113 protein-coding genes, 7 tRNA genes, 1 rRNA gene, 1 pseudogene and 2 riboswitches (1 of these 124 running past the window's edge) are annotated in these 115,343 nt (G+C 47.6%); of the genes and pseudogenes, 79 read left to right on the forward strand and 43 right to left on the reverse strand.

Going from position 1 to position 115,343, the window contains the following annotated elements; all coding sequences use genetic code 11:
- The 19 genes and pseudogenes from rrf to KNQ05_RS12860 form a co-directional block, all read left to right on the forward strand.
- Positions 1–85, forward strand: a 5S ribosomal RNA gene (rrf, locus tag KNQ05_RS15855); the annotation flags it as partial.
- A 16-nt stretch (positions 86–101) separates the two neighbouring features.
- Positions 102–176: transfer RNA gene (locus KNQ05_RS12775), tRNA-Asn, on the forward strand.
- 2 nt (positions 177–178) lie between these two features.
- Positions 179–253 (forward strand) — tRNA-Glu (locus tag KNQ05_RS12780).
- 9 nt (positions 254–262) lie between these two features.
- Positions 263–335 (forward strand) — tRNA-Thr (locus KNQ05_RS12785).
- A gap of 33 nt (positions 336–368) precedes the next feature.
- A tRNA-Tyr gene (locus tag KNQ05_RS12790) sits at positions 369–452 on the forward strand.
- A 4-nt stretch (positions 453–456) separates the two neighbouring features.
- A tRNA-Lys gene (locus KNQ05_RS12795) sits at positions 457–529 on the forward strand.
- A gap of 7 nt (positions 530–536) precedes the next feature.
- A tRNA-Gly gene (locus KNQ05_RS12800) sits at positions 537–608 on the forward strand.
- Positions 609–624: 16 nt separating this feature from the next.
- Positions 625–700 (forward strand) — tRNA-Ala (locus KNQ05_RS12805).
- Positions 701–921: 221 nt separating this feature from the next.
- Positions 922–1,830, forward strand: coding sequence for an arginase (gene rocF / locus KNQ05_RS12810; RefSeq protein ID WP_214805630.1), 909 nt, complete (start codon positions 922–924; stop codon positions 1,828–1,830).
- Positions 1,831–1,955: 125 nt separating this feature from the next.
- Positions 1,956–2,519: an RNA polymerase sigma factor SigW gene (gene sigW, locus KNQ05_RS12815; RefSeq protein WP_214767576.1), complete on the forward strand. Its 564-nt coding sequence runs from the start codon at positions 1,956–1,958 to the stop codon at positions 2,517–2,519.
- A gap of 16 nt (positions 2,520–2,535) precedes the next feature.
- Complete coding sequence (locus tag KNQ05_RS12820; protein WP_088836017.1) at positions 2,536–3,150, forward strand: polymer-forming cytoskeletal protein; 615 nt, start codon at positions 2,536–2,538, stop codon at positions 3,148–3,150.
- Positions 3,151–3,265: 115 nt separating this feature from the next.
- Positions 3,266–4,090: a diadenylate cyclase CdaA gene (gene cdaA, locus KNQ05_RS12825; RefSeq protein WP_204251426.1), complete on the forward strand. Its 825-nt coding sequence runs from the start codon at positions 3,266–3,268 to the stop codon at positions 4,088–4,090.
- Positions 4,090–5,376 (forward strand): CdaR family protein, encoded by a 1,287-nt coding sequence (locus tag KNQ05_RS12830; RefSeq protein WP_088836019.1) that lies wholly within the window; start codon positions 4,090–4,092, stop codon positions 5,374–5,376. Before cdaA ends, KNQ05_RS12830 begins: the two co-directional genes overlap by 1 nt.
- 29 nt (positions 5,377–5,405) lie before the next feature.
- Positions 5,406–6,761 (forward strand): phosphoglucosamine mutase, encoded by a 1,356-nt coding sequence (gene glmM / locus KNQ05_RS12835; RefSeq protein ID WP_214767579.1) that lies wholly within the window; start codon positions 5,406–5,408, stop codon positions 6,759–6,761.
- Positions 6,762–7,557: 796 nt separating this feature from the next.
- Positions 7,558–9,354 (forward strand): glutamine--fructose-6-phosphate transaminase (isomerizing), encoded by a 1,797-nt coding sequence (glmS, locus tag KNQ05_RS12840; protein ID WP_214767582.1) that lies wholly within the window; start codon positions 7,558–7,560, stop codon positions 9,352–9,354.
- A 144-nt stretch (positions 9,355–9,498) separates the two neighbouring features.
- Positions 9,499–10,011, forward strand: a complete 513-nt coding sequence (locus tag KNQ05_RS12845; RefSeq protein ID WP_353048424.1) for a hypothetical protein — start codon at positions 9,499–9,501, stop codon at positions 10,009–10,011.
- A gap of 393 nt (positions 10,012–10,404) precedes the next feature.
- Positions 10,405–10,966: pseudogene (locus tag KNQ05_RS12850) on the forward strand (isochorismatase family protein).
- 125 nt (positions 10,967–11,091) lie between these two features.
- Positions 11,092–11,988, forward strand: coding sequence for a phosphotransferase family protein (locus tag KNQ05_RS12855; RefSeq protein ID WP_214805633.1), 897 nt, complete (start codon positions 11,092–11,094; stop codon positions 11,986–11,988).
- A gap of 67 nt (positions 11,989–12,055) precedes the next feature.
- Positions 12,056–13,045 carry an NAD(P)/FAD-dependent oxidoreductase gene (locus tag KNQ05_RS12860; RefSeq protein WP_214805635.1) on the forward strand — a complete coding sequence of 330 codons (990 nt, stop codon included), beginning with the start codon at positions 12,056–12,058 and terminating at the stop codon, positions 13,043–13,045.
- Positions 13,046–13,097: 52 nt separating this feature from the next.
- Here KNQ05_RS12860 and KNQ05_RS12865 read toward each other — a convergent pair whose 3' ends face one another.
- Complete coding sequence (locus KNQ05_RS12865; RefSeq protein ID WP_214805637.1) at positions 13,098–13,412, reverse strand: winged helix-turn-helix transcriptional regulator; 315 nt, start codon at positions 13,410–13,412, stop codon at positions 13,098–13,100.
- A 126-nt stretch (positions 13,413–13,538) separates the two neighbouring features.
- Here KNQ05_RS12865 and KNQ05_RS12870 point away from each other — a divergent pair, with 126 nt between their 5' ends.
- The 3 genes from KNQ05_RS12870 to KNQ05_RS12880 all read left to right on the forward strand — a co-directional run bounded on the left by KNQ05_RS12870 (position 13,539) and on the right by KNQ05_RS12880 (position 15,801).
- Positions 13,539–14,396, forward strand: a complete 858-nt coding sequence (locus tag KNQ05_RS12870) for an SDR family oxidoreductase (protein ID WP_214802723.1) — start codon at positions 13,539–13,541, stop codon at positions 14,394–14,396.
- A 77-nt stretch (positions 14,397–14,473) separates the two neighbouring features.
- Positions 14,474–15,325: a PPK2 family polyphosphate kinase gene (locus KNQ05_RS12875; RefSeq protein WP_214805639.1), complete on the forward strand. Its 852-nt coding sequence runs from the start codon at positions 14,474–14,476 to the stop codon at positions 15,323–15,325.
- Positions 15,326–15,462: 137 nt separating this feature from the next.
- Positions 15,463–15,801, forward strand: a complete 339-nt coding sequence (locus tag KNQ05_RS12880; RefSeq protein ID WP_214805641.1) for a zinc ribbon domain-containing protein YjdM — start codon at positions 15,463–15,465, stop codon at positions 15,799–15,801.
- Between the two features lie 61 nt (positions 15,802–15,862).
- Here KNQ05_RS12880 and KNQ05_RS12885 read toward each other — a convergent pair whose 3' ends face one another.
- The 3 genes from KNQ05_RS12885 to garR form a co-directional block, all read right to left on the reverse strand.
- Positions 15,863–17,206, reverse strand: coding sequence for a GntP family permease (locus KNQ05_RS12885; RefSeq protein WP_214805643.1), 1,344 nt, complete (start codon positions 17,204–17,206; stop codon positions 15,863–15,865).
- Between the two features lie 95 nt (positions 17,207–17,301).
- Positions 17,302–18,741 (reverse strand): four-carbon acid sugar kinase family protein, encoded by a 1,440-nt coding sequence (locus tag KNQ05_RS12890; RefSeq protein WP_371816369.1) that lies wholly within the window; start codon positions 18,739–18,741, stop codon positions 17,302–17,304.
- A 7-nt stretch (positions 18,742–18,748) separates the two neighbouring features.
- Positions 18,749–19,639, reverse strand: a complete 891-nt coding sequence (gene garR, locus KNQ05_RS12895) for a 2-hydroxy-3-oxopropionate reductase (RefSeq protein ID WP_214805649.1) — start codon at positions 19,637–19,639, stop codon at positions 18,749–18,751.
- 186 nt (positions 19,640–19,825) lie between these two features.
- Between garR and KNQ05_RS12900 the strand changes: the two genes are divergently transcribed.
- The 6 genes from KNQ05_RS12900 (at position 19,826) to KNQ05_RS12925 (ending at position 23,402) form a co-directional block, all read left to right on the forward strand.
- Positions 19,826–20,443 carry a GntR family transcriptional regulator gene (locus tag KNQ05_RS12900; RefSeq protein ID WP_214805652.1) on the forward strand — a complete coding sequence of 206 codons (618 nt, stop codon included), beginning with the start codon at positions 19,826–19,828 and terminating at the stop codon, positions 20,441–20,443.
- Between the two features lie 122 nt (positions 20,444–20,565).
- Positions 20,566–20,991, forward strand: coding sequence for a DMT family transporter (locus KNQ05_RS12905; protein ID WP_214767605.1), 426 nt, complete (start codon positions 20,566–20,568; stop codon positions 20,989–20,991).
- A 12-nt stretch (positions 20,992–21,003) separates the two neighbouring features.
- Entirely contained in the window at positions 21,004–21,672 is a 669-nt protein-coding gene (locus KNQ05_RS12910) for a Crp/Fnr family transcriptional regulator (RefSeq protein ID WP_214767607.1), read from the forward strand.
- A gap of 12 nt (positions 21,673–21,684) precedes the next feature.
- Positions 21,685–22,155 carry a DMT family transporter gene (locus KNQ05_RS12915; RefSeq protein WP_214767609.1) on the forward strand — a complete coding sequence of 157 codons (471 nt, stop codon included), beginning with the start codon at positions 21,685–21,687 and terminating at the stop codon, positions 22,153–22,155.
- 3 nt (positions 22,156–22,158) lie between these two features.
- On the forward strand, positions 22,159–22,860 hold the full coding sequence (locus tag KNQ05_RS12920) for a YjjG family noncanonical pyrimidine nucleotidase (protein WP_214767611.1): 702 nt from the start codon (positions 22,159–22,161) through the stop codon (positions 22,858–22,860).
- Between the two features lie 62 nt (positions 22,861–22,922).
- A complete protein-coding gene (locus tag KNQ05_RS12925; protein WP_088836034.1) occupies positions 22,923–23,402 on the forward strand; it encodes a GNAT family N-acetyltransferase in 480 nt (159 codons plus the stop codon).
- A 149-nt stretch (positions 23,403–23,551) separates the two neighbouring features.
- On the opposite strand, the gene KNQ05_RS12930 is transcribed toward KNQ05_RS12925, so the two are convergent.
- Complete coding sequence (locus tag KNQ05_RS12930; RefSeq protein ID WP_214805655.1) at positions 23,552–24,157, reverse strand: hypothetical protein; 606 nt, start codon at positions 24,155–24,157, stop codon at positions 23,552–23,554.
- A 123-nt stretch (positions 24,158–24,280) separates the two neighbouring features.
- On the opposite strand from KNQ05_RS12930, the gene KNQ05_RS12935 reads away from it, so the two are divergent.
- Both KNQ05_RS12935 and KNQ05_RS12940 read left to right on the forward strand, forming a co-directional pair.
- Entirely contained in the window at positions 24,281–25,324 is a 1,044-nt protein-coding gene (locus tag KNQ05_RS12935; RefSeq protein WP_088836036.1) for a YcjF family protein, read from the forward strand.
- Between the two features lie 64 nt (positions 25,325–25,388).
- Positions 25,389–26,024 carry a peroxiredoxin-like family protein gene (locus KNQ05_RS12940; protein ID WP_088836037.1) on the forward strand — a complete coding sequence of 212 codons (636 nt, stop codon included), beginning with the start codon at positions 25,389–25,391 and terminating at the stop codon, positions 26,022–26,024.
- 130 nt (positions 26,025–26,154) lie between these two features.
- Here the strand turns inward: KNQ05_RS12940 and KNQ05_RS12945 are convergent, their stop codons facing one another.
- The 3 genes from KNQ05_RS12945 to KNQ05_RS12955 form a co-directional block, all read right to left on the reverse strand.
- Entirely contained in the window at positions 26,155–27,489 is a 1,335-nt protein-coding gene (locus KNQ05_RS12945; RefSeq protein ID WP_214805658.1) for a sugar phosphate nucleotidyltransferase, read from the reverse strand.
- A 151-nt stretch (positions 27,490–27,640) separates the two neighbouring features.
- Positions 27,641–28,756, reverse strand: coding sequence for a glycosyltransferase family 4 protein (locus KNQ05_RS12950; protein WP_088836039.1), 1,116 nt, complete (start codon positions 28,754–28,756; stop codon positions 27,641–27,643).
- 272 nt (positions 28,757–29,028) lie between these two features.
- Positions 29,029–30,552 carry a methyl-accepting chemotaxis protein gene (locus KNQ05_RS12955; protein ID WP_214802749.1) on the reverse strand — a complete coding sequence of 508 codons (1,524 nt, stop codon included), beginning with the start codon at positions 30,550–30,552 and terminating at the stop codon, positions 29,029–29,031.
- 208 nt (positions 30,553–30,760) lie between these two features.
- On the opposite strand from KNQ05_RS12955, the gene ypfJ reads away from it, so the two are divergent.
- A complete protein-coding gene (gene ypfJ / locus KNQ05_RS12960) occupies positions 30,761–31,606 on the forward strand; it encodes a KPN_02809 family neutral zinc metallopeptidase (RefSeq protein ID WP_214767639.1) in 846 nt (281 codons plus the stop codon).
- A 51-nt stretch (positions 31,607–31,657) separates the two neighbouring features.
- Here ypfJ and KNQ05_RS12965 read toward each other — a convergent pair whose 3' ends face one another.
- Both KNQ05_RS12965 and KNQ05_RS12970 read right to left on the reverse strand, forming a co-directional pair.
- Positions 31,658–32,041, reverse strand: a complete 384-nt coding sequence (locus KNQ05_RS12965) for a nuclear transport factor 2 family protein (RefSeq protein ID WP_214802755.1) — start codon at positions 32,039–32,041, stop codon at positions 31,658–31,660.
- A gap of 14 nt (positions 32,042–32,055) precedes the next feature.
- A complete protein-coding gene (locus KNQ05_RS12970) occupies positions 32,056–32,538 on the reverse strand; it encodes an Rrf2 family transcriptional regulator (protein ID WP_214805661.1) in 483 nt (160 codons plus the stop codon).
- Between the two features lie 211 nt (positions 32,539–32,749).
- On the opposite strand from KNQ05_RS12970, the gene cydD reads away from it, so the two are divergent.
- Together cydD and cydC are read left to right on the forward strand one after the other, a co-directional pair.
- Positions 32,750–34,480 (forward strand): thiol reductant ABC exporter subunit CydD, encoded by a 1,731-nt coding sequence (gene cydD, locus KNQ05_RS12975; RefSeq protein WP_214805664.1) that lies wholly within the window; start codon positions 32,750–32,752, stop codon positions 34,478–34,480.
- Complete coding sequence (cydC, locus tag KNQ05_RS12980) at positions 34,477–36,204, forward strand: thiol reductant ABC exporter subunit CydC (RefSeq protein WP_214805667.1); 1,728 nt, start codon at positions 34,477–34,479, stop codon at positions 36,202–36,204. Before cydD ends, cydC begins: the two co-directional genes overlap by 4 nt.
- 59 nt (positions 36,205–36,263) lie before the next feature.
- Here the strand turns inward: cydC and KNQ05_RS12985 are convergent, their stop codons facing one another.
- Positions 36,264–36,767, reverse strand: a complete 504-nt coding sequence (locus KNQ05_RS12985) for a hypothetical protein (RefSeq protein ID WP_214802765.1) — start codon at positions 36,765–36,767, stop codon at positions 36,264–36,266.
- A gap of 150 nt (positions 36,768–36,917) precedes the next feature.
- On the opposite strand from KNQ05_RS12985, the gene KNQ05_RS12990 reads away from it, so the two are divergent.
- Positions 36,918–37,565, forward strand: a complete 648-nt coding sequence (locus KNQ05_RS12990) for a cyclase (protein ID WP_214805670.1) — start codon at positions 36,918–36,920, stop codon at positions 37,563–37,565.
- Positions 37,566–37,822: 257 nt separating this feature from the next.
- On the opposite strand, the gene kynB is transcribed toward KNQ05_RS12990, so the two are convergent.
- The 4 genes from kynB to kynU are packed head-to-tail and all read right to left on the reverse strand — an operon-like array spanning position 37,823 to position 41,990.
- Positions 37,823–38,446, reverse strand: coding sequence for an arylformamidase (kynB, locus tag KNQ05_RS12995; protein ID WP_214802768.1), 624 nt, complete (start codon positions 38,444–38,446; stop codon positions 37,823–37,825).
- 13 nt (positions 38,447–38,459) lie between these two features.
- A complete protein-coding gene (gene kynA / locus KNQ05_RS13000; RefSeq protein ID WP_214802771.1) occupies positions 38,460–39,299 on the reverse strand; it encodes a tryptophan 2,3-dioxygenase in 840 nt (279 codons plus the stop codon).
- A gap of 20 nt (positions 39,300–39,319) precedes the next feature.
- A complete protein-coding gene (locus KNQ05_RS13005) occupies positions 39,320–40,702 on the reverse strand; it encodes an amino acid permease (protein ID WP_214770570.1) in 1,383 nt (460 codons plus the stop codon).
- A gap of 10 nt (positions 40,703–40,712) precedes the next feature.
- Positions 40,713–41,990, reverse strand: coding sequence for a kynureninase (gene kynU / locus KNQ05_RS13010; protein WP_214767651.1), 1,278 nt, complete (start codon positions 41,988–41,990; stop codon positions 40,713–40,715).
- 110 nt (positions 41,991–42,100) lie between these two features.
- Here kynU and KNQ05_RS13015 point away from each other — a divergent pair, with 110 nt between their 5' ends.
- The 3 genes from KNQ05_RS13015 (at position 42,101) to KNQ05_RS13025 (ending at position 43,738) form a co-directional block, all read left to right on the forward strand.
- The gene (locus KNQ05_RS13015) at positions 42,101–42,727 is read left to right on the forward strand and encodes a TetR/AcrR family transcriptional regulator (protein WP_088836052.1); all 627 of its coding nucleotides are present in this window, start codon (positions 42,101–42,103) and stop codon (positions 42,725–42,727) included.
- A gap of 53 nt (positions 42,728–42,780) precedes the next feature.
- A complete protein-coding gene (locus tag KNQ05_RS13020) occupies positions 42,781–43,233 on the forward strand; it encodes a DUF4385 domain-containing protein (protein ID WP_214805673.1) in 453 nt (150 codons plus the stop codon).
- 172 nt (positions 43,234–43,405) lie between these two features.
- On the forward strand, positions 43,406–43,738 hold the full coding sequence (locus KNQ05_RS13025; RefSeq protein WP_214805676.1) for a hypothetical protein: 333 nt from the start codon (positions 43,406–43,408) through the stop codon (positions 43,736–43,738).
- A 99-nt stretch (positions 43,739–43,837) separates the two neighbouring features.
- Here the strand turns inward: KNQ05_RS13025 and KNQ05_RS13030 are convergent, their stop codons facing one another.
- The 3 genes from KNQ05_RS13030 to KNQ05_RS13040 all read right to left on the reverse strand — a co-directional run bounded on the left by KNQ05_RS13030 (position 43,838) and on the right by KNQ05_RS13040 (position 48,425).
- Positions 43,838–45,034 (reverse strand): MFS transporter, encoded by a 1,197-nt coding sequence (locus KNQ05_RS13030; protein ID WP_029332333.1) that lies wholly within the window; start codon positions 45,032–45,034, stop codon positions 43,838–43,840.
- A gap of 587 nt (positions 45,035–45,621) precedes the next feature.
- Positions 45,622–46,683: an acyltransferase family protein gene (locus tag KNQ05_RS13035; protein ID WP_214805679.1), complete on the reverse strand. Its 1,062-nt coding sequence runs from the start codon at positions 46,681–46,683 to the stop codon at positions 45,622–45,624.
- The gene (locus KNQ05_RS13040; protein ID WP_214805737.1) at positions 46,680–48,425 is read right to left on the reverse strand and encodes a CDP-glycerol glycerophosphotransferase family protein; all 1,746 of its coding nucleotides are present in this window, start codon (positions 48,423–48,425) and stop codon (positions 46,680–46,682) included. Before KNQ05_RS13040 ends, KNQ05_RS13035 begins: the two co-directional genes overlap by 4 nt.
- Before the next feature lie 327 nt (positions 48,426–48,752).
- On the opposite strand from KNQ05_RS13040, the gene KNQ05_RS13045 reads away from it, so the two are divergent.
- The 3 genes from KNQ05_RS13045 to KNQ05_RS13055 are packed head-to-tail and all read left to right on the forward strand — an operon-like array spanning position 48,753 to position 51,725.
- Positions 48,753–49,466, forward strand: a complete 714-nt coding sequence (locus KNQ05_RS13045) for an IspD/TarI family cytidylyltransferase (protein ID WP_029332336.1) — start codon at positions 48,753–48,755, stop codon at positions 49,464–49,466.
- A complete protein-coding gene (locus KNQ05_RS13050; protein WP_159174012.1) occupies positions 49,463–50,488 on the forward strand; it encodes a ribitol-5-phosphate dehydrogenase in 1,026 nt (341 codons plus the stop codon). Before KNQ05_RS13045 ends, KNQ05_RS13050 begins: the two co-directional genes overlap by 4 nt.
- Before the next feature lie 31 nt (positions 50,489–50,519).
- On the forward strand, positions 50,520–51,725 hold the full coding sequence (locus KNQ05_RS13055; protein WP_214805681.1) for a CDP-glycerol glycerophosphotransferase family protein: 1,206 nt from the start codon (positions 50,520–50,522) through the stop codon (positions 51,723–51,725).
- A gap of 247 nt (positions 51,726–51,972) precedes the next feature.
- Here the strand turns inward: KNQ05_RS13055 and KNQ05_RS13060 are convergent, their stop codons facing one another.
- From KNQ05_RS13060 to KNQ05_RS13075, 4 genes are all read right to left on the reverse strand, one after another.
- Positions 51,973–52,530: a nitroreductase family protein gene (locus KNQ05_RS13060; RefSeq protein WP_088836057.1), complete on the reverse strand. Its 558-nt coding sequence runs from the start codon at positions 52,528–52,530 to the stop codon at positions 51,973–51,975.
- Positions 52,531–52,658: 128 nt separating this feature from the next.
- Positions 52,659–53,201, reverse strand: coding sequence for a hypothetical protein (locus KNQ05_RS13065; protein WP_159174009.1), 543 nt, complete (start codon positions 53,199–53,201; stop codon positions 52,659–52,661).
- A 122-nt stretch (positions 53,202–53,323) separates the two neighbouring features.
- Entirely contained in the window at positions 53,324–55,018 is a 1,695-nt protein-coding gene (locus KNQ05_RS13070; RefSeq protein ID WP_214767657.1) for a DHA2 family efflux MFS transporter permease subunit, read from the reverse strand.
- Positions 55,019–55,030: 12 nt separating this feature from the next.
- A complete protein-coding gene (locus tag KNQ05_RS13075) occupies positions 55,031–55,687 on the reverse strand; it encodes an HlyD family secretion protein (RefSeq protein ID WP_088836060.1) in 657 nt (218 codons plus the stop codon).
- A gap of 193 nt (positions 55,688–55,880) precedes the next feature.
- On the opposite strand from KNQ05_RS13075, the gene KNQ05_RS13080 reads away from it, so the two are divergent.
- Positions 55,881–56,495 carry a TetR/AcrR family transcriptional regulator gene (locus tag KNQ05_RS13080; RefSeq protein ID WP_214767659.1) on the forward strand — a complete coding sequence of 205 codons (615 nt, stop codon included), beginning with the start codon at positions 55,881–55,883 and terminating at the stop codon, positions 56,493–56,495.
- A 72-nt stretch (positions 56,496–56,567) separates the two neighbouring features.
- Here KNQ05_RS13080 and KNQ05_RS13085 read toward each other — a convergent pair whose 3' ends face one another.
- Together KNQ05_RS13085 and KNQ05_RS13090 are read right to left on the reverse strand one after the other, a co-directional pair.
- The gene (locus KNQ05_RS13085) at positions 56,568–57,659 is read right to left on the reverse strand and encodes a GGDEF domain-containing protein (RefSeq protein ID WP_251132085.1); all 1,092 of its coding nucleotides are present in this window, start codon (positions 57,657–57,659) and stop codon (positions 56,568–56,570) included.
- 156 nt (positions 57,660–57,815) lie between these two features.
- Entirely contained in the window at positions 57,816–58,271 is a 456-nt protein-coding gene (locus KNQ05_RS13090; protein ID WP_088836062.1) for a MarR family winged helix-turn-helix transcriptional regulator, read from the reverse strand.
- A gap of 171 nt (positions 58,272–58,442) precedes the next feature.
- Positions 58,443–58,627: riboswitch (Lysine riboswitch) on the forward strand.
- 112 nt (positions 58,628–58,739) lie between these two features.
- On the opposite strand from KNQ05_RS13090, the gene KNQ05_RS13095 reads away from it, so the two are divergent.
- The 5 genes from KNQ05_RS13095 (at position 58,740) to KNQ05_RS13115 (ending at position 65,126) form a co-directional block, all read left to right on the forward strand.
- Positions 58,740–60,221: an amino acid permease gene (locus tag KNQ05_RS13095; protein ID WP_214805683.1), complete on the forward strand. Its 1,482-nt coding sequence runs from the start codon at positions 58,740–58,742 to the stop codon at positions 60,219–60,221.
- 527 nt (positions 60,222–60,748) lie between these two features.
- On the forward strand, positions 60,749–62,509 hold the full coding sequence (locus tag KNQ05_RS13100; protein WP_214805685.1) for a solute:sodium symporter family transporter: 1,761 nt from the start codon (positions 60,749–60,751) through the stop codon (positions 62,507–62,509).
- A gap of 56 nt (positions 62,510–62,565) precedes the next feature.
- A complete protein-coding gene (locus KNQ05_RS13105; protein ID WP_029332347.1) occupies positions 62,566–62,748 on the forward strand; it encodes a hypothetical protein in 183 nt (60 codons plus the stop codon).
- 71 nt (positions 62,749–62,819) lie between these two features.
- A complete protein-coding gene (msrA, locus tag KNQ05_RS13110) occupies positions 62,820–63,767 on the forward strand; it encodes a peptide-methionine (S)-S-oxide reductase MsrA (RefSeq protein ID WP_029332348.1) in 948 nt (315 codons plus the stop codon).
- A gap of 69 nt (positions 63,768–63,836) precedes the next feature.
- Positions 63,837–65,126, forward strand: coding sequence for a DUF2252 domain-containing protein (locus KNQ05_RS13115; protein WP_214805687.1), 1,290 nt, complete (start codon positions 63,837–63,839; stop codon positions 65,124–65,126).
- An 88-nt stretch (positions 65,127–65,214) separates the two neighbouring features.
- On the opposite strand, the gene KNQ05_RS13120 is transcribed toward KNQ05_RS13115, so the two are convergent.
- Positions 65,215–66,873: a glycerol-3-phosphate dehydrogenase/oxidase gene (locus KNQ05_RS13120; RefSeq protein ID WP_088836066.1), complete on the reverse strand. Its 1,659-nt coding sequence runs from the start codon at positions 66,871–66,873 to the stop codon at positions 65,215–65,217.
- A gap of 36 nt (positions 66,874–66,909) precedes the next feature.
- The gene (locus KNQ05_RS13125) at positions 66,910–67,875 is read right to left on the reverse strand and encodes a Gfo/Idh/MocA family oxidoreductase (protein WP_088836067.1); all 966 of its coding nucleotides are present in this window, start codon (positions 67,873–67,875) and stop codon (positions 66,910–66,912) included.
- 56 nt (positions 67,876–67,931) lie between these two features.
- On the opposite strand from KNQ05_RS13125, the gene KNQ05_RS13130 reads away from it, so the two are divergent.
- The 4 genes from KNQ05_RS13130 to KNQ05_RS13145 all read left to right on the forward strand — a co-directional run bounded on the left by KNQ05_RS13130 (position 67,932) and on the right by KNQ05_RS13145 (position 70,082).
- Complete coding sequence (locus KNQ05_RS13130; RefSeq protein WP_088836068.1) at positions 67,932–68,198, forward strand: DUF5327 family protein; 267 nt, start codon at positions 67,932–67,934, stop codon at positions 68,196–68,198.
- A 57-nt stretch (positions 68,199–68,255) separates the two neighbouring features.
- Complete coding sequence (locus tag KNQ05_RS13135; protein ID WP_088836069.1) at positions 68,256–68,906, forward strand: SDR family NAD(P)-dependent oxidoreductase; 651 nt, start codon at positions 68,256–68,258, stop codon at positions 68,904–68,906.
- Positions 68,903–69,256: a thiol-disulfide oxidoreductase DCC family protein gene (locus KNQ05_RS13140; protein WP_214770594.1), complete on the forward strand. Its 354-nt coding sequence runs from the start codon at positions 68,903–68,905 to the stop codon at positions 69,254–69,256. Before KNQ05_RS13135 ends, KNQ05_RS13140 begins: the two co-directional genes overlap by 4 nt.
- 79 nt (positions 69,257–69,335) lie before the next feature.
- Positions 69,336–70,082: a thermonuclease family protein gene (locus tag KNQ05_RS13145; protein WP_239456793.1), complete on the forward strand. Its 747-nt coding sequence runs from the start codon at positions 69,336–69,338 to the stop codon at positions 70,080–70,082.
- A 260-nt stretch (positions 70,083–70,342) separates the two neighbouring features.
- Here the strand turns inward: KNQ05_RS13145 and KNQ05_RS13150 are convergent, their stop codons facing one another.
- The 4 genes from KNQ05_RS13150 to KNQ05_RS13165 form a co-directional block, all read right to left on the reverse strand.
- Positions 70,343–71,317 carry a cation diffusion facilitator family transporter gene (locus tag KNQ05_RS13150; RefSeq protein ID WP_088836072.1) on the reverse strand — a complete coding sequence of 325 codons (975 nt, stop codon included), beginning with the start codon at positions 71,315–71,317 and terminating at the stop codon, positions 70,343–70,345.
- A gap of 39 nt (positions 71,318–71,356) precedes the next feature.
- The gene (locus tag KNQ05_RS13155) at positions 71,357–72,142 is read right to left on the reverse strand and encodes a glucose 1-dehydrogenase (protein ID WP_088836073.1); all 786 of its coding nucleotides are present in this window, start codon (positions 72,140–72,142) and stop codon (positions 71,357–71,359) included.
- Positions 72,143–72,163: 21 nt separating this feature from the next.
- Positions 72,164–73,015 (reverse strand): GRP family sugar transporter, encoded by an 852-nt coding sequence (locus tag KNQ05_RS13160; RefSeq protein WP_204251427.1) that lies wholly within the window; start codon positions 73,013–73,015, stop codon positions 72,164–72,166.
- A 132-nt stretch (positions 73,016–73,147) separates the two neighbouring features.
- On the reverse strand, positions 73,148–74,776 hold the full coding sequence (locus KNQ05_RS13165) for an ABC1 kinase family protein (RefSeq protein ID WP_214767680.1): 1,629 nt from the start codon (positions 74,774–74,776) through the stop codon (positions 73,148–73,150).
- A 165-nt stretch (positions 74,777–74,941) separates the two neighbouring features.
- On the opposite strand from KNQ05_RS13165, the gene KNQ05_RS13170 reads away from it, so the two are divergent.
- Together KNQ05_RS13170 and KNQ05_RS13175 are read left to right on the forward strand one after the other, a co-directional pair.
- A complete protein-coding gene (locus KNQ05_RS13170) occupies positions 74,942–75,547 on the forward strand; it encodes a trimeric intracellular cation channel family protein (RefSeq protein ID WP_029332360.1) in 606 nt (201 codons plus the stop codon).
- Position 75,548: 1 nt separating this feature from the next.
- Positions 75,549–75,917: a DUF423 domain-containing protein gene (locus KNQ05_RS13175; RefSeq protein WP_029332361.1), complete on the forward strand. Its 369-nt coding sequence runs from the start codon at positions 75,549–75,551 to the stop codon at positions 75,915–75,917.
- A gap of 339 nt (positions 75,918–76,256) precedes the next feature.
- Here KNQ05_RS13175 and KNQ05_RS13180 read toward each other — a convergent pair whose 3' ends face one another.
- Together KNQ05_RS13180 and hemQ are read right to left on the reverse strand one after the other, a co-directional pair.
- Complete coding sequence (locus KNQ05_RS13180) at positions 76,257–76,406, reverse strand: hypothetical protein (RefSeq protein WP_204251414.1); 150 nt, start codon at positions 76,404–76,406, stop codon at positions 76,257–76,259.
- A gap of 93 nt (positions 76,407–76,499) precedes the next feature.
- Entirely contained in the window at positions 76,500–77,276 is a 777-nt protein-coding gene (gene hemQ, locus KNQ05_RS13185) for a hydrogen peroxide-dependent heme synthase (protein WP_159173997.1), read from the reverse strand.
- A 344-nt stretch (positions 77,277–77,620) separates the two neighbouring features.
- Between hemQ and pta the strand changes: the two genes are divergently transcribed.
- The 8 genes from pta to KNQ05_RS13225 all read left to right on the forward strand — a co-directional run bounded on the left by pta (position 77,621) and on the right by KNQ05_RS13225 (position 87,087).
- Positions 77,621–78,604 carry a phosphate acetyltransferase gene (pta, locus tag KNQ05_RS13190; RefSeq protein WP_251132519.1) on the forward strand — a complete coding sequence of 328 codons (984 nt, stop codon included), beginning with the start codon at positions 77,621–77,623 and terminating at the stop codon, positions 78,602–78,604.
- A 59-nt stretch (positions 78,605–78,663) separates the two neighbouring features.
- A riboswitch (purine riboswitch) is annotated at positions 78,664–78,763 on the forward strand.
- A gap of 76 nt (positions 78,764–78,839) precedes the next feature.
- Positions 78,840–79,424, forward strand: coding sequence for a xanthine phosphoribosyltransferase (locus KNQ05_RS13195; protein ID WP_214767683.1), 585 nt, complete (start codon positions 78,840–78,842; stop codon positions 79,422–79,424).
- Positions 79,421–80,728 (forward strand): nucleobase:cation symporter-2 family protein, encoded by a 1,308-nt coding sequence (locus tag KNQ05_RS13200; RefSeq protein ID WP_214767686.1) that lies wholly within the window; start codon positions 79,421–79,423, stop codon positions 80,726–80,728. The genes KNQ05_RS13195 and KNQ05_RS13200 overlap by 4 nt, the downstream gene beginning before the upstream one ends.
- A 223-nt stretch (positions 80,729–80,951) precedes the next feature.
- Positions 80,952–82,328 (forward strand): amino acid permease, encoded by a 1,377-nt coding sequence (locus KNQ05_RS13205; protein WP_214767688.1) that lies wholly within the window; start codon positions 80,952–80,954, stop codon positions 82,326–82,328.
- Between the two features lie 94 nt (positions 82,329–82,422).
- Positions 82,423–82,722: a rhodanese-like domain-containing protein gene (locus KNQ05_RS13210; protein WP_029332367.1), complete on the forward strand. Its 300-nt coding sequence runs from the start codon at positions 82,423–82,425 to the stop codon at positions 82,720–82,722.
- A 619-nt stretch (positions 82,723–83,341) separates the two neighbouring features.
- Positions 83,342–85,321, forward strand: a complete 1,980-nt coding sequence (locus KNQ05_RS13215; protein ID WP_214805689.1) for a methyl-accepting chemotaxis protein — start codon at positions 83,342–83,344, stop codon at positions 85,319–85,321.
- Between the two features lie 129 nt (positions 85,322–85,450).
- Entirely contained in the window at positions 85,451–86,644 is a 1,194-nt protein-coding gene (locus tag KNQ05_RS13220; RefSeq protein ID WP_214767692.1) for a DUF2157 domain-containing protein, read from the forward strand.
- Positions 86,641–87,087, forward strand: coding sequence for a GDYXXLXY domain-containing protein (locus KNQ05_RS13225; RefSeq protein WP_088836084.1), 447 nt, complete (start codon positions 86,641–86,643; stop codon positions 87,085–87,087). The genes KNQ05_RS13220 and KNQ05_RS13225 overlap by 4 nt, the downstream gene beginning before the upstream one ends.
- Positions 87,088–87,261: 174 nt before the next feature.
- Here KNQ05_RS13225 and folE2 read toward each other — a convergent pair whose 3' ends face one another.
- The gene (gene folE2, locus KNQ05_RS13230; RefSeq protein ID WP_029332371.1) at positions 87,262–88,167 is read right to left on the reverse strand and encodes a GTP cyclohydrolase FolE2; all 906 of its coding nucleotides are present in this window, start codon (positions 88,165–88,167) and stop codon (positions 87,262–87,264) included.
- 306 nt (positions 88,168–88,473) lie between these two features.
- On the opposite strand from folE2, the gene KNQ05_RS13235 reads away from it, so the two are divergent.
- The 8 genes from KNQ05_RS13235 (at position 88,474) to KNQ05_RS13270 (ending at position 95,461) form a co-directional block, all read left to right on the forward strand.
- A complete protein-coding gene (locus tag KNQ05_RS13235; protein ID WP_088836085.1) occupies positions 88,474–89,331 on the forward strand; it encodes a TerC family protein in 858 nt (285 codons plus the stop codon).
- 149 nt (positions 89,332–89,480) lie between these two features.
- Positions 89,481–90,236, forward strand: a complete 756-nt coding sequence (locus tag KNQ05_RS13240) for a TerC family protein (RefSeq protein WP_088836086.1) — start codon at positions 89,481–89,483, stop codon at positions 90,234–90,236.
- A gap of 58 nt (positions 90,237–90,294) precedes the next feature.
- Positions 90,295–91,428, forward strand: coding sequence for a YfbR-like 5'-deoxynucleotidase (locus tag KNQ05_RS13245; protein WP_088836087.1), 1,134 nt, complete (start codon positions 90,295–90,297; stop codon positions 91,426–91,428).
- 12 nt (positions 91,429–91,440) lie between these two features.
- Positions 91,441–92,640 (forward strand): multidrug effflux MFS transporter, encoded by a 1,200-nt coding sequence (locus tag KNQ05_RS13250; RefSeq protein ID WP_088836088.1) that lies wholly within the window; start codon positions 91,441–91,443, stop codon positions 92,638–92,640.
- 143 nt (positions 92,641–92,783) lie between these two features.
- The gene (locus KNQ05_RS13255; protein ID WP_029332376.1) at positions 92,784–93,023 is read left to right on the forward strand and encodes a hypothetical protein; all 240 of its coding nucleotides are present in this window, start codon (positions 92,784–92,786) and stop codon (positions 93,021–93,023) included.
- Positions 93,013–93,534 (forward strand): NfeD family membrane protein, encoded by a 522-nt coding sequence (locus tag KNQ05_RS13260; protein ID WP_088836089.1) that lies wholly within the window; start codon positions 93,013–93,015, stop codon positions 93,532–93,534. The genes KNQ05_RS13255 and KNQ05_RS13260 overlap by 11 nt, the downstream gene beginning before the upstream one ends.
- Complete coding sequence (locus tag KNQ05_RS13265; RefSeq protein WP_157898459.1) at positions 93,510–95,054, forward strand: flotillin lipid rafts scaffold protein FloT; 1,545 nt, start codon at positions 93,510–93,512, stop codon at positions 95,052–95,054. Before KNQ05_RS13260 ends, KNQ05_RS13265 begins: the two co-directional genes overlap by 25 nt.
- A complete protein-coding gene (locus tag KNQ05_RS13270) occupies positions 95,051–95,461 on the forward strand; it encodes a hypothetical protein (RefSeq protein WP_088836091.1) in 411 nt (136 codons plus the stop codon). The genes KNQ05_RS13265 and KNQ05_RS13270 overlap by 4 nt, the downstream gene beginning before the upstream one ends.
- Before the next feature lie 112 nt (positions 95,462–95,573).
- On the opposite strand, the gene KNQ05_RS13275 is transcribed toward KNQ05_RS13270, so the two are convergent.
- A complete protein-coding gene (locus KNQ05_RS13275; RefSeq protein WP_088836092.1) occupies positions 95,574–96,422 on the reverse strand; it encodes a DegV family protein in 849 nt (282 codons plus the stop codon).
- 13 nt (positions 96,423–96,435) lie between these two features.
- Positions 96,436–97,260 (reverse strand): octanoyl-[GcvH]:protein N-octanoyltransferase, encoded by an 825-nt coding sequence (gene lipL, locus KNQ05_RS13280; protein WP_088836093.1) that lies wholly within the window; start codon positions 97,258–97,260, stop codon positions 96,436–96,438.
- Positions 97,261–97,406: 146 nt separating this feature from the next.
- Between lipL and KNQ05_RS13285 the strand changes: the two genes are divergently transcribed.
- The 4 genes from KNQ05_RS13285 (at position 97,407) to KNQ05_RS13300 (ending at position 101,716) form a co-directional block, all read left to right on the forward strand.
- The gene (locus tag KNQ05_RS13285) at positions 97,407–98,726 is read left to right on the forward strand and encodes an HD domain-containing protein (RefSeq protein WP_214805691.1); all 1,320 of its coding nucleotides are present in this window, start codon (positions 97,407–97,409) and stop codon (positions 98,724–98,726) included.
- A complete protein-coding gene (locus tag KNQ05_RS13290) occupies positions 98,710–99,561 on the forward strand; it encodes a phosphotransferase family protein (RefSeq protein ID WP_214767694.1) in 852 nt (283 codons plus the stop codon). Before KNQ05_RS13285 ends, KNQ05_RS13290 begins: the two co-directional genes overlap by 17 nt.
- A gap of 123 nt (positions 99,562–99,684) precedes the next feature.
- Positions 99,685–100,863: a NupC/NupG family nucleoside CNT transporter gene (locus tag KNQ05_RS13295; RefSeq protein ID WP_029332383.1), complete on the forward strand. Its 1,179-nt coding sequence runs from the start codon at positions 99,685–99,687 to the stop codon at positions 100,861–100,863.
- Between the two features lie 508 nt (positions 100,864–101,371).
- Complete coding sequence (locus KNQ05_RS13300; protein WP_251132523.1) at positions 101,372–101,716, forward strand: YciI family protein; 345 nt, start codon at positions 101,372–101,374, stop codon at positions 101,714–101,716.
- A gap of 80 nt (positions 101,717–101,796) precedes the next feature.
- On the opposite strand, the gene KNQ05_RS13305 is transcribed toward KNQ05_RS13300, so the two are convergent.
- Positions 101,797–102,426, reverse strand: a complete 630-nt coding sequence (locus KNQ05_RS13305) for an NAD(P)-dependent oxidoreductase (protein ID WP_214770623.1) — start codon at positions 102,424–102,426, stop codon at positions 101,797–101,799.
- An 89-nt stretch (positions 102,427–102,515) separates the two neighbouring features.
- Positions 102,516–102,701 (reverse strand): 2-hydroxymuconate tautomerase, encoded by a 186-nt coding sequence (locus KNQ05_RS13310; RefSeq protein ID WP_029332386.1) that lies wholly within the window; start codon positions 102,699–102,701, stop codon positions 102,516–102,518.
- A gap of 171 nt (positions 102,702–102,872) precedes the next feature.
- On the opposite strand from KNQ05_RS13310, the gene KNQ05_RS13315 reads away from it, so the two are divergent.
- Both KNQ05_RS13315 and KNQ05_RS13320 read left to right on the forward strand, forming a co-directional pair.
- A complete protein-coding gene (locus tag KNQ05_RS13315; protein ID WP_214805704.1) occupies positions 102,873–103,400 on the forward strand; it encodes a hypothetical protein in 528 nt (175 codons plus the stop codon).
- Positions 103,401–103,468: 68 nt separating this feature from the next.
- Positions 103,469–103,963, forward strand: coding sequence for a YwhD family protein (locus KNQ05_RS13320; protein WP_214770625.1), 495 nt, complete (start codon positions 103,469–103,471; stop codon positions 103,961–103,963).
- 40 nt (positions 103,964–104,003) lie between these two features.
- On the opposite strand, the gene KNQ05_RS13325 is transcribed toward KNQ05_RS13320, so the two are convergent.
- On the reverse strand, positions 104,004–104,846 hold the full coding sequence (locus tag KNQ05_RS13325) for a metallophosphoesterase (protein ID WP_251132520.1): 843 nt from the start codon (positions 104,844–104,846) through the stop codon (positions 104,004–104,006).
- 75 nt (positions 104,847–104,921) lie between these two features.
- The gene (locus KNQ05_RS13330) at positions 104,922–106,478 is read right to left on the reverse strand and encodes a BCCT family transporter (protein WP_088836101.1); all 1,557 of its coding nucleotides are present in this window, start codon (positions 106,476–106,478) and stop codon (positions 104,922–104,924) included.
- A gap of 397 nt (positions 106,479–106,875) precedes the next feature.
- Between KNQ05_RS13330 and KNQ05_RS13335 the strand changes: the two genes are divergently transcribed.
- From KNQ05_RS13335 to KNQ05_RS13355, 5 genes are all read left to right on the forward strand, one after another.
- Positions 106,876–107,550 (forward strand): NAD(P)H-dependent oxidoreductase, encoded by a 675-nt coding sequence (locus tag KNQ05_RS13335; protein WP_088836102.1) that lies wholly within the window; start codon positions 106,876–106,878, stop codon positions 107,548–107,550.
- A 142-nt stretch (positions 107,551–107,692) separates the two neighbouring features.
- A complete protein-coding gene (speE, locus tag KNQ05_RS13340) occupies positions 107,693–108,532 on the forward strand; it encodes a polyamine aminopropyltransferase (protein WP_014969274.1) in 840 nt (279 codons plus the stop codon).
- 60 nt (positions 108,533–108,592) lie between these two features.
- A complete protein-coding gene (gene speB, locus KNQ05_RS13345) occupies positions 108,593–109,465 on the forward strand; it encodes an agmatinase (RefSeq protein ID WP_214805709.1) in 873 nt (290 codons plus the stop codon).
- Between the two features lie 733 nt (positions 109,466–110,198).
- Entirely contained in the window at positions 110,199–110,993 is a 795-nt protein-coding gene (locus KNQ05_RS13350; RefSeq protein WP_088836104.1) for a DUF4397 domain-containing protein, read from the forward strand.
- Positions 110,953–111,579: a class F sortase gene (locus KNQ05_RS13355; RefSeq protein ID WP_239456797.1), complete on the forward strand. Its 627-nt coding sequence runs from the start codon at positions 110,953–110,955 to the stop codon at positions 111,577–111,579. The genes KNQ05_RS13350 and KNQ05_RS13355 overlap by 41 nt, the downstream gene beginning before the upstream one ends.
- Positions 111,580–111,665: 86 nt before the next feature.
- On the opposite strand, the gene KNQ05_RS15840 is transcribed toward KNQ05_RS13355, so the two are convergent.
- The 4 genes from KNQ05_RS15840 to KNQ05_RS13375 all read right to left on the reverse strand — a co-directional run.
- Complete coding sequence (locus KNQ05_RS15840; RefSeq protein WP_088836105.1) at positions 111,666–112,973, reverse strand: globin-coupled sensor protein; 1,308 nt, start codon at positions 112,971–112,973, stop codon at positions 111,666–111,668.
- Between the two features lie 209 nt (positions 112,974–113,182).
- Positions 113,183–113,407 (reverse strand): hypothetical protein, encoded by a 225-nt coding sequence (locus tag KNQ05_RS13365; protein ID WP_029332396.1) that lies wholly within the window; start codon positions 113,405–113,407, stop codon positions 113,183–113,185.
- Between the two features lie 86 nt (positions 113,408–113,493).
- Positions 113,494–113,700, reverse strand: coding sequence for a cation transporter (locus tag KNQ05_RS13370; RefSeq protein ID WP_088836106.1), 207 nt, complete (start codon positions 113,698–113,700; stop codon positions 113,494–113,496).
- Positions 113,697–115,343, reverse strand: partial view of a heavy metal translocating P-type ATPase gene (locus KNQ05_RS13375; protein ID WP_214802819.1) — the 3' portion only. 486 nt of this gene lie beyond the right edge of the window; the window shows 1,647 of its 2,133 coding nt (coding positions 487–2,133); the start codon falls outside the window, past its right edge; its stop codon occupies positions 113,697–113,699. The genes KNQ05_RS13370 and KNQ05_RS13375 overlap by 4 nt, the downstream gene beginning before the upstream one ends.

Here is a 115,343-nt window from a genome sequence, read left to right on the forward strand (position 1 = left end):
TTCCCATGCCGAACACGGAAGTTAAGCACTTGAACGCCGAAAGTAGTTGGGGGCTTCCCCCTGTGAGGATAGGACGTTGCCAGGCAATTTTGTTTTTTTATTCCGCAATAGCTCAGTGGTAGAGCAACCGGCTGTTAACCGGTAGGTCGTAGGTTCAAATCCTACTTGCGGAGCCAATGGCCCGTTGGTCAAGCGGTTAAGACACCGCCCTTTCACGGCGGTATCACGGGTTCGATTCCCGTACGGGTCACCATTTTATTGTGCCGGTGTAGCTCAGCTGGTAGAGCAACTGACTTGTAATCAGTAGGTCGCGGGTTCGACTCCTGTTGCCGGCACTGTTTTTTTAATTAAATTTTCCTAGACAAACTGGGGGGGTAGCGAAGTGGCTAAACGCGGCGGACTGTAAATCCGCTCCCTCGGGTTCGGCGGTTCGAATCCGCCCCCCCCCACCATGTCGAGCCATTAGCTCAGTTGGTAGAGCATCTGACTTTTAATCAGAGGGTCGCAGGTTCGAATCCTGCATGGCTCATTTTCTTGCGGAAGTAGTTCAGTGGTAGAATACGACCTTGCCAAGGTCGGGGTCGCGGGTTCGAATCCCGTCTTCCGCTTTTTGTTTATTTTTTTGGGGCCTTAGCTCAGCTGGGAGAGCGCCTGCCTTGCACGCAGGAGGTCAGCGGTTCGATCCCGCTAGGCTCCACCAAATTTTGCTTAAAGATCTTAAGCGAGTTTCGTTCGTCTTAAGTTTTTTTATACTTGAAATGCCTGTTAACCAGAGTACGTACGCGAAAGCACTGTGATTCCCTTCACAGTGCTTTTTTGTTGTCGTCTACTGTATAAAGATGCGTCATCTTGTCGAGTTGAACCAGCCGTATGTTACCGCTTACAATTAAGGTAACTTAATTAAGCAAAGGGGATGCGGGGATGAACATTGCATATATCAGCGTGCCATATCGTTACGGTCAAGGAAAGCCAGGAACAGAGCATGGTCCGGCAGCAGTCGAACAAGCAGGCCTATTTCAAACGTTAGCAACACATGGACAAGAAGCGGTCCGCTATGGGGAAGCGGCTGTCTTACCAGAAGACGCGGTACGTGAGGAAGATGCGAAGTTAAAGCGTCTCGAAGGAGTCGTCCATACGACGAATGATTTACAGCTAATTGTACATGATGCGCTGTCCGAACGACGTTTTCCGTTACTCGTCGGGGGCGACCACAGCATGGCAATCGGAACGATCGCAGGACTTCGTCGATCGATTCCGCGGCTCGGTGCAATTTGGTTCGATGCGCATGGTGATTTAAATACACCGGAAACGTCACCTACAGGTAATATTCACGGAATGCCACTCGCTGTTGCCCTTGGGGAAGGGCATCGGCGTTTAACGGAAATCGGTGGGACAGACGTCAAGTTACAACCGGAGCATCTTGTCTTTATCGGCTTGCGTGACGTCGATCCGGGAGAACAGGAATTGATTGATCGGCTTGGGATTCGCGTTTATGACATGGAAGCGATTCGGACACGGGGAATGGAAGCCATCATGAAGGAAGCGATTGCTTACCTAAACGAAACGACAGACGCATTTTACTTAAGTTTCGACATGGATGGTCTTGACCCGAGTTTAGTCGAAGGGACCGGGACGCGGGTTGCGGACGGTGTCATGTTAGAGGATGCTCAGACCGTCTTGAACTCTTGTGCGGAACAAGAAAACTTTATTGCAGCGGAGTTCGTCGAAGTGAATCCGTTGTTAGAAGAAGGGAACGGAACAGCGATTCTTGCAAATGCCTTGATCGGAAACCTACTTCAAGCAATGCAAAACCAACATTTAGTAAAATAATGGATAGAACTTGAACTCTTTTCATCGGGGTTCAAGTTTTTTTTGTTACAATTTAAATTGAGATGAAACATTTATCGGTCGACTCCGTATAAGAGATTGACCGCATAGAGCGGGGGGTATTTGAAGTGGAAGAAACAACACTACGCTTGATTGAGCGAGTGAAGCAAGGAGACCGTGATGCATTTGCGGCACTTGTTGATCTATATAAAGAAGGGGCATTTTTAGTTGCCTTCCGTGTATTACGTGATCGGATGGAAGCAGAGGATGCCACGCAAGAAGCCTTTATTCGCGTATTTACAAAGATTGAATCGTATAATGCACAATGGAAATTCCGTACGTGGCTCTACCGGATTGTGACGAATGTTTCAATTGACCGCTTACGGAAGAAACGTCCAGATTATTCCCTTGATGCCGAGATGTCAGGTACTGAAGGCTTGACGCTGTATTCTCAGCTTGAAAGTAAGGAGCAATTACCAGAAGATCAAGTCGTTGATTCAGAAGAACGAAATGCTGTCGGTGACGCGATTGCCGCTTTACCTGAAAAGTATCGAATTCCGCTTGTCTTGAAATATATTGAAGACCTTTCATTAAAGGAAATCAGTGAACTGATCGATTTACCAGTCGCCACAGTCAAAACTAGAATTCACCGTGGCCGAGAAGCGCTGAAGAAGCACTTCGGAACGCGGTGAGAAGGAGGATCTCACCATGACACGAGAACACGTAAACGAACGCATCCAAGATTATTTAGACCAAAACCAACCTCCAGAAGACTTTAAACAACTCGAAGCGGAGTTACGGGAGGCGAATGCGATGGACGACTTCGAAGAGTATCGACTCCTCGATGCACAGTTACGCACGCTTCCGAAGCCGAAGCTCTCGGCAGACTTTACATCCCGCGTGCTGGCACAACTGCCTGAACAGGTGGACACGTCGAATGTGACACCGCTTCGTAAACCTTCTCGTTTTGGAGGGAAGATGAAACAGTATCCACTCCTTGCAGCTGCCTCGATCTTTGCGTTACTTTCGGTCGGTAGCCTCGGGGGGTACATGACGCAAGAAGATAAAGACTTGTCGTATACGAACGCTCCCGGTATTGTCGCTGAAAATGGCGAAGTTGTTGTTCCAAAAGGAGTGACGGTCAATCAAGATTTATACGTCGAAGGCGGCAATGTCCGGATTGAAGGCAAAGTCAATGGAGACGTCATGACCGTTGACGGGACGGCTTACACAGCCAGTGCCGGAAACGTAACTGGAGAAATTAAAGAAATCGATCAGTTGTTCGAACGCGTCTGGTACGGAATCAAACGAATCTTTGATTAATCAGTTGGGGCGAGTCTAACTCGCCCCTTTGTGCTATAATGAAAGCTGTTTAAATTAGATGAGATAGGGGGCACGGTTGGTGAATTACTTCAACTGGCAACCACTTCAATTTCAAATGTTGAAACTGGGCGAAAACGTACACTGGTACGATTATATTAATGATGTGCTTGATATCGCGGTCGTGACATTCGTCATTTACCGCCTGATGATTATCGTCAAAGGCACAAAAGCGGTTCAATTGATTAAAGGGATTTCTGTCATTTTGATCAGCTGGTTCTTAAGCGGCTTCTTCGGACTGAAGACCTTACAATTTCTATTGAATCAAATCATCACCTATGGATTACTCGGAATTATCATCATCTTCCAGCCAGAGCTCCGTCGAGGACTGGAGCACCTGGGACGAACGAGTAAATTCTTTTCACGGAGTGCCATCAGTGATGAAGATGAACAAACGCGAATCGTCGATGCACTCGTTTCGTCTGCACAATACATGTCGAAACGCCGGATTGGTGCGCTCGTCACGTTTGAACGGGAAACCGGTCTCAGTGAATATGTCGAGACGGGGATTCCGCTCGGCTCACAAATTACGAGTCAGCTTTTGATTAACCTCTTTATCCCGAACACGCCGTTGCATGATGGTGCGGTCATCGTTCAGCAAGGCAAACTTGCGGCAGCGGCTTGTTATTTACCGCTCTCAGAAAGTGCCCACATCTCTAAGGATCTCGGGACGCGTCACCGGGCCGCGATTGGTGTCAGTGAAGTTACGGATAGTGTCACGCTTGTCGTATCGGAAGAGACGGGAGGCGTATCTCTCGCAATCAATGGTCGTCTTTACCGGGAACTCGACGAAGATTCGCTTCGGACGAAGTTGCTTGAGACGCTCGTCAAAGTCGAACCGGCGAATACGTCCTTCTTTAACTGGATGGGGGCGAAAAAATAATGTTCGAAAAGTGGTTCAATGAACGATGGTTTTTACGAATCGTTGCGGTACTACTTGCTGTGATGCTCTATTTGATGGTCGCAGGCTCGAGTTCGAGCGGGAAAAGTGACGCGGCGAGTCTATTGCCGATCGCTGGTCAGGGCTCGACGACGTTTGACGTACCGGTCACAGTGAATTATGATGAATCGCAGTGGGTCGCCTATAATATTCCAACTACAATTGAAACGACGGTCAAAGGACCATCGAGTAGCTTGACGATGCTTCGCCTCGTCAAAGACTTTGGTCTATCGTTAGATTTAGAGGGACTCGACCCTGGGTACCACCGTGTTCGTGTGACAGCGAATGGATTTGGAAAAGATGTTGAAGTGACACCGAAACAGGAGACGGTCGAAGTTTTTCTTGATAAAAAAGTCACGAAACAAGTCCCGGTTCAAGTCGCTTTACTCAACAAAAATAAAATCGCCGAAGGGTATGTCGTCGGTGAAGCACAACCGAGTAAACAAACGGTTGCTGTGACGGGAGGAGCAGAAAAGCTCCAAGCCATCACATCGATTCAAGTCCCGATCGACGTGACGGGTCGCGCGTCGACTTTCATGGAGTCGTTCAACGTTAAAGCGACGGATACGAATGGGAACGCGATTAGCGCGACGTACGATCCGGAACAGCTTGAAGTGACAGTTCCTGTCTATAAGGAAAGTAAAACAGTCCCGATCAACGTTAAAACAACAGGTAGCGTCAAAAAAGGCTACAAGGTCGTCAAGATCGTTCCCGTCGTCACGGAAGCGCGTCTGTACGGAACGAAGGAAGAATTGACGCGAATCGGTTCAGTCGATACAAAGGCAATCTCACTGAAAGATTTGACGAAGACGACCGATAAGACGATCGAACTCGTCGAACCGGATAATGTGACGGCAATGGATCCGACTTCGATTACGGTCAGTATCGTCGTCGAGAAAGAAAATGCTAAATCGACGACGGAAACGGTCGAGGAGCGAGCAGAGAAGACGATTACAGGTGTTCCTGTGACGCTTAACGGTTTCGACGAGTCGAAGTATACAATTGACTATGCTGAAACGATTGATCTCGTCGTCCGTGGCAGCGAAGCGGACTTAGCTTCGATTGATGCAACCGACATCAAGGCTGTCATCGACGTAACAGGATTAAAAGAAGGCACACACGGCTTACCGATTTCATATCAGACATCTAAAGCATTCGATGTCTTACGACCGGATAACATGGACGTCACGTTAAAGACGATTCCCCGGACATCGGTACAGACCAATTAAAACCAATCAGTGAAATGAGGAAATAGCACATGGGTAAGTATTTTGGAACTGACGGCGTCCGCGGCGTCGCAAACGTAGAATTGACACCGGAACTCGCCTACCGTCTTGGACGGATTGGCGGATACGTGTTGACGAAACACGAGAGCACACGTCCGAAAGTCTTAATCGGACGCGATACACGCGTTTCGGGTCAAATGCTTGAGAACGCGATGATTGCAGGATTGTTATCAATCGGCGCGGAAGTTATGCGTCTTGGTGTCATCTCGACACCGGGCGTCGCATACTTGACGAAAACGATGGATGCGACTGCGGGCGTCATGATTTCAGCGTCACACAACCCGGTTGAAGACAACGGCATCAAGTTCTTCGGAACAGACGGTTTTAAGCTCAATGACGCAACAGAACTCGAAATCGAAGCATTGCTCGACGAAACAGAGGACACACTCCCGCGACCATCGGGGAAAGAGCTTGGTTTCGTCCACGATTATTATGAAGGTGCGCAAAAATACCTCCATATGCTTCGTCAAACATCGGATGAAGATTTTTCCGGGATTCATGTCGCAATTGATGGCGCGCACGGCGCGACATCAAGCCTTGCACCACGTTTGTTCGGGGACCTCGAAGCAGAAGTCTCGACAATCGGTACAACGCCAAACGGTTTGAACATTAATGATGGTGTCGGATCGACACACCCTGAGCACCTCGCGGCATTCGTCAAAGAAAAAAATGCCGACGTCGGTCTCTCGTTTGACGGTGACGGCGATCGCTTGATTGCAGTCGATGAAAATGGGGATATCGTCGATGGCGATAAAATCATGTTCATCTGTGGAAAATACTTGAACGAAATCGGTCGTTTGAAAGATAACACGATCGTCGCGACAGTCATGAGTAACCTCGGCTTCCATAAAACAGTCGCAGAACACGGCATGACAGCCTTACAAACAGCAGTCGGTGACCGTTACGTCGTCGAAGAGATGCGTAAAAACGACTACACACTCGGTGGCGAACAGTCAGGTCACATCATCTTCATGGATTACTCGACGACAGGCGACGGCATGTTGTCTGGCGTTCAGTTACTCCAAATCATGAAGGCGACAGGCAAGAAGTTATCGGAACTCGCAGCCGAGATGCCAATCTTCCCGCAACGTCTTGTCAACATTCGTGTATCGGATAAGAATGGGGCAATGAACGGTCCTGCCGTTCAAGCAATCATTGCGGAAGTCGAAGCGGAAATGGCTGGAAACGGCCGGATTCTCGTTCGTGCATCTGGAACAGAACCACTCGTTCGAGTCATGGCGGAAGCAGAGTCGCAAGAAGCATGTGACATGTACGTCGAGCGGATCGCGAACGTCGTGCGTGAAAACTACGCGTTACAAGAAAATTGAGTCGACGAAAAAGGAGTAGCTTCGTGCTGCTCCTTTTTTTTGTGTACGGGAGGAATGTTAAGGACGGGAATTAGCACGAATCCGTTATCCTCTGCCCACTTTTCTCAGACGGAACGCAAGCCGCGGCCAGCTTGGGGCTGCCCGGGTCTCGCTTGTTCCTGTCGGAAGCGGAGCTTCCTTTTCCTGTAGAAGTCGGACAGGGGTACGGGTTCGTTTCAGAAATAGCGTGGGTCTGGAGTAGGAACAGTGTTTGGATCATAGGAGAGAGAAGGGGACGACACCGCTGTCCTCTGCCCGCTTTTCTCAGGCGGAACGCAAGCCGCGGCCAACTTGAGGCTGCCCGGGTCTTGCTTGTTCCTGCCGTAAGCAGAGCTTCCTTTTCCTGTAGAAGTCGGACAGGGACACGGGTTCGTTGGAGGGTGGATGAGTAGGTACAGAAGCTTAATTCTTTTTTTTACAAAATCTAGGGATTAGAAGTATTGTTTAGAAAGATATCGGGAATAGTTACAAATACGTTACCTTCCTTGCTTTTTCCAATTAAAGTTCGTATGATTGTAAAGTCGGACAGAAACGGAGTCGGACAGAAACAGAAGCGCCAGGGCTGACTATGTGATAGGCAGCTGACGAGGTGGAGGTTTATCGAATCATTCGGCGGATGCCTCCCGGTACCTTATCAGTACCGTAAACTTACTTGAAATCGTCTAAGTGATTAGACGGACAAACAAGCAAGTGCTGATAACTCTCGACAAGAGCCGTTTCCTCTTCAGGGAAATACTTGATATGGGAGAGAATCAATATGTGCGGAATCGTAGGTATGATCGGAGAAGTTAACACGAAAGAAATTTTACTAAAGGGTCTCGAAAAACTCGAGTACCGCGGTTATGACTCGGCAGGTCTTGCGTTCGTCAATGACGGCGTTCAGGTTCATAAAGAAGTCGGTCGCATCGCTGCGCTACGCGAAGTCGTCCCTGCAGAAGCAGACGGTACAGTAGGAATCGGTCACACACGTTGGGCAACACACGGTGTACCAAGTGTTCCGAACGCCCACCCACACCAAAGTGCATCATCACGCTTTACACTCGTGCATAACGGTGTCATCGAAAACGATGAGCAGTTAAAAGCAGAACTTAACGTCGATTTACTCAGCGACACGGATACAGAAGTCATCGTTCAGATGATTGAAAAGAACTTTGACGCAACAGGTGATGTCACGGAAGCCTTCCGTCAAACACTTCGCGTGCTCCACGGTTCGTATGCGCTCGCTTTAATCGATGCAGAAAACCCGGACGTTCTTTATATCGCAAAAAATAAATCACCACTTCTCGTTGGTCTCGGAGACGGCACGTTCAACGTCGTTGCGTCTGATGCAATGGCCATGCTTCAAGTAACGGATCAGTTCGTTGAGTTACATGACGGTGAAATGATCATCTTAACGCGTGACAGTGTCACAATCCAGGATTTAGACGGAAACGTGCAAGAGCGTGACGCGTATACAGCTGAAATTGATGCTTCTGATATCGAAAAAGGGACATACGCGCACTATATGCTTAAAGAAATGGATGAGCAGCCAGCCGTCATCCGGAACATCGTTCAAAAATACCAAAACGAAGCTGGCGAAATCACACTCGATCAATCGGTTCGTGATTTAGTCCTTGGTCGTGACCGCGTCTATATCATCGGTTGCGGAACAAGCTACCATGCTGGTTTGATCGGGAAACAATTGATTGAACAAATCGCTGGGATTCCGGCAGAGGTCCACATCTCGTCTGAATTCGGCTACAACATGCCACTTTTGACAGAGAAACCACTCTTCCTCTTCCTTTCACAATCAGGTGAAACAGCGGATAGCCGTGCCGTTCTCGTTGAAGCGAAAAAACTTGGTCACCCAGCATTGACGGTCACGAACGTCGCGGGATCAACACTTTCACGTGAAGCAAACGCAACACTCTTGTTGCATGCCGGTCCTGAAATCGCAGTTGCCTCAACAAAAGCATACACAGCGCAAATTGCTGTTCTTGCGGTCCTCGCGTTTGACCTGGCTCAAGCAAAAGGCGTCGACGTCAACTTCGATCTCATGAAAGAACTCGGTAAAATTTCAAGCGCAATGGAATCCGTCATGTCACAAAAAGAACGGTTCCAAAAGATCGCTGCAGAATACTTGTCTGAATCACGCAACGCCTTCTTCATCGGCCGTGGTCAAGATGCGTATGTCGGAATGGAAGGGGCACTCAAGCTCAAAGAAATTTCGTACATCCAGGCAGAAGGGTACGCTGGCGGCGAATTGAAACACGGTCCAATCGCTTTGATTGAAGACAACACACCGGTCATCGCCCTCGTGACACAACCGCACGTTCACCTCAACAACCGAGGCAACGTCAAGGAAGTCGTCGCACGTGGCGCGAACGCATGTGTCATCGCTTCAGAAGGTCTCGAATTGCCGACGGATGCATTCGTCATCCCGTCAGTCGAGCCGCTCTTGTCACCATTACTTTCAGTCTTACCACTTCAGTTGATCTCGTACTACGCGGCACTCGGCCGTGATTGCGACGTCGACAAGCCACGTAACTTGGCGAAGTCAGTAACAGTCGAATAAAAACATTCAAGTCATACTCCTTCCAGTTGGAGTATGACTTTTTTATTACCTAGCACTGAAGGAATGAGTGGTGAAACACATATGCAGATGAAAACAAACTGGCTCCAAGCTTTTCCGCAATCCTGTGCAGGAGACGTGGAGGCTGTGAGACGTCTCTTCCCACACCGATTGTTTAGACCGGTGACGTGGGGGACGATTGAAATCGCGTATTGGCAAGAAAAGTTGAATTTGCCGTCTCGCGTGTACTTGGATGAAGTACCAGAGGTGAAAATCGAGACGTTGACGAAACAACAACGGTGGCTGCTCTATTGCTTGTATACGCGCCATCACAATGGTTATATCCGCGAGAAATATGTTCAACGATTACAAGAAGAACAGGCGGATACAGACTGGGTGTTGCTTTATCTGATTGAATTGACTGGGGAATATGTAAGAGAAATTCTAGAACGAATCGAACCGATTTTAGAGAGGTGGCCTGAGGAAAATCTGTGTTCCTTTCTACAAGCAAATGATGTTTACATGACACGGATTGAGTGTCGCATCATCAGCTACTGGAATATATATCAGCGGACATCTTATCCACTCTTAGGGGATTCAGCCTATGTCGGATTTCGACTTACAAAATACTACCGTTTACGCAAGGTAACAAAGCAGTAGAAATACTGAAATCGAGTAATCGTCAATAGACCGTACACGCTCAACAGAGAGTGTACGGTCTATTTGTTAGTTCATCATGGACTGAAGATAGAAGAAGCTTAGCAAAACAAGCGAAATCAAAAAGCAGACGAAGAGATTCTTCATGAAGACGTTCCGAGAAAGGCGCCGGTTCATGATTATCTTATCGAGAAACAGATTAACAGCTAAGACAATTACGAAAATCACGAAAAAGAGTGGCAATAGGTCCATATGTAACATCCTTTCCATCATCTTATTCAACGCATCAAGTCAATCAAAAGTTTCGCAAAGCTTAAAATCTCTTGTGAAAAACAGGACTTTCCAGTAGGGAAGGGAAAGAAGAAAAGTAAAGAAACCAAAAGGAGGGACATTCAGATGCGACAAGCGGTACTCATTATTGATTTTCAACAGGATCTCGTCGAAGGGACGGCAGAAGAGTCAGGTGTTCATGCGAAAGATGCCCGTCAGTCAGGTCATCAATCAAGTCGTGCAAGAAGCACGGAATCATGCTCATACGATTGTCTTCATCCGGGATCTTGATGTCGCGGACGGAAACGGACCGGGGTTTGAGGTGCACTCCTCGATTCAGATTCCAGATCAGGCGGTGACGTTCGATAAAGCTGCAACGAATGCGTTTCACGGGACACCACTGCTTGAGTATCTGAATGAACGACAAATCGAACATGTCGTCATCCTCGGCTGTAAGACGGAACACTGCATCGATACCGCGGTCCGCAGTGCAACCGTCAATGGATTTGATGTGACGCTCGTTGCTGACGGACATACGACGAACGGCTCCGATGTTTTATCGGCGGAGTTGATGATTGCCCATCACAATCAAGTTTTGCACGGTCACTACAATGTCGAACATTTTGCGCTTGTCCGCCCCTCATCGGAGAAGTTATTTGAACCGATCCACGATCAGCACAGAACATAAAGGAGTGAAGTTATGATTGAACTGCGAAAGATAAAAGAGACTGTTTATTTAACCTATCAGATGCTCGATACAGCCGCAATTGACGGACTGCCCGAAATCCTTGAAAAACGACTGGGGGATGCATTATGACCCGCGAAGAGTGGATTCAATCGTTTGATCTCGATGTAGCAGAGATTTTTTCCGTCACGGATTCGTACAGTTCCGAAGTCGACCGGCTGGTTCTGCGTGACGGTCGGACTGTTTTTTTAAAGCGACCCTATACGGCTGATAAATGGTACCGGGAGCACGGATGGCTGACGTATTTGGCCGACCGTGTCGCCGTTCCGAAAATCCTTGCAGAAGCACCGCCAACGCCGCAGACGACGGGAGCTTTCGTACTGGAGGCATTAGTCGGTGCGACAATCGAGACGGTGACACCGACACTAGCCACACAAATCGGACGGCTTCACGCTACTTTACATACCTGTACGCATGAGACCTATGGTGATTTTGAACAAAACGGCTTCACCGCGTTTACCTCACAGGACTGGCGTGTCTTCCGAAATGCGAAGATGACCTCATTCGAGCCGGCGATTCAACAAGTTTTGCCGCCTGTCCTTTATCAAGCCGCCTTTACAGAATTAAAACGGCGTGAACGTGAGTTACCGGAACCCTCGCGTCCGGTCGCCGTTCATCTCGATTTCAGGCTCGGGAACTTGCTCGCAGACGGCGGAAACCTCACTGGACTGATCGACTTTGAAACTTCACGTTTCGGAGCGACGGAGATCGACTTCACGAAACTCGACCGGGATGTCTTCCAAGGTGGCAGCGCTCTGCTGGGTGCTTATCAAAACGGATACGGCCAAATTCGGACACCGGAACCGATTGAAGTCTATTTGCCGTACTACCGTCTGTTTGAAGCACTGACGGGAATCGGCTGGTGCGTCCAGCGTGGATTAGCGCAGCACCAACAGTTTTTTGACAACAACCATGCCCGCTTGTTAATTGAACTCGAACGGACGAGCATATTCGAAGAACGTTAAAAGACGTCGTTTGACGAGCGAACCGCTATACTTGTGGAAATGAAGCAAGTGGAGGGGGATGTATCAGATGGAACAACCAAAACGAATCGGAATTATCGGCGGTGGACTTGCGGGGACGTTCGCTGCCCGTCAATTACAAGTCGAAGGATACGAGGTCGAGATCATCGAAAAAAGCCAAAGTGTCGGGGGACGCATGGCGACACGACGAATCGATCAGGGAAAGGCGGACCACGGAGCTGTCTTTTTCACCGTCCGGACGGATGAACTGGCGCAGGAAGTCGATGAATGGCTCGAACGCGGATTGATTCGGAAATGGTTCGGTGATGATTTTCCACGGTATATCGCGATTAACGGGATGAATCAACTCGTTCAGTCGATTGCACGCGGGATTCCGGTCCACTTGAACGAACAGGTCGGACGGATCGAAGCGGACACGGTTTTGCGGACGATTTCAGAGAGCCGGACACGGGTCTATGACGCGATGCTCGTGACAGCACCTGTCCCGCAAGCCTATGACTTACTGCAAGCGTCCCGGCTGACGCTTGATGCAGCCGATCATACAGCGTTAAGCCGTGTCACGTTCGAACCGACATTTGTCGGCCTGTTTGAACTGAAAGAACCGCTCGAAATTGGGGAGGTCGGTCTGGCGGACGAAGGACTTGTCCCCGGGATGCTGAAGCTTGTCAACAACGCAGAAAAAGAAATCTCGGCGACACCGTTACTGAGTGTCTACATGACGGGTGAGTGGAGTGAAGCCTGGTATGACAAGGAGGAAGCGGAGACGCTCACTGAAATCGAACGGCTCCTGCAAGCACAACTCGGTCCCGTCGAACTCATCTCCCGTCAGTTGAAACGATGGCGTTACGCCCAGGCACGCGATGTCTTCCACACGCCGTTTCTAAAACTGAATCACCATCCGCTGTGGCTTGCCGGGGATGCCTTCCTTGAAGCAGATGATGCCTCGGGACGGACACGGGTTGAGAGTGCCGTCATATCCGGTCTACGTGTCGCAGCGACAATCGATGCGCATTTTAAGCAACACGTTCTGACGAAATGAAGTAAAAGCAGGAGTATGCGACATGGCATACTCCTTTATTATTGATCAGATTCTAAATGTGCGACAGGCTCCAAGCAGCCATTGCATCTAAAATCGGCAAAAAACTAAGTCCCGTGTCGGACAATGAGTATTCGACCTTTATCGGCACTTCCCGGTAGACTTTTCGAAGCAACATGCCATCCTGCTCAAGTTCGCGTAGTTGACGTGCTAAGATGCCCTTAGAAATTCCGGGCAGCAGACGTTGTAAGGAACCAAAGCGTTGTGTTCCTTGTTTGAGATGCCACAGGATGAGGATTTTCCATTTACCAGAAATGATGGTTTGCACACGAGTGACCGGACAAGCCGTCCGCTGTTCGGTAAGATTCATTTAGTGTCCTCCAATGGTTCTGTTTAGGTGACCAAGTATCTAAAAGGTGCCTACTAGGATTAGTGTACCACCTGTAATAAGATTAGGTACAGGATAGGCATTTGATAGAAAAAGGAGCGAATACCCATGAAGCTATTGATTACAGGAGCAACTGGAAAATTAGGAACTAAGATTGTCAATCATCTGTTAGGGCGGATCAGTGCGGACGACCTTGTCGTCAGTGTCCGAAATGTCGAAAAAGCAGCGAATCTCAAAGAACGTGGTGTCGAAGTCCGTCATGGAGATTTTGATGCGCCAACTACGTTAGCAACGGCCTTTGCAGGGATTGATCGTTTGTTGATCATTTCAACGGACGGGGAAGAAGCTACACGGGTCCGGCAACATACGGCAGCAATCGAGGCAGCGCAGGCTGCAGGCGTCGGCCTGATCGCCTACACGAGTATTGCCAATGCACAAGCAAGTCAAAATTTCTTGGCACGGACGCACCAGGTAACAGAACGATTGATTGAACAGACAGGTATCCCTTATATTTTCTTCCGGAACAACTGGTATCTTGAAAACGAGCAGGCGACGATTGACGCTGTACGTAACGGAGCAGACTGGTTGACAGCAGCGGGTGACGGAAAAGTCGGCTGGGCGTTGCAGGACGACTATGCAGAAGCAATCGCTACTGTTTTGACAACAGATGCTCCAAAACAAGCTATCTATGAACTGTCGGGTCCATTGTTGACACAAACAGAAATCGCCGAGGCACTCGGAGCGGTTCTTGCTCGACCTGTCACTGTTCAACAAGTGGATGTAGCAACGTATGCTGATATCATGAAACAAGCGGGTCTCCCGGACTTCCTCATCCCGATGCTTGTCTCGATTCAAGAAGGGATCGCAAACGATACGCTTGCTGTTGAAAGTCAGGACTTTGCACAAATTCTCGGTCGCCCACCTGTCGTAATCAACAATGCATTAGAACGATTGATTAAAAGATAAGTTCATTTGAACGGGTTTTCCGAAGTCCTTCTCAGGGTATTCTTTTGAGAGTGAGCGAAAGTTAGAGGAGGATTCAAATGGACATCAAAAAATATCGAGTTGCTCCGGATGCGAACGTCAGTTTAGCTGATTACCAAACATCTGATCCGGACCGGATTTCTGAAGAACAATTACTCAAGACATACATTCCAGAGAGCGTCGAGGAATTGAAAGAGCTACACTGGCGGCTTCATGCAGAAGAAAAACAAGGTATTTTAGTCGTCCTGCAGGCGATTGATGCCGGTGGGAAAGATGAAGCGATCAGCTATATCTTTTCAAACCTGAATGCCCAAGGCTTAAAGACGATCTCGGTCAAGAAACCGTCAGAAGAAGAACAAAAACACGATTTTCTATGGCGGATTCATGACGGGTTGCCGGCCAAAGGAGAAGTCGGCATTTTAAATCGCTCGTATTATGAAGATGTTATCGCACCGCGTATTCATAACCTGCTTGAGGAGGAAGAACTCCCGAACGATCAAGACGTTTGGCAGATGCGGTACCGGCAAATCAATGACTTCGAACAGTACCTGGTCGAGAACGGCGTCCGTGTCGTCAAGTTTCTCTTCAATGTTTCGAAGGACAAACAAAAGGAACGGTTGCTCGAACGGATGAAAGACCCGAAAAAGAACTTCGAGTTTTCGTTCAGTGACGTTGAGGAGCGGGAACATTGGGATGAGTATCAAGACATCTTTGCCGATTTGATTTCAAACACATCAACGGAAAATGCGCCATGGTACGTGCTACCGGCCGATGATGACTGGTTCGGACGTTACATCGTGACAGAAGTCATGAACGACGTTTTACGCGATATCGATCCGCAGTTTCCTGAAGTGTCGGACGAGGATCAAGAAAAACTAGATGAAGCAATCAAAAAGCTGGAAAATGAATAATCAAAACCGTTCATCGTCAGACGATGAACGGTTTTTTAGAGGTTGTCTAAGCATTGTTTTAATTTATTATCTTCGTTTTTGTCAGACACGTTATACTAAACAAAGAAGAAACAATGAAAGACTTGGAGGAATCACACATGACTGAATATCCAAACTGTCCGAACTGTGGATCGAGCTATACATATGAAGACGGAAATCTGTTCGTCTGCCCGGAATGTGCCCATGAATGGACGCAGGCGGAAGCGGACGTGACGGAAGAGACGGCGGTCATCCGTGACGCGAACGGAAACGAATTGCATGACGGTGACACGATTACGGTCATCAAAGACTTGAAGGTCAAAGGCACATCGCTCGTCGTCAAACAAGGAACCCGTGTTAAAGGAATTCGTCTCGTCGAGGGAGACCACGACATCGATTGCAAGATTGATGGACTCGGCGCAATGAAGCTGAAATCCGAGTTCGTTAAAAAAATCTAACGACAAAACCGCCAGTATCGACATGGCGGTTTTGTGGTTTTTGAGTTGTGTAAAAGCGTCATTAAAGTCCAGGGAGGATACCTGAAAACAGATTCAGAATAAATACGACGGCTAAAGCGGTTAAGCCTGCGATAAATCCGCCACCCGTCCAAGCGAGAAGCGTTTGTGGTATTGTCAGTTTTCCGAATCGGTTGACGACCCAAAAACCAGAATCATTCGGTAATGAAAGTCCGATTCCACCGGCACAAATCGCAAGGCCAAGCAAGATAGGGGAGATTCCTAGCTCACCCACCATCGGTCCGAGAATACTTGATGTCGTTACAAGGGCAACAGTGGCTGAACCAAGTGAAGCCCGCAAGATTTGTGAAAAGATGAAGGCGAGTAACAGGACAGGGATACTCCAGCTCTGCATCGTTGTAATCAAGTGATCACCAATCCCACTGTTGTTGATGACAGCTCCAAATGCACCGCCGGCTCCGGTAATTAAAATGATGATTCCGGCTGAGTTGATGGCTTCTGAATAAAGTCGATGGTTAGGTATTGAAATGTAAGGACGTAATAGAATGATTGCTGCAAATACACTGATTAGCAAGGCGACATTTTTTTCTCCAATGAAACCGAAAAAGCTAGAAATCGATGTACCCGGGACTACAAGTTGAGACACCGTGTTCATGAGAATGAGTACAATAGGTAAAGCCAGCATGAAGAAGCTCAATCCTGTACTGATTTCCTTTCTAGGCAAATCAGCTTTATCAATCGTAACTTCTTCGATTTCACCGGAGTGTTTAATGCGTTTTCCGATGAACATGCCGTATAAATAACCGCCGACTAAAGTAGCGGGAATCGCTACGATGATACCGTAAAGAATAAAAAAGCCGAGTTCTGATCCAGTATTTTCTGCGACTACAAGAGGTCCTGGCGTCGGGGCAATCATGTTGTGAGAGACGATTAAACCTACACCGAGTGCTGTTACGAAACTGACGATTGAAATACCGGTTTTTGTAGAAAGTGAACGGATGAGCCCGCTCAAGATGACAAATGCCGCATCAAAAAATACCGGGATGGAAACTGCCGTACCCGTCAATGCAAGACCGGCAGGGGACTTCTTAACACCAAATACATTCAGGACAGCTTGGGCAATTTTTTCGACAGCTCCTGAAGCACCGAGAAATTGACCAAAAATTACACCAAGTCCGATCAATATGCCGACACCAGCCAGTGTGTTACCAAAACCAGCCGTGACGGTCGTAGCGACTTCCTTTAGAGGCATGCCGATGGCGAGCGCGGTCAGGAATGAAATGGCGACTAATGCAAGAAACGGTTCAATTTTTAATTTCAGGATAGCGAAGAATAAGACGGCAAGCGAAAGGATGAAAATTAAAATTAATAAATTACCTGTAACCATATAAGCATCTCCTTAATCATCTAAGTTTTATAAGTAGTCAAAACTTCCGATTGTATCCGCTTACAATAAGCGGTAGACGATAAGAGTCACTCATCTTAATGATGGAGCAACTCTACGACTTCTTTTAGTGTCGTTGATGTACCGACATTCCCGGGGAAAATCACATAAGCGAGTCCAGGAAACTTACTTTCGCTCCCGGTCAGCCAAACCGGGATACCCGGTCTAATCTGTCCTGCGACTGTCGCTCGTTTGACGCTTAAACCGGTCGTTCCGATATCACTAGAAGTGATGCCACCTTTAGCAACGATAAAACGAGGCCGGACTTTAAGATTTTTGACGATGCTGGTTACAGCGTTCGAAATCTTGATAGATAGTTTAAGTTCTTCTTCTTGTTGATTTTCTCCTAAATCCAAGCGTTCCCGTTTGGTGTAGACAGCGACGGTTTGTCCATTTCGGATGAACTGTTCGGTCATCTCAATGACACGCTGAACTTCTATTTCAAATTGTTCAGGATGTAAGACAAGATGTACGTTAAATTCGATAAATTCAATGAAGTTACATGTTTGTAGCACTTCGAATTGTTCAGTCGTTTTCTTGACGTGTGAACCAATCATAATCAAACCACCGTGTTGATTTTGTTCAGATACCAGCTCGTCTCTAGTCAATAGTGATTTATCACTGACCCCGCCCAAAATCTTTGTTAAAGCAGCAGCACTACGGAACAGGAAGTGTTTTTCCGCATTCATGGCACGGATCAGAGCGATGACGACGACTTTCACATCGATATATTCGGTTGCATTGACAATAACTTTATTAAAATGCTCGACCTTCATGAGTTGGTCCGTGAGGCGGTCGATTCGAAGATTTCGGATGTCATCCAACGAAAGATAAGTAGCGTCAGTGGAAGGAAAAGCCCCATTCGACTTTTCTTCAGCCCATTCACCAAGATGTGAAGCGGAATAACCAAATGTCCGGTCTTTTGCAAACTCGGTTTCACCTGCCGGTATCAATATCTCTCCATCTTGTACATAGTGTATGTCTTGAATGGTGAAACGGCCGCCTTCTTTGAAGAAAGGCATAATTACTTCTCCATCAAAAGATACATCTGAACGTTGTTCGAGTGTAGTCCGTAACACATCGGTTTCGAGCGGATAGTGTCCTCGTAATGTCGAATCTCCGCGACTGATGATGATGAATTCTTGTTGTTGTTTCGCGGCAGCTTCTTGAATGTGTGCGGCGATTTCTTCATGGGCAAGTTGTGTTTCAGACGCTGTAAATCCTCTTGAGTTCGTTAAAATAAAGAACATTCGACTTTCTTCACTAAATGCTGCCTCGAGGCTTTCCATGCTCCAATCGGTATAGACAGAAACGCCATGGACAGTTTGGACACCAGTCGGGTCATCGTCTAATACGATGATTTTCTTTTTGAACTGGTCAAGTGCTGCTGACAGCATCTTGTCGACGATAGTCTCATCAGGCGTCTCTGGAAGAGTGGCGAACGTTTCGGCAACCGGTAATTTTTTCGGAGGAGTCATCATGTCCTTACACCTTCCTTACTTCAACATGGGCTAATTTTTCGTAATATTGAATGATTCCGCCGTGATCATCAGCAGCTTTGCCGTCGATTTTCAAGGCATGAAAAATTTCGACGAGTTGGCTAGATAACGGTAACGGGACCCCGATATCGTGAGCTGTCTCCATGACATTTGTCATATCTTTTAAATTGATATCAATCCGTCCACCAGCGACAAAATTACGGTCGAGAATCAAGGGGACTTTGGCATCGAGAACAGCACTTCCCGCAAGGCCGCCACGAATGGCATGATACATCTTTTCAATGTCAATTCCTGCTTTTGCGGCAAGCGTCAGAGCTTCGGACATCGCAGCAATATTTAGATTAACGATGATTTGATTGGCAAGTTTCGCTGTTACGCCACTGCCGTTTTTCCCGACAAGGGTGACGCTTGCACCAATCACATCGAGTAATGGTTTGACGGATTCAAATACGTTTTCTTTCCCGCCGACCATGATTGAAAGTGTTCCGTCGATGGCTTTCGGTTCACCGCCGCTTACTGGCGCATCCAACATGTCGACGCCTCGCTGTGCAGCCAGTTCCGCAATTGCGACGGACGCAACCGGCGAAATCGAACTCATATCAATGATGATAGTTCCTGCCGTTGCGGTCTCTAAAACCCCGTTTTCTCCAGTAACAACCTGTTCTACATGTTTCGAGGCCGGCAGCATCGTGATGATGATATCGCACGTCGCACCCATTTCAGCAGGGGAGGCAGCCGTTGCGCCCGCCTCAATCAATGTGTTGACGCTATCTACATTTAAATCATTCACCTTCACGTCATAACCTGCGCGTAATATATTCAAGGCCATGGGCTTGCCCATGATGCCTAAACCGATAATTCCAATGCGCTGTGTCACAATATACAACTCCTTTTCTAAATTAAAGATAGCGCTTTCATAACTCCTTAATCGAAGTGTACACACTTTGTTCAATTTTGTATACAATTTATTTAAAAATGTATACAAAATAAGTCCCTTTTAAATTCCGAGTATTAAACTTATACTTTGAACTAAGGGAAAAATCGAATGTAGGAGACGATTCTAGTGGGGAAAAAGACGACACAGCTTGCTTATGTACAAGCTTACGAGTATATACGTGACCGTATATTGAGTGGTGAATTGGAACGTGGAACAAAATTAGTAGAAGAACGGTTAGCGGAAGAAATGGGGATCAGCCGTACACCGGTACGGGATTCGATCCGGAAATTAGAACAGGAAGGTCTGATTAAGGAAAAACGTGTCGTGAATCCAAGTGATATGGATTTGCGTGATATCTTTCAGGTCCGAATGCTGTTGGAAGGGTTCGCAGCCAGTCACTGTGCGATGTATATGAGAGAATCGGACGCCGAAAAGTTAAAACGGTGTGTCGACATTGGGCGGGCTGGAGAAGTAGAAGAAATAATGGCGGCTAACAAAGAATTTCATGAGGTCATTGTCGGTGCAACAGGAAATCCTGTCATGATCGATATCATCGACCGGATGCAATCAATCATTTACTTGTTCCGAAAAACAGTCGTACATCATAAACGACCTCTTTTAATCGAAGAGCACGACGAAATTTATCAAGCCATCATCAATCACCAAGCGGAAGAGGCAGAGCGTTTGATGAAAGCCCACTTACAACGCGATTTAGAATTTTGTTTGAACTGGATAAAAGGATAAGCGACTGTCGTTGCTTATCTTTTTTTATGTCATCTGTATTCTCAGGACAAATGTCCTTTATCAATCATCCACCGTCGTTTTAGGATAGGATGAAAGAAGATAACGAAAGGAAGGCGATACAGATGCGAGGCATCCTTTTTGCAATCAGCGGCGGTTTTTTTCTGACGCTCCAAAGTGTCGCCAATGCCCGAATCAGTGATGGCATCGGGACCTGGCAAGCGGCGACTGTGACCCAAATGACAGGCTTCATCGTCGCTTTATTGATCACATTCGCTTTACGCGACCGGACGTTTCAAGAGATGCGCCACGTCAAGCCGCTTTATCTATCAGGAGGCGCACTGGCGGCGGCTGTTTTGTTCAGTAATATCACAGCCGTGCATTTGATGGGTGTGACATTGACGATTTCACTCTTTTTGATTGCCCAGCTCGGTCTGGCCCTTTTGATTGACTGGAACGGTTGGTTCGGAATGATGAAACGTCGGTTGCAGCTGCCGCAAGTCATCGGAATTTTGTTGATGGTCGGCGGTATCTTAATCTTGAAACTATAAGGAGGGATTCGCGTGGAGGATGAGCGACTTGCGACATACTTGGACCGTTTTCAATTGACGCATGTCTTTGACGAGCGCTTACGCCGTCATCTCGAACGTGTCGAGGTCGAACCGGGCGAATACTTGTGCCAGCAGGGCGATGACGCGAAACAGCTGTATTTGCTCGTCGAAGGAAAGTTGAAGATCACGCATATGTCAGCGGCCGGACGACGGCTCGTTCTTTCCTTCAAGCATCCGTTCGATCTGATCGGCGATATCGAATATGTCCGCCGTATCCCCTTGATGAACACGGTCGAAGCTGTAACGCCGGTCCGAGTGTTCCGGATCAGTTACGCGGCACTCGAACAAGCAGGAACGGACAATCCGGCATTCTTACGTTTTTTGCTCGAGACGATCACGATGAAGTTCGAACTGAAATCGCACTCGATGAGCTTTAATCTTTTATATCCGGTCGAAGTCCGGCTCGCGAGTTATCTTTTATCGATGACACCGGAAAAACAAACCCTGCCGGTCACGGATTTAGTCGATGCAGCGGATTTGATCGGGACGAGCTACCGGCACCTGAACCGGGTATTGCTCCAGTTCAGCCGGGATGGATTAATTGACCGGACGAAACGGACGATTGAGATCATCGACCGCGCGGGTTTAATGGAACGTGTCGGGGAAAGTATTTATGAATAGGAGGCAAGCACGATGACACTGGGGATTTTACTCGCCTTATTTGGCGGGATGCTCGTCTGTATGCAAAACACCTTTAACGCAAAAGTCAAAGAACGGGTCGGGGCGTGGGCAACGACGACGTTAGTCCTTGGACTCGGTTTCCTCGCTTCGCTGACGATTGGACTGCTCGTTGAAGGGACGGCACTTTTTTCTTTGACCGGTATGCAGCCGTGGTTTTGGTTCAGCGGCATCATCGGTGTCGGTGTCGTCCTGTCTGTGACGCAAGGCGTTCAGCAACTCGGACCGAGCTACGCCATCTCGATCGTCATGGTCTCACAAATCCTCTTTGCGCTGCTCTGGGACACGCTCGGGTGGTTCGGTCTCGAACAGGTCGCCTTCACGTGGACGAAGGCAGTCGGCGTTCTCTTGATTGGCGGCGGGGTGCTTTTGTTCCAACTCGGCGGGAATCTGACAGAAAAACGGATCTTACGAAAAGGAGCATGACGGATGAACTATACAACATTACTCTTTGATATCGATCATACTTTACTTGATTTTGACGCAACGGAACGCTGGGCGCTACGAAAACTATTCGCGGACGAACAGCTCGAATGGACGGAAGAACGTGAAACCCGGTACCGGTCCATTAACAAAGGCTTATGGGCAGCTCTCGAACGGGGGGAAGTGACGCGAGACGTAGTCATCTCGGAACGTTTCGTGACGTTTTTTGCAGAGCAGGGATGGGTGGTCGACGGGAAACAGATGGATGAGCGCTACCGGACGTATCTCGGTCAGGGAACGGATTTGATTGACGGAGCACACGAATTACTCGGGCAGTTAAAAGGACATTACCAACTCTACGTCGTGACGAACGGTGTCTCGCGGACACAACATGCACGGCTCGCTGGTTCAGGACTGTTGCCGTACTTTGATCAGATTTTTGTTTCCGAAGACACGGGCTATCAAAAACCGATGCGTGCTTTCTTTACGTATGTGTTCGACCGGATTCCGGAATTCCGTCCGGAGCAAACACTGCTCATCGGCGACTCCTTGACTGCAGATATCCAAGGCGGCATTTCGGCCGGAATTGATACGTGTTGGTTTAACCCGGGTCAGGAAACGGCTCCGAGTGAGTTGACACCGACCTACACCATCGAACGGCTCGAACAGTTGCTTGATGTGTTGCGGACGACGGAACGAGTTCGATAACGAAAATATGTCAAGATCGTTTGACGCGAAGCGATAAAAGACTAGAAAAGGAGCAGGTTGTCATGAATCTACGAGCGATGACCGCAGCAGATTATCCGGAAGTCGGTCGGATTTACCAGCAAGGAATCGAGACACAAAATGCGACGTTCCGAACGGAAGTACCGTCGTTTGACTACTGGGATGCCCATCACCACATACACAGCCGGATTGTGGTGGAAAAAGACGGGAAAATGCTCGGATGGATCGCCATCAGTCCATTTTCGTCGATTCCGGCCTATGCCGGTGTTGCCGAAGTCAGTTTGTATATCGATGAAGACGCACGGGGAAAAGGAGTCGGGACGGTATTGATGCAGGCGGTCATTACGTCGAGTGAAGCAGCAGGCATCTGGACGTTGCATTCACAAATCTTTCCGGAAAACATCGCCAGCCTCAAACTCCATCAACGGTTCGGTTTCCGGGAAGTCGGTCGTCGGGAACGAATCGGACAGTTGGCTGGTGTCTGGCGGGATACCGTGTTACTCGAGCGGAGAAGTGAAATTTAAAAAATGGGGCTGACGCAAAAGTCAGTTTCTATACAACAAAGAGTGGCAGCGATTGAGTCTGCCACTCTTTGTTGAATTATTCGTTTCAGAACGACATGAAAGGACAAGGAAAAACCCGTCTGAACTAGAAGTGTGGGACGGGTTCTGCTTTACTTCTGATTGGATAATACGATTCCGAAAATCCGCTCTCCTTTTTTGAGTGGTACGTCAGCGGGACGCGTGACCTCATTTAAATTAAACCCGCGCATTTCTTTATTTTTTGACAGATGATAGACCATCAAAAGATTATAAGGGGTCGCCGTAGCCGTTTTTGAGCGGAAGTCGGCACCGCGAACGATGTAATCATCAAGATGCGTAAACGTATCGTCACCGAAGAGTACTGTATCACCGACATCAATCCCGAATTGAATCAGATCATCCGAGAAAGACTGGGAAAACCGGATCGTGGTATCGTACTTTTTCGGTTCAAGTTCCATCGAGAACAGTACCCGTTCTTGTTTGTCCGGGAGATATTCGACACCTTTTAGCCAGTGGGTCGCCTTTAATGTTCCTTTTAGCTGAACGGCGCCAATCTGTTGGTTGGCAAATGTGGCAAATTTTTCTTCCCCTTCTGTAACGGGTAGGGGGGAGAGTGTGAAGGTAGAAGTGGCCTGGGTGACAGGTACTTTTTTCGTAGCGGATTCGATTTGATCGTGGTTTTGGCTGCACCCTGTCAAGATAAAGGCGGCAAGTGATATGTACATCCAGTTTTTCATAGAAGAAGCCCCTTCCTTCGTGTGTTGGAAACATTATCCATCATCAAGCTTATCGTTTTCCTTGGATGATTTCAATGAAGAACGGGAAAAGACTGACAGCACATATTTTCAGGAGGGGTAACGATGGACGACTTTTTTGGTGAGGGACTTGAGACGAATGAACAGAAACGGAAATCAAAGCTTGAGGAAGTATTTGACCAATCGTTTGAAGCAGAACGGCGCGACTTTAACCAGTCGCTTAATCAAGAAGTGACCGTCGCCCTGATTGGCGACGTCAATGCCGGTAAATCGTCGACATTAAATGCGATTCTTGGGCGTGACGTCGCGACGGTCGGAGCGCAACCGGGTGAAACGACACGCATCGATCAGATTCGGCAGCACCCGGAAGATAAAGTCATCTTCGTCGATACGCCGGGACTCAATGACGCGAACAGCTTGAATTCAGATACGACGTGGCAGTTTTACGAAAGTGCGGATGTTATTTTGTATTTCTTGAATGCAGCGGGGACCGTCTTATCGGAGACGGAAACAAAAAATTTCAATAAGATTTATGCCCATAATAAAAACATCATCATCGTCGTGACGAAGATTGATGCGACGAACGACTTAGAGACCGTCACCCGGCACATCGAAACGAAGTTACCGGGACCGACCCTTGTCCCTGTATCAGCGAAGGATGGGACGAATATCGACCGGTTGCGGCGTGAGGTCCTCGATATCCTAAAAAAGTTCGACAAGGATAATCTGTTTGTCCGCGAAATCGATCCTTCGTTACGGGGGAAAGTCGCTAACAACTGGATTGTCGGGGCCGGGACGGCGGCTGGTGCAATCGGAGCGGTCCCGTTCCCGGGCGCAGATATCATTCCGTTGACGTCGATTCAAATCGGTTTGATGCTGAAGCTGTCGAACTTATATGAACGGAACTTATCGAAAGAAAGTGCGAAAGAGTTACTTGTCGTGACGATCGTCGGCAATTCAGGAAAAACGGCTTTTCGCCAACTGGCGAAGATGGTGCCCGGGTACGGGGCTGTATTCGGAGCGGGTATCGCCTCGACGGCGACACTCGCACTTGGTTACGGAACAAAATATGCGTACGAGAACAAACTCGAACTGACACCGGAAAGTCTGATAGGATTTGTGAAACGATTCCGAAAAAAATCGGAGTGAGCATAATCTCAGTCTTTTTTGAAATACCCTGTTATGCTATGAAAAACAACAGGGAGGGATTGTCATGTCTACATTATTAGAAGAAATTCAAGCGTATCAAGAACAGTTCCGTCAAAAAGCACCGGCTGAAAAGCAGAAGCTGATGACGCAAGCAACAGAAGAACTCGCAGCATCAAACGGAGCAAAAGGATTAGCTGTCGGAGATGAGGCACCTCGCTTTACGCTACCGAACGCGGCAGGGACATCCGTCGCTTTAGCGGATTTACTTGAACAAGGTCCCGTCATCGTCACGTTCTATCGTGGCGGATGGTGCCCGTACTGTAACTTAGAGCTCCGTGCGTACCAACGTGAACTGGCGAAGATTCAGGAAAAAGGAGCGACACTCGTCGCAATCAGTCCTGAGACACCGGATCATTCACTCTCGACGCAAGAAAAAAATGACTTAGAGTTCGCTGTCCTCAGTGACGTCGATAATGTCGTCGCAGGGCAATTTGATCTCGTCTTCGAGATGCCGGACTATTTAGTTGAAGTGTACAAAGAATCAGGGCTGGACGTTGCCGGACATAACGGGAATGAAGACTGGCAGCTACCGAAACCAGCAACGTTCATCATTCAGCCGTCAGGTGAAATTTCGTTTGCTGACGTTCCGTCTGACTACACGCAACGTGTTGATCCGTTAACGATCATCTCAAAACTTTAAAATGTTATAAATGATCAACTCCTTTATTTTTCTATTCGTAAACAGCAGTCCTTCGTTCATAAGACGAAGGACTGCTGTTTGATGTATGCGACGGAATTATTTTAAAAAGAACTACAGTATAAAAAACGAATTAATCTTGAGTGGGAAATGAGGTTGGAAATGGATAGTTGTCTTCTTCTGTCCAATCGACGGAGTGTTTGATTTCAATCATAATTAAGTCATTTACCGTTCTTAATGTATGTGAGACGCCTTGGGGGATGTGGACAACCGATGGTGCTTCAAGCGTCTGATGTTTACCATCAATGATTGCTTCCGCTCTTCCTTTAAGAATGCTCCAGGTTGAGGCGGTATGTTCATGATAGTGATGACTGATTTGATGATTTGCTTTAATGTGCAAGCGTCGTGTAATTGCATATCGTCCATCTTCAAGTAATTGTTGATGCAAAATTGTCGCATAGCCCCAGCGTTTCCATTCAAATTGTGGAGGTCGGTCTTGGTGGACGAGATATTCTTTTAAATGGGTCGTTTCTTCTTTAGAAGAAACCAAGACACCGTCAGGACTAACGGAAACTATTAAATCATCCAATCCAATTCCGAGAACTGGAATTTGAAGTTCGTTTACAATATGTGTATTTGTTGATTTCAGAAGATGAGCATTTCCATGAAGAACACTCGGCATTTCCTCCGTTAACGTATTCCAGGTTCCGAGATCTTTCCACGGACCTTCATACCGATGTACGTAAATCAGTTCCGTTTTTTCAACAACCGCATAGTCAAAAGATGTTTTTTCAAGAGAGTCGTAAGAGCGGAGTAGATCACAGTAGGTGGTAGGAACGTTTTGAGCAAACAATTGTTTAATAAGAAAATCGAGTTGGCAAGCAAAGACACCGCAACTCCAAAGTGCATCTTCTTTAATTAATTGTTCAGCTAAGATGATTGTCGGCTTTTCTTGAAACTTCTTTACCCGTGCCATCTGATTGGCTGTTTCTGGAATAATGTAACCATACTTTGAGGTTGGATGAAGTGGTTCGACACCCATTAAATGCAACGCGTCAGGATGGGATTGGACAGCCGTATCGAGTAAACTAAACCTCTCGAAGAAGGACATATCTACATAAGAATCGACGGGCATGATGACAATTGTCTCTGTCGAATCAATGTTTTCAGCTAAGTAACTTGTTGCAAGCATGATGGCAGGAAACGTATCACGACGCGAAGGTTCACAAATAACGGCGACATCTGGACCTAATTGATGCTCGATAGCATCGAGCTGTGATTTGGTTGTTGAAATCAGAGTGCGTTCAGCTAACTTGATTTCTTGAAGTTGGAGAAAAACACGTTCAATCATGGACTGTTTTTTCCCGGACGGGTCTTCTAAAATGCGTAAAAATTGTTTTGAGTTTAAGTCATTTGAAAGGGGCCATAATCTTTTTCCGGACCCGCCAGACAATAATAAAATGTACATGCCAATCCATCCTTTCAATGAAACGGTTAACTGTATTTATGCAAATGAATAATAGTTCCTATTTCTTTGGACAATTGAGACATGTTCTGAGTTGAAAAGTGGAAAACACATAATTCACTTATAGACTAATGGTCTTTTAAGAAACCATTAGTCATCGAGTCAACGTTTTCTGTATCCATTCCCGAAAACGGGATCCGGTATAGTCCCAGTGGCGTGTTTTTGCGAAAAGGTAAGAGGCGTAACGAATCGTATCATACTGTTCTGTATCCCGAATGCATGATCGCATTTCAATGGCTAATGCGCCTGGAGTCTGGAACGTTGTCATATATCCAGCTAATCCATACTGTACAGCATCTTGAAGACCGGGAGCATGATAGACGATGGATGGCGTCCCGACAGCAGCAGCTTCACTGACTGCCAACCCCCAGCCTTCGCGCTTTGATGGAAATAATAAAGCGGTCGCCCGGCTCATTCGCTCAAGTTTCTCTTCATGACTGACGAAGCCGAAATAGGTAATATCTTGACGCATTTCTTCCGGAAGAAGAGGATTTAGTTGCTCTTCAATGTAGGTCTCATCTTTTTCACCAATCACCCAAAAACGGGCTTCCGGAAACTCCTGTTTGAATATGACGAACGCTTTAATCGCATCGTTGATTCCTTTATAGGCGGACATACGACCAATGTAAAGAAAAGTCGGTTTTTCTTCTTTATTTTTCCAGTCTATCTCTGGCCATGGGGTGAAATTGATTCCTGCCGGTAAAATCGTAATTCGTTTTGGAGCGAATCCGACATCGATTAAATCGTCAGTGGTCGATTTGCTGACAGTCACCGCCAAATCGTTCCGGTAGAGGCGGAGGCGGGGCGTTTCCGTCCGTTCTCCTAACCAGGCATACGGTTGGTTGACGTTGATCTTCCAAATTTCACGTGTTAGTCGATAAATGAATAGGGCACGTTTTTCTCGTGGTACATAAAGCGGAGTGAAAAAGTGATGGGTATTGACTTGATCGACAACGAGATCAATTGTCGATGCATGTATCTGGTAATAGTGAAAAGCATACAGAAGGACCGTTGCGTTTGTTCCGCGTCGGATATAGGTGACACCATCAAGAAATTCAACGTCGTGACCACCATCAAAGCCAGGTGAGATGTGGGTAAGGCGATAATCTTCGGCAACCCGTTTCAATACTTCGTGAATGAAAACTTCAGCACTGCCTGCTTTCGGATGTTTAATATCACGCCAAGACAAAAATAAGAGGTGTGGTTTCATTATCATGTCCTCCTATACGTGTAGTAGGTCCATTCAAAAAGAGGGTCTCGAAAGGGCGAGTAAGCTACCGCCTCGCTATTTAAAGGGAGGTGAGAGCTGACAACGTCATCTGAAGTCCATTTTCTCACCGCAAGACTCTGCAGTATAATATCAGGGATTTTTCTTTAATACTGTCAGTCTTAATTAGTTATTCGAGGTAGGGATCGCAGATTCCTAGAAGGGTTTCATTTAATTTTAAAAAGCAGGTCCCCGTTAACGAAGGGACCTGCTTTTTAGGATTTAACATGATTCGTTAATTTATCGACGAGTTGTTCGAGCGAATCGGTCATTTGATTGAGTGAATCGGTCATCGTTTCAAATTCGTGTTGGACACCAGCCTGTTCTTCGAGTCCTGCAGCTGTAGATTCGATCCCGCGCCGTACCTCGAGCGAGGCGACACGTGTCGTATCCATGCGTTCACCGATTTCAAGCATTTGCGTACCGACACCTTGGCGTGCTGTTTGAATCGAGCGAATATGCTGTTCGACATCTTGAATCATTCCTGTAATATCAGCGAAGGTCTGACCGACGCGTTTCGTCATCTGACGGTTTTCCGTCAACGTCTCGGCATACGCTCGGGCCGTTGCCTTGATTTGGTTTGTGTCTTCGACAAGAGCCTCTAACACTTCCGTCACTTCATTGGCATAGCTTCGTGACTGGACGGCGAGATGCCCGACTTCGGTCGCAACGACGGCGAAGCCGCGTCCCGCTTCACCGGCGCGCGCAGCTTCAATCGCTGCATTGAGTGCAAGTAAGTTCGTTTGCCCGGCAATTGCTTCAAGACTCGCGAGAATCGTCTGGATTTGATCGGAGCGTCCTGTCATCGTCTCGACGGAATCGTTTAAGCGGTTCGTCGCTTCGACCATTGCTTCGACCCGGCGTTCCATCGACTGCATCTCTTCATTTCCTTCACGTGCGGTGGCTGTCATGTGGACGGCTGTGTCTGCCGTCGTCGCCATCTGTGTTTGAATCGTCGCGATTGCTTGATTGACTTGCTGTAACTGATTCGTTCCATGTTGCATCGATTGATATTGACCGTCGGCAGAGTCGACGATCGGTTCGATGGCAGCAGCAATCTGATCTGTGACGACAACTGAGTTTGCAGCAGCTTGCTTCAAGTGTGTCGTATTCGTTTTTAAATGACCGACCAGTGCTTCGATTTGTTGACTGACGTTCGTGATTAACGTGTTTGCTTCCGTTTCCCGTGCGTGCGCCGCGTGACGTTCACGATTTTGAACGAATACTTGAATGATCAGGGCACTGCTCGTTAAAACTAAGAACACTGCATGAATCAGCAACAAACTAAACGGATACCCGGTCGTTCCGCACAGTAGCGTCGGTGCAAAAAAGAATCCGGCAAGATGCTGAATCGCAAATAATACCGTGCTGATTAAAATTAAATCGATTCGCCGGAAATAGGCAATCAATGCCAGGACCATGAAAATCGAGAAGTGATATTCGACGAGACCCTCTCCACCGGCGATGATTGACATGCTTGCGAATGTCAGCGTCAGTGTCAAGAGGATGGCAACCTGTTTACTCTGCGGATTAAGCCGGTACAGGATAACAGCTGCGAAGAGAAAAAAGACAGGAATCAGCGCGACGACCGTTAACGTAGCGAGCGACGCGGCTGGTCCTTTTCCCTGTAAAAGGGAGTAGCCTTCTCCAAACGTTGTGAAGCGGTGGAGTCCATGGACGATTAAAGATAAAACGACGATAAGAGACGTGATGCTGAGCATGAGTTGATGACGTTTCATAAAATAAAATTCCTCCGATTTCTAGTTGAAACTAAAACAAAGACAAAGTTCTGTTTTGGTAGACGTATCAAGACTATCGGTTGCACGCATGTGTTTGTTGACTGGAAAAAAAGTTAGATGCACATCCATTATTTTTCTAAAAGAACGTGGCATGAATAAATGCCTGAACGGGTATATAAAAACATCGAAATTGGTAGGAGGAAGCCGCATGAAGTGGAAGGGAAGAGAACGAAGTTCAAACGTAGAAGACCGCCGGGGAATGGGTGGGAAAGGAATCGCGGGAATCGGAGGTGGACTTGGCATCATCATCTTGATCGTCGTGACGTTGATGGGTGGGAATCCTGCTGATTTGCTGGGGGATTTATCCGGTTCAGAGAGCGGTACGAACTCAGGCTATCAAGAAACAGCGAAAGAAAAAGAAGCCGCCGATTTTGTCTCGGTCGTGCTCGCCGATACGGAACGTGTCTGGACGAAGGAGTTTAAACAAGACGGGATGACATACAAAGAACCGACACTTGTCCTTTATACCGACCAAGTCAGTTCAGCGTGTGGACAAGCCGGAAAATCGGTCGGTCCTTTTTATTGTCCGGGCGATCAGAAATTATACATTGATTTAAGTTTTTATGATGAATTACAAACTAAGTACGGGGCGCCTGGCGACTTTGCGATGGCTTACGTCATTGCCCATGAAGTCGGTCATCACGTCCAGACGTTACTCGGGACGTCAGATGAGATCATGCCGCTCCGTCAAAAGATGAGCGAAGAGAAATTCAATAAATACCTCGTCCGGTTCGAACTGCAGGCAGATTATTATGCCGGCGTGTGGGCACATCACGCGCAAGGGGAGAACTTGTTGGAAGAAGGCGACCTTGAAGAAGCGCTTGGTGCTGCAAATGCCGTCGGTGACGATACCCTTCAGAAAAAAGGTCAAGGATACGTCGTGCCGGAAAGCTTTACGCACGGGACATCGAAACAACGGAAAAGCTGGTTCCAAAAAGGTTTTGATAACGGAACGATTGAAGGCGGCGACACGTTCGAAGCAGCAAACTTATAAGCGGATGACTTCAAAAAGAGACCGTTCCGAGTGGGGAACGGTCTCTTTGGGTTAGTCGTTGTAATTGTTAAACATCTTCGCATCATCCGGCACATTGGCGAGGTAGACGATTTTTCCGTCTGCATCAAGGCGGGCGATATCCGTTCCGTCTTGTGTGAAGACCGTTCCGTCAGCCCGCTTGCCACAGACTGCCCAGCGTGTCTCGAATGTATCGCCATCTGCTGACGGGAGCCAGGCTTCATACATGTGCTTGATGTCCTGGTTGGCAGTGAAGACCAGGCGGACGAATTTTTTCCAGGCGTCAATCCCGTGTTGTTCCTGTCCACTCAAGACGAACGTGATGTCGTCCGAAAAGAGTGAAATGAGGTCACTAAAAGCCTGTTCATCGGTCCGGGAAGCGTCAAATAACTCAAAGTAGCGGTCAAGTGTAGTCATGCGTAAGTCTCCTTTTAGTTGCGAATCATTTGTTGTTCAATCAAGGCTTGCAATGTCGTTAAGTGGTCAGGGGGACAGTTCCTGTCGATTTCCTGTCGGAGCGATCCAATCGTTTCACGTTTTAAGGTCGATTGCCAAGCATCTTCCGCTTCCGTCATCAAGTTAGATAAGAGGCGGACGTTCTGTTCTTTGATGCCCATCAAGTCTTCAAAGACACCACTTGAAGCATAAAGGGATTGTTTTCCTTCGATGGCTTCGTAGACGTCAAAGATACGAATCCGATCGGAAGGTTGATTCAGTCGGAAACCGCCTTTGACCCCCGGGACAGACAGAAGGAGGTCGGCACTGACGAGTTTACGCAATAGTTTTTGAAAGTACGTCGGTGAAGCGCCGAGCTGCTGACTGATGAACTCACCGGGTAAAAGTCCTTTCTTCGGCAAAAAGGTCAGTAACAGCATCGCGTAGACGGATTGTTCGACTCCGGTTTTCATTTGCATGGTAATTCGCCCTTTCTGTATAACGTAGATAACTATTGTCTATAATAGTGGACGTTAGCAATTTTGTCGAGTAAAACGCTTCTCACAAAACCGTCACACCTTTGGAGCGGCATTCTCATGGCAACTAAACGAAGGATTCGGTATACTGAATGTACGATATGTGAAAATATTCACTAAAAGTCGTTCACAATTTGTGAAGGGGCGTTTTTATATGAATCCACTTAAAGGAATCATCTCGATTCCACGTACGATCATGTTGCAATTGATGCTGGCGGCTGTCCTGATGGGGATTGCGGTCATCGGTCAATCGTACTTGATCGTCATCATCGTCGACCGCATTTTTCTCCAAGGGGACGCCTTTGCGGCAATTGTTCCGCTACTCGGTGTCTTACTGCTCATGCTGATGTTACGGGTCGCTGTCACGTACTGGAACGGACGGCTCGGGACGGTTCTCGCGGCGCGTGTCAAACAAGACATTCGCCAGGCGCTCGTCGCGAAGTATACGACGAGTTCCGTCGAAGTGATGTCGCAAGGACAGTCGGGACAAAAGGTCAGTGTGTTGCTTGACGCGGTCGATGAGATGGACAGCTATTACAGCCAATACTTGCCGAAAGTCATCCAGACGTCGATCGTTCCCTTGATGGTGCTGATCGCAGCATTCAGTTATGACTGGATTACGGGACTCGTCATGATGATCACGGCACCATTCATTCCACTGTTCTACATCGTCATCGGAATCATGACGCAAAAGCGTGCCGATACGCAGCTCGAGAAGATGACGGCGTTCTCCGGAACCTTCCTCGATACGCTGCAAGGCATCACGACGTTGAAGTTGTTTGGTCGCGCGAAAGCACAGCAGGACGTCATCGAACGGAGCAGTCTCGACTTCCGCGATGCGACCTTGACCGTGCTGAAGCTTGCCTTCTTGTCGTCGTTGATGCTTGAGTTCATCTCGATGCTCAGCATGGGGATGATTGCGCTTGAGGTCAGTCTCCGGTTGATTTTATTTCAAAGCATCACCTTTGTTCCAGCCTTCTTGATGCTCGTGCTTGCACCGGAGTATTATTTGGCCTTAAAAGAGATGGGGGCAGCGTTCCATACCGGACGGGGCAGTGTTGCGGCGGCGAAACAGATTGCGTCTGAACTGACGCAAGACGACCGGGGCGTAACGTTCGGAACGGAGGCGTTAAAGTCCGCGACACCACCGCGGATTGAACTGAAAGACGTGGACTTTACGTATCAGGACGAGCGGTTTGCGCTGACCGACGTCACGTTGCGCATCGAACCGTATCAAAAAATCGCCTTGATCGGACGAAGTGGTGCCGGGAAATCGACCGTCCTGCAGTTACTCGCGGGACTGGCCGATCCAAAGAACGGCGAAGTGCTCCTGAATGGTCAGCCACGCGCACAATTCACGGAAACGAGCTGGTTCGGACAGCTCAGCTATATCTCGCAGCATCCTTACCTGTATGCGGGGACACTCGCCGACAACATCGCCATCGGTGAATTACGGGAGGCGACGCGGACAGACATCGAGCGTGCGGCAGCTGCCGCAGGACTCGGGGAACTGATTGCGAGTTTACCGGACGGGCTCGACACCGGAATCGGTGAAGGGGGGCGCGGTCTATCGGGTGGCGAAAAACAACGGGTCGCACTCGCCCGTGCCTTCTTGAAACGACCGAACGTCATCCTGTTCGATGAACCGACGACGGGACTCGACGTCAAGACGGAACACCTGTTACAGCAGGCAATCGGAGAACTCGGACGGACGGCGACCGTCATCACGGTCGCACACCGTCTGCATACGATTGAACAGTCGGACAACATCGTCATTTTAGAGGCCGGCCGGATCGTCGACCAAGGCACACATGAGGCGTTACTCGCACGGGATTCGGAGTACGCACGGATGCGTGCCGTCCAACGAGGGGAGGAAACACGATGAAGGAATTGATGGGTATTTTTCGATTGATGCTGCACCAGAAACGGGATATCGTCCTCTCGATTCTCTTTGGTGTCCTTGCCGGCGTCACGGCGGTGGGTCTGTTTGCGGCAAGCGGTTTCCTGATTTCGAAGGCGGCACTGTTGCCACCGATTCAAACACTCGCTGTACTGATTGCCTTGCAAAAAATATCAAGCCTGACGCGTGCCGTCAGTCGGTATGCGGAGCGTTATTACTCGCACCGGGCAACGTTTACGATTTTGAGTGATTTACGGACGACGTTTTACAAACGACTCGAACCGCTTGCGCCGGGCATCTTCGCGAAGTACCGGAGCGGTGACTTGCTCGCGCGAATCGTCGGCGATGTCGAGAGTCTGCAGAACACGTTTTTACGTGTCGTCTATCCGCCGATCATTCTCGTCCTCGTCTTTCTGTGTACGATCTTTTTTGTCAGCTTCTTCTCACTGAGCGTCGCGCTCGTCCTCGTGTTCGGACTGTTATTGACGGGATTCATCATCCCGGGCTGGTTCGCTTACCGGGAACAGCGTTTCGCGCGGACCGTTCGCGCGCGGCGCGGGGAACTCTCGACGGAAGTGACAGAGTTGTTCCAAGGCTACCGTGACTTAAAAATCTATCAGCAACTCGCGAACAAAGAGACGGAACTGAACGAAGTCGCAGCCCGCTATGTTGCAGAAGAACGGCGAAACGGACTGCATGCCGTCTCGAACCTGGCGCTCAATACACTGGTGACGTTAGTCATCTCGTGGCTCGTCCTCGGACTGGGCGCTTACCTCGTCGCGGATGGTCAACTCGATGGTGTCTTCCTTGCGTTGCTCGTCATGACATCACTGACGGTATTCGAAAATGCGGCACCGATGGCGATTTTACCCGGCTTCTTCGAAGATAGCCGCCATGCTGCACGGCGTCTCGATGACGTCGTGACGGACGAAGTCATGCCGACATATCCTCCGTTTGAACTGGACGCTGCCCCGACGCTTACGGCGACGGACGTCACGTTTTCATTTCCGGGTGAAGTCCGGCCCGTCCTCCGTAACGTCAGCGTGACATTCCCTCGTGGCTCGAAGACGGCGATCGTCGGCGCGAGTGGCTCCGGAAAATCGACCTTGCTCCAACTGTTGCTCCGAATGTATCCAGTGGACGGAATCACGATTGCTGGTGTCCGCGGAGCGGAAATCGATCCGGAAGCCTTGTGGCGACAAACGAATGTCGTTTTGCAACAGAATCATTTCTTTTACGGAACGATTCGTGAAAACTTGCAGCTCGCACATGAGGAAGCGACGGATGAAGCGACGGATGAAGCGATGGAATTGGCGTTGCGGCAGGTTGATTTGACGTTTAGTCTGGCTGACAAGGTGCTCGAGAAAGGGGAAAATCTATCGGGAGGCGAAAAACAACGCCTCGCGCTTGCCCGGATTTTCTTACGCGAAGCACCGCTCTACTTGCTGGATGAACCGACATCGTCCGTCGATGCCTTGACGGAACAGATGATTTTACGTCAACTGTTCGCACGTGCGACAGACGCAACCGTGTTACTCGTCAGCCATCGTCTCGCAGGCCTTGAACAGATGGATCAAATCGTCGTCATGGAACAGGGACAAGTCATCGAAGTCGGGACATATGATGAGTTGATGAACCGACAAGGTGCCTTCTACGCATTAAAACAAGTCGAACAATCCGTCTTTACGCCGGATCAAATCGCACGTTAAACAAACAGGATCCACTTGTGCCACGAACGGCGCCAGCGGATCCTGTTTTTTCGTGTGGTTTAACGGGGTACGTTGAGCCACCAGTGATGGAGGAGCAGGAACGAGCTGCTGACGAGAAGGATGGCACAAGTAAAAATAAAAAAAGTCGTACTATTGAAAGTCTGATCATTCATATGGATGTCGAAGACGGATGTGATGGAACGAATGTATTCTAAATCACGTGTCGTTCCTTCGCGATGCATCAAATGATCAATCAAGTCAGCCCGGTACGTCCGGTAGTGATGGATTTGATAGATTGAACCGAACAGCGCGGAACTCCCGCTGAGCAGCAGCAAAATCGTCAGTCCGGGTGGACGGACTTGAAGACGGTGCAGGAAACGGATGACGGAACGGACGCTGGTGACGAATAAGAAGATTAACAGCATTGCCAATAAAATGGCCGGATTGCCGTTACCGGAACTGACTTCAGGTGAAACGGACATCGCATGACCGAAACCAAAAAGACCGGCTTCGACGCACAGGAGACCGACAGCAATCAACCCATCATTTCGTTTTGAATCCATTCTGCACCTCCAGAGGATATGTGATGGATTCAGTGTACAAAAGAATCGTCAGTGCCAGGTGACCGTTTTCCTACAGAATGGAAATGGAATTTTAATGGACCTTATAATGTATCGATGGTAAAGTAAGGAAAATTAAAAAGGGGGAGTTCAATGGATATCCGTCACGAAACAATCGCAGTCGGAGAGCAGCTGGTTTCATATACGCATTATTATTCCGAGTCGTCACAGGTCTGTTTTTTGTTGTCAGGCGCAAGTTATATTTACGATCATCCTTACTTTTACTACAGTCGGATGATGTTGCTGAACCATGATGTCAATATCATTGAGATTCACTATATGTCGGACGACATCTATGAGTTGCCGGACGAGGAAGCGGACGACGAAATCCTTCGCCGGATCGAGGCCGTCATCGCGAAAGTCTTACAAGAAAAAACCTATCTGACGCACCAGTTCATCGCGAAATCCCTTGGAACGGGTCCGCTCGTCACGTTAATGCAACGACCGGTTTTTTCGGAAGCGACAGTCATCTTACTGACGCCGCTTTTGACCGTGCCTTTCATCGCGGAAGGAATTGCGGCAAGTCGGCAACGGGGATTACTTGTCATCGGCGATGCGGACCGCTTTCATGAAACGTCGGCACTCGAACGGTGCCGGGCCAGTCACTTAATGGTCGAGCTGATTCCTGGAGCGAATCATTCGTTAGATATCGGTTTTCAAGTCGATCAGTCGCTTGCGACGGTTGCGCATGTGACGAAACGGATTGAAGAAACACTCTTTCCCGTGACGGTAATTCGTTGAACGGTGTTGTCTATCGTTTCTAGAAGTGAGTGACTGACAAACGTGTCTTCCTTCTCGTGCTTTCCTCGGGCGAGGCGCAAGCCGTTGCTACCTGGTTCTAACGAACCAAGTAGCAGGGTCTTGCCTGCCTCTGACAGCGCAAAAATCGTGCACTTTTCCCCGTAGGAGTCACGAAAAGTGAAACGTTTGTCCGAAAGTTACTTCATTACAGTCAAAAAAGAACGTCCTCGAAAAAACGAGAACGTTCTTTTTTCTGTTCAATACGGACGTAATAACGCACGGACCGGACTGCCGTCACCATCGACGAGCGGGAGCGGGACCGCGTTCAGGTGATAGTCCCCAGGTGCGATTTTATCGAGGACAAGTCCTTCTAAAATATGCACACCATGTGTCGCAAGGGCATGATGGGCAGCCATCTCCTTACTGTCGATCGCATCGACGGACGGAAGATCGAGACCGATCAGTTCGACGCCGAGAGTACCGAGTCGCTCGGCGAGACTGGGTGTCAGGACGGGAATCGACTCAGGAAAAACCGATTTATCGACCCAGCCGTCCGTCTTGATGATGAGACGGCGGACATCCGTCAAATCGAATCTGTCAAGGTCACTTGCGACGAGTTCCGTCCGACCGGGTAAGTAGATGACCCGTGCATGACCGATGTAAAGATCGGGGTCGAGTTCGATGACTTTTTTGCCTGCATCGTCAAAGTGGAACGGCGCATCGATATGTGTGCCCGTGTGTAAGCTCATCGTGACCTTACCGACGTTGACGGACCCGGTGTCAGCCTTACTCCAACTGATCGTATAGTCGAACTTCGTATCTCCCGGCCATGTCGTCACGGACGAAGACAGTGGTTGTGAAACATCAATCCAGCGGTTCATCAGGAATTCCCCCTCATAATTTTGTACGGACGGACCAGAGTTCCGGGAAGAAGCGGTGGTCAAGGACACGCCGGAGATAACTGACGCCGGACGAGCCGCCCGTACCCGGTTTTTGTCCGATGATCCGTTCGACCGTACTCATGTGATTGAAGCGCCACATTTGTTGTTGGCTGCCGATATCGAGTAACTTCTCACCGAGTTCGTACAGGTCCCAGTATTGTGCGACGTCACGGTAAATTTCACCCCAGGCTGCTTCGACACTGGCATCAGCTTCCCAGTCCTGTGTGACATCGCGCTCAAGGATAGCAGAATCAATCGCGAGACCGCGTCGTGCCATCGCGCGGACGGTCTCATCGTAGATGCTGGGCGTTTTTAAATCAGTGTTCAGCTGAGCGAATAATTCTGTTTCATGTTCATAAACACGCAACATCTGCGCGTTTTTAAAGCCGAGTGCAAATTCGATTTGCCGGTTTTGATAGGACTGGAAACCGGACGAGTGCCCGAGCGAATCCCGGAACTCGAGGTACTCTGCCGGTGTCAACGTCGAGAGGACGGACCAGGATTGAATCAATTGTTGCTGAATCTTTGAGACACGGGCGAGCATCTTGAATGAACGTTCAAGCTGATCGTCCGCAATTGCCTTTGTCGCAGCCGTCATCTCATGCAAAATCAACTTCATCCAAAGCTCGCTTGTCTGGTGGATGATGATGAACAGCATTTCATCATGATGATCCGATAAGCGGTGTTGGCTGCTGAGTAGTGGATCAAGCTGTAAATAATCCCCGTACGACATGTCTTTCTTGAAATCCGTTTGAATCGTCGACTCGATTCCATTGTGACCGGTCTGTTCCATTCCAATCGATCCCCTTTACGTTAAAGTGATTGTGAACGTTTCTGTTGATCTGCTTGCGGTGGATGATTTCGTTTCCAAAACGCGTAGGCAATCGTCAAGAAAATCAACCATGGGATTCCGAACTTCAGGACAATTTGGAAGTCCGTGAACCATGTCGTGATGACGAGCGCGACTAACAAGATCGCGCCGAGCGCCGTCAAATACGGATACCCCATCATCCGGACAGGTAGTTTCCGCCCTCCGTCCCGTTCCCAGGCTTTGCGGAAGTAGAGGTGGGAAATAAAAATCATGAACCAGGTGAAAATCGCACCGAACATCGAAATCCCCATCATGAACGGGTAGGAGACGCTCGATTGGCTGCTGATGACGGCAGCTAAGAAGATACCGAGTGTCGAGATTCCGAGTGCGAACAGCGGAACACCTTTTGCGTTCAGACGACTGAAGATCCGCGGGGCGTAGGTCGCTTTCGAGAGCGAGTACATCATCCGCGTCGAGGCATACAGTTGACTGTTCATCGCTGACAAGGCAGCTGTCAGGATGATGAAGTTCATGATGCCGCCTGCATACGGAATCGACAGAAGCTCCATCACTTTGACGAACGGACTTTGATCAATCCCACCGGCCTGTTGCCACGGGACGATCATCAACATGACGGCGATCGTCAGAACATAAAACGTCGAGAGACGGAAGACCGTCGCTTTTAATGCTTTCGGCACGGCAACGTCCGGGTCCTTTGCTTCACCCGCCGTGACCGCGATTAATTCTGTTCCGATAAAACTAAAGAGCGAGATAAAGACGGCGACCCACAGACCGGAAATTCCGAACGGCATGAATCCGCCATCATTCGTGAAGTTTTGCGGGCCGATTTCCGGTGCCGGACTACCGATGATCAAGTACGCACCAAGAACGATGAACATGAGAATGGCACTGATTTTGATGACGGAGAACCAGTATTCAAACGTCGCAAACGTATGGACCGTCGTAGCATTGATATAAATGAGTGCACCGGCAAACAATAAAATCCATAAGTAACCGGGAACGTCCGGGAACCAGTATTTCATGTAAATTGCAATCGCACTGACCTCGACCCCGATGGCGAGAACGTTCGCGACCCAGTACGAATAGCGGACGAGAAAGCCGGCGTAGGGACTGATATAGCGTTCGGCAATTGTTCCAAACGCACCGGAAGTCGGATGGGCGACCGTCATTTCGGCGAGGCAGCCCATCAGTAATAAGACGATGAAGGCGCCGATCGCATAACTGATCAGCACGCTTGGTCCGGCGAGACTGATCGCGAGACCGCTTCCGAGAAATAGTCCCGTCCCGATGGCAGACCCCATCGCTATCATCGTCAGTTGACGTGTTTTTAAGTCACGTCGTAGTTCAGTAGGGTGTTCTTTCATGATGACCTCCTTACGCGACGACTTCGCGTTCATTTGCGAATTGCGCGTATTCCTTCTCTTCCATAATGGTCTTCAGTGTCGCAACGACGTCGTAGACATCGCTAAACGTATTGTACAATGCGACCGGTGCGAGGCGAACGATGTTCGGTGCACGGAAGTCGGGAATGATGTGATGGGCTTTTAACGCTTTACAGATCCGCGCCGCTTCCGGATGTTCGAGGCTCAAGTGTGCACCACGCTGCTTATGATCGCGAGGACTTCCGATAAAGAAGCCGTAAGGCGCAAGTTCTTCATCGACCAGGCGCATCATATAATCCGTCAAGGCGAGCGATTTTTCCCGGACGGCACCGATTCCGACTTCTGCGAACAGTTCGAGGGCACCGATTTGCGGCGCAAGACTTAAGACATGTGGTGTTCCAATCTGGAAGGCACCCGCATCTTCTGCCGGCGTCAATGTGTGATCCATGTCGAATTGTTTGTCCTTGCGCGAACCGAACCACCCGGTTAAACCGGGGAGTGTCCCGAAGTGCCGCTCATGGACGAATAGACCACCGACGGTTCCCGGTCCACCATTTAAATGTTTATAGTTGCACCAGTACGCAAAGTCGACGCCCCAGTCGTGAAACGCATGGGGGACGGCACCGACGGAGTGACAGCCGTCAAAACCGATCAGGATTCCCCGGTCATGGGCGGCCTTCGTCAAGCGCTCCATGTCGAGGACTTGCCCGCTCCGGTATAAAACGGTCGGGAGGACGATCAAGGCGATGTCATCTGTCATTGCAGCAATTAAATCCTCTTCGTCAAGGAAACGTCCGTCACGACTCTCGACTTGGACAAGGTGCTCGGCTGGGTCGAGTCCACGTAAGCGAAGCTGGCTTTGCAGTGCATAAATGTCTGACGGGAACGTCAGACTGTCTGCTAAAATTTTTGTCCGTTGTCCGCTCGGCGCAAAGAACGTCGAGACGAGTTGATGCAGGTTGACGGTCGTCGAGCCTGTCACCATGACTTCGTTTGCCCGCCCGCCGACGAGTGGGGCGTTTAAGGCAGCGAGTTTTTCCGACAATTCGAACCAAGGATGGCGTCCTTGCATCCAGCCGTCAATTCCGAGTTCGCGCCAATCGGCCAGCGACTCAAGCAATGTCTGTTCGGCACGTTTGGATAAGAGACCAAGCGAGTTGCCATCCATATAAATCGACCCTTCACGGAGATAAAATTCATTACGGTACGGTGCAAGTTGGTCTTGCTGATCCATGCGGACTGCATCTTCACGGTTTGCGGTAAGTGTCATCTCGGTTCCTCCTCGAACTGAATCCTCAATCAATTTTGACAAAAGCGTAGCAAACAAATTGACACTGTGTCAATATTATCGAATAACGAATCAAAAGGAGTGGTGTGAGGATGAAGGAACCAGGACAGGCGAAAGTCGACAAACGTCATCTACGGACGGTGCGAACACGTGAAAAGCTGCTCGTTGCAGCACGTGACGTCTTTTTATCGCAAGACTTTCAAACGGCAACCATCTCACAAATCATCAAACAAGCAGGTGTCGGTTACGGAACGGCATACGTTCATTTTGAAGGGAAGGATGAATTGTTGATCGTCCTGATGGAAGACGTCATGGACCGGTTTTACAAAATTGCCGAGCAAGTGTTTGAGCCGCGTTCGCGTGCGGACGCAAAACAGCAGATTTTGGAACAGGCGACGGCCTTTCTTCGGTTAGCGGATGAGGAGCGGGCGATGCTTCGGATCGTCGAGCAAGCGATTGGCGTATCGTACGTCGTCCGGACGAAGTGGAAACAGATTCGGGAACGGTTCATTGAACAAATCAGCCAAGACATTTTATATGCCCAGCAGCAAGGGCTTGCCCGGATGGATCTTGATCCGAAACTCGTCGCACGCGGGTGGTTTTTCGCAAATGAAATGTATTTGTTTGAAGTCGTCCGGTCAGAAACGACGGCGACGATTGATGAGATTGCGCGGACGCTGACGGAAGTGTATGCACATGGATTGTATCGAGAAGATTAAGTGAAGGCATGGCGGGGAATTGTCCAGTAATTAACTAAAGGGATGTGGGAACCGTGGCATTTGATTATGAGATCGATTTCGAGACGACGGACTTTCGGAAGGAACCGGAAAAATACCGCGTCGGACGGGGGGAGCAAGGTGTCCTGCTTGTCGAACCGTATAAAGGTGAAATCCTGCCGCACTGGCGGTTCAAGACACCAGAAATTGCAAAGGAGTCCTCTGAAAAAATCTATGAAATGTACTTAGCCTATAAAGCGGCGGATGATTTCGTCGGGATGGATATGGCACGGAAGTTCATTCAGATGGGACACACACGTGCCCGTCGTTATGCGAACTATCCGGGAGGGCGGAAATATAAAGATAAAGAAAAAGGCGAATTGAACGAACGGGACATTGACCCGGAAAAAGCAAAATCCGCTGAAATCTTTCAAGAGAAGTGGGACTTGATCCGGGCCGATGAAGACTACCTGAAGTTAAAAAAAGCCCATCAAAAAGCATATGGTTAAAATGAATCGAAGAGGATCCAATACGTCAGTAACCTTGCAGCGATGCACGTATCTTTGACGACGCTTCCTCCGGTTTTTCTTAAAAATCAGTTTCCATATTGCACTAAAAAAGACGGATTTGAAGGGGAACGATTTGTTATTATGAAACAAATCGATCATGGAGTGTGAGAGGATGGAAAAGCTGAAGCAAGCCGTGTTAATCCTGTTCGGATTGAGTATGTACGCAGTGACGGATTATTACATCGAGACCGTTGCGTACTCTATTTTGCTCGTGTTATTCGTAAGCAGTGTGGGACTTAGTTTCGTAGGCGAAATACAGGAAGCGAGCTTTTTTACGACGCGTCGCGTTTTTCTGACGACACTGCTCTGCGGACTGCTCTTCAATCATGTTCTTTGGTTAGAATGGACGGCTTTCTTGTTTGTCTTGCTTGCGGTAGAAGTCAGTGTGAAAGGACTTCGTTTAATTGCGACCGAATTCCGTCTTCGAAAAGAGCTGCAACGTTAAGAAAAGACCGATTCATTTAGATGTCGTACGATAAACAAAGAGTAGGGCGGTCTCCGCTATATATCCGGAGTCGTCCTACTCTTTTTTAGTGGGTGAAACTTAAGACGTACGTTCGATTTTTTCAATCAACCGGGACTGGCGGCGTTGCCATACGACAGAGCCGACTAACGTCACGGCGAGGAAGACAAGTCCCAGCATGAACGGATATAAGATATTGACGTCATACAGCAGACCGGCGAGTGTTGGTCCGAGGACGTTTCCGATGCTCATATAGGCATTGTTCATCCCCATCGCAAAGCCTTGTTCGTTCCCGGCGAGTTTTGAAATCATCGTGTTCAAGACAGGTCGTAAAATCGACGTCGCGAGGAAGATGACCAGCGTGACGGCGAAGAAGCCGCCGTAACTCGAGGCGAAGAGTGAGACGAGAAACCCGAGTGTCGCAATCAATAAAAAGATATTCAATACTTTGCCTTCACCCAGACTCCGGGTGATTTTGTCGACGATAAAGATTTGAGCAATAACGCTGATGATACCCGTCGATGTCACCATGACGGCGATATCCTTTGGTGAAGCACCGAATTGGTTATCAATGAAGAGACCAAGGACGGATTCATACGCCATCAGACCAAAACTCATGACAAGTGTAATGACGAGTGGGACGAAGTACGGTTTTTGGAACGACGCACCGATTTTACTGAGCATCGATCCTTCGTCCGGTGCCATCGCTGTTGCGTCATGGACATCACTTTCTTTGAGCAACAAGATGCTGAACAAGACGGCGAGTCCCGAGACGAGAGCTGAGACGAGTAGCGGCAACTTTAAGTCATATTCGGCGAGGAACCCACCGATTCCCGGTCCGATGACGATTCCAAGCGACATCGCGGCCGAGACATAACTGTTTCCTTTCGCCCGTTGATCCATCGTCGTGATATCGGCGACGTAAGCAAAGATTGCCGGAATCAGTAAGGCAGCACCGATACCACCGATTGCACGGGACAGATAAAGAATTGCGACCGAGTTCGAGAAGTAAAAGACGAACATCGACAGTGTCAGACCAATCAGTCCATAGATGATCATCTTGCGACGGCCGTATTGATCGGCCCATTTTCCGGCAACGGGAGACATGACGAGCTGGGCGCCGGCAAAGATGGCAATCATCAGCCCGGCAGCCGTTCCACCTTGTCCGATGGAGGCGAGATAAGCAGGCAGAATCGGAATGATGATCCCGAAGCTCCCGACGGCGATGAACATGTTGATCATCAAGACCGTTAATTTTTTACGTTGATCCGCTTGCAAGGGGACCCCTTCTTTCTGCGCGCTTATGTAAGCGATTATTGTGTCATCCTTATCATCTTAGTTTCAAGAGAAAGACTGTGTCAATTTAGAGGGCTGAAAAGACCGGATTGATTTTGAAATGGATACGGAAAAAGGGATTGCCATCTGAAAATCGATGGACAATCCCTTCAGCGTGTAAACAAACTCTTGTGAAGCATGAATATGCGATATCGAGATGCAATCAGTTCGCGCTTCCCTGTCTCGCCTCGTCTTCAAAGCGGCTCGAGACGGATTGCACTCTAAAGCGTCTGCATGTCCGGCTTTCCGTCACGGTGTTACCTAAAAAGCGTCACGTTTCGTTGACTCCTAGGGGGAAAAGTGCGTTTTCAACGCACTTTCAGAGGCAGGCAAGACCCTGCTCGTTGTCCGTTAGGACCAAGGAGCAACGGCTTGCGCCTCGCCCGAGGAAAGCAACGAAAAAAGACACTTGACCTCCCGATAGCACGTTGTCTACAGTCTGAAGGGATTGCCATCTGAAAATCGATGGACAATCCCTTTTTGGATGTTTTAGATGAAGTCACCTGCTTCTACACGTATCAGGTAAAGCATCAGCTTGTTTTCTTGAATAACCAATTCACATTCGGCGATAGCAACGGTCGCAAAATCCGGACGACCGGGCGACTCGACAGGACAAAGACAAGAACTGTCGCGAGCAAGAGCCCTAAGCCGATCAACAGGAACGGTGATTCTGCGATGGCCGGTGGTAAGGAATCCCGGAAGAGACGGACGATGAACGAATGGAGTAAGTAAATCGCTAACGTCTGAATCCCGATTTCGTCAAACCGTTCACCGAAAGATCGTCTTGGGACAATCAGGAGGACGGAGAAAATCATGACCGTACTGACTGCATAAAGGAACAGTTGCGTCGCCGCTCCTTTAAGGAGAGATACTTCAAATTCACCGTACGTATCCCGGTAAAAGAGCCATGCCGTATCAAAACCGTTTTTTGTCCAGAGACCCATAAAAATCGCAATCGTCAGTGAAACGACGAGACCGACGAGTCGTCCGGCAGGCCCCGTCAACCGATCGCGGAAACCGTCATTCGCTAACCATCCTCGTTCTTTGACAAGATAGCCCATCAAGAAGAACGGATAAAAGCTAATCACCTTTTGGAGCGACAGGAAGTTTGTGATCGCACCCGGGTCTGCATTGATTAAAAGCGCAACAGCGACACTGATTAAGAGCGGGAACCGTAAAATCAGAAACCCGGGCGTGACGATTTGCCAGATGATGATGCCGAGCAAGTACCACAATGTCCAGCTTGGGACAAGCGGATGAAGTAATCCGTCAATCAGTCCTTCGAGCGTCTTATCATTCGCATAAGCCAGGTAGACTTCATGAATCGACTGCCAAATAAAATAGAGAACGACAAACGAAATGATTCGTTTTGGTCGGACTTGTTTGAAGAAGTATCCGCTCATGAAGATGAAGGCCGGCATGTGCAACAAGTAGATGACATTGTAAGCGATTTGGACCGAATCATTGCCGTCAAGATTACGGAACGTCTCGATCAAGTGACCGAAGACGACCGTGAAAATCAACAAGACTTTGTAATTCCCGAGCCAGTGGTCGTAAGCCGGCACGGGAATCGGCTTTGGAGCAACCGTCATTTGTTTTCTCCAAGAATGATTTGATCGACGAACCGGGCACTTGATTTCCCGTCCTGATGCTCGAAGAAGTACTCAGCGAACGCTTTGACGTTGTCCATTTCAAAGTCTTCATTTTTAATCCGTTCAATCAATTCATCCGAATTTTTGACGATTGGTCCGGGCACGAATTCTTCAAAGTCATAATAGAAATCGCGTTTAGAGATGTAGTCGTCTAAGTCATAAGCAAAGAACAACATTGGTCGGTTCAAGAGTGAGAATTCGAAACACGTCGAAGAATAATCCGTAATCAAAATGTCTGAGACGAACAACAACTCATTGATTTCACGGTGATCCGTCAAATCGATGAAGAAATCAGCGTACAGTTCTGGAATTTCCATCCGACGACGAACGAATGGGTGCATTTTTAAGACGAAGACATACTCTTCGTGGAACGCTTCGTACAAAGCATCTAAGTCAAGTTGGTCGAAGTCGTAATAAGCACTTTTCGCACCATTACCGCGGAAGGTCGGCGCGAACATGATGACTTTTTTCGTTTTGAATGTTGGATATTCTTCATAGATACGTTCTTTCGCAGTAGCGATGTAGTCCTGGTCGAAGAACATATCCGTCCGCGGAATACCTGTTGCGATGACTTGATCTTCGCGGAGACCGAATCCTTCAGCGTAGTGGCGCGCGACATTATGTGAACTGACGATTGCTTTCGTATAGTTCCGGTGACTGAGCGAGTTGGCGCTTGGACCACCCGGTTTACCGAGACGGCTGTAACCGAACGTCTTGAATGCTCCGACAGCATGCCATACCTGGACGAGATCCGTTCCTTTACGGATTTTGAGTGGATAGATCATCGGATAGAAATCATCGACGAGAATCGTTTTGGCTGTCGCCAGGTGATACGGCAATGTGAATTTATCACGCCAGTCGCGTCGGGATTGAAGATTTGGTTTGAAGAATGTCTTGACGTCGAGGTTCAAATCGCGTCGCTCGATTTCGTCGAGAATGTAGGCGAAGTTTCCGCTGACATCACTCCGTGAGTCGGAAGCGAGCAAGACTTTGTCTTCCGCAATCGGCTGCGTCCATTTCGTGACGTTGTAGATGGCTTTAAACGTAAACCGACGGAATTTAAAGGCGCGTTTGCGGAAATCCTTTTTATATTTGTTGTACCGGTCAATCATCCGGATGAAACGTTTTGACTCCCCGCGTTTTAGGGAATGGAAGCTTAAGGTGTTGCTATACTCAGAATGTTGGACGACCAGTTCATATTCGAGTTTCAATAACAGATTGCTATGTTTCGTATCGACACGGTAAATGACCGGAATCAGTGCACGTGTGTCGCCGAATGGGGCTTCGTGTAAAATCGAGTTGCCCTGGACGATTGCGAAGAAGGCATCAAAATAGCCCATTGGTAAAGGACGTCCCGTTGGTGTGATGTGATTGAGGTTCAATGAGCCGGTAAAGGTCTCTTCTGTCCAGTCCCCTTCAAATGGGAAGCGGAGGATGAACGTCCGTTTATTCCGTTTATTGCGGAAGACGATGGCACGTTCAAGCGGAATGGGTGCTTCTGGTGCTTCCGATTGAATGTAGTCATCTTCTCGTTCTGTTTCCTGTCCTTCTTGTGCTGTCGGGTTTTCGAAAAGTAATTGTTCTGCTTGCAAGAATTCAGTTAATCCAAACAAGCGTGCCTCAAAGCGGAATGTCGTACCGGCAAGCTCTAAATAGTCGACTTTCGCTTGTAAAGTCGGCATCAGTGTTTCTTCTGTCAAAACAATCTCTCCTCACGTAAATGATTACAATGTATTTACACAAAAGTAATAGGTTTTTAAAATCACCAGGAACATAGTATAGTTGTATTAGAAATCACCAATCATTATATCGTGACAAAGCAAAAAAAATAGTGCTTTGTATATTTTTTTTGTTTTTTTCGTCAAGTGTGATCCGATTATCCGACTCTATTCGAAGATATACCCACATCGCTGGTAGGTGGAAACCAAAAAAGATTTTTGATAAGGGAGGGAAGCAGGTTGTTTCATGACAGCGCCGTCACGCGACGGATGAGACATCTGCGATACAAGATGATTTATGCAGCAATTTTAGCTGGGGGAAAAGGAACACGCATGGGAAACGTCGATCGTCCAAAACAATTTCTTTCAATTGGGGAACGTCCGATTCTCGTCCATACGGTCGAAAAATTCTTACTGAACGATGATTTTGACCGTGTCATCATCGTCACACCAACAGCGTGGATTAACTATACACGCGATATCTTAGAAAAATACATCGGACAAGATGAGCGCATCGTCATCACGGCTGGTGGAAATGACCGGAACGAATCCATCATGGCGGCGATCAACTGGATCGACGAAAAGAATGGCATCACAGATGAAGATATTATCGTAACGCACGATGCGGTCCGTCCATTCCTGACACACCGGATCATTAAAGAAAATATCTCGACAGCACTTGAGTATGGTGCATGTGATACCGTCATTTCAGCCATCGATACAATCGTTGCATCGACAGACGGAAAAACAATCACAGACATTCCGGTCCGTGACCAGATGTATCAAGGGCAAACACCACAAAGCTTCCAAATCACGAAGCTGAAATCACATTATGAAGCCTTGTCTGCTGAAGAGCGTGCCATCTTAACGGATGCGTGTAAGATTCTATTGCTCAAAGGTGAAGATGTCGCACTCGTCACAGGAGAACTCTTCAACATCAAAGTCACGACACCTTATGATTTACGTATTGCTAACGCAATCCTGAAGGAGCGGATTAACCAATGATTAACCAAGTCTATCAACTCGTTGCACCTCGTCAAATCGAGGTGACGTATGATGAGCGGTCGTTAAAATCTGATCGCGTCGTCGTCCGGCCGACTTACTTGTCAATCTGTCACGCGGATCAACGTTACTTCACAGGAAGCCGTAGTGCAGAAGTACTCGCGAAAAAATTACCGATGGCGATGATTCACGAAGGAATCGGAAAAGTCGTTCATGACCCGTCAGGAACATTCACAAAAGGGACGCTCGTTGCGATGGTACCGAATACGCCGTCTGAGACGGATGACATCATCGGCGAAAACTACTTGCGGACAAGTCGTTTCCGTTCAAGCGGTTATGATGGCTACATGCAAGATTATGTTTTCATTCAAGCCGATCGTCTCGTCGAAGTACCGGCAGATCTTAACCCGGAAGTCGCAGCCTTTACAGAACTCGTCAGTGTCGCTGTACACGCCGTGACACGTTTCGACCAAATCGCACATGCGCGTCGGGAAACGTTCGGAATTTGGGGTGACGGAAACCTTGGTTTCATCACAGCACTGTTGTTACGTAAACTGTATCCGGAAGCAAAATTACTCGTCTTCGGAAAAACACAATCGAAGCTCGATTACTTCTCGTTCGCGGATGAGACGTATCATATCGACCAAATTCCAGAAGGTGTTGCCTTCAATCACGGGTTTGAGTGTGTAGGCGGCATCGGCAGTCAATATGCAATCAATCAAATGATTGACTATATCATTCCAGAAGGAACGATGGCATTGCTCGGTGTATCTGAGGAGCCTGTTTCTGTCAATACACGGATGATTCTCGAAAAAGGATTACGTGTCTATGGTTCGAGTCGCAGTACACCAACGGACTTCGCTCGGACGATGGAACTGTATCAAACGTACCCGGATATTCCAGAATACTTGTCGAACTTAGTCGCAGGTGTATTCCAAATTCGTCAAATCGAGGACATCCATCAAGCGTTCGAAAGCGATTTAACGAACCGTTTCGGAAAAACCGTCATGGAATGGTGCATGTAAAAATTAGTAGGTGCAACAGAAGGGGTCACTCATGAAACAAAAAATACGTTTAATTCAGCGGCGGACAGTTCATTATTTACTGGTCATGACGTATTGGCTTGCGAGACGCTTGCCGATTGACAAGCAAAAAGTCGTGTTTGCGACATATCGTTCAGACAAGCTCGTTGATAACTTCCGTGCCGTTTATGACGAACTTGAGAGCCGCGATCTTGGATTCAGCTATGTGTTCCTGTTAAAGCGGTTCCCACAAGGTCTTTTCGGTCAGATTAAATACGTCTTCCACATGATGCGGGCGACGTATGAACTCGCGACTGCCCGCTATTTCATCATCGATGACTACTATTATCCGGTCTATGTCTCGTCACTGCGTCAAGGGACTGAGGTCATTCAACTGTGGCATGCATGTGGCGCCTTTAAAAAGTTCGGCTACAGTGTGCTCGATAAATCCTATTCACCGGACGATGATTACTTGAAGATGGTTCAAATTCACCGAAACTACTCGAAAGTCTATGTCTCGGGAACAGCCTGTATCGAACCGTATGCTGAAGCATTCGGGATGGACGCGGCCCGTGTTCATCCACTCGGTGTCCCACGAACGGATCAACTCTTGAATCCGGCGCGCCAAGCACATGTCGAACAAAAACTGTATGCTGACCATCCGGAGTGGCGTTCGAAGAAAATCATTCTTCTTGCTCCGACTTTCCGGGGTAACGGTCAGACGACGGCACATTATGATGAGGAACTCGATTTCGAACAGTTCCGCCAAGAACTCGGGAGCGAGTATATTTTATTGTTACGGATGCATCCGTTCGTGCTTAATCGTCCTGTCGTCCCGGCTGAATTTTCGGACCAAATCATCGATATGACGGATTATCCGGATATCAATGATTTGATGCAGATTTCAGACATTTTGGTCACGGATTATTCGTCCGTCATCTTTGAGTTCGCTTTACTCAAAAAACCAATCATCTTCCTCGTGAATGATTTGACATCCTATAAGGAAGAACGTGATTTTTACTTCCCGTATGAATCGTTTGTCCCGGGGCCGATTGTTTCCTCGTTCAACGAAGTCATCGCTTGGGTGAAACAAGGGCAGTTCGAATCAGAGAAGATTGAGGAATTCGCCCGTCAATTCTTCACGTATCAAGATGGGCAAGCGACAAAACGCATCGTGGATCATCTGTTAGATCATGTGCAGTCGCCTGCAGTGTCACCTGAAAAAACGACAATCGTGTAAATACGATCATTTTGAAGGACATCACACAGTATATAGAGAAACCCGGACGATTCTGCTTTTAAAAAAAAGTGAGAATCATCCGGGTTTTTTTAATCGGTTTTCTGACAGGAATGAGGGAAGCGTGCAGAAGAAAAAGCGATTATTTGATCAACTTCGTTTGGGGAGGAAGTTGCAAAATAATCGCTTATGACTCTATAAATGGGGCTTGATTGGTGCGAGCAGGGGTAGCTCGCAGGATGCGCACTCCTTAAAAGTGCGTTAACTTTTCGCGGGCAGGTGTCCGTTTTTTTAGTGGTGGAATCATCGCAGGCCAACCGAGTTGGATGACACCGGCGACACGTTCTTCATCATGGGCACCGACGAGTGTCGCATATTCGTCTGTAAACCAATGTTTCCCGCTTTTCCAGCAGCTTCCTAAACCAAGTTCCGATGCAAGCAGTTGGATGTTTTGAATCATCGCAGCAGTCGCAAGTAAATCTTCTGTCTGTTGATCGTCTGTTCCTTGAACGTGATAAAGGACCGTCAAGAACACCGGGACTTCACTTATTTTTTCTTTAAATGATAGGCGTTGCTCATCCGTTTTTTGATCGAATTGACCACGTGCTTCAAGGAGCTCCATCAATTGTTCGACATACCGGACTTGTCCTTCACCAATCGCGAGAACAAAACGCCATGGTTCGCGTAACTTATGATTCGGTGCATAAATTGCTGCTTCTAAGATTTCTTCAATCATTTCGGATGGAACAGGTTGATCGGTGTAGGAACGAACCGAACGTCGTTCTAAAATGAGTTGTCGTGCATTCATCACTATCATCTCCTGACCTAAGTACTCTTAAAATATAAATGATAACGATTATCATTGTCAATGGTAATCCGAAAAATAAAACGAACGGTGACTAGAATTCAATGGAAGTCATCGTTCGTTTCATGTGGTTATTGTTTTTTGCTTGCTGTCGTAGCGAGTTTCTTTTTGACTTGGCGTAATCGCAGTAATGCCATTAAATAATGTGCAAAATAAATTGTGAAACCAAAGAAAATCGGGATCGCAAGTCCGAGTTCGACACCCGGAACAGCCGTCAAGTTAATGTAAAGCAAGACCGTCATGGACAACGTATAAAAAGTTGCTTCAAGCAACTGCGGCATGATGCGTTTACGCTTCAAGAAAAACGAGCGGATAAGCGGTAAGATGACGAGGCTGACGAGCCGATCAATTAGACCAATCACGAGCACGCTGATGACGATTGCGAGACCACCTTCGAACTGTAAGAGGTTCGGAAAGACATAGTACGAGACAAGCACTAACGGACCGACGAGTAAGAAAATCGAGACCGAAGCACGGAAAAAGACGAAGAGACTGTTGATACTCGTTAAAAACGCACGCGAGATTTTTTGCGACCAGGAAAGAGATGGTCGTCCGACCTGCCACGCGAAGCAACAGGCGAAAATGAACGCGTAAAATTGAAGGAAGGCAACCATAAAGCATCTCCTTTTGATATGAACTCAATGAACCTAGTGTATCGATATTAGAGAAGAAGTGCAAAGGTGAACGATTAAAAAGCCAGCTGACGATGTGCCGTCAACTGGCTGGATAAGACACGTTAATCTAAATTCGGTTCTTTTTTTCCATGAAGGAAGAATGACAATACGAGTGCAAGAGCAGACAAGACAGTCGCCACCCAAAAGGCATCTGTAATTCCACTGATCGTCGCTTGTTTCGTCAATTGCGTCAACCAGCTAACGGATGCGGCTTGTGGACTACCAAGCTGTTGTCCGAGCTCACCAAGGTGTTGCGAGAGTGTTGGGTCAAGTGTCGTAAACTGGTTGGCATCGTCCGCGAGATGAGCTGTCGTTTGACGGGTCATGACCGTGACGAGGATGGCCGTCCCGATTGATCCAGCGACTTGGCGTAATGTATTTTGTGTCGCGTTTCCGTGAGGAATCATCTTCATCGGCAGAGCGTTCATGCCAGCTGTCATAATCGGCATCATGATGAACGCCATCCCGAAGGACCGGAGCATATAGATGCCCATGATGGAATAGTAAGACGTGTTCAAATCAAGTTGCGTCAATTCCCATGTTCCGTACGTCATCAACGTCAGACCGAAGATGGCAAGCGGTCGAATGCCGAACCGGTCGAACAGTCGACCGGCGAAAGGACCGGTGATTCCCATGATCAATGAACCAGGCAGTAATAAGAGACCTGAGTCGACGGGTGAAAAACCACGGATGCTCTGCAAGTAAATCGGCAGCAGCAACATCCCGCCGAACAAGGCCATCGTGACGATGACGTTAATGAAGAGGGTGAATGAAAATTCCGGTACTTTTAGGACACGGATGTTAAGCATCGGGTCGTCCATCGCAAGCTCACGCAAAGCGAAGGCGGCAATACCAAGTAGCCCGATGACAATCGTACTGATGACGACAGGGCTGTCCCAACCGTCGTTTCCGGCTTCACTGAATCCGTATAAGAGACTACCAAACCCGATCGTACTAAAGACAACACCGAGAGCATCGAACTTTGGTTTTGATAACGGTTGGACGAGTTTGAACCAGGCAAATCCAAGTAAAAGTGTTAAGAGACCAAAGAAGGCCATTGCATAGAACATGACGTGCCAATCGTAGTTTTGAATGACATATCCTGTGATCGTTGGTCCGATCGCCGGTGCAAGAATCATCGCAATCCCGAGCATGCCCATCGCAGCTCCCCGTTTATGGGGTGGAAACAATGTCATGAAGACGTTCGTACCGAGCGGCATCAAGACACCGGCTCCGGCTGCTTGGACCACACGTCCGATCATCATAACCGGGAAGTTCATCGCCATCGAACAAATGATCGATCCGAAGAAGAACAACGTCATCGAGACAAGAAACAAGCGGCGAAACGTATAGCTTCGCATGAGGAACGCACTGATTGGAATCAAGATTCCGTTGACAAGCATGAACCCGGTCGTCAACCACTGTGCTGTCGACGTCGTGACGTTGAAGTCGTTGATCAAGACAGGAAGAGCGACGTTGATTAATGTCTGATTCAAAATCGCGATGAACATTCCAATTAACAGGACAGTGATGACTTTCGGGATACTGATGTTTTCCGTTGAAATCGTCGCTTGCGCTTGCGGAGCAGGGGCGGCTGGAATCGCGCCAACCGCTTCTGCTTCAATCAATGTTTCATCAAGCGCCGGACCTCCTGCGCCAGCTACCCGCGGTTGCCGTGCCCGGCGTGCAATCAAATTGACTGCAAGGAACGTGACAAGCATGAACACAATGTATCCAAAGAGGAAGGTCGTAGACATAAGCGTCCCTCCTTAATCCTTATGAATGCGGACGGTCACATTCATACCAGGGCGAATGTCGAGTGATTTTTCTTGTGAGAGCGATACCTTCACGGGAATCACTTGCGCGACTTTTGTATAGTTTGCGTTTCCGTTCGATGACGGCATTATCGAGAACGTGCCTGCTGTTGTCATCCCGATTTGTTCGACTTCACCCGAAAGTGTTGTATCAGGATAGCTATCGACATAGACATCGACGGCTTGACCGACTTTGACTTCATCGATTTCTGTTTCTTCGACGTTTGCTGTGACCCATAATTCATTTAAGTTAAATCCGTAAGCGAGCGGCGTACCGGCACCAACAAAGCCGTTCTCTGTCGCCATCGACTGAACGACGGTTGCTTTTGCTGGCATTTCGATTGACGCATCAACCGGTTTTTGACCAGTTTGTGCTATCATGACGTGACCAAGTGTCGCCCCGTTATCGAGTGTCTGTCCTGTTTTTGCCGTCCAGTCAGTGAGTTTTCCAGCGCCAGGACTAGCAATTGTAATCATCTTACCGTCGATTTTGGCATTTTCTGTTTTGACGTAACTTGTTGCTTGATCGTAGTAATAATAACCGATCGCACCACCACCAATTAAAACGACGAGCGTTAAAATATTGATGATTAATAATTTCTTCATGTTCATGAGTAAGTTGCATCCTTTCTGTTACTAGCTGATCGCCCCAGTGCGGTCTCATAAAAAAGACTCCTCTGGGGAGGAGTAGTTAATACAGTTAATTATATGGGTGCATAACAAACAAACAACCAACAATTTCCGACGAAATGTTGGAAAAGTCTTTGTTAACGGATACAATACGTAAAAAGGAGCTGAATTTTAAATGAATCAGTCGTGCGATCCACGTCCTAAACGTTCACGTGAACGTATTACGACAGAGCTATTTCATTTACTTGAACACCATTCCTTTTCGACGATCACCGTCAAAATGTTGACGGATGGTGCTGAGGTCAATCGTTCGACCTTCTATGCGCACTATAAAGATAAATACGATTTGCTGGATCAAATCGTTGAGGAACACATGACGTTGCTCGCAGAAGCGATTCGGATTACAGGAAAACAATCGACCGAGCCTCCGACAGTCGAACGCGTCAGTCGTTACTTTGCACGTTTGTTCATCCACATTGAGCAAAACGAGCGCTTTTACCGGACGATGCTGCTCCAAGGAACAGTCAAGACGTTCATCTCCCGTTTCTTGGATACGTTAAAAGAAAACTACCGTCTTGCTTTCCGGGAGACGACAAGTGTCTCTGTTCCGGTGGATCGGGATTTATTACTGAACTACGTCATTGGTGGTCAACTCGGGCTCTTGATGTCGTGGTTACGAAATGATCGTCCGTATTCCTCCGAGTATATGGCAAATCAGCTTAGTCAGATGATCGTCTTCGGAACAGTTGAAAGTATTGGTTTTCCTCAGACAGGCCCTGGGACTGTCTAAAAAATGAACTAAAAAGTGCCATTCCGATGTGAGGGAATGGCACTTTTTGTGCTAGTCGGATATAACGTTAGATTACGCTTGACGGAATTCCAGCTGTTTCGTATAAATCGTACTTTGGTTACGTCCGTGCTCTTTTGAAGCATAGAGTGCTTTATCCGCTTGTTGCAATGCTTCGAGTGATGTATGGGATCCACCCGAATGGGCAATTCCTAACGAAATCGTAATCTTCAAATCAGGTACATGTGCAGTCGGGAACAGGTTACGGGCGACTGTCGTCCGCGCTAATTCAGAGATTTTTTTCGCATCCTTCAATGATGTGTTCGGTAAAATGATCAAAAATTCTTCTCCACCGTACCGACCGACTAAATCATCCGGACGTACAATAGAGGCAAGTGTCGTTCCGAGTTGCCGCAACACATCGTCGCCGGCATCATGACCATATGTATCGTTAACGTGTTTGAAGAAATCGATATCGATCAGGATAAGTGAATATCCATCGTCATCCGATCCGACGAGTGATAGGGAGTCGTCCAGACGTCGGCGATTAGCGAGACCCGTCAAGGCGTCGGTCATCGCAAGTTTTTGCTGGTACTGGATATTTTCAAAATGTCGTCGCAGTTCGGCTAATAAGCGATAGGTGACGAGGCCGGCTAATAAATTAAAGAAAATGTACGTAACCGATACTTTGAAAAACGTTTCCCAACTGTTTGTCAGTGCATAGATAGCTGGTAACGAATAGAGAATACCGATTCCGATCATTAATTCAAAAGTCAGCAATGTATTACGTAAAAATCTGCGTGCTATGCCAATTGTCAAAATGAATAAAATCATGATGACGGAAGCGAGAATCGCTCCTTCGATTTGATCAGCAGGTGTAATTAAAAAACGCGTTCCGATAATCATGACTCCCGTGATGAAGGCACTAGGCAATCCGCCAAATAATGTGGCAATCGCGACAGGAATGATACGTAAGTCAATCCGGGCAATATCAATTTGAATGCTGTTGAACATGAGGAGTACAGCAATTGCACCAGCTACACAACCTAAAATAAGGCGTGATTCAAGCTTTGATTTTGGTGTAATTCTTGGTTGATTTCGAAAAGGTAAAAATAAAAGCGTGATCGTCGTGAATAAGAGACAAAAATTTATGATGAAGTTATTCATAATAGACAACAAATCCTCCCAACTCCCCCTGCAGTATACTTCCAATTATATACTTTGAGTATACTCGTTCTACTAACGGTATAGGAGGTCTGAATGTTTAGAATAAAAAAAGAAAAACAGAATAAAACCTCTGTCCTTCTCTTGATTTTTAATTTATTAATTGGATGAGACGACTTCTTCATCCATTGTCGCGAGGATTTTATCAAATACATGGATCATCACGTTCAGTTCCTCTTCAGACAAAGTGCCGAATCGCTCCTGAAGATATTTGCGACGGACGACTTCGAGATTCCGAAAAGCGGCCTCTCCCTCGTCAGTCAAGGCAAGGACGATTGAACGACGATCTTCCGTCGAACGTGTCCGTGTCACAAAACCGGTCTTATAAAGTTTATCTGTCAAAGCGGTGACCTGACTTGTCGCAAGTTCGAACTGTTCCGCGAGTAATGTCGGACGCTGGGGGCCGTTTTCAGATAAGCTACGTAAGATGAAGAATTCACTTCGCGTTGCAGTACCTTCAAACAGTTGATTCAACTCACGGCGCAACGTCCGGAGAATCACGCGCATTTGTTCTTCTAATCGATATGTCAATTGGTCATGTTGTTCTTGTCCCATCTGAGCAACATCCTTTCTGTACTACCTTCTACCATTTAGTGTACTAAAAATATCGGAATTTTACTATGAGCACGGTAGGATTCAAAAATATAAATTGACAAACAAGAAACATATTATGTACTATGTCGAAGTAATGAATTAGTAAATCAACTTAATTAGTTCTCACTCAACCAGTGGGATGGAGGTTGCGATTCTTATGAGTCGGGTTACGGATGTCGTCAAGCGGCAGATGAAATAGCTCAAAAGGAAGAATTGCCGAAATCGTAGACTACTTTGAAAGTCAGCGATTGGGATTAGATCAAACAGGTCTAATACTGTCATGAACCGTTTGCGGTTTATGGGGAGCTATCTTTCACGACGGTAGAATGAGACGCATCATCGATATGTTGCGTTCTCATCTTCCTCTTGGAAGGTGAGGGCGCTTTTTTACGCCCTCTCAAAAATTATAAAAAGAGAGAAGCGACAGACATGAACAATTTACAACAGCAACAACAACCCCTCGATTCCACAGCAGAAGGGCTACAACGAGGGCTTCAAGCCCGGCATATGTCGATGATTGCAATTGGCGGAGCGATTGGGACCGGTTTATTCATCGCGTCAGGTGCCTCTGTTGCAGCGGCAGGACCGGGCGGTGCGTTACTTTCTTATACAATCGTCGGATTGATGGTCTACTTCTTGATGACGAGCCTTGGGGAGATGGCCGCCTATATGCCGGTCGCAGGATCGTTCTCGACGTACGGGACGAAGTTCGTCGACCCTTCATTCGGGTTCGCCTTAGGATGGAACTACTGGTACAACTGGGCCGTCACGATTGCCGTCGAGCTCGTCGCAGCACAAATCGTCATGCATTACTGGTTCCCGAACATTCCGGGCGTCTATTTTAGCGCGCTGTTTTTACTTTTAATGATTGGATTAAATTATTTTTCGGTCAAAGGATTCGGTGAAGCCGAGTACTGGTTTGCGATGATTAAAGTCGTCACGGTCATCGTGTTTCTTGGTGTAGGAGTCGCGATGATTTTTGGTATCTTTACTTCGGAGCCACCAGCAGGCTTCAAAAACTTTGGCTTAGGTGATGCACCGTTTGTCGGAGGGATTCCAGCTGTCATCGGTATCATTCTTGTCGCAGGTTTTAGCTTTCAAGGGACGGAGCTCGTCGGAATCGCAGCAGGTGAGTCGGAAGATCCGGAAAAAAATGTCCCGAAAGCAGTTAAACAGGTGTTTTGGCGCATTTTATTATTTTATGTATTTGCGATCTTCGTCATCGGAATGTTGATTCCATACACAAGTCCGAGCCTTGTCTCAAATGATATTACGGATGTTGCCGTCAGTCCGTTCACACTCGTCTTCGAAAAAGCAGGACTCGTGTTTGCAGCAGCATTGATGAATGCGGTCATCTTGACGTCCGTCTTGTCTGCCGGGAACTCCGGGATGTATGCTTCAACCCGGATGCTCTACACACTGGCACGACAAGGTGATGCACCGAAACTGTTTGCGAAAGTCTCAAAAAACGGTGTGCCGCGGAATGCGTTACTCGCGACAGGGACAATTGGTGCACTTTGTTTCTTGACATCGATGTTCGGCGGACAAGTTTATCTTTGGTTACTGAATGCTTCCGGAATGACAGGATTTATCGCGTGGCTCGGGATCGCGATCAGCCATTACCGTTTCCGAAAAGGTTTCGTCGCCCAAGGGCATGCGTTACGTGACTTACCGTACGTTGCACCGGCGTTCCCGTTTGGTCCGCTATTCGCATTTGGCCTATGTTTCCTCGTTATCGTTGGGCAAAACTATGCCGCGTTCCTCGCTGATCAAATCGACTGGGTTGGGATTGCAGCAACGTATATCGGAATTCCGTTATTCTTGGTCTTTTGGCTCGGACATAAAGTCAAACACCGGACATCGGTTGTCCGGTATGATGAGATGGAGTTTCCGAAGCATCCGAAAAAATAATAGTATAAGCTAAAGGACCCTCTCGCTTACGAGAGGTCAGACTATAAGCAAAGTGTTATCGGGAATCGGGAGATCAAGCGTCTTTTTTCGTTGCTTTCCTCGGGCGAGGCGCAAGCCGTTGCTCCTTGATCCTAACGGACAATGAGTAGGGTCTTGCCTGCCTCTGACAGTGCGTTGAAAACGCACTTTTCCCTTAGGAGTCAACGAAACATGACGCTTTTTAGGTAGTATCGTGACGGATTGTCTCTCGTTATCGCATGTTTACGCTTCTTAATAGTTTGTCTACACACAAAAACCCTCTCACTTGCGAGAGGGTTATTTGTGTATAAAAGAACCGAGTGGTTTTCCGAAAGGTTTTTTTAGTTTCTTTCCATGATATGTCCCTGCAAGTATGTCAATCCGTAATTGGATTATTTCTTTTTAATAATTTTATTTTTATCTAAAAATATTGTTTCAATAAAGTAAAAATAAGGAATAAATTCTTTACGGTAAACCTACTAAAACGATTGAGATGGAGGAAGTGTGAAATGAGTACATATGAATTGATTTTGACACTGGGTTCGGCCGCGTTCTTCATGGCGCTCGTTGCTTATGTATCCTATCGCATGACACGAGGCAAGGAACAGGGAGTTGACGAATATTTTTTGGCAGGACGTGGACTAAGCGGAATCTTTATTGCCGGTTCCTTGCTTCTGACCAACCTTTCGGCAGAACAACTGATTGGTTTGAACGGTCAGTCGTTCATGGGGAATATGTCGAGCATGGCGTGGGAAGTCACGGCAGGGTTTGCTGCCATCATCATGGCGATCTACCTGTTGCCTAAGTTTTTGGGGATGGGGATTTCGACGTTACCTGAATTTTTAAGTCAGCGCTATGATGAAACGGTCCGGCGGATGACGGTGCTCTTATTCTTACTTGGCTACATGTGCGTGACGATTCCATCGATGCTTTACTCCGGCGGGATTGCCGTCTTACAGCTGTTTAACGTACCGGAGTTATTTGGATTGAGTTATACGCAGTCGCTGTGGCTCGTCATTTGGGTTGTCGGGATCATCGGGGCCATCTATGCAATTTTCGGAGGACTACGGGCTGTCGCCGTCTCCGATACATTAAATGGAGTCGGCCTTGTCATCATCGGTTTCCTCGTTCCGATTCTTGGTTTTTTTGCACTCGGGGACGGAAACATGGTCGACGGAATGAAGCGTCTCGCAACGACACACCCTGAAAAATTGAATGCGATTGGGTCGTCAACCGACGCCGTTCCGTTCTTTTCGATTTTTACAGGGATTCTGTTTGCGAATCTCTTCTATTGGTCACTCAATCAATATGTGATTCAGCGCGTGCTTGGAGCAAAGGACTTAAAAGAGGGACAAAAGGGTGTCTTGATGACAGGCTTCCTGAAACTACTCGTCCCGGTATTCATGTTGATTCCGGGTGTGATTGCGTACCATTTGTATGGAGATAATCTAGCAAGTGGAGATTTGGCCTATCCGAAATTAATCACGGAGTTGCTCCCTGTCTCATTGATGGGATTTTTCTTGGCCGTCTTGCTGGGAGCAGTCTTTAGTTCATTCAACTCACTCTTAAATAGTATCGCGACGTTGTTCGTACTCGACATTTATCGCCCGGTCTTTGCGAAAGAAGCGACCGATCGGCAGTTGATTCGTGTCAGTAAAATCTTCGGAACGATCGTTGCCTTGATTTCATTTGTCGTCGCTCCATTCTTAATGTATGCACCAGACGGTCTTTGGACGTTGATTCGTCAGTTCACAGGATTTTTCAACATTCCGATTCTCGTCATCGTCATGATGGGAATGCTCGTGCGGACGATTCCACCGATTGCTGCCAAAATCGTCATTGTTTTTCATGTCATTGCCTATTACTTCTTTGTTTTCGGACTCAGACAGTTGTTCGGAATCGATCACGGAATCAGCTTTATCCATGGCTATGGTATTTTATTGGTGATCGAAGTGCTGTTCATGTGGTTCATGGGAAAATATCGTCCTGTTATGCAGGTGAATCGTCGTCGACCGGTACGTACGACGGGGATGACGCCGTGGAAATATGCGATGCCTGTCTCGGTCTTACTCGTGTCGAGTATCATCTTGATGTATGTCCTCTTCTCGAAAATAGGACTCGCCTATCCGGATGGTATCGTTTCAGGCTGGTTCTGGCCAATCACGCTTGTCTTGCTTGTCGGGACGGTCTTTCTCTGGCGCTTTGCCTTGAAGTCGTGGCATACGCGGTATACGACTTATCTCGAGGAAGAGTACAAACGAGCGGAATAAGTTCACAGTTGACGGCTCAAATCGATTAAGATTAAAGAAAAATGGAGGCGAGCATCGTGAACTACTGGTACCACTTTAAACGGGCATTCATCCCGATTGCGATTTTATTGATTACATTAGCGATTTATCAAATGATTTATCGCATGAACAACATTTGGTATTCGCTCGGCGGATTGATTTTAGTTTTTGCAGCGATTTATTTTGTCATGCGACGCCTGAAGGCAAATCCAGAAGATTGAGTGAGCAAGATAGTAGGGGCATGCTTTAAAAAGCAGTAGACTAGAGAGATAGAAAGAGGAGGGGAAGATAGATGGCAAAAGCAATATTTGCAGGTGGTTGTTTCTGGTGTATGGTCAAACCGTTTCATAAGTATGATGGTGTCGACCAGGTGATTTCCGGCTACACCGGTGGTCATACAGAAAACCCGACCTATAAAGAAGTTTGTTCTGAGACGACGGGACATCTCGAAGCAGTCGAGGTGACGTATGATCCGTCTGTCATCACATATGAAGAATTACTTGAAGTATTTTGGCGTCAAATTGATCCAACTGACGGTGGCGGTCAGTTTAATGACCGAGGTCAATCGTACGAACCCGCTATTTTTTATGTTGATGAAGCGCAAAAGCAAGCGGCGGAACAATCAAAAGCAGCGCTTGATGCTTCTGGTCGTTTTTCAAAACCGGTTGCCGTCGACATCCGTCCGGCAGCACCATTTTGGCCGGCGGAAGAATATCATCAGGACTACTACAAAAAAAATCCGTTCCGCTATCAAATGTATAGTGTCGGATCGGGTCGTGCCAAGTTCGTCAAAGAAGCTTGGAAAGATCACGGTAAGGAACAGGAATTGAAACAACGCTTAACACCCATCCAGTATAAAGTGACACAGGAGAGCGGGACAGAACCGGCCTTCCGAAATGAATACTGGGATGAAGAACGTCCGGGGCTGTATGTCGATATCGTCGATGGAACGCCACTCTTCACGTCAAAAGACAAGTTCAACTCAAGTTGCGGATGGCCGAGTTTCGCGAAGCCGATCGCAGAAGACAAGATGGAAGTAAATCTTGATACGACGCACGGCATGACGCGGACAGAAGTTCGTTCAGCTGATGCCGATAGTCACCTCGGTCATATCTTTGATGATGGTCCAAAAGAGCTCGGTGGTCTGCGTTACTGCATCAATTCCGCTGCTCTTCGATTTATTCCGGTAGAAGAGCTTGACTCTGCCGGATATGGGGAATATAAAAAACACTTCGAGTAAGTCAAATCGTAAGGCAGCAAAACGAATTCGTTTTGGCTGCCTTTTTTAGAATCGAAAGGAGGTCATGTTTTGTTTACAGCAGTTTATGATGACATTCGACAGATGACGATTGCCAAAGTATTGGATTTTTATGATGATAAAGTGCGAGGACTCGATGAAACGGCTCGACGGAAAAAATATGACAAGATGAGCCAAAGTCCGTTTCTGTTTTTCCGCGGCAGTTCCCATCTGTTTTACTATGATTTGACCCGTATTCCATTAGGGTTCGACACACCGGTTGAGACACCGACATGGATTCAAGGCGATCTCCACTTTGAGAACTTCGGTGTTCATGGAAATGCGAAGGGTGAAATCATTTATGACGTTAATGACTTTGATGAAGGGTATCTCGGATCCTATCTTTACGATGTCATCCGGATGGCCGTTTCGGTCCGTTTATTTGCAGACGAGGTCGCTTATGATCCGGAACCGGCGATTAAAGCCTACATTGAAAACTACTTACACGACCTTCATGAATACGCGAATGGTAAAAATCCGAGTGACATCTGTTTTACGGTCAAGAATACGAAAGGACCGATTCGAAAATTAATTAAAAAAGCTGAAAAGAAGAAAGCAGACTTGCTTGGTGAACGAACTACTGTGATTGATGGACACCGGAAGTTTCTTGATCTACCGGATATGAAGCGTGTCGAAAAAGAGACGTACGCAGCAATCGAAGCGATCTGGCCGGATTACATTGCATCAGTCGATGAGAACGATCGAAGAGACGACGCGTTTTATACGATCAAGGACATCGTCCACAAACTGGATAGCGGAACCGCCTCGATTGGTCTGGAACGCTATTACATTTTGATCAATGGGGAAGGGAAGGAAGAGCCGGACGTCATCCTTGAGATGAAACAAGCACAAACGGCTGTGCCGTCCTTATTCGTTCCTGTTTACCGCGAAGATGTCGAGACCGTCCATCAAGGATTACGGGTCATCGCGTCTCAAAAAGCGATGCAAGCGCATGAAGATCCTCACCTTGGATACGTGACGATGCATCAAAAGGAGTATTACATTCGAGAGCGCTCTCCGTACAAAAAGAAATTAAAAGCAAAGCATATTAAAAGCCAGGATGATCTTGAAAATGTATTAGCTCTTCAAGGTCGGATTACGGCGAAAATCCATGCGCGAGCCGATATGGATGCAGGAATTAAGGCGACGGTTCTCACTCATCATGCGGATGTCGCGATTATCGAAGCAATCGGACAGTCAGAGCAAGTTTTCCTTCAGCAAATTCAACGCTGGTCAAACGCCTATGCGGAAAGAACGAAGCTAGACTTCCACGTGTTTTTGAACTGGATGACGAACCGATAAGAAAATGGTCTTTTGGGAATCGGAAAAAGGCAGGAAACACCGAATTGAACTTCGGCGTCTCCTGCCTTTTTTAGGCTAATTTCTTAATTTAAGAGGGAACTGAACTTTTTACACGAACAGCGTCAAACTCACGTTTGATGCTTTCATTGGCTTTTGCTTCTTCTTCAGCCGACCAACCGAGTTCGCTACGCATGAGAGCGAGTACGCCGTCCGCATATTTCTCGGCATTTGGATAATCGAAGAATACGGCGGACGCACGGCGATTCAAGAAATCACCGGGTTGCATGACGAGCTCGGCTTCGAGTCCGTAAAGCAGCGCACCGAACCAGTGAAGTGGTAACTGGTAACGTTCCGCTTCACTGCCACGTGAACGAATGAGTTCATACACCCGTTCGACGTTCGTTCCGTAGCGTTGGATGAGCCATGTCGTCTCGTCTGGCGAGAGACCGAGGGCTTCTCCTTTCGGTTGTTGCTCTTTCAAGTAGCGGGCAAATCCTTTACTACCATCTTTATGTCCGCCGCCAAGTAAGATATGACGCGTCCGTGATTCAAGATAAATCCGGTCTTCTTCTTTTTTGAATTGTTCGGCGACCATATTGATGATGCGTTCCGCCATTTTCCGGTAACCGGTTAGTTTACCACCAGCAATCGACATCAAGCCGGATTTCGAAATGAAGATTTCATCCTTACGAGACAGTTCACTCGGATCTTTGCCATCTTCATGAATCAATGGACGGAGACCAGACCACGTCGACTCGACGTGCTCCGGACGAAGCTCGATATTGAACATATCATTTGTCGCTTTTAAGATATAGTCGCGGTCTTCTTCCGTGACACCAGGCTCGAGAATGTCACCTTTATAGTTCGTGTCGGTTGTTCCGACGTAGGTTTTCCCTTCGCGTGGAATCGCGAAGATCATCCGTCCGTCTGAGACATCAAAATAAACGGCTTGACGGAGCGGGAAATCAGCTTGATCGATGACAAGGTGAATCCCTTTTGTCAGATGGAGCGACTTACCAGATTTTGAACCATCTTGTTCCCGTAATTCATCGACCCATGGACCCGTCGCATTGATGATTTTTTTCGCCCGAATCGTATACGTCCGGTCTGTTAAGAGGTCACGGACTTCGACGCCGACAGCTTTCCCGTTATGATAGACGAGTGATTCTGCTTTCGTATAGTTGACGGGACGTCCCCCATAACTGATAGCGGATTTTAGGACCTCCATCGTCAAGCGAGCATCATCCGTTTTGTATTCCACGTAGCGCCCGCCACCGACGAGGTGTTCTGAGCGCAGGAGTGGTTCATAACCGAGTGTTTCTTCTTTTGATAACATCGTTCTGCGTTCATTGCGTCGTACACCAGCGAGTTGGTCGTAGACACGTAAACCGATAGAAGTTGAAAAACTTCCGAATGTTCCCCCTTCGACGAGCGGTAACATCATCCATTCCGGTGTCGTGACGTGGGGCGCATTCTCATAGACGATTTCCCGCTCTTTTCCGACTTCTGCGACGAGCTTGATTTCGAATTGTTTGAGGTAACGCAGTCCCCCGTGAACGAGTTTCGTTGAGCGACTTGATGTGCCTTCAGCAAAGTCTTGCATTTCGATTAAACCGGTACGCATACCGCGGCTTTGTGCGTCGAGCAAAATCCCGGCGCCCGTGATTCCGCCTCCGATGACTAATACATCGAGCAGTTCTTGTCCCATCTCTTCTAACCATGCCGTGCGTTCTGTACTTGAAAACATGAATAGTTCCCCCTGTTCATTATGAATTGGATTGAATTACTCTACTGATATCCATGTACCCTCTTTTGCACTCTTTTGAGCATAATCAATGATTTTCATGACAAATAACGCTTGCTCTGTCGTCACGACGAGCGGAATTTCATTTCGGATTGCCCGTGCAAGATCCGTGTAATACGTAGAAGCCGGCTTTAAGAAAGGGCGTTCTTCAGGTGGTTGTTCCGGAAGGCCGAATGTATAGGTCGCATTCTCCGTATCGACCATGTCAACGAAGTAACTTGCTTTCGTTCCGTGCACGCTCAAAGAACGTCCAGACATCGGAACGAGCGAACCGATGTGAAGAATCGCACGCCGTGTTCCGAAGGCGAGAATGAGGTGCGTATAATCGTCAACCGGACCGTCGATCCGCTGAATCGTTTGGTCACAAAAGACACGATCCGGTCGTTCTCCGAATAAAGTCAGAGCCTGATCGATTAAATGCGATCCTAAATCGTACAAGAGTCCGGCACCGGGTACGTCCTGTTCCCGCCAGCGTTCACGGACGGTCGGACGGTAGCGGTCATAATGGGCTTCGAACGTCTGAACGTCGCCGAGCTGATCGGTCCGGACGAGTTCCAGTAGCGTTTCGAAGTCTTTTTTGTAACGACGATTATGATAGACTGTCAGTAAGCGATTTTGTTGACGAGACAGTTCAGTTAATCGTTCTGCTTCAGCGAGCGTCACGGTAAACGGTTTTTCGACGAGAACATGGCAGTCTGCCTCTAACGCAAGGCGTGCGAGAGGATAATGCTCAGAATTCGGTGTCGCGATAACGACGAGATCGATCGTTTCCTCGGCGAGTAATGTTTCGAGCGATGGATATACAGGCACGTTTGGGTAGCTTTTTGCAACTGCATCCGGACGACTCGACTGAACAGCAATGAGCTGATAATCGGGCGATGTAATATAGGGGGCATGCAGGTGTTCTCCAGCAAGACCAAATCCAACTAAAGCAGTACGAATCATAAGGACACTTCCTTTTCGGTTAGTCCCTTCAATTTAGCACAAGTGAGGTGAAGAAGATGATTTCAGAACAACATGTCATTGAAAAAATGCGGCAGACGATGGCAAAAATCGAGCAGACGAGCGGTACGGCGCAAGTCGAACAACTGGCGACAATGAAAGCATACTGTGAGCTGTTGCTTGAGCAACCGGGCACACCGGCAGCAAACGTCGTGCGTTCACAGACAGCTCCGGCAGCAAAACCGGACGTCGATCCGATGCTCGCACGCTTCATGGGCGTTGCACAAGAAGATGAACAAAAAGGTCCGTCATTGCTTGATTTTTGACTAGATACGTAACTTTTTGGGAATAGAAAAGACAGACAAGCCAGAGGGGGAAACAGTATGAAAACAGCAATCATCATTGGAGCAGGTCCAGGAAATGGTGTCGAAATCAGTAAACGATTCGGGAAAGAAGGCTTCCAAATCGTTTGTGCAGCGCGAACGCAAGACACACTTGCTGCTGTCGTCACGGAATTGAAAGAGCATGGGGTCGAAGCAGTCGGTGTCGAGTGTGACGCATCACGCCGAACGGATATCGCATCCCTTGTCGAATGGACGAAGGAACAATACGGACAAGTCGACGTCCTTGTCTACAATGCATCGATTCTGCATCAGTCATCGGTTCTCGACGCCTCAGCAGAACAAATCACGAAAGAATTTGAAATCGACGTCCTCGGGGCACTCGATGCTGCGCAGCTCGTCGCACCGGATATGGTGGAACGAAAAGACGGCGCCATCTTAATCACAGGTGGCGGGGCTGGAATTCATGCGATTAAATCATTACCCGGACTATCGATTGGAAAAGCGGGTGTCCGTCAATTGACACACATGCTGCATGACACGCTAAAAGAAAATAACGTTTACGTCGGGACGGTCACGATTGCAGGAGAAGTGAAGCGGGGGACGGCGCTCGATCCGGCGAATGTCGCTGAAGCCTTCTACACACTGTATTCGAACCGGACGGATGTCGAAAAAGTCTTGTCTGCAGAATGAAACAGTTAATCGTCTACTACGATGGTCTCTGTCCACTCTGTCAAAAATCGAAACGGCTGCTTGAACGGATTGATTGTTTTCAGCAGTTGACGTTTTCCGATGCGCGACGGATGCCGGTGGAACAACAACCGCGATTGCTCGAACGGATGCATGTCGAAACCGAGCGAGGGGTCCGGTACCCGGGAATCGAAGGAATTCGTCTGTTGACGAAAACCTTGCCAGTTCTTTTACCTGCCTCTCCAGTGGTCTCGTTAGCGATTGTTTTACGAATCGGAGCACCACTCTATGACCGAGTCGCGAAAAATCGCGTCATTCCGATGAGCTGTACGACGGAGTGTTCCATCAATTAATACATGTAGCGAAGCGCCGACGCAAGCAAGGTCGGCGTTTTTTGAATGGACGGGCTCACTAACAAAAAGGAGGAGCATGATGAAGTTTTGGATGAAGGCATTGATGCTAGTCGGACTAGTATTCAGTACAGGCTGTGCCTTAGAGGCAGATCCGGAAACAGAAACGAAGTTCGGTATCGCACAACCGGATGATACAAAGGCCACACAAGTGACCGTCGAGCGGGTCGTCGACGGGGATACAATTAAAGTCCGGTTACCGGATGGGAAGATTGAAGACGTCCGTTTTTTGTTAATCGATACGCCAGAAACGGTAAACCCGGAAAAACCGGTTCAACCGTTCGGACCGGAAGCTTCAAGCTTTACGAAAGACCTCTTACCGAAAGGGAGCAAAATCGTCATCGAGCGAGATCACTCAAAGGCGGATCGTTACGGTCGTCTCCTAGCGTACGTCTGGATTGATGGCAAGATGGTTAATCAAGAGCTGTTACGTCAAGGGCTTGCGCGTGTCGCCTATGTGTACGAACCGGATACGCGGTATGTCAAAACGTTCGAAGACATTGAACAAGAAGCAAAAGCAGCGAAAAAAGGCATTTGGGAAACGGAAGGCTATGCGACGAATCGTGGATTTGACGAAACGGTCTTGACGAAGGAATCGACTTCTTCGGCAAAAGGTCAGTGTGAAGACATCAAAGGAAATATCAACCGGCAAGGGAACAAGATTTATCATGTCAGAGGCGGTCGTTCATACGAGGACGTCAAGCCAGAGGAAATGTTCTGTAGCGAACAGGAAGCGAAACAAGCGGGTTTTCGACGCGCTGCGAATTAATGATGCACGCCCCATGAGAGTTTGTCCTTTATTGTCTGAAGGGGCCGATGTTAAAGGCGCTTCAAACTCAAACTCATGACGGACGGTTCCGTCCTGTACGCACGAAACGCCGATGATCCCGTTTTTCATGGAATCATCGGCGTTTTCTAAACGGTCTGCATGTCCGCCTCGCCCGAGGGAAGCACGCGTATCTCCCGATAGCACGTTGTCTACAGTCTGAGACACCCTAACAGGTGCCCACTGTTTGTGGTTACTCCCTCTTATTCTGAAGGCGGGAAGGGTTTATAATGCGGAATTTGATCATCCTCATCAAAGGCAATCGTGACGTCGGTCACGCCTTTTAAAATCCGGATTTGCAGTTCGAGACGGTCTTTGATGTCATCGGCTTGCGCGATTGTCATGCCACGGTCGACTTCGATTTCAAGATCAACGTGGAAATGATCGCCCTCTTTGATGACTTCAAGTTTTTCGATATCACGGACATCTTTATCACGGAGTAAAATCTCTGCGATTTTTGCCGTCAAGACTTCATCAGTTTCACCGAGCGCACCGGCTGCATTTTGAATGAAGACGTTATAGACGACGTAAAACATCATCAATCCGATTAAAACAGAAGCAATCCCTTCTGCTTGATAAAACGATGTATAGTGCGAAATGAGGACGGCGATAATGGCGATGAGACCACCTAGTGTCGCAACTAAGTCTTCCATAAAGACGAGTCGCGTCGCTGGTTTTGCTTGTCCAAGCTTCGAGAAACTTTCGCGAACGAGCGTGAATCCACGCGATTTCAGACCGGTTTCATGAGCGATTTCAATCATCGCTTTATAAAAGACACCCATTTCAAGGACAACGCCGATTCCAAGCGCTGTTAAGATGATCCACAGTCCGCTTGTTTCTTCTCCTGGAGCATGTAGAATATGCAACACGCCTTCACGGATCGTCTCATACGCTAAAATGGCGACGACGATAATTGCTGCGAGCAGGACGAGATTGACGAGTCGACCGAATCCATTCGGGAATCGTTTTGTTGGTGCTTTTTTACTTAACGCAGATCCGACATAAACGAACATTTGATTGGCAGCGTCACCGATCGTATGCATCATTTCTGCGAACATGGCGATGTTACCGGTTAAGATATAAGCGATGAATTTAATAATGGCAATAATCGTATTGACGATAGCGGCAGCTAAAGCAGATTTGTTACCACGCCTCATTAGTGAGAAAAAGTTGGCCATAGTGTGATCCTCTCCTTTTAAAAAAGCAGGAAAGCGGAATTAACCGCGTCCTGCTTGGAATGATGGATAAAGTGACATGCCACCGTCTGCAAATAGTGTGATGCCGGTCACGTAACTGGATTCGTCAGAAGCAAGCCATGCAGCGACAGCGGAAATTTCTTCAGGCTTCCCGATGTTCCCCATTGGAATCATGCTTTCGACTTCTTTACGTTGTTCCGGGTCTTCAAATTTCTCTGCATTGATTGGTGTGTTGATCGCTCCCGGCCCAATCGCATTGATTCGAATGCCTTTTGGTGCGTACTCCATCGCGAGCGTCTGCGTCATCAGTTTGACGCCGCCTTTACTTGCCGCATAGTGAACAAATGTTGGCCATGGAATGATTTCGTGAACGCTCGACATATTGATGATGTTCCCTTTAATGTCGTTCTCGACAAAGTATTTCAAGGCTTCACGTGCGCCGAGGAATGAACCGGTTAAGTTGACATCGATGACTTTTTGCCAGTCTTCGAGGGACATTTCGTGCGACGGTGATGGCATTTCGACACCGGCATTGTTGACGAAGATATCGAGTCGACCAAAGTGGTCAACTGTTTCTTTAACAAGACGAATCATGTCGTCCTCTTTCGATACGTCAGCTTGAATCGTAATGGCTTCTCCACCGGCTTGCTTGATGTCTTCAGCAATCTGATCCGCTTCTTCCGGGTGGCTCCGATAGTTGATGACGACCTTTGTACCTTCTTCCGCGTAACGGCGGACGACGGCTTCGCCAATTCCCATTGAACCGCCTGTGACGATAGCTACTTTTCCGTTTAGACTATTATACATGAAAATCGACTCCCTTTTAGATTATTGTTTTGTAAACCCGATCATGATACCGCCCGCTACGACGAGAGTACAGCCGATGATAACGAACGTCATTTCTTTTTTCGTTTTAGCTTCTTTCAAGAACAGAACGCCGCCGATTGTCGAGATGACGACACCGGTTTGTGATAACGAAAAGCTTGTTGCGACGCCGACACGTGCCGTTGCGAGCAATAGGGCAATATTCCCGACAGCCCACATGATACCGGCAAGGCCATTTGTGAACGTCTGTTTCGCAAACAAATTCCCTTTGCGTAATGAAAGTAAAATGGCGCTGACGACCATCCCGATTGCTTGTGGTAAAACGGCTTCCCAACCATTGATGTTGAACCAACGGGCGATGACGACATAGCCGACATAACCAATCGTCGAGATGACGAGTAGAAGCAATCCTTTTCCGATGTTTTCATCCTTCTTGCTCTTATCTTCTTTATACGATGTAAAAGCAGCACCGGCGACAATCAGTACTAAAGCGCTAATTCCAAGAATAAGTGCGGATGTATTTGACCATTCACCAAAAGCGAGGACGCCAAACAAGGATGTTCCGACGAGTTGCATCCCGGTCGAAATCGGCATCGTTTTCGAAACACCCATTTGTTTAAAAGCAGCAAATTGGTTCATTTGACCAAGTGCCCAAAAAGCACCGGAGAAAAGACCGGCAATCCAGGCCGTCATCGACAGTTCTGGACTGATAAATAAGAACGTCACGAGGGCGAATGCTAACGCACCGAGTGTTGTCCCGATAATTTGTTGTTCTGTTGAACCGCCGATTTTTGAAACGACGAGAGGCAACGTCCCCCACATCAATGCAGGAACGATGGCAATTAAAATATCAATCAAGTGATTCACCTCTTCCATTTGTTCTATCTACTTGAAGATGTACCCCGGGAATCCCGCCGAAAAACCTCTAATGGCTAACGAATATTATCTTAAAATAAAAAACGCCCCACGAATGGGACGTGAAAATTATTATTTAAAGGGTTCGTCAGCGATGCGGACGATGTGTCGTCCGATTCGTCGAGCGTTCCAGAGGGCGACGACAGCAATCGTTAAGGAAATCCCCATCAAGTCATACTGACTTAAGAAATAGCCACCGTAACTGACAGGTAAGCTGACGATTCCGACGAGTGAACTGGTCCACTGACGAATTTTAAGCGATTCCATATTCGCGACGCGTGAGAATTTTTGCTGTTCGAACAACCGCCAGCGTGTTGGTTCACTGAGGGCATCATTGACTAGGCGAGGAAAGGCGAGAAGACGTGCGCCGTAAGACCCTGCAATCTGTAAGTAACGATTCTGATTTTTCCCTTCTTCGTCCAGCCAACGGCGGACCATCGGTTTAGCAAGTTCAAGCAAGTTGATTTTTGGTGAGAGGATTTGCAGGATACCCAGGATCGTTGAAGCGGCACGACCGAAAAAGGCAAACTCGGCCGGTAATTGAATCGGTTCATTCCGAACGAGTAATTCAATATCAGACAGTACTTTTTCAATTAATTTCGTATCGACGTTCTCCATATCGCTTTCAAGGTAAAAGTTGACGGCTTTTTCAATCGCTTGACGGATATTTTGTTTGTTGGCGTTCGGTAATAAGAAACGTAAGTCTTCCAGACCGTCGACGATTGCATCGTAATCGAGTGTGACGAACGACTGTAAGATTCCTTGAATCGCCCGCATGTCGTCCGGGGTCGTCGCACCAATCATCCCGAAGTCGAGCAGAACGATTTTTCCGTCTGCCTGGACGAGGACGTTGCCCGGGTGGGGATCGGCATGAAATTTCCCGCCGAACAGCAACTGTTCACCCGCATTCAGGAAGAGGTTACGCGCGAGTTCGTCACGATCGATTTGATGTTCTGCTAAAAACTCGAGGTCCGTGATCCGTGTACCGTCAATCCACTCCATCATCAAGACGCGATTCGTACAGTGTTCTTCATAATAGTCTGGAATGTAGATGACAGGGTTCGTTTCATACATCTTTTTAAAGTAGAGACCATTTTTTAATTCGGTCCGATAATTCAGTTCATCTCCGATGACGAAGACCATTTGGCGATAAAGACTTTGGAGATCAGTCGATTTATTGAGTGACGTCCGTCGAAGCATCGCGATGACGAGACGCATCGCGCGGAAATCCGTTTTAATGATTCGTTCGATGTTAGGACGCTGGACTTTGATTGCGACTTTTCGCCCGTTCGATTTGAGTGTCGCACTATATACTTCTCCGATTGAAGCAGATGCGATGGGGCGAGGACTGATATTATCGACGACGTCTTCGATCGGCATGCCCCAGTCTTCCTCGATGATTTTTCGAGATTCCCCGAGTTTGCTCGATGGGACCTTATCGACGAGTTCAGTTAACTCCATTAAAACGGTTGGTGGGAATAAGTCGGCACGAATCGATAAAAACTGCCCGAGTTTAATCAGGAGTCCTTCGAGACGCAGTGCTTTCTTCTTATAATCACGCGCAATCGTGATCATGATGCGCTCGAATTCTTCAGTATTCGTACCTGGTCGGTTTTTCCGGGTGAATCGATAGATAGTCCAAATATAACGAGCGAACATCGTCACGATGACGAAAATCCGGTAGAGCGCCCAACGTTTCATACGGTCACCTAGCTTCCTGTACAGTTTGTTTCAGTATAGGTTACTTTACCTAAAAACGTCACTTACAAACGGCTGAAAAAAGAATCGTAAAAATAAGGTGGACGCGACGCAAAAAGAGAGTATAGTAAGTAATGGAATTTCAATGTGGAAAGGTGAAATGTGTGCATGTCCTGGGACTTATTAAATATCATCGGAACGGTCGCATTTGCGATGAGTGGCGCGATCGTCGCGATGGAAGAAAAATATGATTTGTTTGGGGTTTGGTTATTGGCATTGATTACGGCGTTCGGAGGCGGTGCAATCCGGAACTTGTTGATTGGTGTACCCGTCTCGGCACTTTGGTCGCAAGGCGGATTGTTCTTGATCGCGATTTTAGTCGCATTATTAATCTTTGTTTTACCACAATTATTTTTACCACATTGGTCACGGTGGGGCGTGCTCGCCGATGCACTCGGTTTATCCGCATTTGCGATCCAGGGTGCACTCATGGCATCTGCAAAAGGCTTACCTCTTTCAGCAACGATTTCAGCAGCTGTTTTAACGGGTGTCGGCGGTGGTGTCATCCGGGATTTACTCGCCGGACGCAAACCGCTTGTCCTGCATAAGGAAATCTATGCGATGTGGGCCGTCATGGCCGCGCTCGTCATCGATCGGTTCCAACTGACGAATCCTCTGCATTTGTTCACATTACTGGGACTCATTACGATTTTACGTATGCTATCTTATTATTATGAATGGAATTTACCGGCACGACGTTTAGGGGGAGAATGACATGAAAGTATTAATCATGATTGGTTCTTTATCGATGATGGTAGCGGTCGCACTCGGTGCGTTCGGAGCGCATGCGCTAAAAGATATGTTATCTGAGCGGATGCTTGCGAACTGGCAGACGGGTGTCCTCTATCAGATGGTGCACTCACTTGGGATTTTGGCACTCGGTGGCATGTTACTGAAAGTTTCGATTTCACAATTTTCGCTTGCAGGTTGGTTGATGCTCGCCGGAATCGTCTTCTTCTCCGGCAGCTTATATGTCATGGCGCTGACAGGGATTACAAAACTCGGTGCAATCACACCGATTGGCGGCGTTCTGTTCATCGCAGCATGGATTTTTGTTGCGATTGGTGCGTATAAGGGATTATGATCCGTCGACTGACTTGAAAAGTTGGTCGTTAAACGAAAGTAAGGGAGTGGATTTTATAGCCACTCTCTTAGGATGTAGACAACGTGCTAGCGGGAGTTGAAAGCGTCTTTTTTCGTTGCTTTCCTCGGGCGAGGCGCAAGCCGTTGCTCCTTGATCCTCACGGAAAACGAGCAGGGTTTTGCCTCCCGATATCGCATGTTCAAAGTTTGTCTACACACTGGGAGTGGATGTATATCCACTCTCTTTTTTTTGTCTTTTTACGACGATTACGCCATCGAAATAAAAAAACGGTCAAGAGACATCACTGCCTCTTGACCGATTACGATTGAAGCAACTGCCTCAATGCTTTATTGGTTGTGTTTTATTTAACTTCGATAATGCTTGCTCATAGCGATCCAGTACACGTTGTGCGACTGGCTTTAGCTCTTTTGAAAGCACAGCGAATTGCAACTCACGCGATCGCGTTGACCGGTTCATAGCATTCCCCATGATCATTCCTCCTTAACGTATAAAACGTACATCTTTTATGGCCGCAAAGAGTATATTCCCATAGGGTTTTTCTATGAAACGTCTTTTAGCATATTAAAGCGCGAAATGTGTTTCGAGCTCGCTTGACTCAAGACGGTTGCCGATGAAGAACTCACCGAATTCACCGTATTTTGCACTCACTTCGTCAAAACGCATTTCATAGACGATTTTTTTGAACTGGAGGATATCATTCGCGAACAAGGTGACGCCCCATTCCCAATCGTCAAAGCCAGTTGATCCACCGATAATCTGTTGAATCTTCCCAGCGTAGCTCCGTCCGATCATACCATGACGGTACATGAGCTCTTTCCGTTTCTCCATCGAAAGCGTGTACCAGTTATCGCCATCGCGACGAGATTTACTCATCGGATAGAAACAGATGTGCTTCGATTTTGGCAAGATTGGATAGAGACGGTCGCGTACATACGGGTTCTCATACGGGTTCCCTTCGCCAGATCCACGGTATGTGCCGAGTTCGACGACGGAGACATATGAATACGTCGGGATGAGATAGTCATATAAGTCGAGTTTTTGCATCTTCACTTCGACGGCTTGGATGTCTTCCATTGTCGGACGAAGGACCATCAAAACGAGATCTGCTTTTTGACCGATGATCGTATAGAGGGCATGACTGCCTTCTTTTTGTTCTTCGACTTGTCCGAGCTCAGCTAAGAACGTTTGGAACTCGTTGATCATTTTCGTCCGGACAGTTGTTTCGACTTGTTTTAAGCGCGACCAGTCAATCCGGCGGAAATCATGTAATGTATACCAACCGTCGAGAGTTTCGGCGGCTTGCTGTGTAGCAGTTGGTTCTGATGTTTGATGTTCCATGAAAAAACCTCCTGAAATCTATAATGAAAAGTACATTCTCCATTGCTAATCTTATCATAGATCGGACGGTTCATCGCAACAAAACAACCGTCTCTCATTAGGGATAGAGACATGAAGTAACACGAATCGGGGTATGAAGTAAAAGGGTGTGCTAAAACGCGTTAAGCGCCTTCTGTACTATTCCTAGAAATAACTGTAATAGTGATAAAAAATCGCTCCGTGTAATGGGTAAAAGAAGTTTTTTGCAAATTGTTTTAATAACGAAACAGAACTGTGTATAATGAACGATGGAATGTATAAGGAATAGAAACCGACACTTGATTGACATAAAAGGAGAGAAAATCATGCAATTATTCGAAATGCTTGAGACAAAAGTAAAAGCACACCAACCATCAATCGTTTTCCCAGAAGGAATCGACGCACGTGTTCTTGGTGCTGCTGTCCGCCGGAAAAAAGATGGTCTCGTCACACCAGTCGTTATCGGACCACGCGTGAAGATTGAAGAGACGGCGTCGGCGAACGGAATCGACGTAACGGATCTTGAAACAATCGACCCGGCTTCGTACGATGCGATGGAAGAACTTGTTGCTTCATTCGTCGAGCGCCGTAAAGGAAAAGCGACAGAAGAACAAGCACGTGAAGTCATCTTAAAGGACGTCAACACATTCGGAACGATGCTCGTGCATACAGGTAAAGCAGCAGGTCTCGTCTCGGGTGCGATGCACGCGACTGGCGATACAGTCCGCCCGGCACTTCAAATCATCAAAATGCAAGAAGGCTATAAGAAAACATCGGGTGTCTTCATCATGGTTCGCGATGATGAGCAGTATGTCTTCGCTGACTGCGCAATCAATATCGCACCTGACGCAAACGACTTAGCAGAAAATGCAATCGCATCAGCAAAAACAGCAAAAACATTCGGCATCGAGCCGAAAGTGGCATTGCTCAGCTTCTCGACAAAAGGTTCAGCAAAATCACCTGAAACAGAACGCGTCGTCGAAGCAACACGTCTCGCAAAAGAACGTGCGCCTGAACTTGCAATCGATGGAGAATTACAATTTGATGCAGCGTTCGTCCCGAGTGTCGCGAAATCAAAAGCACCAGAATCAGATGTTGCCGGTCAAGCCAACGTCTTCATCTTCCCAAGCCTTGAGTCAGGAAACATCGGCTACAAAATCGCACAACGTCTTGGTGGATTCGAAGCGATCGGACCGATTCTCCAAGGTCTCAACAAACCGGTCAACGATCTTTCACGTGGATGTAACGAAGAAGATGTCTACAAACTTGCGATCATCACGGCAGCTCAGGCAGTTGAAGCAAACGCATAAAACGGAAAAGTCTTTACTTTTTCAGAGAACATCGTAAAATGAAACACATCATGCACGAATCATAAACGTATAGCAACGCTCGTATAATAGTGGGAATTGGCCCACGAGTCTCTACCGGATCGCCGTAACGATCCGACTACGGGTGGTGAGTTACTGCTCTCTTTTTTGGCGTACAGTGGCTGCCCCCGGGGGTAGCGCTGTACGTTTTTTTTCGTCAATAAAGGAGAACTCAGCTATGAAACGTTTAGAAGAAATGATTAACAAAGAAGGAATCGTCCTGTCCGATCAAGTCCTGAAAGTCGATGCATTCCTTAACCATCAAGTCGATCCGACATTGATGTGGGAAATTGCTTATGAATTCATGCATCGGTTTCAAGACGCAGGCATTACGCGGATTTTAACGATTGAAGCAGGTGGAATCGCACCGGCGATGATGACGGCGCTTCGTCTCGGTGTACCGATAGTCTATGCACGAAAAACGAAGTCGCTGACGTTAAACGAAGGAACGATTTCAGCAGAAGTCTACTCGTTTACGAAACAGCAGACGAGTACGATCACGGTCGCTGAAAAATACTTACAGCAAGGTGAACGTGTGCTGATCATCGATGACTTTTTAGCGAACGGGGAAGCGGCGTTCGGTCTTGCTAAATTAGTCGAGCAGGCAGGAGCAGAAGTCGTCGGTATCGGAATCGTGATCGAAAAATCATTCCAACCGGGGCGAGAGAAGTTACTTGATGCAGGATTCCGTGTTGAATCGCTCGCGCGAATTGAAAAATTAGAGAACGGGAAAGCGACGTTCGTCCGCTCGGTGAACGTATGAAATCCTTATCGAATTTTAAAGCGGCAGGGCTCGGACTCCAACATGTCCTTGCCATGTATACAGGAGCAGCCATCGTTCCGTTGATCGTCGGCAGTGCAATCGGACTATCCGGAGAAGGCCTCGCGTATCTTGTCGCGATTGACCTATTCATGTGTGGAATCGCGACGTTACTCCAAGTCTTCGTCACGAAGTATACCGGTGTCGGACTGCCGGTCGTGCTCGGATGTACGTTCACGGCAGTCGGACCGATGATTGCGATCGGTAGCATGCAGGGCATCACGGCGATTTACGGCGCATTAATCGCAAGCGGCATCATCATTTTATTGATTTCCGGACTCTTTAGCCGGATTGCGATTTTATTTCCACCGGTCGTGCTCGGATCCGTCGTGACGATTATCGGAATATCACTCATTCCGGCGGCCATCAATGATATCGGTGGCGGACAAGGCGTTAAAGATTTTGGTGACTTCCGATACCTCGGTCTCGCCGGATTAACGATTGCTTTAATCTTGATTTTAAATCGTTACGGCACCGTTTTTTCGAAGGCAGCCGCTGTCTTGATTGCGGTACTCATCGGAACACTTGTCGCGTTCGGCATGGGGATGATTGATTTTAGTCCAGTCGCTGACGCCTCGTGGTTCCAAATGATTACACCGTTTTACTTTGGTGCACCGACGTTTAATATCACGGCGATTTTGACGATGACGCTCGTTGGTCTCGTCTCAATGGTTGAATCGACAGGCGTCTTCTTGACGCTTGGTGAAATCACGGATAAAAAACTCTCGAAGCAAGACTTAGCACGCGGTTACCGGGCAGAGGGTGCTGCGACAATCATCGGCGGGATTTTCAACAGTTTTCCATACACGACCTACAGTCAAAATGTAGGGCTTGTTCAACTGACGGGCGTCAAAACACGAAAAGTCATCATCTTTGCCGGGGTGTTTTTAGTGATTCTCGGTTTCTTGCCGAAAGTCGCCACCTTTACGACACTGATTCCGAAACCAGTGCTTGGTGGGGCAATGCTCATCATGTTTGGGACGGTTGCCGCAAGCGGAATTCGAATTCTGTCTCGCGTCGACTTCGCAAAAAACGACCACGTCTTGACAGTCGCCTTATCGCTTGGCGTCGGACTCGGCATCAGTATGAACCCGGCGATCGTATCCGGTTTACCGGAACAAATCCGCGTCTTGACGGATAGCCCGATTGTCGCCGGTTCGTTGACGGCATTGCTTCTCAATGGTTTGTTCCGTTTGGCTGATCGCAAGCAGCGTACAGAAGACGAACAATTCGCAAAAGCTGAGTAAATAGTAGAACGATTGTGTTACGAGCAGACCTGCATCTTCGGATGGAGGTCTCTTTTTTGTGATGAGAGAACGTTACACAAATCAGAATATTTCGAGTATGGGAAGAAAGTGGTAAATCTCACTTGAAAACGTTTACAAATCAGACACCTCTTCTTTATACTGACAACGTAGCGGTTTGGGGAACTGCTAAGAACGATAGAGAGACAGGAAGGACGTCGTACAAATGAAGCAACAGACAGAGCTAAATCGGGGACTGGAAGAGCGTCATATTACGTTGATGTCGCTGGGGGCGGCAATCGGCGTTGGACTTTTCCTAGGCTCGGCAAAAGCCATTCAGTTGGCAGGACCAGGGATTCTGATTGGTTATTTAATCGGCGGTATCATCATCTTCATCATCATGCGGGCACTTGGGGAGCTCGCGGTACGTGAACCGGTGGCGGGAAGCTTTGCTGAATACGCCCGGAAATATGTCAGTCCACTCGCTGGATTTTTGACCGGGTGGAATTATTGGCTTCTGTGGATTTTTACATGTATGGCAGAAATCACAGCAGTCGGAATTTATATGCAGGAATGGTTCCCGCAGTCGGAACGCTGGATTTGGGCGCTTGCAGCATTACTACTTATGACGAGCATTAATTTCATTGCCGTCAAATTTTATGGCGAATTCGAATTTTGGTTTGCCTTGATTAAGATTGTCGCGATTGTCGCGATGATTATTCTTGGGACATTGACGATTGTCGTCGGACTTGGCAACGGGGGTACACCGGTCGGGATTTCTAATCTTTGGTCGCATGGGGGATTCTTGCCAAATGGATTCGGGGGAGTCCTGCTGGCGATGCAAATGGTCATGTTTGCGTTCTTAGGCATTGAAGTGATTGGGGTCACAGCTGGGGAAGCTAAAAATCCGAAGAAAACGATTCGGAAGGCAGTCAACAACGTATTTTTACGGATCTTGATTTTCTACATCGGTGCGCTGTTCGTCATCTTGTCGATTTATCCCTGGGATCAAGTCGGACAAAATAACAGTAGCCCATTTGTCTTACTATTTGATCAACTGGGCATTCCGGCAGCTGCCGGCATTATCAACTTCGTTGTCCTGACAGCGGCATTGTCGTCATGTAACTCGGGTATTTTCTCGACGGCACGGATGATGATGAACCTGGCACAAAATGAAGAAGCACCAAAACGGTTCGCAAAGATTTCGAAGAACGGAGTCCCAGCAATCGCAACGATTCTTTCAGGAATCGCGCTGCTCGTCGGCGTCGCCTTAAACTACTTCTTACCGGAAAACGTTTTTGCGATCGTGACGAGTATCGCGACGTTCGGAGCCGTCTGGACATGGGCGATGATTTTGATTTCGCAAATGCGGGCTCGGAAAGTCTATGGTACGGCAGAATTCGGCGTTCCATTTTTCCCGGTCGCGAACTACATCGCTTTGCTCGCGCTAGCTGGCGTCATCGTCTTGATGGCGTTTGATGCGAGTACACGCATCGCACTGATTGTTGGACCACTCTGGTATGTGATTTTGATTGCGGTCTACCATGCGCGGGGGATGCATAAACAGACACGACGCTCGTTCGACCGGGCATCAGGGGAATGAATCAGGGAGACCGGCTTCGGCCGGTCTCTTTTGTTCTGTTTCGACGTCAGTTTTGCTACACTGAACAAAGATGAAACAAGAGGAGGAACTTACGATGAAAACAATCCATGTCGATCAGTTACAAGAAAAGCTTGAAGCCGGTGAAGTACTCCACGTCGTGGACGTGCGCGAGCAGGATGAATATGACGCGGGTCATATCCCGAACGTCCGTTTTTTACCAATGTCTGAAATCGGTGAACGCTATACAGAGCTGCAAGAAGGTGAAACATACTACCTGATTTGCAAAGCAGGTGGACGCAGCGAGAACGTCGGACGTTTCCTCGAACAGTATGGCTACGACATCGTCAACGTCGAAGGCGGGATGATGAACTGGAAGGGCGATCAAGAAGCGTAAAGCGATAGTGTTCTTTTCTCAAACGTTCTGTTCGCGAAGTTATTCCGCATCACTTTATAGGTAGTCCAAGAAGGTAATTCATGAAAATGGATTACCTTCTCAGGCTGTGGACAACGTGCTATCGGGAGATACAGTGTCTTTTTTCGTTGATTTTCTCTGGCGAGGCGCAAGCCGCTGCTCCTTGATCCTAGCGGACAACGAGCAGGGTCTTGCCTGCCTCTGAAAAGTGCGCTAAACATGCACTTTTCCCCGCAGGAGTCAACGAAACGTGACACTTTTTAGGTAATACCGTGACGGAAAGCTGGGCATGCAGGCGGTTTAGAGCGCCGCGATTCGTCTCGAATCGCTTTTAAAGCGAAAAGCAATCGGTCGCGACCCTGCAGCTTTGCTGTAGCGGCGCGGAAGATTGCCGCTTTGAAGACGAGGCGAGACAGGGAAGCGCGAACTGATTGCCTCTCGTTATCGCATGTTCACGCTTCATAAGAGTTTGTCTGCACGCTGAGAAGGTTATCCATGAAAATGGATAACCTTCTTTTTTATTTAGTTGTGAAAAATGACACGTTCTGACCGATATATAGATTAGAACAACGAGTTTACATATCGGGAAGAGGAGTCGTGTATGGAACAGACAAAAAAACGAACGATTAGCATCAAGCAGAAACTAATTATCACATCTTTGCTCTTATTATTGATTCCATCGTTATTGATTGGTTTTGTTGCATACAATCAAGCGAAACAGAAAATCACAGATCAAATCCTGCAATCTGCGCATGCCGGTGTTGACCGGATGAACGATGAAATCACCAATATCATTGATCCCGTACGACGAGATGTCGCGTTCTTTGCGGACCGGATTGATGGAATGCTCTATCAAAAAGGGAAACAAAATTTAGCATTGAAAGAAAAGATGACAGAATATCTCGATACACATCCGCAAGCAGCAAATATTTATTACGCGACGACGGAAGGTGATATGACCATCTATCCGGAACAAACGATGCCAGACGATTATGATCCACGAGAACGTTCGTGGTATCAGGCGGCGGAGGACGCCGGTGGGAAAGTCGTCATTACTGATCCATACGTCGACGCAGCTTCAGGGAAGATGATGGTCACCCTTTCACAAACGGGTGGTGATGGACGTGGTGTCATTGCTGTCGATGTGGATGTCGATCGAATTTCTGAAATTGCTAAAAAAGTTAAAATCGGTCAAGAAGGTTATGTCACGATTCTCGACTCCAATAAGAATTTCGTCACACATCCGACGAAGAAGGCTGGAGAAAAGGCATCTGGAGACTGGGTCACATCCCTTTATGCCGGAAAAAATGGTCAGTTTTCTTATGAGTTTGAGAATCAAGGAAAGAAAATGGACTATATGACGAACAGTCTGACGGGATGGAAAGTCGCCGGAACACTGTACGATAAAGAAATTGCAAATGAAACATCGGGCATTCTTTGGACAACAGTTGCCGTTATCGCTGGAACGTTCTTGTTAGCAGCTGTCTTACTCTACTTTATTCTCCGTTCGATCCTCCGTCCGTTAAGTCGTTTGACGGAAAGTGCCGATCGGATTAAAGAAGGTGATTTGACGGAGCAAGTCATCGTCGAATCCAATGACGAAATCGGTCAGGTGGCCCAAAGTTTTAATGTCATGGTCACATCACTCCGGTCGATCGTGACGAACCTCGATCAATCGATTGGGCAAGTTGCGGCGTCTTCAGAAGAATTGATGGCGAACGCAGCGCAAACGACAGCAGCTTCCGAGCAAATCGCAGGTTCCGTCCAACAGATGGCAGCAGGTGCTGACCACTCGAAACGTCAACTCGAAGGAAATGCTGTATCACTCCAAGCGATTACGTCAGGTGTCATGCGAATCGCAGAGAGTTCGACGAACGTCTCCGAGCTATCACGGGCAACAGCACTCGAAGCAGAAGACGGAACGATTGCGGTCGGGAAAAATGTGACACAGATGAAAGCGATTGATGCATCGGTCGAAAACTTCGGTGAAGTCATTCAATCCTTGGCTCATCGCTCAAACGAAATCGGAAAGATTGTCGATGTCATCAACGGGATTGCAGCCCAAACGAACTTGCTTGCCTTGAATGCAGCGATCGAAGCAGCACGGGCCGGCGAAAATGGCAAAGGATTTGCGGTCGTCGCGAGTGAAGTTCGGAAGCTAGCCGAACAGTCACAAGAGTCGACAAAACAAATTTCGGGCCTGATTACAAACATCAAGCAGGAAACAGAACGGTCGGTTTCCTTGATGAAAGAAGTATCGCATCATACGAAAGCCGGACTTGAGACGACAGAAGATTCAGCGGAACGTTTCAAGAAAATTATGTTACGGACACAAGAGATGACGCCACGAATCGAAGATGTCACAGCGACGGTCGAAGAAATCGCGGCGAACGTCCAAGAAGTGTCGGCTTCGGCAACGGAAATCGCTCATATTGCGGATGAGAATTCGACAGCATCCGAACGTGTTGCGACGACGACGGAAGAACAGCTCGGTTCGATGGAAGAAATTTCGCAATCCGCGAAAGCATTGTCGGATATGGCAGAAGAACTACAAGAAATGGTGACGCAATTCCGCGTTTAAACCAGATGAAGGCGACTACATCAGCGAAACTGAGCTGGGCGTAGTCGCTTTTTTTATTGTGAATTTGCTTGAAGCGATAGGAAAACGGGAAAAATATAAGTGTAGTGTTGAGTCCTAGGAGGTGGAAAGATGGCGCGATTGACAAAGTTGAAAGAATGGCAGGAAGCAGGATTGCTTGATGCAGAAACCGTCGATCGGATTGAAGCGTACGAACACAAACACCAAGTCAAAAAGCGGACGCCCTTACTGTTGATTGTCGGATTGACGTTTGTCGGCTTGGCCTTACTCAGTTTTTTAGCGGCCAATTGGCAAGTCATTCCGGCATTGGTCAAAATCGGACTCGTTCTTGTCATCATGATCAGTTGTTATGTGCTAGCTGATATTTCCGAACGCCGGACGATTTGGAATCCGGTGGCGTTCCGGATACTCGGGATTCTCGCGTTCCTTGGTGCATTGATTGTCACGGTCCAAAGTTTTCATATGTCGCTTGAAAGCTCATTCATTGCCTGGGTAATCTTTCTTATGGCACTCGGTCATTTTTTCGTTTGGCGTCACGCTGCCTACGCTGTCGTCGCTTTTTTGGCGGGATTGAATATTTTTACGGGAATCGGCAACTTCGGGAGCGAGTACGCTACGTTTCTAGACTGGACATCATTTGTTTGTTTGATTCTGATATCCGTAGCCTGGTTCTATTTCAGTCAAACGTTTCCATCACTGATTTTTAGCTGGTTGCTCCTCTACTTCGCAGGGTTGGAATTGTTTTTCCTCGTTTCCTACGAAGGTATTCTTTGGCCGATTTGGACTTTATTTTTCCTCGTTCCATTACTGTTACTTGTTCGGGAGGAGCAAAAGCACCCGCTCCTCTACGCGCTCTATTTAGTCACGGCAGCCATTAACTCACTGGTCTATCTATCTGTCCGCGCAGAAACGACAACTGCTCCGATTTCGCTCGTCGAAGCGATTTTACTTGTACTTGCCGCAGCCGCGGTCGGAAGTTTGATTTATGTACGTTACCGTCCGCTCCTTTTCATCGTCCCGCTCGGTTTGGTCGGACTCTTATGGTTCGAGGAACAAGCGATCTTGATGGCGATTTTAGTTGAAGTGATGGCATTCGTTTATTTGATTGAGCGAGAACGAACCGGTCATCGTTTACTGATTCCGTTCGTTTATTTCATTGCCGTTCAACTGACGGTTTACTTCATTTATGCTTGGAATCGTCTGGATATGTCACTCTTTTTCCTAGGCGGGGCCTTACTCGTGTTCTTGATTGCCGGTGTGCTCTGGTGGATGCAACGACGTCGTGAAGGAGGTCAGTCGGCATGAAAAAGTACGGGTTTGCGTTTATTCAGACACTGATTGTTTTGCTTGTCGTACTCAGTTTTTATGCGATTTCGTGGTTCGGAGAGAGTTATCGCTTCCGGGCAGAGCCGTTTGATCCATTTGATCCGATTTACGGGGAGTACGTCGTGTTGCAGTATCCAGATTTAAAACCGGATGCTTCTGTCAAACAAGGACTTGTCTACGTTACGTTTATAACGGAGGAAGATGGATATGCAAGAATTGATAAAATCTCGAATGACCGCTTTTTCGGTTCGGTTGCTGGTGAGTATTACGATGAATACGTGACGATTTCTCAGCTGACTCAATATTATGTCGAACAAGGTACAGGAAAAGGGTATGAGGATGCGGAAAAATTAGAAGTCAAAGCTGATGTTTCGCCATGGGGAACCGTTCGGGCGACGGACTTATTGCTCCGAAACGAGTAAAAAAAACAAAATGAGAGGATGGACCGTTACTAGGTCCTTCCTCTCATTTTTAATATTGTTTCAAGTCATGACGATTTCTTCATTGCTTCCAGGCGTTTCAAAAAAGTGCATCCGGTTAATGAAAAAACGCCCTAGACAACGAAGAGGTCATCTAGGGCGAGGGTGGTATAAGACTTATTGTGCGTCTTTATCGAACGTGATTCGAGCGATGGCATCGTGTTGGTGAATGGTTTCTTCGTTTCGGCATTCGACGAAGAACGTTGCGATCGCATCCATTTCGTAGAGATCAGCCGCGATTAAGCGGACCATATCTTCGACGAAGCGTGGGTTTTCGTAAGCCATCTCCGTAACACGTTTTTCATCCGGACGTTTGAGGACCGGGTGAAGTGGTGCTGATGCATTTGATTCAGCCGCATCCAGTAATTCTTGTTTCCAGTCAAAGTCATCTGCCTCGTCACGAAGCGATGCTTCCATCGTGACGTAACCACGTTGATTATGGGCACTGTACTCACTGATTTCTTTTGAACATGGGCAGAGTGTCGTGACATTGATCGTTAACCCGACCGTCAACGTTGCTTCATTCGTTTCCGTATCGACACTGACCGTTTGCCAGACTTCGGCATTCATCAGACCGCTGAGTCCAGTTGCCGGTGCTTTACGCGTGAAGAACCATGGGTAGCGAATCGTTAATTGACCTTCAGACTGCTCCATCCGCTCGGCTAAATCGCGCGCGAACTGAATCAGTGATTCGTTCGTGACGACCCATCCTTCTTGATGGTACTGATCGAGTTGCTCCGTTAAGCGACTCATGTTGATGCCTTTACGGTCTTGAACGAGTGATGTCGAAAGCTCGAACGTCGCGACAGTGGCCTGCGTTTTGTCACCATCTTGGATGACGACAGGATGTTTGACGTTTGAAATACCGACTGCATCAAGTGCAAACAAGAAATTCTTTGGTGTATTTTGAAGATCAACCATTTTATCTTTTTCAGTAGGTTTTGTTCCTTTAACAGGGGGAACAGAACCGAAAAGCTTATGACGCTCTTCTTTTGTGGGTAGTGTAATCGGGTAGGTAGACATTTCAATTGGCCCCTTTGTCCTTTTGTATTTTATCAATAGTAATAACATGACAGGAATGCTAGAGACGAGCAACTCTGATGATTCCGCAAATGTGTTTGCACTATGTTGAACTGTTGATATGAATTTTATCATGAACTGCTAGCAAAACGAAACTAGCAAGGCTCAGAATCAACAGTTTGCTAAACTCATCATAAGGGATACTTGCAAGTCTGTACTGAATCGGATAGTATATGTTCATATGAACGCGTAAATCTTTTTTTAGTTAATGCCTTTGTGAAACTTATAAGATAGGAAGGAATGAAGTAGATGGATTGGCAGTTAGTACTTCAATATGCCTGGGTAGTCGTCGTTTTAATCGCACTCGAAGGACTACTTTCAGCAGATAATGCACTCGTCCTCGCCGTCATGGTAAAACACTTACCAGGCGAACAACAGAAAAAGGCTTTATTTTATGGTTTGGCAGGAGCGTTCGTCCTCCGCTTCGCGGCATTGTTCGCGATTTCGTTCCTCGTTGATATTTGGCAGATTCAAGCACTTGGTGCAGCATACCTGCTTATCATGGGGTTACGGCATATTTATAAAACGGTCAAGGCACGACGGCTCGGTGAAAATCATGGGGCGGACAGTGAGCTCGATCAAGAACCGAAATCGGATGAGCCCGTCTCAAAAGCGGAGTTTTGGAAAACAGTCGCTAAAATTGAATTCGCCGATCTTGCATTCGCCGTCGATTCGATTCTTGCAGCGGTCGCACTCGCCGTCGCATTACCTGACTGGGGGACAAATGAAATTGGTGGATTGAATGCCGGACATTTCGTCGTCATCCTGACAGGTGGTTTGATGGGTGTCGTCTTGATGCGTTTCGCAGCGCGCGTCTTCGTCAGACTACTCGCAGAACGTCCTGGACTTGAAACAGCGGCATTCGCAATCGTCGCTTGGGTCGGAGTCAAGCTCGCCGTTCTTGCCCTTGAGCATCCGAAATATCACGCATCGATTGAAGGAACAATCTTTGAAGCGATGAAGTTACCGGAAGGCTTTGCTCACAGTACGCCATGGCAAGCGTTCTTCTGGACGGTCATGGTCGGTCTCGCAGTTTGGGGTTGGTTCTCTTCACCGAAAACAAAACCAAATCCAGATGCTGAGAAAAAAGTGGATCAACATCTTTAAGCGAAAGGCTCTCCGACTGGAGGGTCTTTTTTAGTGTGAACTCCGAAAAAAGGGGGAAGATAGAAACACAAGGTTCAAGCTTCCGTCTTTTTCTTTTACAGGTACAAAGATTATAATGAACCTAGTGAACAAAAAGGGGATTCGTTTTTATGGATATTGGATTAATTACGCAGTATGCGACGGTCGGGCTCGTCCTGATCATCTTACAAGGATTGCTGTCGGCTGATAATGCGATGGTCATGGCGGTACTCGTTCGTCCTTTACCGGACGATCAACGAAAAAAAGCGTTGTTTTACGGACTAATCGGGGCACTCGTCCTTCGTTTCATCGCGATTTTCTTTGCGTCGTACTTAGCGACTGTTTGGGAGTTACAGGCACTTGGTGCAGCGTACCTCTTTTATGTCGCCTTTAAAGGAATCGTCGAGGCACGATCAAACAAACATCAAATACCGGATGCGATGGCATCCAAAAAAGAATCGCCGAATTTTTGGTGGACGGTCGTCAAGGTCGAATTATCTGATTTAGCGTTTGCCGTCGATTCGACACTCGCGGCCGTTGCCATGGCGACGACATTACCGATGGTCGGCGGGATGATTGGTGGACTGAACACGGGACAATTTTGGGTCGTCTTCTTCAGTGGGATCATCGGACTTGTCATCATGCGATATTTCGCAAGCTGGTTCGTTGTTTTACTCCAAAAACGACCAGGGATTGAAGAAGCAGCATTTTGGCTCGTCGCTTGGGTCGGGGTTAAGCTCGTCATCATGACGCTTGCACACCCGACCATTCATGTCTTACCGCACGAGTTTCCGGAAAGCACGCTCTGGCAGACGATTTTCTGGGTCGTTCTCGGACTGATTCTTGTCATCGGCTGGTTTAGAAGTGGTGTCAAAGAAGAAAAATAATACAAAAATTGGACAGGGTCACAACTCCTCTGTCCTTTTTGATTTTGGGGGAGATTTCATGCAAAACGGTAACTTTATTCGAATGCTGACACGGATGCAGAACGTACCACGTTGGGATGAGTATGCTCCGCGTTTTCAAGACAACGCCGCAAGTCATAGTTTTCGCGTCGCTCTATTTAGTTTAATGGCGAGCTATATCGAACAAGAGCAGCAACCCGTTGAAATCGATCGCCTGCGCTTATTAGGAAAGGCACTGTTTCACGATATGAACGAAGTGATCACCGGTCCAATCAAACACCGGACGAAAAAAGAGCCGACACTTCATGATCACATTCAGGCGATGGAGCAACAGGCGAGTGAGAAACTCGTCGCCTTATTGTCAAAATCGCTTCAAACAGAATTTACAGACTATCTCGTCCATGCCGAAGATGACACGATTGAAGGGCAAATCGTTAAAGCGATCGATACGTTCGACGCGATGTTGTTCGCAAGACGGGAAGCACGGATGACGGCGTCACCGTTCTTTGAAGCAAAAACGCTTGAACTGAAAAACTATTTACTCGAACACCCGTTATATGCCATCCGTCGCTTGACGACATCCGTCTTTGCCGAAGACGAGATGGCACATTTCATTGACAATGCATTGATGATGGATACGATTCGACGCTGGAAAGGGCGCTTCAATACGATTGATGACAATGACGCGACACATGCGTTTCGGGCGGCTTCCCTCGGCTTGTTCAACGGTCTGATCGAGTCGAAAAAGTACGGGGTTACGATCGATACGGCTGAAGTCGTTTCGCGTTTGCTCTGTCACGATTTAGTCGAAGGGACGACAGGGGACGTCCTCGGACCGGTCAAACATGCGACGCCGGTCACGGCAGCTGCCTTTGAGGCCTATGAACGGGCAGAAGGGGAGGCGTTGATTGGATTATTACCTGACGTGATGCGAACAGAATTTTATCGTTTTCTCGTCGAAGCGAAAGATGATACGTATGAAGGACAGATGGTAGATGTCGTCGATAAGCTCGATGCGTTGATTAAAATGAATATGGAACGCAAGTTGAACGGAGTGGAATATGAGACAGGCTACCGGGCGCAACTGAAGAAAGTCCAGACGGCTTACGAAAATCCATCTGTCGTCTTTTTCCTCGCCTATGTCTTGCACGACTTAGATTATGTAACGACTTAAGGAGGAAATCGGATGGCAGATGTTTCACTCGTGAAAACGAAACGACTTACCTTGATTTTAATTTTAGGCTCATTGGCAGCACTCGGTCCGCTCTCGATCGACATGTATTTACCTGCTTTCCCCGACATGTCCCGTTCATTCGGGGCGAGTGCGTCGATGATTCAATTGAGTTTGACGGCATGTATGCTTGGCATGGCGCTCGGTCAATTGATTGTCGGACCGCTTAGCGATGTCCGCGGACGGAAACGTCCCTTAATGCTCGCACTCGTCGCCTATCTCCTCGCCTCGCTTGCATGTGCGTTTGCTCCGACGATCGAAGTGTTGATTGCACTTCGTTTTGTGCAAGGGGCGGCTGGTGCTTCCGGCATCGTCATTTCGCGCGCGATCGTTCGTGATTTGTTTGAAGGACCGGAATTGACGAAGTTCTTTGCTGCTTTATCTCTTGTTAACGGGACGGCTCCGATTTTAGCACCAGTCATCGGTGGACAAATTTTACGTTTCGGTGATTGGCATGTGGTGTTTTATTTACTGGCCATCTTAAGTACGATGATGCTGCTTGCCGTTGCTTTCCGGTTACCGGAAACACTGCCGGTGCATCACCGGGTCGAAGGGAATCTCGCGACGACGGTTCGGACGTTTGGTCGTTTATTGACGGACCGCGTGTTCATCGGTTACGCCTTTGCACAAGCGTTCGTCATGGGTGCGATGTTCGCCTATATCTCCGGTTCGCCGTTCGTTTTACAAAACATTTACGGTGCGAGTCCGCAACAGTTTAGTTTCCTGTTCGGCTTGAACGGGATTGGAATCATCATCGCGGCTCAAATCGCAGGACGACTCGCCGGTCGCGTCGATAGTGAGAAATTGATGCGGATTGCCTTAATGATTGTTGCGACGGCAAGCATCTTGTTGTTCCTCGGCTTGACCTTATCCGATGCCTTGATTTTTGTCATGATTCCACTTTTCTTCGTTGTGTCGAGCGTCGGTCTGATTTCAACGCTTGGTTTTACACTTGCGATGCAAAACTACGGGAAGACGGCAGGGAGCGCATCTGCTTTGCTCGGTCTCTTGCCGATGCTCGTCGGTTCACTCGTTTCACCACTCGTCGGAATCATGGGCGAGGACTCGGCTTTACCGATGGGGTTGATTATCATGACACTTGATTGTGCAGCACTCGTCATCTACTATGTTTTGATTGTTAAACGGAAAAAGTAAACGGATTAAAACCGAGGAGCATTGCTCTTCGGTTTTTTTGTTTATCCGCATGAAAAATGGAAAAAGGAAATTGGTTTTTGAAACCATTTCCAAAAACTAGCGTACATAAAACTGAACGGATTAAACAGGAAAGGAGCACGAAGATGAGAAAACGACGTCAACCTGTCGCGGCCACGCCAAGTCAAGGAGCACTCGAAAGTTTGCTAGCGCGTCATTACGCGGCACAGAAAAAGTATGCACGGCGTTTGCAAGAAGACACCAGTCCGCGTGAGCGTGAGCTGGCACACCTGCTGTATGAAGAAAACCGGCATGAATACAAACGGATTTATCATCAGCTTTATGGCTCGAGTGCTTTTATCGAGGTGACAGAAGATGGACGTTAGTACGTTGTATCTCTATGCACTGGCAGCAGCAGGATGTGGCGTTTTGTTATCGGTCGTGTTCTCGGACCTGGTTCCGGGCGTCGATCAAATTTTTCATCCGACGTTGATTTTATCATTCGTCATTTTAACGTCGGCTTTCGGATTCGGACTTGAGCATTTAACAGCCATGAGCTCATTGATGATCTTATTGCTCAGTGGATTCATCAGTCTTATTTTGACGACCTTAGTGCACTTGTTCATTTTTGTACCGCTTGCCGAAGCCGAGCAGTCGCTGGGTTTTTCCGAGCAGATGCTAGAAGGAAGAAGTGCAACGGTCATTTTATCGATCCCGAGTGACGGATATGGAGAAATTTTAGTCGATGATGTCTCCGGACGGATTTCAAAATCAGCCGTTTTATTTGAAGGACCGCCACTCGATCAAGGAACGAAAGTCATCATCATTGAAATCAAACAAGGGGTGGCGCACGTCATGACCTACCCGAACCAATGGAAAGAGGAGATGTTTACGTGAATCCAGTTATTATTGTGGCGATTATCGCCGGCGCGCTCATTTTAGCGCTTGTTGCTCTATTTATCACGAAGTATCGGACAGTTGGGCCAGAAGAAGCGTTAATCGTGTCGGGGAGTTATCTCGGAAATAGTCCAAGTGTCAATACGGATGAATCCGGTAACCGCGTTAAAATCATTCGCGGTGGCGGGGCATTCATCTTGCCTGTCTTCCAACAGGCGACACCGCTCAGTTTACTGTCGAGCAAGCTCGAAGTAACAACGCCTGAAGTTTATACGGAACAAGGTGTTCCGGTCATGGCGGATGGAACGGCAATCATTAAAATCGGCAGCTCGATTTCGGAAATCGCGACGGCAGCCGAGCAATTCCTCGGGAAATCAAAGGAAGACCGTGAAAGTGAGGCGCGGGAAGTCCTCGAAGGTCACTTGCGGTCGATTCTTGGATCGATGACGGTCGAAGAAATCTATAAGAACCGCGATAAATTTTCGCAAGAAGTGCAACGTGTCGCGTCACAAGATCTCGCGAAAATGGGACTGATCATCGTCTCGTTCACGATTAAAGATGTCCGCGATAAAAACGGTTATCTCGAATCACTCGGGAAACCACGCATCGCGCAAGTACGCCGTGACGCTGATATCGCGACGGCGGATGCTGAAAAAGAAACGCGGATCAAGCGGGCGGAAGCTTCAAAAGATGCGAAAAAAGCAGAGCTCGAGCGCGCGACTGAAATCGCGGAAGCGGAAAAAGAAAACCAGCTGAAGATGGCAGACTATCGTCGCGAACAAGACATCGCGAAGGCGAAAGCCGACCAAGCCTACGACTTAGAAAATGCACGCGCGCAACAAGAAGTCACAGAGCAACAAATGCAAATCAAAATCATCGAACGGCAAAAACAAATCGAACTCGAAGAACGTGAAATTCTCCGTCGCGAGAAACAGTACGACGCAGAAGTTAAAAAACGTGCCGATGCCGATCGGTACTCGATCGAACAGGCAGCACAAGCGGACCGGGCGAAACAATATGCAGAAGCCGATGCGACGAAATACCGGATTGAAGCGTCAGCGAAGGCCGATGCGGAACGGATTCGCCTTGATGGTCTCGCAAAAGCCGACGCCGAGCGGGCACAAGGGGAAACCGAGGCGGACATCATCCGCCTGAAAGGTCTTGCGGAAGCAGAAGCAAAAGAGAAGATTGCCCAAGCCTTCGAACAATTCGGACAAGCGGCGATTCTCGACATGGTCATTCGCATGATGCCGGAGTATGCGAAAGAAATCGCAGCACCACTCGGTAACATCGACAAGATCACGGTCGTCGATACAGGGAACGGTGAAGGTGGCGGTGCGAACCGTGTGACGGGTTATGCGACGGACTTGATGGCGTCACTCCAAGAGACGTTGAAGGCTTCTTCCGGAATCGATGTCAAAGAATTGATTGAGAACTTTTCTGGAAAAGGGACAGCCAAACCGTTGACGGTCAACTTGAATCAAGGGGAACCGGTCGCGTCGGGAACGAAGTCTGAATGAAACCGAACGTTGTCTTGCCGATGCTGTTTCTGCTGGTTATCGTAAATCTGGTTGCCCCGCTTTCGGCACTTTTCCTCGTAGCAATCGGTTCGGCGTTCGCGCTGTATAAAGGCTATACATCAGAGGACGGAATCCAGAACATCTTCAACGTCAAGCGGGTTTCCTATTCGCTTCACCATCCGCTGACACGGGCGGAAGCGCTCGCTGCCGGTCTAATCGGTCTGTTGACAATAGATCTGGCCTACTTGTGGAACGGAATCCGGACAGGACTGTCCTTGCAAGATGTCGGCTATTTGTTCTTTGAACTGGTGACATTGCTTTTGTTTGTGTATGTATTGTTCCGCTTTTTGTTGCTCGGACTTTTTGAACCGAGAACAGAGCGGACACCGTATGCATCGAGACGATGAAACCGTGAAATGACAGGTTTTAAAAACAAAAAAATCCGGATGATCCAACCTTTTCTGATAAAGAAGAGGGGAATCATTCGGATTTTTTAGTGTGGATAAAATCAAGCGGCTGTCAGGCCGGCAAATCATAGCCGATGACAAGCAGTCCCGGTCCGGTGTGCGAACCGATGGCCGCTCCGGCAATCGTAATCAAGACTTCGCTTGGAGAGAACTGGGCTTCAATCAATTGTTTGAGCATCTCGGCCCGTTCAATCGAGTCACCGTGACCGATGATGATGCGGTGTCCGTCAATCATCGGACGCGCTTCTTCCATCCATTCGACGATCCGGTTCATGACCTTTTTCTGACCACGAATCTTTTCTTTCGGGATCAACTTACCGTCTTCGACCGTCAAGAGCGGCAGAATCGATAATAATCCACCGATGAAGGCACTCGCACGTGACACACGACCACCACGCATCAGGTACTCGAGTGATTCAACCGTGAACAAGTGACGGATCGAATTCACTTTTTGTTCTGCATAGGCTTTTGTTTCGTCAAACGTATGTGTTTTCGCGAAGGTCGCGACATCAAGGACGAAGAGTCCTTGACCGGTCGATGCTGTTTTCGTATCAATGACGGCGTACGGAACATCGGGATATTGTTCGGCGAGTTCTTCTGCGAGCATCGTTGCCGTTTGATAGGTGCCGGATAGATCACTTGAAAAAGCGAGATAGAGGAACGGTTCCCCTTGTTCGAAGTGTGCTTTGAAGACTTCCGCGATCCGCGTGACCTCGACTTGGAAAGTTTTTGGCGCAGCACCGTCACGCATTTTAGCATAGAGCTCCTCCGGCGAAATCGTTTCGCCGTCAAAATACGTGTCGTCTCCAATCAATACACCGAACGGCATGATTGTGATGTCATGGGCATCTAATAATTCTTGCGGTGCATCGGCACCACTATCGGTAATGAATCGTACCATTGCGTTCTCTCCTTTACTTACCTAGGGCTTTTTCGTTTCGTTCGAGCATCCGGCCCAGGTTTACACCGAATCGTTCATTTTCGACTTCATCGAGGACGGACGGGACTAAATTTGTGCCGAGTGCCATCAAGGCACGGTAAGCACGGAGTAAACACTGTTCGACCGTAAGCGGAAGTTGAAGTAACTCCTCAAGAGAGGCCATTGTGTCCGGAATGATGACAGGATACGTGAATTTTGTTTCCTCGCCTTGCAGGGCGGCTTCATAAAAGTCGCGCACGAGTGCTGCGCGCTTACTCCCGCTTCCGTTGACACATAAATAAATCTGAACGGCGACCCCCCCGCGGACACGTCGTTGCGAAATCCCGGCGAACTTTTTACCGAATATCGAAAGGTCGTAAGAGCCGGGGCAATATGAGCCGACGACTTCGCCAGCGACGATCGCATCGGTTTCGTCTCTGAACATGTGCTGCACAAGGGCGAGCATCGCTTCGTAGCCGCTGTCGATATCAATGCCGCCCCGTTCTGGTAGGACAAGCGAAATGTTCAAGACACCTGCATCGAGGACGACCGCGAGTCCGCCCGAATTTCGGACGACGGGGTGAAAGCCGTGTGTATTCAAGACGTCGATTCCTTCTGTTAAGTGAGGCAGACGGGCATCTTGAATCCCGAGGACGACCGTTTCGTGGTGCACCCAAGAACGAAGTGCCGCACCTTCTGTTGCGACGGAGGCACAAAGCGTGTCGTCCATCGCGAACGATTGGGTGGCATGAAATGTCGTTCCGAGTGACGTTTGATCAAAAATACGATATTGTTCTTGTTTTAAGAGTTCGATTCCCATTGGCTCGTTCCTTTTTTTGTAGATTTGCGACATCATTATAGCATAGCCAGTGTAAACTTTATGTAAGAAGCGGATAGTCTGACAGGAACAGACTGCCCCTAAATTGAAAACAACGAAGAGAACGACCAGATGAAGGGGAGAATGACATGTATCAGTCACTAGGTCAATTAAGAGAAACTAAGGTCTTTAAAGATCCGGTTCATCGTTATATTTATGTCAGCGACCAATTGATTTGGCAACTGATTGGAACAAAGGAGTTTCAACGGCTTCGCAGGGTCAAACAACTCGGGACATCCTTTTTGACGTTTCACGGAGCGGAGCATACACGGTTTCATCATTCGCTTGGTGTGTATGAGATTACACGCCAACTGATTGACGTCTTTAACGGTCGTGCTGACTGGGATGACCAATACCGCGAGCTGACGCTCGTCGCAGCCTTGCTTCATGACGTCGGGCACGGACCCTTTTCCCATGCCTTCGAAAATGTCTTTGGTGTCGATCACGAGGAGTGGACGGAACGGATCATTCTCGGGGATACGGAAATCAAACGAGTCCTCGATCAAGTTGGCGAAGGCTTTGCGGAAGAAGTCGCCTCCGTCATCAATAAGACGCATCCGAACCAGTTGCTCGTGACGATGATCAGTTCGCAACTCGACGTCGACCGGATGGATTACTTATTGCGTGACGCCCATTTCGCCGGTGTCAGTTACGGGAAGTTTGATTTAGAACGCATGTTGCGTGTCTTACGTCCCGCACACAATCAGATGGTCGTCAAACAATCAGGCATGCACTCGATTGAAGACTACATCATGCGCCGGTATCAGATGTACTGGCAAGTCTATCTGCACCCGGTCACACGATCGAGCGATTACTTATTAAAAGCGATTCTCGAGCGGGCGAAGGAACTGTATACCTCGGGTTATGTGTTTGACATCCATCCGGTTCATTTGATTCCGTTATTTGACCAAACGATGGCGTTGAAGAATTACCTCGCGCTTGATGAAACGATTGTTTATTTCTATTTCCAACAATGGATGGAAGAACACGATGCGATTCTTAGTGACTTGTCACGTCGGTTCGTCAATCGAAAATTATTTAAGTACGTCGACTACCCACCAGAAAAGCGGGAAGCAATCCATGAAAAACTAGCAGAACTGTTCAATAAAATCGGACTCGATCCGGCATATTACTTGTTAGAAGATAAATTAAGTCGCCTTCCGTATGATTTATATGGAGAGAACCGAGAAATCAGTAAACAGCCGATCATGCTCCAAATGAAAGACGGGCAGAAAAAAGAAATCTCACAAGTCTCCCCACTCGTCGAAGCGATCGCGAATTCAAGACAGACGGATGAAAAGTTGTTTTATCCGCAAGAAATCTTGTATGACTTACGTGAGTTCGCTAATGAAAAGATGCAGATTGATCAACTGTTGCTCGGAGGATACTCAAATGAAACGAGTCATTGAGCAGATTTTAGAACAGGTCGGGTTGTCCGGAATTGAGACGGAAGTTTTACCCGGGGCGACCTCGTCGCTCGTCGTACGGGCGGGCGACAGTGTTATCCGAATCCATACGAATCCAAACTGGTTGCAACAAGAACAGGACCTCGTCGCGCACGAGGTCTTTGCGCTAAAGACGGCGGGGCCGCTTGCACCGCGCGTCCTCAAGTATCAAGAAGCGTGGATCGGCGAGATTCCACCTTGGCTTCAGATGACGTATGTCCAAGGGGTGGTGCAACTTACGCCACTTGACGATCTGTATGTGGAGCGACTGGCACGGACGTTAGTCGCAATTCATCGCTTACCGGTCCCAAAAACTTCGTATGTATATAAACCCTATAGTAAAACCCGTGTCGTTCCGACCTGGGCAACCGAAATCGCCGCCTGGGACTGGGCAAGTGCACCAGCACCAGCGCCTAGTGAACAGATTCGATTCATCCATCGTGATTTCCATCCGGTTAATGTGTTATACGATTTAGGGGAAAAGTATAACGTAGTTGATTGGGTGAGTGCATGTGTTGGACCGATTGAAGCAGACGTGGCGCATTGCCGGCTGAACCTTGCTTTACTCGAGTCCGTCGAAGTTGCGGACCGGTTTTTAAAATTTTATCAGGCGATGAGCGGGCTTACTTACGATCGGAGATGGGACTTAAATGCTGTTTTCGATTTTGGACCCGAAACAATTACTGTATATCCGGGGTGGGAAGCATATGGAAAGCGAAACCTCAGTCAGGACAATGTTCGGAAACGCCTGGAAAACTTTGTCTTGAAAGTTTATGAAAATAACGAAAGCGGTTACTAAATGAACTTTACCTATTGCAGTTCTGACGAATGTTGATTATTCTAGTACTTGGGACAGAGATTAAACGTCAGACATCGTACTTATGTACAACTGATAAACAACTAATAGATTGAGGGGTACTTCATGAAATATTTAATCGCGTTACTCGGACTGGTCGTCGTTTTTGGACTAGCTCTACTCGTCAGCAGCAATCGTAAAAGTATCAAATTGAAACCGCTTGCGGTCATGCTAGTGCTTCAGCTCGTTCTCGGATTCATCTTATTGAACACGTCGTTCGGTTATATTATCATCCGCGGTGTAGCGAGTGTCTTTGAAAAGTTACTTGGTTATGCAGCAATCGGAATTAACTTTGTCTTTGGTGGACTTGCGAATGAAGGGGCACAGCCATTCTTCATCAACGTTCTTCTTCCTATTGTCTTTATCTCAGCATTAATCGGAATTTTACAGTTCACGAAAATCCTCCCGCTCTTAATGCGCGGAATCGGATTTGTCTTGTCGAAGATTAACGGCATGGGACAACTTGAATCATACAACGCCGTCGCCTCGGCAGCGATCGGTCAATCTGAAGTCTTCATCACAGTCAAAAAACAAATCGGTAAATTACCGGCAAACCGTCTCTATACATTGTGTGCTTCGGCGATGTCGACCGTTTCAATGTCAATCGTCGGTGCTTACATGACAATGGTGGAACCGAAATATGTCGTTACGGCCATCGTCTTAAACCTCTTTGGTGGATTTATGATTGTTTCAATCATCAATCCGTATACGGTCGATCCAAACGAAGATATCTTAGAAATCGTCGAAGAGAAACAAACGTTCTTCGAGATGCTCGGCGAATACATCTTGGATGGATTTAAAGTCGCAATCATCGTCGGTGCGATGTTAATCGGATACAACGCATTGATTGGGATGGTCAACGACATCTTCTTGATGGTTCTTGGTATCTCGTTCCAAGAAATTCTCGGGTACATCTTTGCGCCATTCGCTTTTATCATGGGTGTTCCATGGGCAGAAGCAGTCAGTGCTGGTAGCATCATGGCAACGAAATTGATCACGAACGAATTCGTCGCGATGCTCAGTCTTCCTGAGTACACGAAAGAATTCTCAGAGCGTACACTCGGAATCGTATCGGTCTTCTTGATTTCATTCGCGAACTTCTCGTCAATCGGGATCATCGCGGGTGCAGTTAAAGGACTCGACGATCGCCAAGGCAGTGTCGCTGCGAGCTTCGGTCTTAAATTATTGTACGGTGCGACGCTCGTCAGTGTTCTGACAGCAATCGTCGTCAGTGTCATCATCTAATGAGAACTTAACATGCCCGCTGACATCTTTGTCGGCGGGTATTTTAGATTGTGGAAAAAGTCGATATTGGGAACTGCAAGCGTTTTTATTCGTTGCTTTCCTCGGTCTTGCCTGCCTCTGAAAGTGCGTTAAAAACGCACTTTTTCCCGTAGGAGTCAACGAACCGTGACGCTTTTTAGGGAATACCATGTGGGAAATCAGGAAAGACGGTTTAGAGTACAATCTGTCTCGATATCGCATGTTCGCGCTTCATAAGAGTTTTTCTACCCGCTGACATCGTTGTCGGCGGGTATTTTAGATTGTGGAAAAAGAAATTGTGGACCAGACAAGCGTCATCTATTTTCGTTGCTCTCCCCAAGCTTACCTGGAAAGCGAGGATGTCGGAAACATCCGCCACAAGAATTGATTTGGTTAGACTCATCTTGGTTTGCGGAGAAGGGGATGGTGGAATTGGTTAATACATCATTTTAGCGACTTTCGAGAAAGGGAGATGCTGAACGTGCTATTTATGTTGATCGTTAAAGGATCAAAGCGTGCAGAAGCGGGTGAGCGTCCAAGTCCTGAGCTTATGGAAGCGATGTCCGAGTACAATCAAGCGTTACGCGATGCAGGGGTACATGTGATGGCGAAAGGACTCCATCCGAGCTCGAACGGGATGCGCTTTTCTTATCGTGGACCTGGAGATCGACCGATCGTTACGGAAGGACCATTCATGCAAACAGAGGAATTGATTGCTGGATTTATTTTGATCGATGTCGCGTCACGAAAAGAAGCAATCGACTGGGCACTACGGATGCCGGATCCGCAAGGGCACGGTGAAGGGGAAATTGAACTACGACAAGTGTTTGATTGAAAGTAAGCAAACTAAAACATGACGATGAATCCAGCATGCCTGACGGCGCACGGGATTCATCGTCATGTTGATTTTTGAAATCATTGATGGGAAGCAATCCCCACGCGCTTACGACTGAAGAGATGTTCGTGATAGGCTTCAAAAGCAAAACGGGCGACGTTGCGGCGAGGAATCGGTCCTGTCTCCTGTGTGAAGCGGGGTGCTTCAATTAAGAGATCATTGATTTCATCGTCTTCCGTCAATTGAGTCGGACAGATGACAGTGAAGTCAACGTCAGCATCCTTTAATGTCAAATAAGCTTTCAAATGATCTTCAGCAGCCACTGTCGAACGGCGGCGCGATTCGCTTGACTGGAAGCGGTACTTCCCGGGTTCTTCTGAGGCATCGAGAATGCCAGCCGTCCCGATGAAGATGATCCGTTCGATCTGTTGTTCCTTCATTTTCGTGACGAGATGGGGAATCGCTGTTGAAAGAACATGTTGCTGATCCGTACCAAGACAACTGAAGACGGCAGATGAACCTTGAATGACATTCTCTAAATCTGTTACTTCCGTTGCATCTCCTTGAATGATCGTCAATTGCGGGTGCTCCGGTAACATGTGATCGGTCGAGCGGACGAGCGCGCGGACATTGTGACCGGCTTGTAACAATAAATCGAGCAAGGGACGCCCTGTCCGTCCCGTTGCCCCTAAAAGGCTAAGCGTTGCCATCATAATTCATCCTCTCTCGTTCATGGTGTTATAGGTATAAGAAGGAAGGATGGTCGAGCAACACGCATCGTCCATCCTTTTTTAGTTCCTTATTTATCGGCAAACATGACGCCTGCTTGTCCATAGTCCGTCTTTTCCATTTCTTCGATGAAGACGGTAATGTTTTCTTTTGGAGCATTGACTGTTTCTGAAACAGCTTCTGTTACTTTTTCGATCAGTGCACGTTTTTGTTCGACAGTCCGTCCTGAAAGCATTTTAACGGTAACGTAAGGCATAAATCGTTCCTCCTAAAAACATAATGGCAATACGCCCTCAGTATACCGTATGGAGCAGGGGAGCCGTCAAACAGCGACATCGAAACACGAAAAGACGGGTATAAGACAGGAGTGGGGGCATGTAAAAGAGAAGTAGTCGAGAGGAAAACTTAGGATGAAGAGGTGACACCAATGGAAATGGAATCTGTTATACGAAAAAAGATTCATACATTGCTTATTTTCGACCGGGCATTATCAGAGGACACGACGTATCCACTATCGGGGACGAAGGGTTTGGAAGTCGCAGAAGTCATTTTTGATGAAAGCATTCCGTTTGGTCGACTTGTGACGGATAAAGAATTAGCGGCACTCGTCGGTACGCCGGAAGCGAAACGGTATGGAATGGTGACGTTACTTGAAGAGGATGACCGCTTTAAGCCCTTGTTCCAAAATCGGAAGTTACCGCCTGAGATTGAAACAGAAGTCGAGGAGCGTGTCCGGGAGCTTGCTAAACAACTGCGGGCGATTCGGTCTCGTTGCTCGTCGCTTGAACGCGTGATTTTGTTTGGTCGTGCGGCACAGACACTTTACGACCGGGCATTGACACGCTTGGAAGAATCAAATCCACCTGTGCATGAAGAATTGACCTCACTTGAATGTCTCCGTCTGCCGACGATTCGGCGTGTGACGAAAGAACAGCTGGAACAAGTGAAACGCTAAGCGGGACTTGCGTCAGCAGTTGAATGCGGTATGATAGAGGCAACAGCTGTAAAAGGGGTCGAGTAAAGATGGAAAAGAAGATTAACTTCAATATCATTTCAGATAATTCAACAGACGGACATGGTGGATTTGGCGTCGGGACACTCAGTTTGAACAGTATGTCACCGGTCATCATCTCGCCAGAGGACGGCGAAGCATACATCGATATGGGTGCCATGCATGCGAAAGCAGCGATTGAGAAGCGAATTAAGTTCACGACGGATCGAGCGGACGCACCGAATGGGAAACTGTACTGGATCGTTTGGGTCACGGTAGGACGTAAGCCAGAAGGGTTTTATTATGGAGGCGTCGCAGCATGCGATTTATTAGTCGATGTCGAAACACGGCGCGGGTTTAAAATCTTAGCCGATCACGTCAATAAGATGGACAAGTCACTCAAGGGACGCATCGTCGTCGATCAGATGGACGATACGTCAAAAGGACTGCTTCGTGAATTCCTGATGACACATAAACCGGAAATGTGGGCGAACGCAGAGCCTGAGTTACATGATGCACTCGCATAACTAAAAAAATCGCCGTCTCCTAGGAGGCGGCGATTTTTTATCATGACTTTAAAGTGATGACAACGATTTCGGGACGATTGAACAACCGAAACGGGAAGAGACTGTTGCCAAGACCGCGACTGACGATGAGTTGTGTCGTATCCACTGTATATTGACCGGCCGTCCGTTTCGGGAAAAATCCTTGTCCAGGTGCATACAAGCCATCTGTGAAGGGAAGTCGGATTTGACCGCCGTGAGCATGACCGGACAGAACGAGATCAATTTGCCGCTCCGCATAGAGCGGTACATATTCCGGACGATGGGCGAGTAAGAGTTGAAACGTCGATCGATCGACAGCTTCTTGTGCGGAGGCGAGGCTTTTCCGAGTTCCGTCAGACTCTTGGAGACCTTCGCTCCAGCGTGTCGTCGTTGGGTCGTCGATGCCGAGTAGAGCAATGTTTGCACCGTTATATTCGAGCGGGACTGCCGTATTCTGTAAAATTTGTACACCAATCGCTTCGAGTTTTGGTAAAAGGGTCAAGTTGCGACGAACTTCATGGTTTCCCGTGACGAAATAGACAGGATAGTCCGCAGTCAATTGTTTCATCAAAGTCAGCGCAGCGGCTTCTCCGTTTCGGCGAGAGTCGATTAAATCCCCGGTCATCACGATGAGGTCAGGCTGTGCTTGAGTAATTTTTTTGAGTAGCTTCGTTTGTTTTGGATCGAAGGATTTCCCATGTAAGTCAGCGATTTGGACGACTGTATAGCCATCGAATGCTTTTGGCAGTCGTTCTGTTTCAATCGTGATTGCGGTCGTTTCAATCACATTATTTTCTTGATATAAAAACCAACCGCCTAAGACAAGAACCCCTAATGAAACGAACCAGCGTTTTCTGACGCGCAAGACCTCACTCCTCTCTTCACTAAGCATACCAAAAAGGCACCTCAGTCCGCATTGCGGAAGAGGTGCCTGACATGATTATGCTTCTTTCTTTAAATCATCAGATGCTTTCTTTTCTTCAGGTTCGTTATACAAATCAATAAACAAGGCAATGACCATCATCCCGACAACGAAGATGAACGGGAAGGCGGCTAAAATCGCGGCAGCTTGGAGAGCACTCAGCCCACCGGCATAAAGTAAGACAGCTGCGATTGAAGACTGGATGACACCCCATGTCAATTTGATTCGAAGGCTTGGCATCAAGCTACCGCCTGAAGAGAGCATTCCGAGTACGTACGTTGCTGAGTCAGCTGACGTAATGAAGAATGTCGTAATCAAGAAGACAGCTACGATACTAAGAATCGTACCAAGTGTACCAAATGTCTCGAACAAGGCGAACATACCTGTTTCGACACCTTTATCGTTAACTGTATCAATTAAGTTTACGCTGTTGAAAAGTTCGTTCCAGATTGCTGATCCACCGAAAACAGAGAACCAGAGCAGTCCGAAAATTGTTGGGACGAGCAAGATACCGAGAACGAATTCACGAATCGTCCGTCCTTTTGAAACACGTGCGATGAACGTACCGACGAATGGTGACCAAGAAATCCACCATGCCCAGTAGAAAATCGTCCAGCCGTTAATCCATGAACGTTCGTCCGGGTTGAAGGCTGAGGCACGGAAACTCATGATCGGCAGGTTTTGTAAATAGGCACCTGTTGTTTGAACGAATAAATCCATGATGAAACTGAATGGTCCGAGGAACAAGACGCCGACCATCAAGAGCGCCGCGAGAACAAGGTTCGCGTGGCTGAGGCGAACAATTCCTTTATCGAGACCAGAAGCAGCACTAATCATATAAAGGACTGAAACAACAAGGATGATCAGGAGCTGAGTCATGAACGAGTTTGGAATACCTCCGACGAGGAAATGTAAACCGCCCGAGATTTGCTGGGCGCCAAGTCCAAGTGAAGTGGCAACACCGAATGCTGTTGCGACGATCGCGAGAACTTCAACTGTCCCTTTACCTGCAGCTTCATATTTCGGTTTCATAAGTGAAGCGACAGTATCGCCGATTGTCGCAGGACGTCCTTTACGGAATGTCGAGTAAGCGATTGCTAAAGCGACGATTGCATAAAGTGCCCATGGGTGAAGTCCCCAGTGGAAGAATGAATAGCGCATCGCAAGACGTGCTGCTTCAGTCGGGTCACTCGTCGCAACCGGTGGTGTATGGAAGTGTGTCAATGGCTCTGAAACACCCCAGAAGACAAGCCCAATCCCCATACCGGCGCTAAAGAGCATCGCGAACCAAGAAATCAGGTTATATTCAGGGCGATCAGAGTCTTTTCCGAGTCGGATAGAACCGAAACGCGAGAAGACGAGGAAGATTGCAACTAATAAAAAGACGCTCATACCGAATAAGTAGAGCCAGCCGAAGCCATTTGTAACAAAGTTTTGTGCGACTGCTGTTACGTTGCCAAGATTTGCGGCACCAATGAGTGATTCAGGTAAGATTCCCCATATGGTAAAGAGCACACAGAAAATGACGGATACAATAAAGACGTTCGTGATCTTGCTTTTTCGATTATTTTCCATCGTGGTCAACACCTTCTTTCGAATTTTACATGTTTGTTTTGTTTCATGTTGTAAATACTGAAAAATTGCTATACAACGATTAGTAATACCCGTAACTTCAAAAACAAAACCTTATCACGCAAGTTACTACCGTAACAAACTTATAGTAAGGATGGCAAATGCTGTGGGTAATGAAAGATGGGGATTTCTAGAAAAAAAGGGTGGTAAAGTCGTTTGAACTGGCTTTGCATAGCGATTTTTGAAAAAAATGAAAAAATCTAATTTTTCTTTTGTTTCTCTAGTATTTCCCGAAAAGATTGATTTGTAACATTTAATATCAAGCAGAATAGCAGACGGGTGATTTCAGATTTGCTATCGTTGTGAAATAATCGATCAAAATCACTGGAGGAATCGAACGATGAGTCACGAACAGAAAAAACAAGCTATTTTAGCAGCCTTTCAATCACGTCATGCGACGAAAGCATTTGATCCTTCGAAAAAGATCACACCAGCAGACTTCGCATTTATTTTAGAAACCGCGCGTCTCTCCCCAAGTTCATTTGGTTATGAGCCTTGGAACATGCTCGTCATCCAAAATGAAGCATTGCGTGAAGAACTTCGTGCCGTCTCGTGGGGTGCCCAAGGACAATTGCCGACAGCGAGCCATTATGTCATTTTCCTTGCACGGACAGGTGCGCAAATGCAACCAGATGGTCCGCATGTCACGCACATGATGGACGCACTCGGTTTGTCAGACGAGGCAAAACAAGGGCGGACGACGCGGTATGGTCTTTTCCTCGAAGAAGACTTTAAAATCGGGAATAATGAAAAAGCGATGGAAGACTGGTCAGCGAAACAGGCCTATATCGCGCTCGGAAACATGATGTCGACGGCAGCACAAATCGGAATCGATTCATGTCCGATTGAAGGATTTGATCAAGAGGCGATTGAAAAAATCTTAGTCGACCATGATTTACTCGACCGGACTGTATTTACGGTTCCTGTCATGGTAGCGTTCGGTTACCGGGCGGATGAACCGAAACGTGCGAAACAACGCCGTGACTTGGATGAAATCGTCACTTTCGTCGAGTAAACACTCAGATAGTTTTTTTCGAATTATATAGAAGTTTCTTTCAAAATTCGGTATACTCGCATTTGTATGATTAAGAAGCGCCGTAAACGCCACTCGCATACGAACAACTTTTGTCTTGAGAAAGAAAGGGGTTCTATCGCAAATGGAACAAAAATTAAAGTTATGGTTCACGGAACACCAAACGGAAGATTACGGTATCACATTCCGTGTCAACCACGTTTATGAGAGCGAACAAACGGAGTTTCAACGCCTGGAGATGGTTGAGACGGACGAGTTCGGTACAATGTTGTTACTTGACGGGATGGTCATGACAACGGACAGAGATGAGTTCGTGTATCACGAAATGGTCGCACACGTCCCATTGTTCACACACCCGAACCCGAAATCGGTTCTCGTCGTAGGTGGGGGAGACGGCGGAGTCATCCGTGAAGTCTTAAAACACCCATCGGTCGAAAAAGCAGTTCTCGTCGAAATTGATGGCAAGGTCATCGAGTACTCGAAGAAATACCTTCCGAACATCGCAGGTGGTTTAGACGACGCACGCGTCGAAGTCATTGTGGGTGACGGATTCATGCACATCGCGGAAGCGGTCAACGAATACGATGTCATCATGGTCGATTCGACAGAGCCGGTCGGTCCTGCCGTCAACCTGTTCACAAAAGGATTCTACTCTGGAATCTCGAAAGCATTAAAAGAAGACGGTATTTTCGTCGCACAATCGGACAACCCATGGTTTACACCAGACTTGATCCGTGATGTACAACGTGACGTCAAAGAAATCTTCCCAATCACAAAACTATACATCGCGAACGTTCCGACGTACCCGAGCGGTCTGTGGACATTTACGATTGGATCGAAAAAACATGATCCACTCGCTGTCGCACCAGAGCGTTTCCATGAAATCGAAACGAAGTACTATACACCGGAACTTCATACAGCAGCGTTCGCGTTGCCAAAGTTCGTCAAAGATTTAACGATTTAATTTCAAAGTAGGAGTGTTCCGTTTTCAGGGACACTCCTTTCTATGACTGGAGGAATAGAAATGCGTTTTGATGAAGCATATTCAGGTAAAGTCTTTATCGCGAGTCAACCGACTCACGAAGATGCAAAAGGTGTGTTATACGGCATGCCGATGGACTGGACGGTCAGTTTCCGCCCGGGATCACGTTTTGGCCCGGCGCGGATTCGTGAAGTATCACTTGGTCTCGAAGAATACAGTCCGTATTTAAACGGCGATATCGCCGATGCGAAATTGTTTGACGCGGGTGACATTCCGTTGCCGTTCGGCAATGCCCAAAAGTCACTCGACATGATTGAAGAGTATGTCGATTCGTTACTGACGGCAGGTAAGTTCCCGCTCGGTATGGGGGGCGAACACCTCGTGACGTGGCCGGTCGTTAAAGCCTTTGATAAACACTACGATGATTTCGTCGTCTTACATTTTGACGCACATACGGATTTACGTGACGAGTATGAAGGTGAACCGCTCTCGCATTCGACACCACTCAAAAAAATCGCCAACTTGATTGGACCGGAAAACTGCTATTCATTCGGCATCCGTTCAGGGATGAAAGAAGAATTCGAGTGGGCGAAGACGTCCGGTTACAATTTGTTCAATTATGAAATCGTTGAACCGTTAAAGACTGTTTTGCCGAAGCTTGCCGGTAAAAAAGTTTATGTGACGATTGATATCGACGTCCTCGATCCGTCTGCTGCACCAGGAACAGGTACACAGGAAATCGGCGGCGTGACAACAAAAGAGTTACTTGAAGTCGTCCACATGATTTCACGTGCTGACGTCGACGTCATCGGAGCCGATCTCGTTGAAGTCTGCCCGGCATATGATCAGTCTGACATGACAGCGATTGCCGCTGCGAAAGTCTTACGTGAAATGATGATTGGTTTCATTAAGTAAATTTGTCTGAAATGATTGCGGGATATGTAAAAAAGTAGCGTACAAGGGGTTGTCCTTGTACGCTACTTTTTTCAGACTGTAGACAACGTGCTATTGGGAGATAAAGCGTCTTTTTTCGTTGCTTTCCTCGGGCGAGGCGCAAGCCGCTGCTCCTTGGATCCTAGCGGACAATGAGCAGGGTCTTGCCTGCCTCTGCAAGTGCGTTAAAAACGCACTTTTTCCCGTAGGAGTCAACGAAACGTGACGCTTTTTAGGTAACATCGTGACGGAAAGCCGGGCATGTAGATGGTTTAGAGCGCAATCCGTCTCGAATCTACATTCGGACGTTACAAATGCTTAGCAAAGGGTAGTGTAATCATATAGACGCCTGCCTGTTTTTTTTACAACATCCCGAAAGATTGCCGCTTGAATCATATGATCGATAAACCGATCCATGTGGTGCTGAAAAACATGATGCGTCTAAAAAGACATAGGATGGGCAGTACATTTCTTCATTTGTACAGTTTATCAGTTTCAGTTAAAGAAGGTGGGGTGAATGGAATACGGTAGTGAGATGCTGGAGACTCCGAAAGGGGATAGCGTACAACTGTTACTCTCAGCACATCGGAATATTTACAAAGTACTGCAAATTAGTTTAAATTCAAGATGTCACCGCGAATGAAATATTTTCTTCTAGAATGAAAGGTTGGCTTGAGAAGCGAAATACATTATGACACGAGAGGTGGAAAAAATGATGAAGAAATTCATATCGTTCGTTACCGCTGCGTTTTTGTTTGCACTATTCGTGCTACCGGTAGGTGCAGCAGATGACGCAATGGTGCGTGTAATTCACGCTTCACCAGATGCTCCGGCAGTTGATATTGCCGTCGATGGCGAAACAGCTGTCTCAGGAGCGGAATTCAAAGCTGTCACAGACTATCTCACTCTTCCGGCAGGAGAACATAAAGTTGAAGTCTTCGCTGCAGGAACAACAGAAGATCCTGTACTTTCTCAAACACTCAACATTGAAGCCGGAAAATTTTACTCAGTCGCGGCAATCGGTAAATTAGCAGATATTAAACTCGCTGTCATGGAAGACAATGGTCAAGGTGAAGATGGAAAATCAATGGTTCGTGTCGCGCACTTTGCACCGGACGCACCAGCTGTTGATGTCGCCCCTAAAGGTGGAGACGCACTCTTCAGTGACCTTGAATTCTCGAAAGTCTCAGACTATGGAACACTCGATGCCGGCACGTATGATCTTGAAGTACGACCAGCGGGCGCGATGGATGTTGTCAAAGCACTCGACGGTGTTAAATTAGATAGCGGTAAAAACTATACAGCGCTTGCAATCGGTCTTCTTGAAGGAGAACCCGCGTTTGATGTGCTCTTGATTCCAGATGGCGGTGAAATGGCTGCGATGCCAGACACAGGACTTGGTGGATCAGCAGACACATCTTCAATGGCAACGACTTGGGCACTTGTAGCACTTGCTGGAGCGGCCCTAGTTGGAACAAGTTATGTCATTCGCCGTAAACAAAACGCGTAACAGTTTCTTTCTGATCTTTCTCATTCTCGCTGGATGTGGAGGAACAGAAGAATCTGTTCCTCCTTCGAAGCCAGTCGAGCAAGCGACACCTGCAATCGAGCAAGCAATACCTGAATCCGTACAAGAAAGTCGTGAAACGGCTAGTTTTATCCCGGCGACACTATCGATTGATGCGATTGACGTGCAAGCAAAGGTTGAAATCGTGGGGAAAGACAAGCAAGGGCGGATGGATGTTCCGAAAAAAACCGATCAAGTGGGTTGGTACCGATACGGCGCGGAGGCGAACCAAACCGGAAATGTCATCCTCGCAGGTCATTTAGATGACACGGAAGGTCCCGCTGTATTTTACGATTTAGCAAAGATGAAACAAGGACAACGAATCGAGTTACGATCAAAAGCAGGGCAGACGATATCTTACGTGGTGACAAACGTAACCTCCTATCCTGTAGATGAAGCACCCGTTGGTTCGATTTTTGGGGCAACGGTCGCTAAACGCCTGACGTTGATTTCGTGTATCGGAACGTTTACGAAATCAAAAGGGTATGATGAACGGTTAGTCGTAACCGCCGATCAAGTGGAAGAGTAACAAGCAATACGGAATCAAAAAAAGACCAATCCGTCATGGGTTGGTCTTTTTTTAGATGAAGCTCAACCTGAACAAATCAAAAAAACTTACGCGTTCGATTCCGATGCTGCGACGAGGTTCGTTGTCAAAGCCGAGAGACCTTGTGTCGTTTGACTGATTCCTTGAATCGTCTGAACGATTTGGCCTAAGTCGTTCTTATTGCGCCCGAACATCTCCAAGTAATTCTCCATCTCTTTTTTCACTGTGTGAATCCCACTCTTCACTTGTTGCAGTTCTGTCCGAGAGGCGGAGTTCGAACGTGTGATGTCTTCCATCTGTGAGACGAGTTGAGTAATGTTGACATTATTTTTTTGGATGAGCGTATTAATGCTGCTGCTTAACAATTTCGCATTTTCAGCGAGGTTACGGACTTCGATTGCGACGACAGAGAATCCTTTCCCATGCTCACCGGCACGTGCTGCTTCGATTGAGGCGTTTAAAGCTAAGAGATTCGTTTGGTTCGCGATGTCTTCGATACCTTGTGTCATCTTGACGATTTCGTCAGATGTCGTTTTTAACTGTTGGATGCTTGTTAATGATGTATTGACTTGACCCGTCGATTGGACGAATTGTTGTTCCATTTTGTCCATCTGTGCTTCATTTTCTGATGTTAAGCCAACGAGATTGCGACTTGTTTTCTCGGTCTGATCCGTCTCGGATAAGATTTGTGTCGCCCGTTGACTCGTTTCGAGAATGGCCCCTTCTGTTTGTTCGACCGTACTCGCGACCTCCTGGCTGACACGGACGACGTCTTGCAGAAGTCGTGTGCGTGCTTCATTGGCTGCACCTACTTCTTCTAATCGTGCGTCGACATACTGACTTGTAACGATTTGCGCATCCAAGTTCATCGCATGAGTCAACGCGAGGATTGCTGTTGCAAGTTGCTCCGGATCTTCCTGGAAATGCTCGACGACTTTAGGAATCAGTAAGGTGTTGAATGCTGCGTAAGAAGCGATGAACCACGTAACAGGGACGAAATTCCGGTTATGCGTTTTACCCATGCGTTTTCGCATCGCAAGAAACTTCTCGTCCATATTTCCGGTCAAGAGGCTACCGAAATAGTCGGCAAATACTTTTTTCAGGCGTTGACGTGTCGAAGCATTTTCAGCAATCTGCACCATTTCCGGGTGGAGAAGGAGTTGGTCAAGTACTTGTTCGAGGACTTCGTCTAATACAGAATTGACGACAGGAGCCATCGCTTTTAACGTTTGCAATTGTTCTTCAGTGTAGCCCATATATTCAAGGCGTCCTGCTAAAGTGGGATCACTTGTTTTTGTAATGAATTTTTTATCGGGAAATCCGATTTTTGCCTGATAGGTTGAGCTTGATGATTTAGTTTTAAATGGGTTGCGCACAGTAAGCCTCCGATTTTCTTCAAATTAAGAATGTAATAGTCTTATTCTTTATCGGTTGCTAAAGGAAAAAACAGTATCTTTTTTAGAAGGAAACTCTCTAGAAGTTAAAAAATATTGACCTTAAACGAAAAAAGCTCATGATCCTGGATCATGAGCGGAAGCGTGTTCGATCGTACATCATGTATTTTTAAAGAGAAAGTGAAAGAAAGTTAGACCGGTTGATCTTCTTGGAAGGCTTGTTTTGCATCGTTAAGTGCCCGCATCCGGCTAACGCACGATTGAATGAACTGGATATCAATCGAACTAAACCGCGTGACGGGGCCTTTGGCTGATTCGGCACTAAATGTGAAGGTTCCGAGATTCCAAAGTTCGATTTTAAATCGTTTTCCTTTGTTGTCGTCGAAGTGTTGTACGAATTCGATTTTCGGTACCATACGAACCCCTCCTTGTTAGTCCATTCCCCTTTTTCCGCAATTAAAAAAGCCAAACTGTGCGGTAGCAACAGTTTGACTTGAGAAAATTAAGCGGGCGCGACGTCATAGCCGATTTCTTCGATGGTTTCGACGAGACGTTCTTGTGTGACATCCTCATGGACGACAGTGACTGAATTGTCAGAGAGCGAAACAGTCGCCGTTGTGACGCCGTCCAGTTCGTTCAGTGCTGATTCGACACTTGCTTTACAGTGGTTACATGTCATACCGATGACGTTTAAAGTCGTTTCTTTCATGAGTGAGTTCCTCCTTTAGTGAGTGGGGTACGTTTTAAGCGTAACGCATTCGTGACGACGGAAACAGAGCTAAATGCCATCGCTGCTCCGGCGAGCCACGGAGCGAGCAGTCCGAGAAAAGCAACGGGGATTCCGATCGTATTATAGGCGAGTGCGAAAAAGAGATTTTGGCGAATGTTCTTCATCGTCTGTTCACTCAACCGAATCGCCGTCGCGACTTGTTGTAAATCGTGTCCAAGCAGTGTGACGTCAGCTGCTTCTAAGGCGACATCCGTCCCGCTACCAAGAGCGATTCCGACGTCAGCCGTCGCAAGCGCTGGCGCATCGTTAATTCCGTCACCAACCATGGCGACGCGGTGTCCCGCATCTTGAAGGGCTTTGATGTGATCGGCTTTTTCGATGGGTAAGACATCTGCAAACACATGGTCTGTTGGAATACCGAGTTCCGTCGCTAGATTGAGGGCAACGTCTTTTCGGTCACCCGTCAAGAGATAGACTGCTTTTGTCTGTTGAATTTGAGTGATGACGTGTTTCGTCGTCGGCTTCAGTTCATCGCGAATCGCATAACCGGCTTCAACGTGCCCGTCGACGGCGACATAGACGAATGTCGCGCCGGCAGAAGACCAGTCCGGGACATCGAACTGTTGATCCCGCATCATTCGTTCAGAACCAACCAGGATGTTGCGACCGAGAATCATCCCGCTGACACCACGACCGGCATCGACTTGAAACTGTTCGATATCGAACACGACATCACGTTCTTCCGTGATGGCATGAGCGAGCGGATGCTCTGATTTTTTTTCGATGGCTGCTGCGAAGTCGAGTGCTTGTTCGTTCCCGAACGTCTCGACGACGACAGGGCGTCCGACGGTTAGTGTACCTGTTTTATCGAAAACGACGGCATCGACATGTTGTAACGATTCAAGCTGGGCACCGCCTTTAAAAAGCACACCATGCTCAGCACCTTTACCCGTTCCGACCATGATCGATGTCGGGGTCGCGAGTCCTAATGCACAGGGACAAGCGATGACGAGAACAGCGATTGCAGGACGAATTGCTTCAGCGAATGATCCAGTCGTCAACCACCAGGCACCAAGTGTGATGAGGGCGATGGCGACGACGATTGGCACGAAGATGCCTGAAATCCGGTCGGCTTGTCGTTGGATTGGCGCTTTTTCTGTCTGCGCTTGTTCAACGACGCGGATGATGTTCGCAAGCATCGTCTCCTGACCGACTTTCGTTGCTTCAATCAACAAATTCCCATTCGTATTCAAGGTTCCACCAATGACGGTATCATCGGCACCTTTATGCGCAGGAAGCGGTTCACCGGTCAGCATCGATTCATCGAGATAGGCATCACCGGATAAAATCATCCCGTCCATCGGAATTTTCTGTCCCGGTTTGACGACGATCTGCATGCCTGGTTGAATCTGATCAATCGCGACAGTTCGTTCCGTGCCATTGTCGAGGACGACGGCATCCGTTGCCTGCAGGGACAAGAGACTTTTGATTGCACCGGTTGTTTGTTGTTTTGCCCGATCTTCGAGTACTTTACCGAGAAGGACGAGCGTGATTAAGATGGCACTTGTTTCAAAATAAAGGTTCGGCATTGCCGGATGGATGAGCATTTCTGCGACCGAATA

The organism is Exiguobacterium sp. s125, assembly GCF_018618605.1.
Lineage (GTDB): Bacteria > Bacillota > Bacilli > Exiguobacteriales > Exiguobacteriaceae > Exiguobacterium_A > Exiguobacterium_A oxidotolerans.

Excerpts from the sequence above, each read along its gene's own strand:
- KNQ05_RS13150 (WP_088836072.1), bottom strand. The coding sequence starts at position 71,317 with ATGGCCAACTTTTTCTCACTAATGAGGCGTGGTAACAAATCTGCTTTA.
- kynU (WP_214767651.1), bottom strand. The coding sequence starts at position 41,990 with ATGACACTTACCGCAAACCGTGAAGATGCAGTCCGCATGGATCAGCAA.
- KNQ05_RS13310 (WP_029332386.1), bottom strand. The coding sequence starts at position 102,701 with ATGCCTTACGTTACCGTTAAAATGCTTTCAGGACGGACTGTCGAACAA.
- KNQ05_RS12965 (WP_214802755.1), bottom strand. The coding sequence starts at position 32,041 with ATGACTACACTTGACCGCTACTTTGAGTTATTTGACGCTTCCCGGACC.
- KNQ05_RS13295 (WP_029332383.1), top strand. The coding sequence starts at position 99,685 with ATGAAATATTTAATCGCGTTACTCGGACTGGTCGTCGTTTTTGGACTA.
- KNQ05_RS12990 (WP_214805670.1), top strand. The coding sequence starts at position 36,918 with ATGGATATCCGTCACGAAACAATCGCAGTCGGAGAGCAGCTGGTTTCA.
- kynB (WP_214802768.1), bottom strand. The coding sequence starts at position 38,446 with ATGAACCGCTGGATTGATGTTTCACAACCACTGTCTTCGTCCGTGACG.
- KNQ05_RS13255 (WP_029332376.1), top strand. The coding sequence starts at position 92,784 with ATGAGAAAACGACGTCAACCTGTCGCGGCCACGCCAAGTCAAGGAGCA.
- KNQ05_RS13130 (WP_088836068.1), top strand. The coding sequence starts at position 67,932 with ATGATTTCAGAACAACATGTCATTGAAAAAATGCGGCAGACGATGGCA.
- KNQ05_RS12985 (WP_214802765.1), bottom strand. The coding sequence starts at position 36,767 with ATGGATTCAAAACGAAATGATGGGTTGATTGCTGTCGGTCTCCTGTGC.
- cydD (WP_214805664.1), top strand. The coding sequence starts at position 32,750 with ATGAATCCACTTAAAGGAATCATCTCGATTCCACGTACGATCATGTTG.
- KNQ05_RS13210 (WP_029332367.1), top strand. The coding sequence starts at position 82,423 with ATGAAAACAATCCATGTCGATCAGTTACAAGAAAAGCTTGAAGCCGGT.
- KNQ05_RS12865 (WP_214805637.1), bottom strand. The coding sequence starts at position 13,412 with ATGAATCTTACCGAACAGCGGACGGCTTGTCCGGTCACTCGTGTGCAA.
- KNQ05_RS13100 (WP_214805685.1), top strand. The coding sequence starts at position 60,749 with ATGAGTACATATGAATTGATTTTGACACTGGGTTCGGCCGCGTTCTTC.
- KNQ05_RS13025 (WP_214805676.1), top strand. The coding sequence starts at position 43,406 with ATGGAAAAGCTGAAGCAAGCCGTGTTAATCCTGTTCGGATTGAGTATG.
- KNQ05_RS13085 (WP_251132085.1), bottom strand. The coding sequence starts at position 57,659 with ATGAATAACTTCATCATAAATTTTTGTCTCTTATTCACGACGATCACG.
- KNQ05_RS12830 (WP_088836019.1), top strand. The coding sequence starts at position 4,090 with ATGTTCGAAAAGTGGTTCAATGAACGATGGTTTTTACGAATCGTTGCG.
- KNQ05_RS12945 (WP_214805658.1), bottom strand. The coding sequence starts at position 27,489 with ATGTACATTTTATTATTGTCTGGCGGGTCCGGAAAAAGATTATGGCCC.
- KNQ05_RS13270 (WP_088836091.1), top strand. The coding sequence starts at position 95,051 with ATGAAACCGAACGTTGTCTTGCCGATGCTGTTTCTGCTGGTTATCGTA.
- KNQ05_RS12870 (WP_214802723.1), top strand. The coding sequence starts at position 13,539 with ATGAAGCTATTGATTACAGGAGCAACTGGAAAATTAGGAACTAAGATT.
- KNQ05_RS13040 (WP_214805737.1), bottom strand. The coding sequence starts at position 48,425 with ATGCCGACTTTACAAGCGAAAGTCGACTATTTAGAGCTTGCCGGTACG.
- KNQ05_RS13285 (WP_214805691.1), top strand. The coding sequence starts at position 97,407 with ATGTATCAGTCACTAGGTCAATTAAGAGAAACTAAGGTCTTTAAAGAT.
- KNQ05_RS13225 (WP_088836084.1), top strand. The coding sequence starts at position 86,641 with ATGAAAAAGTACGGGTTTGCGTTTATTCAGACACTGATTGTTTTGCTT.
- KNQ05_RS13305 (WP_214770623.1), bottom strand. The coding sequence starts at position 102,426 with ATGGCAACGCTTAGCCTTTTAGGGGCAACGGGACGGACAGGGCGTCCC.
- KNQ05_RS13055 (WP_214805681.1), top strand. The coding sequence starts at position 50,520 with ATGAAACAAAAAATACGTTTAATTCAGCGGCGGACAGTTCATTATTTA.
- KNQ05_RS13245 (WP_088836087.1), top strand. The coding sequence starts at position 90,295 with ATGCAAAACGGTAACTTTATTCGAATGCTGACACGGATGCAGAACGTA.
- KNQ05_RS13045 (WP_029332336.1), top strand. The coding sequence starts at position 48,753 with ATGATTTATGCAGCAATTTTAGCTGGGGGAAAAGGAACACGCATGGGA.
- KNQ05_RS13015 (WP_088836052.1), top strand. The coding sequence starts at position 42,101 with ATGAAGGAACCAGGACAGGCGAAAGTCGACAAACGTCATCTACGGACG.
- KNQ05_RS13315 (WP_214805704.1), top strand. The coding sequence starts at position 102,873 with ATGGAAATGGAATCTGTTATACGAAAAAAGATTCATACATTGCTTATT.
- speB (WP_214805709.1), top strand. The coding sequence starts at position 108,593 with ATGCGTTTTGATGAAGCATATTCAGGTAAAGTCTTTATCGCGAGTCAA.
- KNQ05_RS12930 (WP_214805655.1), bottom strand. The coding sequence starts at position 24,157 with ATGAAAAACTGGATGTACATATCACTTGCCGCCTTTATCTTGACAGGG.
- KNQ05_RS13145 (WP_239456793.1), top strand. The coding sequence starts at position 69,336 with ATGAAGTTTTGGATGAAGGCATTGATGCTAGTCGGACTAGTATTCAGT.
- KNQ05_RS13070 (WP_214767657.1), bottom strand. The coding sequence starts at position 55,018 with ATGTCTACGACCTTCCTCTTTGGATACATTGTGTTCATGCTTGTCACG.
- KNQ05_RS13080 (WP_214767659.1), top strand. The coding sequence starts at position 55,881 with ATGAATCAGTCGTGCGATCCACGTCCTAAACGTTCACGTGAACGTATT.
- KNQ05_RS13265 (WP_157898459.1), top strand. The coding sequence starts at position 93,510 with ATGGAAAGAGGAGATGTTTACGTGAATCCAGTTATTATTGTGGCGATT.
- KNQ05_RS13220 (WP_214767692.1), top strand. The coding sequence starts at position 85,451 with ATGGCGCGATTGACAAAGTTGAAAGAATGGCAGGAAGCAGGATTGCTT.
- glmS (WP_214767582.1), top strand. The coding sequence starts at position 7,558 with ATGTGCGGAATCGTAGGTATGATCGGAGAAGTTAACACGAAAGAAATT.
- KNQ05_RS12955 (WP_214802749.1), bottom strand. The coding sequence starts at position 30,552 with ATGAAACGTCATCAACTCATGCTCAGCATCACGTCTCTTATCGTCGTT.
- KNQ05_RS12820 (WP_088836017.1), top strand. The coding sequence starts at position 2,536 with ATGACACGAGAACACGTAAACGAACGCATCCAAGATTATTTAGACCAA.
- KNQ05_RS12920 (WP_214767611.1), top strand. The coding sequence starts at position 22,159 with ATGAACTATACAACATTACTCTTTGATATCGATCATACTTTACTTGAT.
- KNQ05_RS13090 (WP_088836062.1), bottom strand. The coding sequence starts at position 58,271 with ATGGGACAAGAACAACATGACCAATTGACATATCGATTAGAAGAACAA.
- speE (WP_014969274.1), top strand. The coding sequence starts at position 107,693 with ATGGAACAAAAATTAAAGTTATGGTTCACGGAACACCAAACGGAAGAT.
- KNQ05_RS13125 (WP_088836067.1), bottom strand. The coding sequence starts at position 67,875 with ATGATTCGTACTGCTTTAGTTGGATTTGGTCTTGCTGGAGAACACCTG.
- KNQ05_RS13365 (WP_029332396.1), bottom strand. The coding sequence starts at position 113,407 with ATGGTACCGAAAATCGAATTCGTACAACACTTCGACGACAACAAAGGA.
- KNQ05_RS13350 (WP_088836104.1), top strand. The coding sequence starts at position 110,199 with ATGAAGAAATTCATATCGTTCGTTACCGCTGCGTTTTTGTTTGCACTA.
- KNQ05_RS13240 (WP_088836086.1), top strand. The coding sequence starts at position 89,481 with ATGGATATTGGATTAATTACGCAGTATGCGACGGTCGGGCTCGTCCTG.
- KNQ05_RS12890 (WP_371816369.1), bottom strand. The coding sequence starts at position 18,741 with ATGACTCCTCCGAAAAAATTACCGGTTGCCGAAACGTTCGCCACTCTT.
- KNQ05_RS13250 (WP_088836088.1), top strand. The coding sequence starts at position 91,441 with ATGGCAGATGTTTCACTCGTGAAAACGAAACGACTTACCTTGATTTTA.
- KNQ05_RS13175 (WP_029332361.1), top strand. The coding sequence starts at position 75,549 with ATGAAAGTATTAATCATGATTGGTTCTTTATCGATGATGGTAGCGGTC.
- KNQ05_RS13195 (WP_214767683.1), top strand. The coding sequence starts at position 78,840 with ATGAAACGTTTAGAAGAAATGATTAACAAAGAAGGAATCGTCCTGTCC.
- folE2 (WP_029332371.1), bottom strand. The coding sequence starts at position 88,167 with ATGTCTACCTACCCGATTACACTACCCACAAAAGAAGAGCGTCATAAG.
- KNQ05_RS13335 (WP_088836102.1), top strand. The coding sequence starts at position 106,876 with ATGAGTCACGAACAGAAAAAACAAGCTATTTTAGCAGCCTTTCAATCA.
- ypfJ (WP_214767639.1), top strand. The coding sequence starts at position 30,761 with ATGAAGTGGAAGGGAAGAGAACGAAGTTCAAACGTAGAAGACCGCCGG.
- KNQ05_RS12855 (WP_214805633.1), top strand. The coding sequence starts at position 11,092 with ATGACCCGCGAAGAGTGGATTCAATCGTTTGATCTCGATGTAGCAGAG.
- KNQ05_RS12970 (WP_214805661.1), bottom strand. The coding sequence starts at position 32,538 with ATGCAAATGAAAACCGGAGTCGAACAATCCGTCTACGCGATGCTGTTA.
- KNQ05_RS13120 (WP_088836066.1), bottom strand. The coding sequence starts at position 66,873 with ATGTTTTCAAGTACAGAACGCACGGCATGGTTAGAAGAGATGGGACAA.
- kynA (WP_214802771.1), bottom strand. The coding sequence starts at position 39,299 with ATGGAACAGACCGGTCACAATGGAATCGAGTCGACGATTCAAACGGAT.
- KNQ05_RS12950 (WP_088836039.1), bottom strand. The coding sequence starts at position 28,756 with ATGAAACCACACCTCTTATTTTTGTCTTGGCGTGATATTAAACATCCG.
- msrA (WP_029332348.1), top strand. The coding sequence starts at position 62,820 with ATGGCAAAAGCAATATTTGCAGGTGGTTGTTTCTGGTGTATGGTCAAA.
- KNQ05_RS12935 (WP_088836036.1), top strand. The coding sequence starts at position 24,281 with ATGGACGACTTTTTTGGTGAGGGACTTGAGACGAATGAACAGAAACGG.
- KNQ05_RS12885 (WP_214805643.1), bottom strand. The coding sequence starts at position 17,206 with ATGGTTACAGGTAATTTATTAATTTTAATTTTCATCCTTTCGCTTGCC.
- KNQ05_RS13050 (WP_159174012.1), top strand. The coding sequence starts at position 49,463 with ATGATTAACCAAGTCTATCAACTCGTTGCACCTCGTCAAATCGAGGTG.
- hemQ (WP_159173997.1), bottom strand. The coding sequence starts at position 77,276 with ATGGAACATCAAACATCAGAACCAACTGCTACACAGCAAGCCGCCGAA.
- KNQ05_RS13135 (WP_088836069.1), top strand. The coding sequence starts at position 68,256 with ATGAAAACAGCAATCATCATTGGAGCAGGTCCAGGAAATGGTGTCGAA.
- KNQ05_RS13200 (WP_214767686.1), top strand. The coding sequence starts at position 79,421 with ATGAAATCCTTATCGAATTTTAAAGCGGCAGGGCTCGGACTCCAACAT.
- KNQ05_RS13165 (WP_214767680.1), bottom strand. The coding sequence starts at position 74,776 with ATGAAACGTTGGGCGCTCTACCGGATTTTCGTCATCGTGACGATGTTC.
- KNQ05_RS12905 (WP_214767605.1), top strand. The coding sequence starts at position 20,566 with ATGCGAGGCATCCTTTTTGCAATCAGCGGCGGTTTTTTTCTGACGCTC.
- KNQ05_RS13330 (WP_088836101.1), bottom strand. The coding sequence starts at position 106,478 with ATGGAAAATAATCGAAAAAGCAAGATCACGAACGTCTTTATTGTATCC.
- cydC (WP_214805667.1), top strand. The coding sequence starts at position 34,477 with ATGAAGGAATTGATGGGTATTTTTCGATTGATGCTGCACCAGAAACGG.
- rocF (WP_214805630.1), top strand. The coding sequence starts at position 922 with ATGAACATTGCATATATCAGCGTGCCATATCGTTACGGTCAAGGAAAG.
- KNQ05_RS13155 (WP_088836073.1), bottom strand. The coding sequence starts at position 72,142 with ATGTATAATAGTCTAAACGGAAAAGTAGCTATCGTCACAGGCGGTTCA.
- KNQ05_RS13060 (WP_088836057.1), bottom strand. The coding sequence starts at position 52,530 with ATGAATGCACGACAACTCATTTTAGAACGACGTTCGGTTCGTTCCTAC.
- KNQ05_RS12880 (WP_214805641.1), top strand. The coding sequence starts at position 15,463 with ATGACTGAATATCCAAACTGTCCGAACTGTGGATCGAGCTATACATAT.
- KNQ05_RS13075 (WP_088836060.1), bottom strand. The coding sequence starts at position 55,687 with ATGAACATGAAGAAATTATTAATCATCAATATTTTAACGCTCGTCGTT.
- KNQ05_RS13290 (WP_214767694.1), top strand. The coding sequence starts at position 98,710 with ATGAAACGAGTCATTGAGCAGATTTTAGAACAGGTCGGGTTGTCCGGA.
- glmM (WP_214767579.1), top strand. The coding sequence starts at position 5,406 with ATGGGTAAGTATTTTGGAACTGACGGCGTCCGCGGCGTCGCAAACGTA.
- KNQ05_RS13035 (WP_214805679.1), bottom strand. The coding sequence starts at position 46,683 with ATGACGGTTGCTCCAAAGCCGATTCCCGTGCCGGCTTACGACCACTGG.
- KNQ05_RS12860 (WP_214805635.1), top strand. The coding sequence starts at position 12,056 with ATGGAACAACCAAAACGAATCGGAATTATCGGCGGTGGACTTGCGGGG.
- KNQ05_RS12940 (WP_088836037.1), top strand. The coding sequence starts at position 25,389 with ATGTCTACATTATTAGAAGAAATTCAAGCGTATCAAGAACAGTTCCGT.
- pta (WP_251132519.1), top strand. The coding sequence starts at position 77,621 with ATGCAATTATTCGAAATGCTTGAGACAAAAGTAAAAGCACACCAACCA.
- KNQ05_RS13370 (WP_088836106.1), bottom strand. The coding sequence starts at position 113,700 with ATGAAAGAAACGACTTTAAACGTCATCGGTATGACATGTAACCACTGT.
- KNQ05_RS13170 (WP_029332360.1), top strand. The coding sequence starts at position 74,942 with ATGTCCTGGGACTTATTAAATATCATCGGAACGGTCGCATTTGCGATG.
- KNQ05_RS12875 (WP_214805639.1), top strand. The coding sequence starts at position 14,474 with ATGGACATCAAAAAATATCGAGTTGCTCCGGATGCGAACGTCAGTTTA.
- KNQ05_RS13300 (WP_251132523.1), top strand. The coding sequence starts at position 101,372 with ATGTTGATCGTTAAAGGATCAAAGCGTGCAGAAGCGGGTGAGCGTCCA.
- KNQ05_RS13065 (WP_159174009.1), bottom strand. The coding sequence starts at position 53,201 with ATGGTTGCCTTCCTTCAATTTTACGCGTTCATTTTCGCCTGTTGCTTC.
- KNQ05_RS12915 (WP_214767609.1), top strand. The coding sequence starts at position 21,685 with ATGACACTGGGGATTTTACTCGCCTTATTTGGCGGGATGCTCGTCTGT.
- KNQ05_RS13005 (WP_214770570.1), bottom strand. The coding sequence starts at position 40,702 with ATGAAAGAACACCCTACTGAACTACGACGTGACTTAAAAACACGTCAA.
- lipL (WP_088836093.1), bottom strand. The coding sequence starts at position 97,260 with ATGGGAATCGAACTCTTAAAACAAGAACAATATCGTATTTTTGATCAA.
- KNQ05_RS13180 (WP_204251414.1), bottom strand. The coding sequence starts at position 76,406 with ATGGGGAATGCTATGAACCGGTCAACGCGATCGCGTGAGTTGCAATTC.
- KNQ05_RS13140 (WP_214770594.1), top strand. The coding sequence starts at position 68,903 with ATGAAACAGTTAATCGTCTACTACGATGGTCTCTGTCCACTCTGTCAA.
- cdaA (WP_204251426.1), top strand. The coding sequence starts at position 3,266 with ATGTTGAAACTGGGCGAAAACGTACACTGGTACGATTATATTAATGAT.
- KNQ05_RS12925 (WP_088836034.1), top strand. The coding sequence starts at position 22,923 with ATGAATCTACGAGCGATGACCGCAGCAGATTATCCGGAAGTCGGTCGG.
- KNQ05_RS13215 (WP_214805689.1), top strand. The coding sequence starts at position 83,342 with ATGGAACAGACAAAAAAACGAACGATTAGCATCAAGCAGAAACTAATT.
- KNQ05_RS13205 (WP_214767688.1), top strand. The coding sequence starts at position 80,952 with ATGAAGCAACAGACAGAGCTAAATCGGGGACTGGAAGAGCGTCATATT.
- KNQ05_RS13235 (WP_088836085.1), top strand. The coding sequence starts at position 88,474 with ATGGATTGGCAGTTAGTACTTCAATATGCCTGGGTAGTCGTCGTTTTA.
- KNQ05_RS13320 (WP_214770625.1), top strand. The coding sequence starts at position 103,469 with ATGGAAAAGAAGATTAACTTCAATATCATTTCAGATAATTCAACAGAC.
- KNQ05_RS13095 (WP_214805683.1), top strand. The coding sequence starts at position 58,740 with ATGAACAATTTACAACAGCAACAACAACCCCTCGATTCCACAGCAGAA.
- KNQ05_RS13260 (WP_088836089.1), top strand. The coding sequence starts at position 93,013 with ATGGACGTTAGTACGTTGTATCTCTATGCACTGGCAGCAGCAGGATGT.
- KNQ05_RS13275 (WP_088836092.1), bottom strand. The coding sequence starts at position 96,422 with ATGGTACGATTCATTACCGATAGTGGTGCCGATGCACCGCAAGAATTA.